At 48.8% G+C, this 115,343-nt stretch carries 114 protein-coding genes (2 of these 114 running past the window's edge); 112 read left to right on the top strand and 2 right to left on the bottom strand.

The window, feature by feature from the left end; genetic code table 11:
* From codY to KJS69_RS11695, 93 genes are all read left to right on the top strand, one after another.
* On the top strand, positions 1-405 hold the 3' portion of the coding sequence (gene codY, locus KJS69_RS11235; protein ID WP_213583853.1) for a GTP-sensing pleiotropic transcriptional regulator CodY. 375 nt of this gene lie to the left of the window's left edge; the window shows 405 of its 780 coding nt (coding positions 376-780); the start codon falls outside the window, past its left edge; it ends in the stop codon at positions 403-405.
* A gap of 260 nt (positions 406-665) precedes the next feature.
* Positions 666-1,073 carry a flagellar basal body rod protein FlgB gene (gene flgB / locus KJS69_RS11240; RefSeq protein ID WP_213583854.1) on the top strand — a complete coding sequence of 136 codons (408 nt, stop codon included), beginning with the start codon at positions 666-668 and terminating at the stop codon, positions 1,071-1,073.
* Positions 1,070-1,519: a flagellar basal body rod protein FlgC gene (gene flgC, locus KJS69_RS11245; protein WP_213583855.1), complete on the top strand. Its 450-nt coding sequence runs from the start codon at positions 1,070-1,072 to the stop codon at positions 1,517-1,519. The genes flgB and flgC overlap by 4 nt, the downstream gene beginning before the upstream one ends.
* 30 nt (positions 1,520-1,549) lie before the next feature.
* On the top strand, positions 1,550-1,861 hold the full coding sequence (fliE, locus tag KJS69_RS11250) for a flagellar hook-basal body complex protein FliE (RefSeq protein WP_213584088.1): 312 nt from the start codon (positions 1,550-1,552) through the stop codon (positions 1,859-1,861).
* Between the two features lie 38 nt (positions 1,862-1,899).
* A complete protein-coding gene (fliF, locus tag KJS69_RS11255) occupies positions 1,900-3,486 on the top strand; it encodes a flagellar basal-body MS-ring/collar protein FliF (protein WP_213583856.1) in 1,587 nt (528 codons plus the stop codon).
* Between the two features lie 12 nt (positions 3,487-3,498).
* Positions 3,499-4,518 carry a flagellar motor switch protein FliG gene (fliG, locus tag KJS69_RS11260; protein ID WP_213583857.1) on the top strand — a complete coding sequence of 340 codons (1,020 nt, stop codon included), beginning with the start codon at positions 3,499-3,501 and terminating at the stop codon, positions 4,516-4,518.
* Positions 4,511-5,353 (top strand): flagellar assembly protein FliH, encoded by an 843-nt coding sequence (fliH, locus tag KJS69_RS11265; protein ID WP_213583858.1) that lies wholly within the window; start codon positions 4,511-4,513, stop codon positions 5,351-5,353. The genes fliG and fliH overlap by 8 nt, the downstream gene beginning before the upstream one ends.
* Positions 5,343-6,668, top strand: coding sequence for a flagellar protein export ATPase FliI (gene fliI / locus KJS69_RS11270; protein WP_213583859.1), 1,326 nt, complete (start codon positions 5,343-5,345; stop codon positions 6,666-6,668). Before fliH ends, fliI begins: the two co-directional genes overlap by 11 nt.
* Positions 6,669-6,674: 6 nt before the next feature.
* A complete protein-coding gene (gene fliJ / locus KJS69_RS11275) occupies positions 6,675-7,115 on the top strand; it encodes a flagellar export protein FliJ (RefSeq protein WP_213583860.1) in 441 nt (146 codons plus the stop codon).
* Between the two features lie 241 nt (positions 7,116-7,356).
* A complete protein-coding gene (locus KJS69_RS11280; RefSeq protein WP_213583861.1) occupies positions 7,357-8,253 on the top strand; it encodes a magnesium transporter MgtE N-terminal domain-containing protein in 897 nt (298 codons plus the stop codon).
* Positions 8,254-8,314: 61 nt separating this feature from the next.
* The gene (locus tag KJS69_RS11285; protein ID WP_213583862.1) at positions 8,315-9,748 is read left to right on the top strand and encodes a flagellar hook-length control protein FliK; all 1,434 of its coding nucleotides are present in this window, start codon (positions 8,315-8,317) and stop codon (positions 9,746-9,748) included.
* Positions 9,749-9,783: 35 nt separating this feature from the next.
* Positions 9,784-10,371, top strand: a complete 588-nt coding sequence (locus KJS69_RS11290) for a flagellar hook capping FlgD N-terminal domain-containing protein (protein WP_213583863.1) — start codon at positions 9,784-9,786, stop codon at positions 10,369-10,371.
* The gene (locus KJS69_RS11295; RefSeq protein ID WP_213583864.1) at positions 10,368-10,757 is read left to right on the top strand and encodes a TIGR02530 family flagellar biosynthesis protein; all 390 of its coding nucleotides are present in this window, start codon (positions 10,368-10,370) and stop codon (positions 10,755-10,757) included. Before KJS69_RS11290 ends, KJS69_RS11295 begins: the two co-directional genes overlap by 4 nt.
* A gap of 97 nt (positions 10,758-10,854) precedes the next feature.
* Positions 10,855-11,670: a flagellar basal body rod protein FlgG gene (gene flgG / locus KJS69_RS11300; protein WP_213583865.1), complete on the top strand. Its 816-nt coding sequence runs from the start codon at positions 10,855-10,857 to the stop codon at positions 11,668-11,670.
* Between the two features lie 62 nt (positions 11,671-11,732).
* Complete coding sequence (locus KJS69_RS11305) at positions 11,733-11,954, top strand: flagellar FlbD family protein (protein ID WP_213583866.1); 222 nt, start codon at positions 11,733-11,735, stop codon at positions 11,952-11,954.
* Positions 11,955-12,410 (top strand): flagellar basal body-associated FliL family protein, encoded by a 456-nt coding sequence (locus KJS69_RS11310; RefSeq protein ID WP_213583867.1) that lies wholly within the window; start codon positions 11,955-11,957, stop codon positions 12,408-12,410.
* Between the two features lie 34 nt (positions 12,411-12,444).
* A complete protein-coding gene (gene fliM / locus KJS69_RS11315) occupies positions 12,445-13,443 on the top strand; it encodes a flagellar motor switch protein FliM (protein WP_213583868.1) in 999 nt (332 codons plus the stop codon).
* Positions 13,433-14,677 (top strand): flagellar motor switch phosphatase FliY, encoded by a 1,245-nt coding sequence (fliY, locus tag KJS69_RS11320; protein ID WP_213583869.1) that lies wholly within the window; start codon positions 13,433-13,435, stop codon positions 14,675-14,677. The genes fliM and fliY overlap by 11 nt, the downstream gene beginning before the upstream one ends.
* Before the next feature lie 27 nt (positions 14,678-14,704).
* Positions 14,705-15,067 carry a response regulator gene (locus KJS69_RS11325; RefSeq protein WP_213583870.1) on the top strand — a complete coding sequence of 121 codons (363 nt, stop codon included), beginning with the start codon at positions 14,705-14,707 and terminating at the stop codon, positions 15,065-15,067.
* A 7-nt stretch (positions 15,068-15,074) separates the two neighbouring features.
* Positions 15,075-15,689, top strand: coding sequence for a flagellar biosynthetic protein FliO (locus KJS69_RS11330; protein WP_213583871.1), 615 nt, complete (start codon positions 15,075-15,077; stop codon positions 15,687-15,689).
* Positions 15,686-16,462 carry a flagellar type III secretion system pore protein FliP gene (gene fliP, locus KJS69_RS11335; protein ID WP_213583872.1) on the top strand — a complete coding sequence of 259 codons (777 nt, stop codon included), beginning with the start codon at positions 15,686-15,688 and terminating at the stop codon, positions 16,460-16,462. The genes KJS69_RS11330 and fliP overlap by 4 nt, the downstream gene beginning before the upstream one ends.
* 30 nt (positions 16,463-16,492) lie before the next feature.
* Positions 16,493-16,762, top strand: a complete 270-nt coding sequence (gene fliQ, locus KJS69_RS11340) for a flagellar biosynthesis protein FliQ (protein ID WP_213583873.1) — start codon at positions 16,493-16,495, stop codon at positions 16,760-16,762.
* A 12-nt stretch (positions 16,763-16,774) separates the two neighbouring features.
* Complete coding sequence (gene fliR, locus KJS69_RS11345) at positions 16,775-17,563, top strand: flagellar biosynthetic protein FliR (RefSeq protein WP_213583874.1); 789 nt, start codon at positions 16,775-16,777, stop codon at positions 17,561-17,563.
* A gap of 31 nt (positions 17,564-17,594) precedes the next feature.
* Positions 17,595-18,686 carry a flagellar biosynthesis protein FlhB gene (gene flhB, locus KJS69_RS11350; RefSeq protein WP_374706627.1) on the top strand — a complete coding sequence of 364 codons (1,092 nt, stop codon included), beginning with the start codon at positions 17,595-17,597 and terminating at the stop codon, positions 18,684-18,686.
* Between the two features lie 33 nt (positions 18,687-18,719).
* Positions 18,720-20,753, top strand: coding sequence for a flagellar biosynthesis protein FlhA (flhA, locus tag KJS69_RS11355; protein ID WP_213583875.1), 2,034 nt, complete (start codon positions 18,720-18,722; stop codon positions 20,751-20,753).
* A complete protein-coding gene (gene flhF, locus KJS69_RS11360) occupies positions 20,750-22,018 on the top strand; it encodes a flagellar biosynthesis GTPase FlhF (protein ID WP_213583876.1) in 1,269 nt (422 codons plus the stop codon). Before flhA ends, flhF begins: the two co-directional genes overlap by 4 nt.
* Positions 22,011-22,886, top strand: a complete 876-nt coding sequence (locus KJS69_RS11365; RefSeq protein WP_213583877.1) for a MinD/ParA family protein — start codon at positions 22,011-22,013, stop codon at positions 22,884-22,886. The genes flhF and KJS69_RS11365 overlap by 8 nt, the downstream gene beginning before the upstream one ends.
* Before the next feature lie 121 nt (positions 22,887-23,007).
* Positions 23,008-24,099 (top strand): protein-glutamate methylesterase/protein-glutamine glutaminase, encoded by a 1,092-nt coding sequence (locus KJS69_RS11370; RefSeq protein WP_213583878.1) that lies wholly within the window; start codon positions 23,008-23,010, stop codon positions 24,097-24,099.
* Positions 24,100-24,159: 60 nt separating this feature from the next.
* On the top strand, positions 24,160-26,193 hold the full coding sequence (locus KJS69_RS11375; RefSeq protein ID WP_213583879.1) for a chemotaxis protein CheA: 2,034 nt from the start codon (positions 24,160-24,162) through the stop codon (positions 26,191-26,193).
* Between the two features lie 40 nt (positions 26,194-26,233).
* Positions 26,234-26,695, top strand: a complete 462-nt coding sequence (locus tag KJS69_RS11380; RefSeq protein WP_213583880.1) for a chemotaxis protein CheW — start codon at positions 26,234-26,236, stop codon at positions 26,693-26,695.
* Positions 26,696-26,698: 3 nt separating this feature from the next.
* On the top strand, positions 26,699-27,319 hold the full coding sequence (locus KJS69_RS11385; RefSeq protein WP_213583881.1) for a chemotaxis protein CheC: 621 nt from the start codon (positions 26,699-26,701) through the stop codon (positions 27,317-27,319).
* Entirely contained in the window at positions 27,316-27,810 is a 495-nt protein-coding gene (locus KJS69_RS11390) for a chemotaxis protein CheD (RefSeq protein WP_213583882.1), read from the top strand. The genes KJS69_RS11385 and KJS69_RS11390 overlap by 4 nt, the downstream gene beginning before the upstream one ends.
* Positions 27,811-28,233: a hypothetical protein gene (locus KJS69_RS11395; protein WP_213583883.1), complete on the top strand. Its 423-nt coding sequence runs from the start codon at positions 27,811-27,813 to the stop codon at positions 28,231-28,233.
* 15 nt (positions 28,234-28,248) lie between these two features.
* Positions 28,249-29,034 (top strand): FliA/WhiG family RNA polymerase sigma factor, encoded by a 786-nt coding sequence (locus KJS69_RS11400; RefSeq protein ID WP_213583884.1) that lies wholly within the window; start codon positions 28,249-28,251, stop codon positions 29,032-29,034.
* Positions 29,035-29,049: 15 nt separating this feature from the next.
* The gene (locus KJS69_RS11405) at positions 29,050-30,462 is read left to right on the top strand and encodes a flagellar assembly protein A (RefSeq protein WP_213583885.1); all 1,413 of its coding nucleotides are present in this window, start codon (positions 29,050-29,052) and stop codon (positions 30,460-30,462) included.
* Positions 30,463-30,501: 39 nt separating this feature from the next.
* Positions 30,502-30,822, top strand: a complete 321-nt coding sequence (locus KJS69_RS11410) for a hypothetical protein (protein ID WP_213583886.1) — start codon at positions 30,502-30,504, stop codon at positions 30,820-30,822.
* A gap of 137 nt (positions 30,823-30,959) precedes the next feature.
* Positions 30,960-31,547: a DUF6115 domain-containing protein gene (locus KJS69_RS11415; RefSeq protein WP_213583887.1), complete on the top strand. Its 588-nt coding sequence runs from the start codon at positions 30,960-30,962 to the stop codon at positions 31,545-31,547.
* Positions 31,528-32,052, top strand: coding sequence for a hypothetical protein (locus tag KJS69_RS11420; protein ID WP_213583888.1), 525 nt, complete (start codon positions 31,528-31,530; stop codon positions 32,050-32,052). The genes KJS69_RS11415 and KJS69_RS11420 overlap by 20 nt, the downstream gene beginning before the upstream one ends.
* Before the next feature lie 310 nt (positions 32,053-32,362).
* A complete protein-coding gene (gene rpsB / locus KJS69_RS11425; RefSeq protein WP_213583889.1) occupies positions 32,363-33,061 on the top strand; it encodes a 30S ribosomal protein S2 in 699 nt (232 codons plus the stop codon).
* Positions 33,062-33,252: 191 nt separating this feature from the next.
* On the top strand, positions 33,253-33,903 hold the full coding sequence (tsf, locus tag KJS69_RS11430; protein WP_213583890.1) for a translation elongation factor Ts: 651 nt from the start codon (positions 33,253-33,255) through the stop codon (positions 33,901-33,903).
* A 113-nt stretch (positions 33,904-34,016) separates the two neighbouring features.
* Positions 34,017-34,745 carry a UMP kinase gene (gene pyrH / locus KJS69_RS11435; protein WP_213583891.1) on the top strand — a complete coding sequence of 243 codons (729 nt, stop codon included), beginning with the start codon at positions 34,017-34,019 and terminating at the stop codon, positions 34,743-34,745.
* Complete coding sequence (frr, locus tag KJS69_RS11440; protein ID WP_213583892.1) at positions 34,745-35,299, top strand: ribosome recycling factor; 555 nt, start codon at positions 34,745-34,747, stop codon at positions 35,297-35,299. Before pyrH ends, frr begins: the two co-directional genes overlap by 1 nt.
* Positions 35,300-35,469: 170 nt before the next feature.
* The gene (locus tag KJS69_RS11445; protein ID WP_213583893.1) at positions 35,470-36,234 is read left to right on the top strand and encodes an undecaprenyl pyrophosphate synthase; all 765 of its coding nucleotides are present in this window, start codon (positions 35,470-35,472) and stop codon (positions 36,232-36,234) included.
* Between the two features lie 21 nt (positions 36,235-36,255).
* The gene (locus KJS69_RS11450) at positions 36,256-37,053 is read left to right on the top strand and encodes a phosphatidate cytidylyltransferase (protein WP_213583894.1); all 798 of its coding nucleotides are present in this window, start codon (positions 36,256-36,258) and stop codon (positions 37,051-37,053) included.
* Between the two features lie 11 nt (positions 37,054-37,064).
* Complete coding sequence (locus tag KJS69_RS11455; RefSeq protein ID WP_213583895.1) at positions 37,065-38,213, top strand: 1-deoxy-D-xylulose-5-phosphate reductoisomerase; 1,149 nt, start codon at positions 37,065-37,067, stop codon at positions 38,211-38,213.
* Positions 38,214-38,982: 769 nt separating this feature from the next.
* Positions 38,983-40,242, top strand: a complete 1,260-nt coding sequence (gene rseP, locus KJS69_RS11460) for an RIP metalloprotease RseP (protein WP_213583896.1) — start codon at positions 38,983-38,985, stop codon at positions 40,240-40,242.
* 33 nt (positions 40,243-40,275) lie between these two features.
* Entirely contained in the window at positions 40,276-41,724 is a 1,449-nt protein-coding gene (proS, locus tag KJS69_RS11465) for a proline--tRNA ligase (RefSeq protein ID WP_213583897.1), read from the top strand.
* 274 nt (positions 41,725-41,998) lie between these two features.
* A complete protein-coding gene (locus tag KJS69_RS11470; RefSeq protein WP_213583898.1) occupies positions 41,999-46,327 on the top strand; it encodes a PolC-type DNA polymerase III in 4,329 nt (1,442 codons plus the stop codon).
* A gap of 200 nt (positions 46,328-46,527) precedes the next feature.
* A complete protein-coding gene (gene rimP, locus KJS69_RS11475; RefSeq protein WP_213583899.1) occupies positions 46,528-46,986 on the top strand; it encodes a ribosome maturation factor RimP in 459 nt (152 codons plus the stop codon).
* 131 nt (positions 46,987-47,117) lie between these two features.
* Positions 47,118-48,215, top strand: coding sequence for a transcription termination factor NusA (gene nusA, locus KJS69_RS11480; RefSeq protein WP_213583900.1), 1,098 nt, complete (start codon positions 47,118-47,120; stop codon positions 48,213-48,215).
* A 73-nt stretch (positions 48,216-48,288) separates the two neighbouring features.
* Entirely contained in the window at positions 48,289-48,600 is a 312-nt protein-coding gene (rnpM, locus tag KJS69_RS11485; RefSeq protein ID WP_213583901.1) for an RNase P modulator RnpM, read from the top strand.
* A complete protein-coding gene (locus KJS69_RS11490; protein ID WP_213583902.1) occupies positions 48,590-48,910 on the top strand; it encodes a L7Ae/L30e/S12e/Gadd45 family ribosomal protein in 321 nt (106 codons plus the stop codon). The genes rnpM and KJS69_RS11490 overlap by 11 nt, the downstream gene beginning before the upstream one ends.
* A gap of 1 nt (position 48,911) precedes the next feature.
* Entirely contained in the window at positions 48,912-51,440 is a 2,529-nt protein-coding gene (infB, locus tag KJS69_RS11495) for a translation initiation factor IF-2 (RefSeq protein ID WP_213583903.1), read from the top strand.
* A 4-nt stretch (positions 51,441-51,444) separates the two neighbouring features.
* A complete protein-coding gene (gene rbfA / locus KJS69_RS11500; RefSeq protein ID WP_213583904.1) occupies positions 51,445-51,801 on the top strand; it encodes a 30S ribosome-binding factor RbfA in 357 nt (118 codons plus the stop codon).
* The gene (locus tag KJS69_RS11505) at positions 51,798-52,790 is read left to right on the top strand and encodes a DHH family phosphoesterase (RefSeq protein ID WP_213583905.1); all 993 of its coding nucleotides are present in this window, start codon (positions 51,798-51,800) and stop codon (positions 52,788-52,790) included. Before rbfA ends, KJS69_RS11505 begins: the two co-directional genes overlap by 4 nt.
* On the top strand, positions 52,787-53,701 hold the full coding sequence (truB, locus tag KJS69_RS11510) for a tRNA pseudouridine(55) synthase TruB (RefSeq protein WP_213583906.1): 915 nt from the start codon (positions 52,787-52,789) through the stop codon (positions 53,699-53,701). The genes KJS69_RS11505 and truB overlap by 4 nt, the downstream gene beginning before the upstream one ends.
* Before the next feature lie 34 nt (positions 53,702-53,735).
* Positions 53,736-54,680, top strand: coding sequence for a bifunctional riboflavin kinase/FAD synthetase (locus KJS69_RS11515; RefSeq protein ID WP_249730468.1), 945 nt, complete (start codon positions 53,736-53,738; stop codon positions 54,678-54,680).
* Between the two features lie 261 nt (positions 54,681-54,941).
* Positions 54,942-55,211: a 30S ribosomal protein S15 gene (gene rpsO, locus KJS69_RS11520; protein WP_213583907.1), complete on the top strand. Its 270-nt coding sequence runs from the start codon at positions 54,942-54,944 to the stop codon at positions 55,209-55,211.
* A 359-nt stretch (positions 55,212-55,570) separates the two neighbouring features.
* Complete coding sequence (pnp, locus tag KJS69_RS11525) at positions 55,571-57,655, top strand: polyribonucleotide nucleotidyltransferase (protein ID WP_213583908.1); 2,085 nt, start codon at positions 55,571-55,573, stop codon at positions 57,653-57,655.
* A 258-nt stretch (positions 57,656-57,913) separates the two neighbouring features.
* On the top strand, positions 57,914-58,936 hold the full coding sequence (locus KJS69_RS11530; RefSeq protein WP_213583909.1) for a polysaccharide deacetylase family protein: 1,023 nt from the start codon (positions 57,914-57,916) through the stop codon (positions 58,934-58,936).
* A gap of 60 nt (positions 58,937-58,996) precedes the next feature.
* On the top strand, positions 58,997-60,262 hold the full coding sequence (locus KJS69_RS11535) for a M16 family metallopeptidase (protein WP_213583910.1): 1,266 nt from the start codon (positions 58,997-58,999) through the stop codon (positions 60,260-60,262).
* Entirely contained in the window at positions 60,240-60,686 is a 447-nt protein-coding gene (gene dut, locus KJS69_RS11540) for a dUTP diphosphatase (RefSeq protein ID WP_249730469.1), read from the top strand. The genes KJS69_RS11535 and dut overlap by 23 nt, the downstream gene beginning before the upstream one ends.
* 208 nt (positions 60,687-60,894) lie before the next feature.
* Complete coding sequence (dpsA, locus tag KJS69_RS11545) at positions 60,895-61,788, top strand: dipicolinate synthase subunit DpsA (protein ID WP_213583911.1); 894 nt, start codon at positions 60,895-60,897, stop codon at positions 61,786-61,788.
* Positions 61,789-61,790: 2 nt separating this feature from the next.
* Complete coding sequence (locus tag KJS69_RS11550; RefSeq protein WP_213583912.1) at positions 61,791-62,387, top strand: dipicolinate synthase subunit B; 597 nt, start codon at positions 61,791-61,793, stop codon at positions 62,385-62,387.
* A 47-nt stretch (positions 62,388-62,434) separates the two neighbouring features.
* A complete protein-coding gene (locus tag KJS69_RS11555; RefSeq protein WP_213583913.1) occupies positions 62,435-63,469 on the top strand; it encodes an aspartate-semialdehyde dehydrogenase in 1,035 nt (344 codons plus the stop codon).
* 81 nt (positions 63,470-63,550) lie between these two features.
* Entirely contained in the window at positions 63,551-64,771 is a 1,221-nt protein-coding gene (gene dapG / locus KJS69_RS11560) for an aspartate kinase (RefSeq protein ID WP_213583914.1), read from the top strand.
* A gap of 21 nt (positions 64,772-64,792) precedes the next feature.
* Entirely contained in the window at positions 64,793-65,668 is an 876-nt protein-coding gene (gene dapA, locus KJS69_RS11565) for a 4-hydroxy-tetrahydrodipicolinate synthase (RefSeq protein ID WP_213583915.1), read from the top strand.
* A 182-nt stretch (positions 65,669-65,850) separates the two neighbouring features.
* Entirely contained in the window at positions 65,851-67,527 is a 1,677-nt protein-coding gene (locus KJS69_RS11570; RefSeq protein ID WP_213583916.1) for a ribonuclease J, read from the top strand.
* Between the two features lie 288 nt (positions 67,528-67,815).
* Positions 67,816-68,520 (top strand): ClpP family protease, encoded by a 705-nt coding sequence (locus KJS69_RS11575; protein ID WP_213584092.1) that lies wholly within the window; start codon positions 67,816-67,818, stop codon positions 68,518-68,520.
* Positions 68,517-68,750, top strand: a complete 234-nt coding sequence (locus tag KJS69_RS11580) for a YlzJ-like family protein (RefSeq protein ID WP_213583917.1) — start codon at positions 68,517-68,519, stop codon at positions 68,748-68,750. The genes KJS69_RS11575 and KJS69_RS11580 overlap by 4 nt, the downstream gene beginning before the upstream one ends.
* A 95-nt stretch (positions 68,751-68,845) precedes the next feature.
* Positions 68,846-71,317 carry an FtsK/SpoIIIE family DNA translocase gene (locus tag KJS69_RS11585; RefSeq protein WP_213583918.1) on the top strand — a complete coding sequence of 824 codons (2,472 nt, stop codon included), beginning with the start codon at positions 68,846-68,848 and terminating at the stop codon, positions 71,315-71,317.
* Positions 71,318-71,534: 217 nt separating this feature from the next.
* Positions 71,535-72,293 (top strand): spore cortex-lytic enzyme, encoded by a 759-nt coding sequence (gene sleB / locus KJS69_RS11590; RefSeq protein WP_213583919.1) that lies wholly within the window; start codon positions 71,535-71,537, stop codon positions 72,291-72,293.
* 158 nt (positions 72,294-72,451) lie between these two features.
* The gene (yfmF, locus tag KJS69_RS11595; protein ID WP_213583920.1) at positions 72,452-73,735 is read left to right on the top strand and encodes an EF-P 5-aminopentanol modification-associated protein YfmF; all 1,284 of its coding nucleotides are present in this window, start codon (positions 72,452-72,454) and stop codon (positions 73,733-73,735) included.
* A gap of 3 nt (positions 73,736-73,738) precedes the next feature.
* Positions 73,739-75,025 carry an EF-P 5-aminopentanol modification-associated protein YfmH gene (gene yfmH / locus KJS69_RS11600; RefSeq protein ID WP_213583921.1) on the top strand — a complete coding sequence of 429 codons (1,287 nt, stop codon included), beginning with the start codon at positions 73,739-73,741 and terminating at the stop codon, positions 75,023-75,025.
* Positions 75,022-75,774 (top strand): elongation factor P 5-aminopentanone reductase, encoded by a 753-nt coding sequence (gene ymfI / locus KJS69_RS11605; protein ID WP_213583922.1) that lies wholly within the window; start codon positions 75,022-75,024, stop codon positions 75,772-75,774. The genes yfmH and ymfI overlap by 4 nt, the downstream gene beginning before the upstream one ends.
* An 88-nt stretch (positions 75,775-75,862) precedes the next feature.
* A complete protein-coding gene (locus tag KJS69_RS11610) occupies positions 75,863-76,117 on the top strand; it encodes a DUF3243 domain-containing protein (protein ID WP_213583923.1) in 255 nt (84 codons plus the stop codon).
* 264 nt (positions 76,118-76,381) lie between these two features.
* Positions 76,382-77,149 carry a DUF3388 domain-containing protein gene (locus KJS69_RS11615; RefSeq protein ID WP_249730471.1) on the top strand — a complete coding sequence of 256 codons (768 nt, stop codon included), beginning with the start codon at positions 76,382-76,384 and terminating at the stop codon, positions 77,147-77,149.
* A gap of 28 nt (positions 77,150-77,177) precedes the next feature.
* A complete protein-coding gene (locus tag KJS69_RS11620; RefSeq protein ID WP_213583925.1) occupies positions 77,178-78,047 on the top strand; it encodes a helix-turn-helix domain-containing protein in 870 nt (289 codons plus the stop codon).
* A 231-nt stretch (positions 78,048-78,278) separates the two neighbouring features.
* Positions 78,279-78,770, top strand: a complete 492-nt coding sequence (locus tag KJS69_RS11625) for a YajQ family cyclic di-GMP-binding protein (RefSeq protein ID WP_213583926.1) — start codon at positions 78,279-78,281, stop codon at positions 78,768-78,770.
* 103 nt (positions 78,771-78,873) lie between these two features.
* Positions 78,874-80,202, top strand: coding sequence for a 30S ribosomal protein S12 methylthiotransferase RimO (gene rimO, locus KJS69_RS11630; protein ID WP_213583927.1), 1,329 nt, complete (start codon positions 78,874-78,876; stop codon positions 80,200-80,202).
* The gene (gene pgsA, locus KJS69_RS11635; protein WP_213583928.1) at positions 80,199-80,783 is read left to right on the top strand and encodes a CDP-diacylglycerol--glycerol-3-phosphate 3-phosphatidyltransferase; all 585 of its coding nucleotides are present in this window, start codon (positions 80,199-80,201) and stop codon (positions 80,781-80,783) included. The genes rimO and pgsA overlap by 4 nt, the downstream gene beginning before the upstream one ends.
* Before the next feature lie 49 nt (positions 80,784-80,832).
* The gene (locus tag KJS69_RS11640) at positions 80,833-82,077 is read left to right on the top strand and encodes a competence/damage-inducible protein A (protein ID WP_213583929.1); all 1,245 of its coding nucleotides are present in this window, start codon (positions 80,833-80,835) and stop codon (positions 82,075-82,077) included.
* A gap of 479 nt (positions 82,078-82,556) precedes the next feature.
* A complete protein-coding gene (gene recA / locus KJS69_RS11645) occupies positions 82,557-83,603 on the top strand; it encodes a recombinase RecA (RefSeq protein ID WP_213583930.1) in 1,047 nt (348 codons plus the stop codon).
* A gap of 204 nt (positions 83,604-83,807) precedes the next feature.
* Positions 83,808-84,473, top strand: a complete 666-nt coding sequence (locus KJS69_RS11650; protein ID WP_213583931.1) for a regulatory protein RecX — start codon at positions 83,808-83,810, stop codon at positions 84,471-84,473.
* Between the two features lie 444 nt (positions 84,474-84,917).
* Entirely contained in the window at positions 84,918-86,468 is a 1,551-nt protein-coding gene (rny, locus tag KJS69_RS11655; RefSeq protein ID WP_249730472.1) for a ribonuclease Y, read from the top strand.
* 73 nt (positions 86,469-86,541) lie between these two features.
* Positions 86,542-87,336 (top strand): TIGR00282 family metallophosphoesterase, encoded by a 795-nt coding sequence (locus KJS69_RS11660; RefSeq protein WP_213584094.1) that lies wholly within the window; start codon positions 86,542-86,544, stop codon positions 87,334-87,336.
* A gap of 116 nt (positions 87,337-87,452) precedes the next feature.
* Positions 87,453-87,713: a stage V sporulation protein S gene (locus tag KJS69_RS11665; protein WP_006286829.1), complete on the top strand. Its 261-nt coding sequence runs from the start codon at positions 87,453-87,455 to the stop codon at positions 87,711-87,713.
* Between the two features lie 134 nt (positions 87,714-87,847).
* Positions 87,848-88,786, top strand: a complete 939-nt coding sequence (locus KJS69_RS11670) for a dipeptidase (RefSeq protein WP_213583932.1) — start codon at positions 87,848-87,850, stop codon at positions 88,784-88,786.
* Positions 88,787-89,005: 219 nt separating this feature from the next.
* Complete coding sequence (locus tag KJS69_RS11675) at positions 89,006-90,751, top strand: 2-oxoacid:acceptor oxidoreductase subunit alpha (protein WP_213583933.1); 1,746 nt, start codon at positions 89,006-89,008, stop codon at positions 90,749-90,751.
* Positions 90,739-91,605 (top strand): 2-oxoacid:ferredoxin oxidoreductase subunit beta, encoded by an 867-nt coding sequence (locus KJS69_RS11680; protein ID WP_213583934.1) that lies wholly within the window; start codon positions 90,739-90,741, stop codon positions 91,603-91,605. The genes KJS69_RS11675 and KJS69_RS11680 overlap by 13 nt, the downstream gene beginning before the upstream one ends.
* Before the next feature lie 227 nt (positions 91,606-91,832).
* Positions 91,833-93,317, top strand: a complete 1,485-nt coding sequence (gene miaB / locus KJS69_RS11685) for a tRNA (N6-isopentenyl adenosine(37)-C2)-methylthiotransferase MiaB (protein WP_213583935.1) — start codon at positions 91,833-91,835, stop codon at positions 93,315-93,317.
* 52 nt (positions 93,318-93,369) lie between these two features.
* The gene (locus tag KJS69_RS11690; RefSeq protein ID WP_213583936.1) at positions 93,370-93,822 is read left to right on the top strand and encodes a YlbF family regulator; all 453 of its coding nucleotides are present in this window, start codon (positions 93,370-93,372) and stop codon (positions 93,820-93,822) included.
* A gap of 97 nt (positions 93,823-93,919) precedes the next feature.
* Positions 93,920-95,266 (top strand): purine/pyrimidine permease, encoded by a 1,347-nt coding sequence (locus tag KJS69_RS11695; RefSeq protein ID WP_213583937.1) that lies wholly within the window; start codon positions 93,920-93,922, stop codon positions 95,264-95,266.
* A 351-nt stretch (positions 95,267-95,617) separates the two neighbouring features.
* On the opposite strand, the gene KJS69_RS11700 is transcribed toward KJS69_RS11695, so the two are convergent.
* A complete protein-coding gene (locus KJS69_RS11700) occupies positions 95,618-96,292 on the bottom strand; it encodes an MgtC/SapB family protein (protein ID WP_213583938.1) in 675 nt (224 codons plus the stop codon).
* Positions 96,293-96,766: 474 nt separating this feature from the next.
* Between KJS69_RS11700 and mug the strand changes: the two genes are divergently transcribed.
* The 5 genes from mug to KJS69_RS11725 all read left to right on the top strand — a co-directional run bounded on the left by mug (position 96,767) and on the right by KJS69_RS11725 (position 101,254).
* Positions 96,767-97,333: a G/U mismatch-specific DNA glycosylase gene (gene mug / locus KJS69_RS11705; protein ID WP_213583939.1), complete on the top strand. Its 567-nt coding sequence runs from the start codon at positions 96,767-96,769 to the stop codon at positions 97,331-97,333.
* Positions 97,330-97,827, top strand: a complete 498-nt coding sequence (locus tag KJS69_RS11710; RefSeq protein ID WP_213583940.1) for a metallophosphoesterase family protein — start codon at positions 97,330-97,332, stop codon at positions 97,825-97,827. The genes mug and KJS69_RS11710 overlap by 4 nt, the downstream gene beginning before the upstream one ends.
* 286 nt (positions 97,828-98,113) lie before the next feature.
* Positions 98,114-99,220, top strand: a complete 1,107-nt coding sequence (locus KJS69_RS11715) for a serine hydrolase domain-containing protein (RefSeq protein WP_213583941.1) — start codon at positions 98,114-98,116, stop codon at positions 99,218-99,220.
* 56 nt (positions 99,221-99,276) lie between these two features.
* Positions 99,277-100,230, top strand: coding sequence for a GNAT family N-acetyltransferase (locus tag KJS69_RS11720; protein WP_213583942.1), 954 nt, complete (start codon positions 99,277-99,279; stop codon positions 100,228-100,230).
* Between the two features lie 127 nt (positions 100,231-100,357).
* Positions 100,358-101,254, top strand: a complete 897-nt coding sequence (locus tag KJS69_RS11725; RefSeq protein ID WP_213583943.1) for an ROK family protein — start codon at positions 100,358-100,360, stop codon at positions 101,252-101,254.
* Here the strand turns inward: KJS69_RS11725 and KJS69_RS11730 are convergent.
* Positions 101,251-102,057 (bottom strand): protein-glutamine gamma-glutamyltransferase, encoded by an 807-nt coding sequence (locus KJS69_RS11730; RefSeq protein WP_213583944.1) that lies wholly within the window; start codon positions 102,055-102,057, stop codon positions 101,251-101,253. The two genes, KJS69_RS11725 and KJS69_RS11730, sit on opposite strands and share 4 nt — an antisense overlap.
* Before the next feature lie 178 nt (positions 102,058-102,235).
* Here KJS69_RS11730 and KJS69_RS11735 point away from each other — a divergent pair, with 178 nt between their 5' ends.
* The 14 genes from KJS69_RS11735 to KJS69_RS11800 form a co-directional block, all read left to right on the top strand.
* Entirely contained in the window at positions 102,236-102,610 is a 375-nt protein-coding gene (locus KJS69_RS11735) for a c-type cytochrome (protein WP_213583945.1), read from the top strand.
* Between the two features lie 200 nt (positions 102,611-102,810).
* Positions 102,811-103,083: an alpha/beta-type small acid-soluble spore protein gene (locus KJS69_RS11740; RefSeq protein WP_213583946.1), complete on the top strand. Its 273-nt coding sequence runs from the start codon at positions 102,811-102,813 to the stop codon at positions 103,081-103,083.
* Positions 103,084-103,264: 181 nt separating this feature from the next.
* On the top strand, positions 103,265-103,933 hold the full coding sequence (locus KJS69_RS11745) for a spermine/spermidine synthase domain-containing protein (protein WP_249730473.1): 669 nt from the start codon (positions 103,265-103,267) through the stop codon (positions 103,931-103,933).
* A gap of 961 nt (positions 103,934-104,894) precedes the next feature.
* On the top strand, positions 104,895-106,496 hold the full coding sequence (locus tag KJS69_RS11750; protein ID WP_213583947.1) for an endonuclease MutS2: 1,602 nt from the start codon (positions 104,895-104,897) through the stop codon (positions 106,494-106,496).
* A 331-nt stretch (positions 106,497-106,827) separates the two neighbouring features.
* A complete protein-coding gene (gene ehuB / locus KJS69_RS11755; protein ID WP_249730474.1) occupies positions 106,828-107,748 on the top strand; it encodes an ectoine/hydroxyectoine ABC transporter substrate-binding protein EhuB in 921 nt (306 codons plus the stop codon).
* A gap of 42 nt (positions 107,749-107,790) precedes the next feature.
* Positions 107,791-108,432 (top strand): ectoine/hydroxyectoine ABC transporter permease subunit EhuC, encoded by a 642-nt coding sequence (ehuC, locus tag KJS69_RS11760; protein ID WP_213584097.1) that lies wholly within the window; start codon positions 107,791-107,793, stop codon positions 108,430-108,432.
* 2 nt (positions 108,433-108,434) lie between these two features.
* A complete protein-coding gene (ehuD, locus tag KJS69_RS11765) occupies positions 108,435-109,085 on the top strand; it encodes an ectoine/hydroxyectoine ABC transporter permease subunit EhuD (RefSeq protein WP_213583948.1) in 651 nt (216 codons plus the stop codon).
* Positions 109,086-109,258: 173 nt separating this feature from the next.
* Positions 109,259-110,041 (top strand): ectoine/hydroxyectoine ABC transporter ATP-binding protein EhuA, encoded by a 783-nt coding sequence (gene ehuA / locus KJS69_RS11770; RefSeq protein ID WP_213584098.1) that lies wholly within the window; start codon positions 109,259-109,261, stop codon positions 110,039-110,041.
* Positions 110,038-110,526, top strand: coding sequence for a diaminobutyrate acetyltransferase (gene ectA / locus KJS69_RS11775; RefSeq protein ID WP_213583949.1), 489 nt, complete (start codon positions 110,038-110,040; stop codon positions 110,524-110,526). Before ehuA ends, ectA begins: the two co-directional genes overlap by 4 nt.
* A gap of 44 nt (positions 110,527-110,570) precedes the next feature.
* The gene (ectB, locus tag KJS69_RS11780; protein ID WP_213583950.1) at positions 110,571-111,863 is read left to right on the top strand and encodes a diaminobutyrate--2-oxoglutarate transaminase; all 1,293 of its coding nucleotides are present in this window, start codon (positions 110,571-110,573) and stop codon (positions 111,861-111,863) included.
* 34 nt (positions 111,864-111,897) lie between these two features.
* The gene (locus KJS69_RS11785) at positions 111,898-112,284 is read left to right on the top strand and encodes an ectoine synthase (protein ID WP_213583951.1); all 387 of its coding nucleotides are present in this window, start codon (positions 111,898-111,900) and stop codon (positions 112,282-112,284) included.
* 151 nt (positions 112,285-112,435) lie between these two features.
* Positions 112,436-113,341 carry an ectoine hydroxylase gene (gene thpD, locus KJS69_RS11790; protein ID WP_213583952.1) on the top strand — a complete coding sequence of 302 codons (906 nt, stop codon included), beginning with the start codon at positions 112,436-112,438 and terminating at the stop codon, positions 113,339-113,341.
* A 389-nt stretch (positions 113,342-113,730) separates the two neighbouring features.
* Entirely contained in the window at positions 113,731-115,020 is a 1,290-nt protein-coding gene (locus KJS69_RS11795) for an MFS transporter (RefSeq protein ID WP_213583953.1), read from the top strand.
* Between the two features lie 11 nt (positions 115,021-115,031).
* Positions 115,032-115,343, top strand: partial view of a polysaccharide deacetylase family protein gene (locus KJS69_RS11800; protein WP_213583954.1) — the 5' end (the start) only. 603 nt of this gene lie beyond the right edge of the window; only the first 312 of its 915 coding nucleotides appear in the window; it begins with the start codon at positions 115,032-115,034; its stop codon lies beyond the right edge, outside the window.

Raw genomic sequence — 115,343 nt, forward strand, 5'->3', positions numbered from 1 at the left:
TCCCTCGTGCTTACACGCAAGGAAGAAGCTTTTGGGGAGGATGATTATATCCTTGCGGAATATGGCTCGACTGTCGTCGGTATGGAAATTTTAAGAGAACGGGCAGAAGAAAATGAGCTATACGCGCGCAATAAAGCGATTGTCCAGGTCGCTGTAGCTTCCTTGTCTTACAGTGAACTGGAGGCGGTTGATCATATTTTTGAAGAATTAGATGGCAGTGAAGGTCTTTTAGTTGCGAGCAAAATTGCCGATCGGGCGGGCATTACCCGGTCGGTCATTGTCAATGCTTTAAGGAAATTAGAAAGTGCCGGAGTCATCGAAACGAGATCGCTTGGGATGAAGGGAACTTACATAAAAATCCTGAATGATCAATTAATTTTAGGCCTTGAAAAAGTTAAAGTTTAGTGATTTTTTTCAAAAAAGGAGACTTTTGCTCCACATAATCAGGGTTTTATCCCTATTTACCCGCCAAGTCCTGTCGAAAGATAGGACTTTTTTCTTATTGTTTTTATTTCCAGTATTATTCATTATTAGAGATGTTTTGATTTGAGCGAAATTTGTCATATTTATCAAGAATATTTTTCGTTCTTGTCGAAAAGAAGGAGGATATGGTGATTTTTTGTTGAATAAGATTAATTAACGCTCATGTAGGGAGAGGTTGAGAAATGGTTTTGTTGAATTCACCGACTTTTAACTTGATGGAACGTTCGATGGACGCTTCGGCCTTGCGCCACCAGGTTTTATCCAACAATATCGCCAATGTGGACACGCCATATTTTAAGCGATCGGAGATCAAGTTCGAAGAATTTCTGCAAAATGAAATGAGGGCTCCTTTCTCCATCGAAGGATTTAGGACCGACCCCAGACATTTTGTCATAGGTCATTCTTCACAGGTTTCTCCACAGATCACTACAGACGCAGAAACGGCCATGAATAACAACATGAATAATGTCGACATCGATGCGGAAATGTCCTTATTGGCCAAAAATGTCCTTAGGTATTATGTAATGAGCCAGCAGGTCGGCCATGAAATCAAAATGGCCAGAACAGCGCTAGGAGGAAGCAGCCGATGAAATTGACAGGAGCATTCGACATTAGTTCTTCCGCATTAACGGCCCAGAGACTCAGAATGGATGTCATATCTTCCAACATTGCCAATGCGGGGACCAACCGAGGCCGGCTGGTCGATGGTCAATGGGTCCCATACACCAGGAAAATTGTCACGATGGAGCCTAGAAGCCAGCAACCATTTGCCCATTTTCTGGATTCGGCTATGCAGGGTTCTACCGGGGAAGGAGTGAAAGTCACTCGAATTTCGGAAGATCCCACACCTCCGAAGCCGGTTTATAACCCGACTCATCCTGATGCAGATGAGAATGGCTATGTACATATGCCCAATGTTGACCTTGCGAAAGAATTTATCGACATGATTTCGGCCACTCGCTCCTATGAAGCGAACGTAACTGCCTTGAATGCATCCAAGTCGATGATTACCAAGGCTTTAGAAATAGGCAGATAGACCTGAAGCATAACGGAAGGGGGGACAATGATGATAAATCAGCTAACATTCAACACACCGGCGGTTGGAGCTCCGCAGCCGGAAGCAGCTAAGGCTTCAGTCGTCGGGGCGATGGATTTAACACAGAAATTCGATCAGTTTCTCAGAGGGGCCATTGCTGATTTAAACCAGCAGCAGCATCAAGTGGAAGGCCTGAACGAACAATTCATTAAGGGAGAAGTGAACGACGTTCATCAACTGATGATTGCCTCGGCCAAAGCGGAATTAGGCCTGCAACTGACTGTGCAAGTGCGCAACAAAGTTGTAGAGGCCTACCAGGATGTTATGAGGATGCAGCTCTAATTCCACTAATTACGGTAACGTTTGGATGAGGTGAAATAGTGAACGAAACGGTTCTCCAATATGTAAATCGTGTCAAGGAATTATGGGGGAGATTTAGCAAAACTCAAAAAATAACGCTGATCGCAACCGTCGTGTTATTGATTCTTACTTTGGTTTTAGTTACATACAGCTTGTCCAAGACAGAATACGCGACAGCGTTTACAGAGTTGCAACCGGGAGACGCCGCAGCTATTAAAAAACATCTGGAAGACAACAAAATTCCTTACCGCTTAAGCGATGACGGCAAGTCGATCGGTGTCCCCCGCAACATGGTTTCCAATGTCAAAATCGATGTAGAGTCCCAAGGGCTTAACCAAACCGGAAGCATAGGCTACGGAGCCTTCCGGGAAAACAATGCTTTCGGTACGACCGACAACGAGTTCAGCATCAAGAAGCTGGATATGATCCAAGGGGAGCTGCAGCAGCTTATCAACTCCAATACGGCGGTAGCCAGCTCCAAGGTGGTCATTAACCTTCCAGAGGAAACGGTATTTCTACGAAGCGACCAGGATCAGCAATCGACTGCGTCTGTCGTCGTCAATTTGAAGCCGGGCTATCGGCTTGATCAGAACAAAATTGATACGATGTATCAACTGGTTTCCAAAAGTGTGAAAAACCTGCCTATCGAAAACATTGCGATTTCAGACCAAAGCGGGGACTTGCTCCCTTACTCCAAAAATAACGACAGTCAGTTCACTTCCGCGAATGCGGCGGCAATGCAATTTGAAATCAAACGGAAGTTCGAACAAGATCTCCGCAAGGATATCAAAGAAATTCTTGGCGGTATTCTTGGCCAGGACAAAGTGATTCCGATGGTCATCGCAACGATGAACTTTGATAAAAGAAGCACGGTCGAAAATCTCGTTACTCCCGTTAACGTTGAAGAACAAAGAGGGATTGAGATCAGTGTTCAAGAGCTGCAGAAAACCTATACCTCCAATGGAGCAGATACCGGTGGAGTACCGGGAACCGGGCCAACCGACATTCCAACCTATCCAGGAAGCTCGGCGACCGGGTCTGCGAACTCCGAAGAAATGCAGAGAACCGTCAACTATGAAGTGAACCGGATTACTCAGCAGATTGAATCCAGTCCGTTCACTGTAACTGATTTAACCATTTCTGTCGGCATTGAACCACCTGATCGAAATAATCCGGACTCTCTCACGCCGGAGGCAAGGGAAGCGATCGAACGAATTCTGGTCAGCGTAGTCAATGCTTCACTGGCTAACAGCGGAAGAACCTTTACTCCAGAGGAGCTTGCCAGTCGGGTCAATGTATTCGATCAAATGTTTGCCGGACCGGAACCGGCCGGACAAGCATCGAACCTCAATTGGTACTGGATCGGCGGCATCGGCGTGGCGGCATTGGCGCTTGCTGTGTTGGGCGGCTACTTCATCTCTCGCAGACGTAAGGAAAACGCAGAGGGCGAAGAAGAATTGTTTGGCAGCCCGGCAGTGGAATATCCGACGATCGATCTCGAGAATGTTACCAACGAGAATCAGGTGCGGAACCAACTCGAAACTTTGGCTAAGAAGAAGCCTGAAGAATTTGTTAATTTGTTAAGAACCTGGCTGGTTGACGAATAGAGGTGTCCACGATTGGCAAAAGCAATAGCTCAGCATAGTTTGACTGGCAGGCAAAAAGCAGCCATTCTCTTGATCAGCTTGGGACCGGAAGTCTCGGCTCAAATTTTTAAACATTTAAGAGAAGAAGAAATAGAGCAATTAACGTTGGAAATTGCCAACGTACGCAAGGTGGACGCTTTGGATAAGGAAGCGATACTGGCTGAATTCCACCAAATTTGCCTGGCGCAGGAATATATTTCACAAGGCGGTATTTCCTACGCGAAAGAAATATTAGAGAAGGCGCTTGGATCGCAAAAGGCCGTCGAGGTCATTAATCGGTTAACGGCCACGCTTCAAGTCCGGCCTTTTGATTTTGCAAGAAAAGCCGACCCGGCACAAATTCTGAATTTTATCCAGAACGAGAATTCGCAGACGATCGCTTTGGTACTCTCGTATTTGCAGCCAGAGCAAGCCTCCATCATTCTCTCCTCGCTTTCCCAGGAGAAGCAGGCTGAAGTGGCCAAACGGATTGCGCTAATGGACAGTACCTCTCCAGAGGTCATTACCCAAGTGGAGAAGGTGCTTGAGCAGAAGCTTTCCGCGACGGTTACCCAGGATTACACTTCGGCTGGAGGCATTGAATCGATTGTCCAAATCTTGAACGGCGTCGACCGCGGCACCGAACGGACCATTCTCGATTCGTTAGAAATTCAAGACCCTGAGCTGGCCGAGGAAATTAAAAAGAGAATGTTCGTCTTTGAAGACATCGTTAATTTGGACAACCGTTCCATTCAACGAATCATTCGCGACATCGAGAATACCGACCTGCAGCTTGCCTTGAAAGTGGCCAGCGAAGAGGTCCGGGAATCCATCTTCAGCAACATGTCGAAACGGATGTCGGATACCTTCAAGGAAGAAATGGAGTACATGGGCCCCGTCAGGCTGCGTGATGTAGAAGAAGCTCAGACTCGAATTGTAGCTACGATTCGCCGCTTGGAAGAATCCGGTGAGATCATCATCGCACGCGGTGGAGGAGATGATATCGTTGTCTAAGTTGATTAAACCGGGAGGTTACATATCGCTTGACGACACCAAAGTGGTTAACCCCTTGCTCCATCTTGACAAATTGGAGCGGGCGGGCGCTCATCCTGCCGGTCCATTGCCTTACACCGAAGAAGAGGAGCAGGAGATCGTTCAGGCGAAGCAGCTGAAGGAGCAAATTCTGCGAGATGCCGAACAGCTGGCGGAAGAACAAATCCGCCAGGCGATGGAAGAGGCTCATCAAGTCAAAGAACAGGCCAAGCAAGAATTGGACTCCTGGTGGCAGGAGCAGCGTCGCCTTGATCTGGAGGAACGAGAACGATCCCAAGCTCAAGGATTCCAAGAAGGCTATGATACCGGCGTTCAACAGGCGAAAGAAGACATCAGCAAGCAATACGAGAACACGATGGCCGAAGCGAGAACTATTCTGGAGCAAGCTTACGAAACCAAAAGGCAAATCATTCGCGATGCCGAACCGTTTCTGATTGAGCTAAGCTGCGCTATAGCCGAGAAGATTGTTCAACAGCAGCTTACCGTCAGCCCGGAATGGGTCCTTGCGATGACGAAGGAAATGCTGGCCCGCAAAAGAGAAAGAGGGACGATTACCCTGTGTGTGGCGCCTCAGTCATTTGCCTATTTGCAGGGGGCCAGAGACGAGTTAAAGCTGGTGGTTGACTCCCAGGCCGAATTAGAGATCGTTCCTGATTCATCGGTTCAGGATCAAGGCTGTGTCGTTCGTTCGGAATTCGGCAGCATTGACGCGCGTATCGAAACACAGCTTGCCGAAATCAAAAATGCGTTGCTCGAGGTAGCCGCGGCTCAAGAAGGTGCTCTCGATGAAGAATAACAGGCTGCAAGCTGCGCGGTACATCGACTTTATTCGACAAATGGATCCAGTTCCCGTCTTCGGGAAGGTGACTCAAGTCATAGGCCTCACGGTGGAGGCCGAAGGTCCTGATGCCAGCATCGGAGATGTTTGTCACATCTTCCCGCTGAAGTCCGACAAGCCGCTGAAGGCGGAGGTCGTCGGGTTCCGCGGAAATAAGGTTATCCTTATGCCGCTTGGCGATCTTCACTCCATAGGCCCGGGCTGTGACGTAGTTAGTACCGGCAAGCCCTTAAGTGTCCAGGTGGGACATGAGCTGCTGGGCAAGGTGCTGGACGGATTGGGCCAACCGCTGGATGGCTCACTGCTTCCTCCCCACATGGCTCAATATTCGACAAACAATAGTCCGGGCAACCCGCTCATGAGACCCAGAGTCCTGAATCCCATCAGCGTAGGAATCCGCTGCATCGATGGCTTGCTAACGATAGGCAAAGGACAACGGGTCGGTATCTTTGCCGGATCCGGAGTTGGAAAGAGCACGTTGATGGGCATGATTGCCCGCAATACGGAAGCCGATGTCAACGTCATTGCCCTGGTCGGCGAGCGCGGACGGGAGGTGCTCGATTTCATCGAGCGGGATCTCGGTCCGGAAGGCTTGGCTAAATCGGTCGTCATCGTCGCTACCTCCGATCAGCCTGCGCTGATTCGTATCAAAGGTGCTTTGATCGCAACGAGCATCGCCGAGTATTTTCGGGACAGAGGTCATAATGTCATGCTCATGATGGACTCCGTAACCCGTTATGCGATGGCCCAGAGAGAAGTCGGGCTGGCGGTCGGAGAGCCTCCGGCAACCCGCGGGTACACCCCTTCCGTATTTGCCAATTTGCCTAAATTGCTGGAGCGCTCGGGAACGGGGCCCAAAGGCTCGATCACCGCGTTCTACACGGTTCTGGTGGACGGCGACGATATGAATGAGCCCATAGCGGATGCGGTCCGCGGAATATTGGACGGTCACATTGTCCTGGATCGGAATTTGGCGAACAAAGGCCATTATCCGGCTATTGACATCCTGGCCAGCGTAAGCCGGGTCATGAAAGAAATTGTTCCTCGGGACCAGCAGGCGGCCGCTGAATTTCTCAAAAGATTGCTTTCTATTTATAGAAATTCGGAGGACCTGATTAATTTGGGGGCGTACCAAAGAGGAACAAATCCAGAAATTGATCTTTCTTTGCAATATATTTCAAAAATCCATGATTTTACAACGCAAAAAACGGACGAAAAGGTGTCTTACGAGGAAACGGCTCAAAGACTGATAGGTGAATTTCAAAAAGGATGATGATCAATGCCATTCAAGTTTACCTTTCAAAAAATCGTTGATTTAAAAACGAGTGAAAAGACGCAAGCAGAATGGACACTGTCCACTGCCGTCGGGGAGTTGAGGATGGAGGAGCAGAGCTTGCAGCAGCTCCGTCTGGAGAAGCAATCCGTCCAGGATCGACTTTACGCCGAATCGGAAGTACGGACAACGGTATCCGAGTTAATGATCTATCAATCTTATATGGATCATATCGATCACAAAATCAGCGAGAAGTCCAAGGATGTCACCGCAGCACAAAAAAATGTAGACATCCAGAAGGAAACCTTGACGGTGAAGATGATGGAGGAAAAGGTGTGGCTTAACGCCCGCGATAAAGCGAAGCAGCGCTTCATGTCCGAATGGCTGAAGAAGGAACAGGACAGTTTGGACGAAATGGCCTCGGTTAGACATCGAAGAACCGTATGAATATATAAACTGCACTAAAGAAATAAAGATCATGGAGTGGAGAAAGAAAGATGCTTCCAGGGCGAGTTTTGGCTTTGTATTCCTACCATCCGAAGGCCCATCTATATAGAAGGAATACAAAACAAGATGTTTGAAGCTTCGGAGGCACTTTCCTTCGGAACGGAATGATCCCTTTCATTAGTGACACTTATATAGCATTAAATGAAATTTTTGTTGAGTAAAGCCCTTAGGGGGGAGAACCTTGGATACAGAGCTGGAAAAAACTGAATTAAGCGCTTTTGAAAGATTGTTTTACTGGGTTCTCATTCCGATCCTTTTTACGGGCATTCTGGTGCTGGTCTACCTGTTCGTTTTCGATAATGAATTTAAGCAAAAAATTCACAGCACAGCTACGAGCATTCCTGTTATCGGGGGCTGGTTTGGAAGCGCGGAGACAGAAGAATCGGCCCCGGATGATCCGGCCCACCCGGCTGCAGCCCAGGAGGAGCAAATCAAAGCTCTGAAGCAGCAGTTGAGCGAGAAGGACGAGCAGCTGACGCAGGCGACATCGGCAGAGGCGGAAAAAGACCGGCAGATTGAGGAGCTTCAGACGGCCTTGGCTGCCTTGGACGAGCAGCTGGAAGAGCAACTGGCCGGGGATGAAGAATATGCGAAGCAGATTCGGCAAACAGGCTCCATGTACGCCAAAATGACTCCGAGTAAAGCTGCGGCCATTATGGAGAATTTGACCAACCAGGAAAGAGTGCTCTTCTTGAATGAAATGAAATCGGAGGAGAGAACCCGCATTCTGGAAAAAATGAATCCGCAGCTGGCGGCTGAAACCAGTGTCGCTCTTAAGGATGCTGTTCTGGCGAAGGATACGCAAATTGCTGCTTTACAGGAACGGATTAAGGCGGCGGAAGAGAAGCTTGCCCAGGCCGGACCGAAGCTCAGCAGCAGTGATGTCGGATCCACCTTTGCCAATATGGACGGCAAGCAAGCTGCCGCGCTGCTGCTGGAAATGAATGCGACCAGTCCCGATAAAGTGGTGGAAATATTGAATGCGACCAGCAACGAGGCGAGATCCCGGATTATGTCTGAAATGTCCAAAGAGAATAGTAAATTAGCAGCGGCCATTCTGGCCAAGCTTGTTCCATAACCGGAGGATCGGTGGAAGATTCCGGATTACCTTCCTTATATGAAAGGAGGTGAAATACATAATGGATATGAATGCTTTGTTCGTTCAAACCGTTACGCCCCCGGCTTCAACAACAGGAGGGAATCGAAATTCCTCGGCAGCGAATAACGGTTCCCAGAATTCTACTTTTGCCGGAGCGATGGGTCTGGTTATGAAGGTGGCGGATGCAGGACAGCCTGTCGAGCAGCAGTCTAATGAAGCACTTCCGTTGGTTTATGCCTTGATCAGCGAGGGCGAGGAGACGGATGAGCAAAACGGCACGGAGGAGCAGCTCGATTGGATTTTTCCGGTTGTCGAGGAACTGATGGAGCAGCCCGAGGTTTTGCAGGATTGGACCAACGAGGAACCGTTCCGCCAGTGGCTTAATCAGGCAAGCGAGCTATTAGCGGCTATGGGTGTACAAATAGCCGATACAATGGAACAAGGAAATTCCGAAGCCGCGAAGGAGAATTCTGATTCCGTTCGAGCTTGGAGCTCCGTAGAGGTAAGGCAAGTGCTGGAGTCTTTTATTCGAATGGCCCGTCAGAACCCGGACAGTGGATTGGTTGACCAACTCAAGGACAAGTTGGGTGAGCTGATGCTTGCCGCACAATCGGTACGCAAGCCGGAATCCAATGCGGATGCCCGAAGAGAAGCAGCAGTTGAAACGACACCGTCGACGACGCTGCCGGGGCGTTCCTTGGCCGGTACGGAGGAGAATTTGTCTGCGGGCGAACGTATGGCCCAGGCTGCAGGTAAAGCTCAACTGAGCACATCCGAGCCGAATCATAATCAAGCGGGAATCAAAGTAGTTTCTGAACCGGATGCCCTATCGCGTCTGGAGATGCTGACTTACCGCAGCGGCTCTGTCGAGCGGGTTATGACGGCGAATGCGGAAGCGGCGAGAGGAAGCGAATGGAATGCAGCCGTTTCTGAATCCCCTGCGCTTGCGCCAGAATCGATGCAAAGGAGCGAGACTATGCGCCCGGCTAATCAGCCTGTTCTCCCTCAGGAGCCGATTCCCGCAGACCGATTTGCAGGTGAAATGAGCCGATTCGTGCTGAGAAGCTTCACGACGGGAGCTTCTGACGGATTTTCGGAAGCCCGATTATCGTTATACCCTGAGCATCTGGGGCATGTCGATGTGAAACTGACTATGCATAATGGCCAGCTAACGGCACAATTTCTGGCTCATACGATGCTTGGCAAGGAAACGTTGGAGGCCCAGCTATCCCAGCTGAGACTTCAATTGCAAGCCCAAGGGATCCAGGTGGAGAGAATGGAAGTGACCCAATCCAATTCTTCCGTAGGCTCTCAGCTGTTCCATGAACAAAGAGAGCGTCCTTCCCAGCAGCAATATTCTCAGCAGTCCAGACAGAATGCGGATCGCTATGAGGAGGATTTGGCAGCGGATTCGGCCGATTGGGCGGAGATGCAGAGCTCCGTATATGGCAGCGGATTCGATGTGACAGCTTAATAGACTGAACTGATATTCCTCCGGGAGGTGAAAGCGTGTCTGACGCAATTAGTACGAGTAATGTATGGCCTTTTTATTCTGCCAAAAACAAAAGCATCACATCAGAAAACAATGATTCACTCGGTAAGGACGATTTCCTAAAAATATTACTTACCCAATTGGCCAATCAGGATCCAATGCAGCCGATGCAGGATCGCGAATTTATTGCCCAAATGGCACAGTTTACCGCTGTGGAGCAGATGACCAAAATGTCGGGCGAAATGAAGCTGATGAGGCAAGCGTTAGGAGCGTCCCCCGCGTTGATCGGCAAAGAAATTCAATGGATCGAGCTGGATGACAAAGGCGATAAGGTAACCCGAAGCGGTATCGTGGAGGCTCTTACCTTTAAGGATGGGGCCCAATACGCCGTCGTCGGCAAGGAATCCATTTCGATGGATCAAATCTTAAGGATTGGCAACCCGCAGGAGCAGCCTCCTACGGATCCAACGGATGAGATAGAGGATCCGGACGATAAGGAAGAAGCTCCGGGGGAAATTGAGAATCCGGAGGATACTGAAGGAATTCCTCCTGGAGAAGAGGAACCGGGAGAAGGGGAGACCGGCCCGGCGGAGGACGGAGCATGACTGAGAGATTTTCGATAAGTCAGCTGTATCCCCATGCCATTCGACCTGCCTCTTCGCATAATACGAATGGACCGTCTGCTCCAGGGAAGTCTGGAGGGGACTCTTTTCAGAAGCTGCTGGATCAAGAACTAGTCAAATTCAGTCATCATGCGGAAGTTCGTCTCAAGCAGAGAGGAATTCGGATTCAGCCGGAGCAAATGGCGCAAATTGCCAACGCCGTGGATAAGGCCGCTTCCAAAGGAGCCAAGGATTCCCTCATCATTATGAATAATGTTGCATTAATTGTGAACATCAGCAATAAAACGGTCGTTACGGCATTGGACAAAAATTCTATGAAGGACAATGTATTCACCCAAATCGACAGCGCTATTGTTCTTTCATCGTAGGCCGGCCCTACAACTGGAGGCCTGAGGCCGCAGACCGATTGAAGCGGCCTGTCCACGCCGGACCTTTTTCCAACTAATTCAAAGGAGGACTATTGCTATGCTTAGATCATTGTATTCCGGTGTCTCCGGTATGCGCGGTTTTCAAACAAAGCTGGACGTTATCGGAAACAACATTGCCAACGTGAATACGGTTGGTTTTAAAGGCAGCCGAGTCATGTTTCAGGATATTCTCAGTCAGACTGTATCCGGAGTGACGGCATCAACCGATGAGAGGGGAGGAGTCAATGCGAAGCAGATCGGTTTGGGAGTGGCGATTTCCGCCATTGATACGCTCCATACGCCAGGAAGCGCCATGACGACTAATGATCCTATGGACATGCGAATTAATGGAGATGGATTTTTCGCGGTGAAGGTTTCGGAGGATCAGGAAATTCCTTATTTGACCCGCGCTGGAGATTTCACGCTGGATGCGAACCGGAATCTCGTAACCAAGAGCGGACTCTTCGTATGCGGTGTAGGCGGGGATCCGATTCAGCTGGATGAAGATATCGTATCCTTCACCATTGGCCAGGATGGCAGCATTATTGCGATCAACGCGGACGGGGAGCCGGAAGAGACTGATTTTCAAATTGGAGTCGTTAAGATAGCCAATCCCGCCGGCTTGGAAAAAATCGGAGGCAGCCTGTACCGGACCACCCCTAACGCCCATCCGGAAGATATTGAAGTCGTCGAGCCCGGAGATGAGGAAACCGGAACCGGAACGATTGTGGTCGGGCAGTTGGAGATGTCCAACGTCGATTTGACAGCCGAATTTACTGAAATGATCGTAGCACAGCGCGGATTCCAGGCTAACTCTCGAATCATTACTACTTCCGACGAAGTGCTTCAAGAGATTGTTAACCTGAAACGATAAAACTTTTAGAGGATAGGGGGGCGGCTCGCCCGCCCCTACTGACTCTCTACGGAGGGAACGCTTTGATTTCCGTAACCCGCTTGAACGGTAAGCCGATTACAGTAAATGCCTTATTAATCGAGACGATAGAAGAAACGCCGGATACGATGATTACTTTGATTACGGGGAAAAAAATAATGGTGCTTGAGAAAGTTCCGGAAACCGTAAATAAGGTTCAACAATATGTACAATCCATTGGTTTGATCAGTAGTCAGTTATTACGGACGGATTCGGGGGGAGTTTAGGTGCTAAAAAGTAGAGTCTTTCAAATCGTCGTTGCGATGCTGATCGTTATAACGCTAATTCTCACCGCTTCCGTGTTGATATGGAATTTGATGGAGCAAAAAAGCTCCAAGGCAGGGAATTCAGCAGAAGTCGCCGCCGAGGTGCCTGCCTCTCAGGTGAAGGAAATGACGTACTTCCTGAATGAGATTCTTACGAATCTGGCGGACAAAAACAGGTTTGTCAAAGCAGGCTTCGCTTTTGAGATGACTTCGATGAAGGCCAAAGAAGAAATTGAGAATTTGGATTTCAAAGTAAAAGGAATTATAAATCGGACTTTGGCCGAAATGACGCCGGAACAAATTACGGGAGAAAAAGGTCAGGATCATTTGACTGCCGTATTGATGGATAAACTTAATCCTTACTTGAACGATGGCCAAATCAAACAGGTGTGGATCACCGAAATAGTGTTGCCATAGGCACAATGTTTTCCGGTTAAAGGGGGTGGCTGTATTGGTTGACGTGCTTTCGCAAAATGAGATTGATGCCCTGCTGGCGGCCTTGTCGTCAGGGGAAATGGATGCGGAAGAGCTTAAGAAGGAAGACAGTCAGAAGAAAATCCGATCCTATGATTTCAAAAGAGCTACCCGATTGTCTAAAGATCATTTGCGCAGTTTGACGCGGATACACGAAAACTTTGCGAGATATTTAACGACGTACTTTTCCACCCAGCTCCGCACATTTGTTCAAATAAACGTGGTACAGGTGGAACAGCTTCCATACGACGAGTTTATTCGCTCCATCCCGAAGATGACGATCTTGAATATTTTTGAAGCGGAGCCGTTGGAAGGTCGCATGGTGCTGGAGGTCCATCCCAATGTAGCGTTCGCCATGCTGGACCGCTTGCTGGGAGGAGTGGGGTTATCCCCGATGAGGGTGAGCACTTTGACCGAGATCGAGGCGATCATAATGGAGCGGATCTTCGGTCGAGCGCTGGAATCGTTGCAGGATGCCTGGAAGACGGTTATCGACCTGCATCCGAAGCTGGAGACGTTAGAGACGAATCCGCAATTTATGCAGATTGCTTCGGCGAACGATACTATCGCGCTGATCTCGTTAAGTACTAAAATAGGCGATACTTCTGGAATGATCAATATTTGTATTCCTCATGTCGTCATTGAACCCATCATGCAGCGGCTGTCCGTTCATCATATGTTCGTTACCCAGAAGAAAGCGAAATCCGATGAGGAGTCGGAAATACTGCAAGCCAGAGTCAGTCAGGCCAAGCTTCCGATTGTTGCCGAGCTCGGACATTCTCAGCTGACGGTCAGTGAATTTCTCGGGCTCGCACAAGGCGACGTCATTACGTTGAACAAGCTGGTCGGAGAAGGGTTGGCGATCAGGGTAGGGGATAAATTGAAATTTATCGGGGTCCCCGGGACGGTAAAAGGTAAATCGGCCGTTCAGATAACGGATATTGTCAGTGAAGGAGTGGAAGAGGATGACGAATAATAAAGATTTCCTGTCTCAGGAAGAAATAGACGCTCTGCTGAACCAAACTTCGAACAACAGTTACGAAGATGAAGAAGATCACACGGACGTAGAGGACTATTTAACAACGATTGAACAGGATGCGCTGGGGGAAATCGGCAACATTTCATTCGGCAGCGCGGCGACGGCTTTATCGACATTGCTGGGCAGAAAAGTCGATATTACCACCCCCAAGGTGAGTGCGATTTCGAAACAAAAGCTGAAGGATGAGTTTCCGAAGCCTCATGTAGCCGTACATGTCAATTATGTGGAGGGCTTCAATGGAGTGAACCTGCTCGTCATCAAAACCCGTGATGCTCAAGTAATCGCTAATTTGATGATGGGAGGAGACGGGACAGCACTGGACGAAGAACTGAGCGAGTTCCACATTAGCGCGGTGCAGGAAGCGATGAACCAGATGATGGGCTCGTCCGCGACCTCCATGTCGACCATCTTTAATCGGTTCGTCAATATTTCTCCTCCAGGGATCGATATTCTCGATTTGGCGGAGCCGGACGAAACGGACAAGCTGCCTGATGAGCAAGTGTTTATCAAGGTATCGTTCCGGCTTACGATTAAAGATTTAATCGACTCGACCATAATGCAGCTTTTACCCGTACGCTTTGCCAGGGAAATGGTCTCTCTCCTGATGGGATCTCAGGATACGGAACCTAGCGCTCCGGCACCTGAACCGATCGAGGAGCCGCAGGCTCAGAGCGCTGCAACGGCAGCGTCCAGTCCGTCCGTGTCGGGCCCGCCTCCGGCTGCATCGATCCCGGCTGCACCAACTCAAGCCGAGACGGCTCCACCGTTTCCGCAGCCTGACATGGCTCCGCCGCATCAGCAGCCCGCTGCTGCCGGTCCGGCCAATTATGGGAATGTGCCGGTTCGCAATGTCAATGTTCAGCCGGTGCAATTCAGCAGCTTTGATCAAACCGCTTCGGTGCAGGCAGACGATTCGAACCTGAATCTGTTGCTCGATATCCCGCTTAAAGTAACGGTAGAGCTGGGCAGGACACAAAAAGCGATTAAAGATATTTTGGACCTGTCGCAAGGCTCGATTATCGAGCTGGATAAGCTTGCCGGTGAGCCGGTTGATATTCTGGTCAACAATAAGCTGATTGCCAAGGGCGAGGTGGTCGTCATAGACGAAAACTTCGGAGTCCGTGTCACCGATATCGTAAATCCATTGGATCGAATTCAAAGATTACAATAATACCAATTGAAAAGGGGACTGTTAGTAATGGCTAACCGTATTTTAGTTGTGGATGACGCTGCTTTTATGAGAATGATGATCCGGGATATTCTCACCAAGAACGGATATGACGTTTGCGGGGAAGCCAATGATGGCTTTCAAGCGGTGGAGAAGTACAAAGAGCTTAAGCCGGATTTGATTACGATGGATATCACGATGCCCGAAATGGACGGAATCCAGGCGCTTAAAGAAATAAAGGCGATAGATCCCAACGCCAAAGTCATCATGTGCTCCGCAATGGGCCAGCAGGCTATGGTAATCGATGCGATTCAGGCTGGAGCCAAAGATTTCATTGTCAAGCCGTTCCAGGCGGATCGCGTAATCGAAGCCATTAAGAAAACGATGGGATAGGCCCGTCGTGATCTGTGCGAATAGAACAGCCGGTTTGTCTGGCAGTGGGTTGCAAAGCAAAGTGGTTGCGGGAACTCTGGCTTTACTTGCTTTTGGCTTGATGTGCGGTTCCCGCTGTTTTGCCGAAGGGGAAGGGAACGATTTAGGCTACAGTGGGTTTGGCATGGTGTTCAAAGTAATCGTTTATCTAGTTCTTATTATCGGATTATTTCTCTTCATAATTAAGATGATGGCTCAAAAAAATAAAGGCTTTATGCCGGGCCGTACGATCAAAACATGGGGCGGAGTCTCCCTTGGGCAGAACAAGTCGGTTCAAATTGTGCAAATCGGACACTCTCTTTATGTACTGGGAGTGGGGGACGAAATCCGGTTGCTCGAGAAAATCGATGATCTCGAGGAAATCGAGTATATCCGCAGCCAGAGCATGGTCGGAATAAATAATGAAATGAAGGGATTTCCGTTGATCAGAAAATGGTTCGCACCTAAAAAAGCAGAGGAGGAAACTTCCGTTTCTTTCCAACAAATGTTTCAGCAAAGAATGGATCAATTATCCGACCGCCATGACAGGGTCGAGCAATGGATTCATAAAGAAAACAAAACAGATCGGTCGGAGGAACGATGAAAAGAAATAAACGGCTTGTGTTGTTTGGAGTCGTTCTGCTGCTATCCTTCCTGTTTGCGGATCAGAGCTTTGCGGAGGATGCGGCGCCTCTTCCGATTCCTAACATCAATCTAGATATCGGCGGCGGAACGGACGATCCTAGCGGGGTTTCCAGCACGGTCTCGATCGTTCTGCTCATCACCATTTTGAGCCTGGCACCGGCCATCCTCGTTCTGATGACGAGCTTTACACGCATCGTCATCGTACTCGGATTTGTCCGGACCTCCCTGTCGACCCAGCAGATGCCTCCGAACCAGGTGCTGATCGGCTTGGCATTGTTCTTAACCTTGTTCGTCATGTCGCCGACGTTGGCGGAGATCAACAATGTCGCATTCCAGCCTTATATGGCGGGGGAGATAACTCAGAACGAAGCTTTGAGCCGGGCGGCGCTTCCATTGAAGGAATTCATGGGCAAGCATACACGGGAGAAAGACTTAAAGCTCTTTTTGGACTACTCTCAGGCCGACAGGCCAACCGGAATCGCAGATACGCCGCTGACGGCTCTCATTCCCGCCTTCGCAATCAGCGAGCTGAAATCAGCCTTTCAGATGGGATTCATGATCTTTGTCCCATTTCTCGTTATCGACATGGTCATTGCCAGTACGTTGATGTCGATGGGGATGATGATGCTGCCTCCGGTCATGATTTCGCTGCCTTTCAAAGTACTGCTGTTTATTCTGGTCGATGGCTGGTACTTGGTGGTTAAATCGCTGCTGGTCAGTTTTAATACCTGACAAGTCCAATAGATGACAGGAGGGAACCCCATGGCTTCAGATTTTGTTATACGGCTGGCGGGCGAGGCGGTATATACCGTATTAAAGGCCAGCGCTCCCATGCTGGTTGTTGCGCTGGTCGTAGGTTTAGCGATCAGCATCTTTCAAGCGACTACCCAAATTCAGGAGCAGACCCTTGCTTTCGTACCCAAAATTGTCGCGGTTTTGTTAACGGTTCTATTATTCGGGCCGTGGATTCTGACGACGATGGTCGATTTTACATTTAATTTATTTAGCAACTTACATAAGTATATTGGTTAGGGCTGGAAATTGATGGAGTTGTTTTTGCAGTATTTTCCTAACGCGATGCTCCTTTTTTGCAGAATCACTTCCTTTTTTCTGGTAGCGCCGGTTTTCACGGCTAGAAACGTTCCCATGCAATTTAAAATAGGGCTGTCTTTTTTCCTTACATTAATGGCGATTTCGGCTATCGGCGAGGCCCCTATTCCGATGGATGGAGAATACCTGCTCTCGATTATTAAAGAAATATTAATCGGATTGCTGCTTGGATTAATTGCGAATCTATTTTTTACGGCGGTCCAGATTGCCGGTGCGTTCATCGATGTCCAGATCGGGTTTGCGATGGCCAATGTCATTGACCCGATGACGGGAGTCCAGACTCCATTGCTGGGGAATTTTAAATACTTCATTGCCTTGCTGCTGTTTCTAAGCTTTAACGGACATCATTTGCTTATCCAGGCCATTGTGGACAGCTATGAATGGGTTCCGCTCTCTAACGATTTGTTTGCCCATATCTATCAGGGACAGGTCAGTGAGTTTTTTCTGCAATCATTTATTAAAGCTTTCGCTCTGGCGTTCCAAATGGCCGCACCGTTAGTAGCCTCCTTGTTCCTGGTTGATGTCGGGTTAGGGGTGCTGGCCAGAACGGCCCCGCAATTCAATATTTTCGTCTTGGGAATCCCTATGAAAATATTGGTAGGCCTGCTGCTGCTTTTTCTGTTTGTTCCGGGAATGTACAACCTGTTTTCGGATCTGTTCCGGACGCTGTTCGAGTATGTAACCAGGTTGTTGGAACTTCTGGCCATGCGGGGATCATCTTAGTTTGCTTAGAAGCGTATGGAGGGATGAACCGGTGTCCACTTATCGATGGCAGATGGATCTGCAGCTGTTCTCGCAGGAAAAAACGGAGCCGGCCACCCCGAAGAAAAAACGGGAAGCTCGGCAAAAAGGGCAGGTTGCCAAAAGTATGGAGCTGCCCGGAGCCCTAGTTCTCTTCTTTACATTTGTCGCATTTCTGCTGTTTGGAGGTTTCCTGAAGGAGCGGTTTTTCGAGCTGTTTACTTTAACGCTGAACGATTACATGCTGATGAGCGTGACTATTCCAAACACGACTGCATTGTTTAACACATTGATGATCGACGGGTTGATTATGCTTTCCCCCATTCTTCTCTTTGCTGTCGTTATGGCAGTAATAGGGAATTACGTGCAGGTTGGCGTATTGTTCACCGGAGAGCCTTTAAAGATGAAGCTGAACAAGCTGAATCCGGTGGAAGGAGCCAAAAAAATGTTCGGGCTGCGGTCTCTCGTTCAATTTCTCAAAACGGTTTTCAAATTAATTGTTATTGGGACGATCGTATTTGTTACTCTTTGGGGCAAAAAACGGGAACTGATGGGCCTCGCTCATCTTCCGTTGGAATCGATCCTGTCGTTCGTTGCGAAGGTTATGGTGGAGCTGGGGGTCAAAATCGGACTCGTTCTAATCGTACTGGCCATTTTTGATTATATGTATCAGAAATACGAGCACGAAAAAGGCTTGCGGATGTCCAAGCAGGATATTAAAGACGAATATAAAAAGACCGAGGGAGATCCGCTGATCAAATCCAAAATTAAGGAAAGGCAGCGGAGAATGGCTATGCAGCGGATGATGCAGGAAGTTCCGAAGGCGGACGTCATTATTACGAACCCGACTCACTATGCCGTGGCGCTGAAATATGAGTCCGGGAAGATGGAGGCTCCTACGGTTATTGCCAAAGGTGCCGATTATGTCGCCCTCAAAATCAGGGAAATTGGCAAAGCGAACGGCATCGTTATTATGGAAAACAAACCGTTGGCCAGAGCACTGTATGATCGGGTGGAATTGAACGAATCGATTCCAGGGGACTTGTTTCAAGCGGTCGCCGAAGTATTGGCCTATGTGTTTAAGCTAAAGGGCAAAGTCAATTAAGTGCATGAATGTGCAATTGGAGGAGACTAAACAGTGAAAGTACGGGATTTATTGATCTTGGTCGGAATAATCGGGATCGTTCTGATGATGGTCGTTCCGGTTCCCATTCCTTTGCTAGACGTTCTCCTCATTATTAACATTACGTTGGCGTTAACGATTCTGCTTGTTGCGATGAATACGAAGGAAGCTCTGCAGTTTTCGGTCTTCCCGTCCTTGCTGCTCGTGACGACGCTTTATCGGTTGGCGTTGAACATTTCGACAACGAGAAATATTTTGTCGGAGGCCGAGGCGGGGCAAGTCGTTGACACCTTCGGAGGCTTTGTAGCAAATGGAAACATTGTCGTCGGACTGGTCGTCTTTCTGATTCTTGTTATTATTCAATTCATCGTCATTACTAAAGGTTCGGAGCGGGTAGCGGAAGTGGCGGCACGCTTCACCCTGGATGCGATGCCGGGTAAGCAGATGAGTATTGACGCTGATTTGAATGCGGGTCTCATTAACGAAACCCAAGCCAGAGACCGCCGGAGCAAGATCGAGCGGGAGGCTGATTTTTACGGAGCGATGGATGGAGCCAGTAAATTTGTCAAAGGAGATGCCATCGCCGGAATTATCATTTTAATAATCAATCTTCTTGGCGGATTGATTATTGGAATGATTTATCATGATATGTCGCTGGCAGAAGCGGGGGCCACTTTCTCCAGGTTAACCATTGGGGACGGTCTGGTCAGTCAGATTCCGGCCCTGCTCATTTCGACAGCGGCGGGACTGATTGTGACACGCGCGAGCTCCGACGGCAACTTCGCTTCGGATATATCCGGGCAGCTGCTAACCTATCCCAGACTGCTTTATGTTGTGGCCGGAACCATTCTTGTACTCGGCTTGTTTACTCCGATTGGTCTGGGGGCGACACTTCCGATTGGCGCTCTGTTAATTTTTGCGGCATACAAAATGCAAAAAACGATGGAGCGGAGGCAAGTGGAGGAGCAGCAAATCGAGGAGGAACAGGAATTCGAAGAAGTGCGCAGCCCGGAAAGCGTCATAAGCCTGCTGCAGGTCGATCCGATCGAATTCGAATTCGGATATGGCTTGATCCCACTGGCGGATGCGCAGCAAGGCGGAGATTTGTTAGACCGAATTATTCTTATCCGAAGACAATGCGCGCTGGAGCTGGGGGTTGTCGTGCCTGTCATTAGAATCCGCGATAACATCCAGTTAAAGCCGAATGAATATGTGATCAAAATTAAAGGGAATATGATCGCTCGGGGAGATTTGCTCCTGAATCATTATTTGGCGATGAGTCCGGGAGTGGAGGATGATTCCGTCGTTGGAATCGAAACGACGGAGCCTGCATTCGGGCTGCCCGCTCTATGGATTGACGAGGAAACGAAGGATCGGGCAGAGCTGTCCGGATATACGGTGGTCGATCCTCCGTCTGTCGTAGCCACTCACTTGACCGAGGTCATCAAGAAGCATGCCTTTGAATTGCTCGGACGCCAAGAGACGAAAGCGTTGATCGAGAACGTCAAGGAGGCTTATCCGGCTCTGGTGGAGGACTTGATCCCGAATGTGCTGTCGATCGGGGATGTCCAGAAGGTTCTCGTCAAGCTGCTGCGTGAGAAAATATCCGTACGGGATCTGGTTACGATTCTGGAGACGCTGGCCGATTATGGAACCTATACCAAAGACCCGGATATACTGACCGAATATGTCCGCCAGGCACTTTCTCGCCAGATTACCCAGCAGTTTGCCCAAGGCGACGATTCGCTCAAGGTCATTACCGTCGGGCCGTCCCTGGAGAAAAAGATCGCGGAATCGGTTCAGCAGACGGATCAAGGATCGTATCTGGCGCTTGATCCGACCTCTTCACAGACGATCTATCACCGGTTGAGCGAGCAGGTAGGCAAAGCCGTTCAGTCCGGACAACAGCCAGTCATCCTGACCTCTCCGACGATTCGGATGTACCTGCGTCAGCTGTTGGAAAGAACGATGCAGGATATTCCGGTATTATCCTACAGCGAGCTGGAGCCGAATGTTGAAATTCAAAGTATGGGGGTAGTGAATCTATGAAGGTGAAGCGTTATGTCGTCGATTCGATGCCCGATGCGCTCGTCCGAATCCGCAGCGATTTAGGGAAGAATGCCGTCATCTTGAATACAAAGGAGATTCGTACAGGGGGACTATGGGGCTGGTTCGGCAAGAAAAAAATAGAGGTGATTGCCGCCGCAGACGAGAGCCCGCCTCCTCCTCTTTCGTCCGTATCTCCTTCTGTCCATCAGGCTGCGGTACAAGCGGAGACAGCTGCGGCCGCTGCCTATTCCGGCCGCCGTCCCTATTCCATGTCCGCATCGGAACAAACAGAAGGATTTCCCGACACGCTGAAGAAAGGCGCTCCCATTGTGACCGATTCCGGCGTCAGACCTGCTAAGGAAGCAGCGGATAATTCCGAGGGAAGAGACGGGCCCATCCTCGAAGAGATCAGACAGATGAAGAAGCTCGTGCAACAGCTGTCCACCGCATCGGTTTCCGAAGCGAGTGCGCCGCCCGAATGGCTGGAATTAAAGGAGAGGCTTCTGGAGCAGGAAGTATCGCCGGAACTGGTCGAGCGGATTCTTGGTCCCATTCGGGATGAAATGCATGAATCCGCGGAGGAATGGGACAGAGCCCGGCTTGTTTCCAGCGCTCGCGACAAAATGCTTGAGATTTTTGCCGATCAAGGAGCCAAGGCCATCTCTGAGCACACTCGCATCGTTCACATTGTCGGCCCGACCGGGGTCGGCAAGACGACATCGATCGCTAAGCTGGCCGCTGAGCAGGTGCTGAAGCACAAGCGCAAGGTTGGTTTGATTACGTCGGATACTTACCGAATCTCCGCCATCGAGCAGCTCAAAACCTATGCGACCATTTTAAACATTCCGCTGGAGGTTGTTTTCTCGCCACAGGACATGCAGCGGGCATTTTCCCAACTGGAAGACAGGGATATTATTTTTATGGATACGGCGGGACGGAATTACCGCAACGAAATGTATGTTTCCGAATTGAATTCGCTGCTTCAATCGAAGGGGGCGAGCGAGACGTTCCTTGTGCTCAGCCTGACGACTAAGTACAGGGATATGAAGGTCATTGCGGATAACTTCATGAAATTCAAACTTGATAAAGTGCTGTTTACTAAGATGGACGAAACAGGAACCTTGGGCTCGATCCTGAATTTAATCGACTCGCTTAACCTTCAGTTGTCCTATGTTACGAATGGGCAGAACGTTCCTGACGATATTGCGGAAGCTAGCGAGCAGCAAATCATTAACGTCATTTTGGGGGAAGCCGTGCATGAATGATCAGGCACAAAGCTTGCGCAAGCTGATGAGGATGAAAGCGGCGGAAGAGAAGCCGGCTTTCAGCCACACCCGCGTCATTACTGTGACGAGCGGTAAAGGCGGCGTAGGCAAGTCCAACTTTACGTTGAATTTCGCGCTTGCTCTGCAGGCGCGCGGCCGCAAGGTGCTTATATTCGATGCCGATATAGGCTTGGCCAATCTGGATGTGCTGATGGGGGTCACCCCGCGTTATAACCTGTATCACTTGGTTAAACAGAACCGCTCGATTTGGAGTATTATTCACGAGGGCTATGGCGGATTGAAGTTTATTGCAGGCGGCTCGGGTTTTACAGATTTGCTGCATTTGTCCGAGGAAGAGCTGGGGATGTTCTCGGAGCAGATTCAACGGCTAGACGGCCACGTCGATTATATTATTTTTGATACCGGTGCGGGATTGTCGAATGAGACGCTCCAATTCATCGTATCGGCGGATGAAACGATCGTTGTCACGACTGCTGAGCCGCCCTCGATTACCGATGCTTACGCCGTTATCAAGATGGTGAAAGGACTCGGCCATGACGTAGCTTTTCGGTTGGTGGTCAACCGGGTATCCGGCCCGAAGGAAGGAAAGCAAACAGCGGATAAATTCCGAATCGCAGCCCATCGCTTCTTGGAGATGGACATTCCTATTCTAGGATATATTCCGGACGATAACTGCGTCCCGAAGGCAGTCAAACTGCAGAAGCCATTTACCGTTGCTTACCCTCACTGCATCGCTTCCAGATCGATTCACGATTTGGCCGATCGGTTTTTATCCGGACTTGCTCCACAGGCCCCGCAAGCGGGCATTAGAGGCTTTTTGCATTCGATGCTTAGATGGAAGAAGTAGCAGACCAGCTTGAACACAACATCTTCAGACGGACTATGTCGGTTGTCAGAATGGATGGGTCGGATTTCCAACAGCATGCCACTACATACCACATTATATGCAGCTTAGAGGAGGGAAACGGATGCGTCCTTATCGGGTACTTGTCGTCGATGACTCTATCTTTATGAGAAAAATCATAAGCGATCTTTTGTCCGGCAATCCGCGCCTGCAGGTAGTGGACACGGCCATTAACGGGGCGGATGCGATCGAAAAAGTGAAGCGGCTTAAACCGGATGTCGTCACCATGGATGTGGAGATGCCCGTGATGGACGGGCTGGAAGCTCTGCAGAGGATAATGGCTGAGCATCCGACTCCGGTCGTGATGCTGAGCAGCTTGACCCAGGAAGGAGCCGCAGCGACCGTTCAGGCATTGCAGTGGGGAGCGGTCGATTTTGTCGGCAAGCCGTCCGGTTCCATTTCTCTGGATTTGTATAAAGTGAAGCTGGAGCTGCATCAGAAATTAATGATGGCCGCGCGCTCGAAGGTTCGGGTGGTCGAAGCGCCGCCACTAACGATAACGATGCCGGACCCGGTTCCGCAGGTGAAACGGGAGGAAGGAGCGGAGAAAGGCCGCGATCAAATGGCGGGAAGGAAGTTCAGCCACTTGATCGCCATCGGAACCTCCACCGGGGGACCGAGGGCTTTGCAGCAGGTGCTGTCCGGCTTGCCCAAACGGTTTCCTGCACCGATTCTAATCGTGCAGCACATGCCTCCCGTCTTTACTAAATCATTGGCCCGCCGTCTTGATTCCTCTTCCGAGATTAAGGTTGTCGAAGCCGAGGAAGGAATGCCAGTGGAGAGCGGTACAGCTTACATTGCTCCAGGAGGATATCATCTCCTGTTAAACAGACAAGGTCCGCACGGCTATGGTATCCGGCTATCCGAGGAAGGCACTCGTTCCGGGCATCGACCTTCTGTGGACGTGCTCTTTGAATCGCTGGTCCCTTATAAGGAGCTTAAACGACATGCCGTCCTAATGACGGGGATGGGCAGCGACGGAGCAGCCGGTCTGCTGGCCTTGAAGCAGGCGGGGGCGAGGACGACCATTGCTGAATCCGAGGAAACCTGCGTTGTGTATGGAATGCCGCGGGCAGCGGTCGAACGGGGAGCAGCTATGTACATCCTGCCCCAGCAGAGAATCAGCGGCAAACTGCTGGAGCTAATCAAAGAATAATCCGGGCCCGAGCCCCGGCAGCGACTAAATCTACTATGTAAATACAGGAGGTGCAGCGGTTTGGATACTAATCAGTACTTGTCAGTTTTCATCGATGAAGCGAGAGAACATTTACAAGCCATGAATGATCAACTGCTTCAGTTGGAACAAAGCCCTGAGGACATTGAGATTGTACAGATCATCTTTCGCTCGGCCCATACGCTGAAAGGAATGTCGGCGACTATGGGATTCGAGGATATCGCTTCCCTAACCCATGAGATGGAGAACGTGCTGGATCTGGTTCGGAACGATAAGCTTTCCATGAGTGAACCTATCTTCGAATGCTTATTTACCGGGAATGACGCGCTGGAGTCGATGGTGAATGACATTATCAATGGAGGAACGGGAAGTCTGGACGTATCGGAGCTTATCGCATCATTAAATGCGATTGTTCACGGAGATACAGCTTCCGCAAAGCAAGAGGCGGCCGCACCCTCAGCCGATCTGGATGAATTTCAATATTCCGTCCTCTTGCAAACTTTGCAGGCCGGAAACCAGATCTATCACATTGATGTTGCTTTCCGTGACGATTGCGTATTAAAGGCAGCTCGCTCCTTCATGGTTTTCGGCATATTGGAAAATAGCGGGGAAGTAGTCAAGACAACCCCTTCCGTAGAAGAGATCGAGCAGGAAATGTTCGACAAAGGCTTCTCTGTTTACTTCATAAGCGATAAAGAAGCTTCTGCGCTTCAGAATGAAATAATGAACGTTTCCGAAATTGAGTCTGTGAACGTGCATCCACTGGATGAGGAGATGCTGCAGCGTCTTCATGCGGGTTCCCAGGAAGCGGCTGCGGCGATTGCCGAGCCGCCCGCAGCAGCCGAAGCCAAGGCGGCTGCCGTTAAATCGCAGGCTGCCGGACAGCCGGCCAAAGCCAAGCCGAAGCCGGCGGGGGCTCCTGCGGCAAGCCGAACAATTCGCGTCGATATCGAGCGGCTCGATGTGCTGATGAATTTGCTAAGCGAGCTGTTAATTGATCGGGTTCGGCTGGAGCAATTGGCCAGAGAAATTCACAGAAACGATTTGACCGAAACCGTCGAGCATATGACCCGTGTCAGCGGCGATTTGCAAAATATTGTTCTCAAGCTGCGGATGGTGCAAATCGATACGGTATTCAACCGCTTCCCCAGAATGATCCGGGATATTGCCAAATCACTGGATAAGAAGATCGATCTGGTCATTACCGGGGCGGAAACCGAATTGGATCGGACCGTTATTGATGAAATTGGAGACCCGCTGGTTCACCTGTTGAGAAATGCGGTGGACCATGGAGTGGAGTCGAGAAACGAACGGTTGGCCGCGGGGAAATCCGAGGTGGGGACGATTCAACTGACGGCTTTTCATAGCGGTAATCATGTCTTCATCGAAATTCAGGACGACGGCCAAGGAATTAACCGAGATAAAGTACTGCAAACGGCGATCCGCAAAAATGTGGTCACACAGGAGCAGGCGGATAAGCTGGCGGACGAAGAGGTTTACCAGCTGCTATTCGCGTCCGGCTTCAGTACCGCCGACCAAATCTCCGATATTTCCGGCCGCGGGGTCGGACTGGATGTCGTTCGGACCAAGATCGAATCTCTTGGCGGCCAAGTTAGTGTATCGTCCAATCCGGGACAGGGAACGAAGTTTTCCGTACAGCTTCCTCTCACGCTCTCGATTATAGCGGCTATGCTGATTCGGATAGGGGAAGAGAAGTACGCTATTCCACTGTCGTCCATTGCTGAAACGGCGATCGTGGAAAAAAGCGAGGTCCGTGTCGTTCACGGCAATCCCATGCTTAACTACCGGGGAAGTGTAATCCCGGTCATTTATCTGGATCAATTGCTCGATATCCCGGTTAAGTCTGTAGCCTTAAGCTCTTCCATGCAGTTGATCGTGATTCAAAAAGGGGACAAGCAAGCGGCGATTGTTGTGGATGAGTTTATCGGGCAGCAGGAAATTGTCCTGAAATCATTAGGTCAATATTTGAATAATCCGTTCGCCGTATCCGGAGCGACTATTTTGGGGGATGGACAGGTAGCCCTTATTCTGGAAACGAACGCGCTTATTAAATAAATGAATTCTAGCTCCATAATTTATGAAAGGGTGAGTGGGAATGGGAGAAGATTTGAAAGTGATCGTGTTTGCCCTTGGCGACGAGGAATATGGCGTTGATGTAGAGAGGGTTCAGACTATCGAGCGAATGCTGCCGATGACCAGAGTTCCCAAGACTCCGGCGTTTGTTAAAGGAGTCGTTAACCTGCGCGGCGTCGTCACCCCGGTGATCGACTTGCGCAGCCGGTTTGGTCTGGAGGAACGGGAGTATACCGATCAAACCAGGATCATAATTGTCGCTGTCAACGAGCTGGAGGTTGGATTAATCGTTGACTCGGCTAACGATGTGCTGGACGTGGCGGAGAACGCCATAGAAGATCCGCCGGAGGTCGTGGGCGGAATCAAAGCCAAATATTTGCACGGTATCGCCAAAGTCGGAGAGGATCGCCTCCTGGTACTGCTCAACTTGCGAGAAGTGCTTAACAAGGACGAAATCATCCAACTGGAACAATTCGAGGTATAGCCGATGAATGCGATGAAGCCGATGGCTGAGTTTCAGATGGATGTGTTGAGGGAAGTCGGCAATATCGGCGCCGGTCACGCGGCGACCGCTTTGTCCAAGCTTCTTGGCAAGCAGGTCGATATGAAGGTGCCCAAGGTCAAATTGGTCCCTTTTGAGCAAATATCGGATAGCGTAGGCGGATCGGAGCAAGTCATCATTGCCGTGTTTTTACGGGTGGAAGGGGATGTTCCCGGCAACTTGTTCTTCATCTTTACTCAATCATCAGCCAAGCTGCTGCTCAGCTCTCTTGTAATGAACGGTGGAGAAGGAGAGGGGCATTATACCGAAATGGAGCTGTCCGCATTACAGGAAATCGGCAATATTCTGGCGGGCTCCTATCTGACCTCCTTGGCCGAGTTGACTCGGCTGGAGCTGATCCCTTCCGTGCCCTTGCTCGCGATGGATATGGCAGGGGCGATTCTAAGCTATGGACTGCTTCAATACGGTCAGATGGGGGATCAGGCTTTGTTCATCGATACTAATTTTTTCGAGGGCAGTGAAGCGATCGAAGGCCATTTCTTTTTTATCCCCGATCCGGACTCATTTGATAATCTGTTTTCTGCGCTGGGAGTGCCCGCTTCATGATTCAGCAAAATGTAGTGAAGGTTGGAATGGCCGATTTGAACGTCATTCGCGGTGAGGGAGCGTTAAGAACGACAGGTTTGGGATCTTGCGTCGGGGTCACTCTTTATGATCACGCCACCCAAATCGGCGGCATGGCCCATGTCATGCTTCCCTCTTCCTCCATTGCCAGGGAAGGTCCGATCAATTCGGCCAAATTTGCGGATACGGCTTTGCCCGAATTGGTCCGCCTGATGGAAGAGGAAGGTGCGGCGGTCCGCCGTATGGAGGCCAAAATGGCCGGAGGAGCCCAAATGTTTGTATTTGGCAACCGGTCCGACTCGATGAGAATTGGTCCCCGTAATGTGGAATCCTGCAAAGCGCTGCTGGACCGATTCGGAATACCCGTCAAAGCGGAAGATACGGGAGGAAATTATGGAAGAACAATTGAACTGGATTGTGCTACCGGAATTCTGCATATCCGGAGTGTTCAGCATGGAAGCCGTGATTTATAAATGATGGGAACGATTCGCTGGAATGTGATGATTGGCGGATTGGGAGCTGTGGCTACCTTTTTAGCCTCTTTTTCCAACAACATATTGACAACGACCTTGCTCCGCTCACTATATAGCTTCGTTATTTTGTTTGCACTTGTATTTGTCTTTCGCTGGATTCTGGGGATATTGCTTGCTGAACCGAGTTCGGAGACTGGTCAACCATCGACGCCGGAAGAGCCGGCGCGCGGACAAACAATAGATCTTACAACACCTGACGAGCCGATAGCAAAGTCCGGGGACTCTTCCCCATCCGGCAGGCAGTCTACGGAGCAGGAAGAAGACGACGGATTCGCTCCTCTGAATCCGCCTAAGCTGGCAACCAAGGATCAGGTCAATTCGGAAGAGCTGGTCAAAGCCCTTCGTCATCTTTCAGAAGAGTAAGGAAGGTGAACTTGTATGGCAGTTCAAAAGCAATCCCATTTATCCAACATGGAAATATGGAAGCGATGGAAAGAAGAGAGCTCGCTTGAGGCGAAGCAGCAGTTAATGGAAAGCTATCTACCTTTGGTAGACTTCGTTTCCAACCGGCTGGCGAGCGGCATGCCGGGCTCGGTATCGAAAGACGATTTGGCCAGTCACGGAGTGATGGGCTTGATCGATGCGATTGAGAAATTCGACCATATGCGCGGCCTTCAATTTGAAACCTACGCGTCATGGAGAATTCGTGGAGCGATCATAGATGGGCTGCGTCAAGGTGATTGGGTCCCCCGTTCGGTTCGAGAAAAGGCGAAAAAAATTGAGGAAGCCTACCAAAAGCTGGAGCAGGAAAAATTGCGATCTGTCACCGATGAGGAGATCAGCAGTTATTTGCAAGTGACCGAGAAGGAATTTCATACGATGCTGCAAGAAATAACCTTAACGACTCTTTGTTCTATTGATGAGCCTATTAAAGAGGAAGAGTCAGAGACGAGATTATCCATTTTAGTTGACGAAACATCCAAAAACCCCGAGTATAAGGTTAATGAGTTTTTTTTGAAGGAAACTTTGGCCAAAGCTATTGACCGGTTAACTGAAAAAGAAAGAACGGTCGTCTCGTTGTTCTATTACGAGGATCTGTCGCTGAGTGAAATTGCCGAAGTGATGTCGCTGTCGCCGTCTCGCATATCTCAGCTTCATTCTAAAGCCATTCTTCGCTTGAGAGGATCGCTGGGACGATTTAAAGTACAATTGTTGCATGAATAGAAGGGATGGATTACTATGAACCCTCATTCAGCCTCTAACGACTACTACATTGAAGTAACGGTGTCTAACGACAAATTGGAAGCCTTCCTGGATTTTTCTAACTGCGGGGAAGATATGGTCTGTACCGTTCAACAGTTAGAAGCGCTGCTTAAAAACCACTCGATAAGCTATGGGATTGATTACGCGAGAATTGTGCAGATAGCGACCGACATCGGGCCCTACTTAAAGCGGAAAATTGTCATTGCTTCGGGAGATCCGCCCCAGCCGGGCAAGGATGGAATAATCAGTTACTTGTTTGATCTGAAAGATCAAGCCAAGAAACCTGCTGTTTTGGAGGATGGCTCCGTCGATTTCCGGGAAGTGACCACGATCCACAATGTTCGAAAAGGGGAGCTGCTGGCCCGCAGAATTCCGCCAACCGAAGGAATACCCGGCAAAGCGGTAACCGGCGAGGTTATTAGGGCGAGGAACGGCAAGGAAGCCAGATTCAAGATTGGAAAAAATGTAGTTACCGATAAAGAGAACCAACAACTGTATTCGGCTATTGATGGTGTGATCAGCCATACTGGACATGGACAAATCAACGTATTTCCGGTCTATGAAGTAAATGGCGATGTCGATTATGGGATCGGGAATATTGACTTTATCGGAACGGTCGTCATTCGCGGGAACGTGCTGACCGGATTCAAGGTTAAGGCAGAGGGAGACATTCGCGTAACGGGCAGCGTAGAAGGTGCGGAAATGGAAGCCGGGGGCTCCATATTGATCAGCGCCGGAATATTAGGCCAAAATAAAGGCTTGATTCGAGCGGGGAAGACGGTCAGAAGCGCCTTCGTACAGGAAGGGAATGTCGAGGCCGGGGAAGACGTCATCATTTCCCAAAGTATTATGCATTCCAATGTGCGCGCCGGCCGAAGCGTGCAATGCGCGGGCGCCAAAGGATTGATCGTTGGCGGAAAAATTCAGGCCGGGGAATATGTCAGCGCCAGGACGATAGGGAATTCTCTATCTACGGCTACTGTAATAGAGGTGGGCGTGTTGCCCGAGGTGAGAAGCGAGCTGCTGCAATTAAAGGAGCAATTGAAGAGCAGCACCGACAATCTTCAGAAGACCGAGAAAGCGCTGACCCTGTTGGATCAATTGGCGGCGTCCGGCCAGATGTCGCCTGACAAAGTAGCGATGAGAGTCAAATTATCGAACACCAAGAAGCAAACATCCGAAGAAATTGAAATGAGCAAAGATCGAATTCTGCATTTGGAGAAAACATTGGAGGATACCGAGCTGGCCAAAATCGAGGCGACTTCGACCGTATATGGCGGAGTGAGACTGGTTATGGGACGTTATATTAAATCTACTAAAGATCCGGTCCAACGAGTTTATTTCCGAATCGATAACGGTGACATCGTCATGTATCCGCTCTTTCCGTAATAACGGCCACAAGACTCTTATTGAACTGGGGGAGAACGCATGAGCTTGAAATCGATCGATATGCAGCTTGCCGTCCATAAAAGCCCCGATGCCGGCATCAAACAAAATGAGATTCAGCAGAAGCCTGTTCAAGATCAGAGCCACCTTGCGAATCAGGCGGCAAAAGATACGGAGAAGGAGCGGAATGTCGCCGCAAAATCGGAAGCGGCCGAACAAGCCGGTATTCGAGACGGGGAGGAACGCCGTCATCGCAAAGGCGGGAACGAAAGAAGAAGGAGCAATAAAGACGACTCCAGCCCTGTGGAGGATAAAAAGTCCGAGCACCCGTACAAAGGCAAATTCATTGATTTGCAGTTATAGAGTTTGTCAAAAGTCCCCTATGGACTTCTATATTATTGGCATTACATATTTCATAGCCTTTGGAGTGGAGATGGAAGAACATCCACTTATGGGCTGAAGCTCATTAAAAGAATCCGATGGACAAAAAGGTGGACTCCATGAACGAACCTTGGGTTTACATTGTATTAATAGGAGCAGTTATCATCGTGCTTTCTCGTTTGCTTCCCATATCCCCCAAGACCTCTACGGACCTCGTTAAAGAGGTGGAGGAAACGATCGAGCAATTTGCGACAGAGCTCGAACTGGATAACGAAAGGCTGCTGGAGACGCTGGCCAGAATGAAGGAAGAGCATCATAGTGAGCTTCAAGGATTAAATCGCAAAATTGAGCAGCTGCATAAGCGGGATGAGTTGTTGGCCGAACGGATGGAGCAGTTTATGAAGGCTAACACGGCCTCTTCCTCCGAAAGCAAGCCGGACAAGAGTGCGGCCCCTGTGGAAGCGGTTCCTGATAAAGCTCCGGAGAAGGCATCATTGGCTGAGTCAAGTCAGACTCTGCCGGAGACCGTTACAAGTCGCGACGGAATGAATCTGAAACAAAGATACCCGGAGCTGTTTGCTTTATACGAGCAAGGAAAGTCTATAGAGGTTATCGCCCGCAAATTTGGAATGAATAAAGGGGAAGTCAATTTGATCGTGCAGTTGGGCAAACAGGAGGAGAACAGCCATGAGCGCGTCCAGGCATAGATCGTTTTGGTCCGGTTTAGGCAGTGGTCTTGTTGCCGGGGCTTTGCTGCTGCAGGTGATGAACATTGCAGTGAACAGCGAAAGTCCGTCTCGAGGCGGGGATATCGGAGATGTTGAGGCCGTGGAGATCGATTGGAAGGAGCGGGCGGAGGAGGCCGGCTTCGCGATCTATCCTGCTGATGTTAAGCTGTATACACAAACTGAGCTGGACGAGCAATTAAGGCTTGCCCAAGCGCGCGCAGCAGCCGAAGAACAGGGAACGGAGGCTCCGGCTGATTCCGAATCAGCAGCCGAATCGCCAGATGTTACTGTAGCTATAGTCGCAGGCATGCTCGCCTCCGATGTTGCTGCTGCTTTGGAAACTGCCGGAGTTATTGAAGACAGCCATGAGTTTGAGCTTAGACTGAAAGAACTGAAGAAAACCCCAAAAATACGAAGCGGGACTTACTCCTTCCCTCCTGGGGAATCCATCGACGCCATCATTGATCGAATTTCATTCGAATAAAGAGACTTTTGCCCTGGCGGTGAAAGTCTCTTTTGTCCATGTATAGAATTTTGTAGGTTTTTGCTTTCCGGATCCCTTCAATTTTATATGGGTGCTCATTCCCGAACAATCCCCCAAAGGCGTTTTTCACACTTTAGTGTCTGTGGAAGCACATTTTGTTGCATCGCTAATTTGAATATGGTATATTTATTGACGGTGTTAAGAACACACGCCATTTAATTGGAATCAGGGTGCTTTCTATAAGGAAGTCTTTTTCCAAGATGAGAGTGGCGGAGGGAACTATAAAACCAATCAGAGGAGGTGTGTGAGGATGGCAGTTATCTCCATGAAACAGCTATTGGAAGCTGGGGTTCATTTTGGTCACCAGACCCGTCGTTGGAACCCGAAAATGGATAAATACATCTTCACGGAAAGAAACGGAATTTATATTATTGACCTGCAAAAGACGGTTAAGAAAGTGGAAGAAGCTTATAACTTCGTAAAGTCAGTAGCTGGCGAAGGCGGAACTTTCTTATTCGTAGGTACTAAGAAGCAGGCTCAAGATTCGGTGAAGGAAGAAGCGGAACGCTGTGGAATGTTCTACATTAACCAGCGCTGGCTGGGCGGTACGCTGACTAACTTCTCTACAATCCAAAAGCGGATTAATCGTCTGCACGAGCTGGAAAAATGGGAAGAGGACGGCACGTTTGAAGTTCTGCCTAAGAAAGAAGTCATCTTGCTCCGCAAGGAAAAAGAACGTCTCGAGAAGTTTTTGGGCGGAATCAAGAACATGAAAGGTCTTCCTAGCGCTTTGTTCGTCATCGATCCACGCAAAGAGCGTATCGCCGTTGCGGAAGCTCGCAAGCTGGGAATTCCGATCGTCGGAATCGTTGATACGAACTGTGATCCGGACGAAATTGACTACGTCATTCCGGGGAACGATGATGCGATTCGCGCAGTGAAGCTGCTGACTTCCAAAATGGCCGAGGCGGTTATTGAAGCGAATCAAGGCGAGCAAACGACCGCATAATCTAATAAGATGAATTGAAAAGGGTGGGTTGAAGGTGTAATAACCTATCGCCACCCTTTTTTTAAACATTATTTAATTGTTTAGTTCCGGGGCTCCCCGCAAAGTACTTGGAATACGCTTCGAAGGCCATACGTCACTTTGTGGGGATTCTATAGCAAGGCTTAAGCCAACATGTCGAGGAGGAAGAACAAATGGCAGTAACAGCTGCAATGGTTAAAGAATTGCGCGAAAAAACAGGCGCAGGAATGTTAGATTGTAAAAAAGCTTTGGAGGAAACCAACGGTGACGTAGCCAAAGCGGTAGAAACATTGCGTGAAAAAGGATTGGCGGCTGCTGCCAACAAAGCTGGACGGATCGCTACAGAAGGTGCAGTTCAATCCTACATTCATGCCGGCGGTAAAGTGGGAGTTCTGGTTGAAGTCAACTGTGAGACAGACTTTGTCGCCAAGACGGATGACTTTAAAGACTTCGTTAAAGACATCGCCATGCAGATCGCAGCAATCAACCCGCGTTATGTAAGACGTGAAGAAGTACCTCAAGAAGAGCTGGAGAAGGAAAAAGAAATTTTACGCGCTCAAGCTTTAAATGAAGGAAAGCCGGAGCATATCGTTGATAAAATGGTAGAAGGCCGCATCAGTAAATTCTATGAGGAATTTTGTCTGATGGAGCAAGCCTTTATTAAAGATCCTGACAAAACGATCTCCACCTTGTTGAATGAGAAAATCAGCAAAATTGGGGAGAACATTTCCATTCGCCGCTTTGTTCGTTATGAATTGGGAGAAGGCATGGAGAAGAAGCAGGAAAACTTCGCTGAAGAAGTAATGTCTCAAACGAAAATGTAATAACAATGGCGTTAAGTTGGAACACCATCCGTGTTCCTTCTTTTTTAGCCGCATCAGGCTGCACGAATGCTTGAACAACGGATCACAAACTATCTTCACTGGAGGTACCTACGTTGGAACAACCCATTTTTAAGCGAATTGTATTGAAATTGAGCGGTGAGGCACTTGCCGGGCAGCAGGGATACGGGATAGATTCTGCCATGATTACTTCTATTGCGGAGCAAGTTAAGACGGTCCATGATCTGAATCTGGAAATCGCCATCGTCGTCGGCGGGGGCAATATTTGGCGGGGGATTGCCGGCAGTGCCAAAGGAATTGACCGTGCCACTGCGGATTATATGGGTATGCTGGCTACGGTCATGAATTCGCTCGCTCTCCAGGACGCTTTGGAAAACGTGGGGGTTCCTACTCGCGTTCAAACATCGATTGAAATGCAGCAGGTTGCGGAACCTTACATACGCAGACGAGCGATCCGTCATCTGGAAAAAGGACGGGTGGTCATCTTTGCGGCGGGAACCGGAAATCCTTATTTCTCTACAGACACAACCGCGGCTTTACGGGCTGCGGAAATCGAAGCCGAAGTCATCCTGATGGGTAAAAATAAAGTGGACGGAGTATACAGTGCAGATCCGTTTGTTGACAAGGATGCAGTCAAGTTTGATAAATTAACGTATATGGAAGTGATCAGCAACAATTTGGGAGTTATGGATTCAACCGCCTCCTCCTTATGCATGGATAACGATATTCCGTTGATTGTGTTTTCCATAACGGATGAAAGCAATATTAAACGTGTTGTATTAGGCGAAAAAATCGGAACGATAGTAAAAGGGAGTGTATCTTAATGCCGCAGTCGATTAAGAAAAATGCTGAAGAACGTATGCAAAAAGCATTAGCCTCGCTCGGAAAAGAGCTTGCCTCCTTAAGGGCCGGACGGGCGACACCCGGTCTGATGGACCGAATTCAGGCTGAATATTACGGAGCGTTGACCCCGATTAATCAGCTGGCTAATATTACAACCCCCGATCCCCGCACCTTGTTAATTCAACCTTGGGATAAGTCCTCCATCGCTGCCATCGAGAAAGCTATTATGAAGTCAGACCTCGGGCTAACCCCTGCTAATGATGGAAGCTCTATCCGTATTGTTATTCCTCCGCTTACTGCTGAAAGAAGAGGAGAACTGGTCAAGCTGACACGCAAATCGGGAGAGGAAGCCAAGGTAGCGGTCCGCAATATTCGCCGAGATGCGAATGATGAAATTAAAAAGCTGGAAAAAACGGATATTTCCGAAGACGAATCCCGCAGGCATCAAGATGACATTCAGAAAATGACCGATAAATATGTGGCGGAGGTAGACAAGATCCTCGCAGCAAAAGAGAAGGAAATTACCGAAGTCTAGTGTTGCGCCTTGTTGACAACCCCCTTCGTTGAGGGGGGCCTTTTAGCTTTTTTTGGATATTATTCTGCGATACTGCCGCGGCAGTTATCCGTTCGGCAGCATCTTCGATCAAGCTTCGGTAACCATAGCTTTGCTGACCGTTTTTCTAAACCTTTATGGGGGATACAACAATGTCTCAAAAGAAATTTTGGTTTGGCAAAAAAAAGCAAGTCGATAGCCAAAGCGACCTCACGGAGGACAACATACCCCGTCATGTCGCCATTATTATGGATGGTAATGGAAGATGGGCGAGACGAAGAGGACTGCCGCGTGTGGCAGGACATCATTCAGGGATGAAGAATGTCAAGAAGATCACTATAGCGGCAGACGATATCGGCGTCGAGATTTTAACGCTGTACGCGTTTTCTACAGAAAATTGGAAAAGACCCCAAGATGAAGTCGATTACTTAATGAGTCTTCCCCAGGAATTTTTCCCGCTGGAAATTGAAGAATTGATCGAAAAGAATGTACGGATCCGCATGACCGGTTGGAAGGAAGGAGTCCCGGGGCACACACTGGAAGCGGTGGAGAATGCCATAGAACGGACGAAGCATAATACCGGTTTAATTCTGAACTTCGCTTTTAATTACGGCAGCCGCAAAGAGATGACCGAAGCAATGAGAGCGATGGTGCGCGACGTTCAGTTAGGAAAGCTCAAGCCGGAAGACATTACCGAAGAGGAATATTCCAATCGTCTGCAGACGTCGGGCCTGCCCGATCCGGATCTCCTTATTCGGACAAGCGGAGAATTGCGGATCAGCAACTTCATGCTGTGGCAGCTGGCCTATACAGAATTGTGGTTCACCGATTTATATTGGCCGGAATTTTCGGAAAATCATTTTTTCGAAGCAATCAGGGAATATCAGAACCGGGTCCGCCGCTACGGGGGACTGTAGCTCATTCGTTGGAGGATGGACATGAAGACGAGAATTGTAACCGGTGTAGTGGCCGGAGCGCTGTTTATAACGTTTTTGCTGCTAGGCGGTTACTGGTTTGCCGGCCTGGTGCTCGGGCTCGCCGTTGTCGGACTCGGGGAATATTTGCGCATGTACAAGCTCAGGAACCATTTTCCGCTGTTCGTCATCGGTTTTATCTTTATGGTTACTTTCGTTTTTATGGCGAATACAGAGCTCTTCAGCGGCAAATTGGGTTTAATCGGCCTTGTCTGGCTGCTGCTGTTTGTACTTCTAGTGACTACGGTCGCTACCAAAAACAAAACGACGATCGATCAGATTTCCTCCGTATTCGCGGGGGCTGTATATATTGGCTTAGGCTTTCATTATATGATTTATTCCCGTAACCTTGAGCCTAACGGACTGTTTTGGACGCTGCTTATTTTTGTATGCATCTGGGCGTCCGATTCAGGCGCTTATTTTGCGGGCCGTGCGTTCGGGAAACGATTGCTGTGGCCAACCATAAGCCCGAATAAAACGATTGAGGGGGCGTTGGGCGGAATCGTGTTGGCGATTATTGCGGCGCTATGCTTCTCCTGGGCCAAGCCGGAGCTGCTCCCGCTAGGCAACGCTATTTATTTAGGAGCGGTTATTGCGGTGGTCGGTCAACTCGGCGATCTCATTCAATCGGCTTACAAGAGGGTAAAAGGGATCAAGGATACGGGCAACATCCTGCCTGGACACGGGGGGGTGCTGGATCGGGTGGACAGCTGGCTGATCGTATTCCCGTTTGTGCACCTGCTATCGCTTATCCCAATTTAGGAGGGATCGCAGTGGTCAAAAGAATTTCGATATTAGGCTCTACCGGATCCATAGGGACACAAACGTTGGACGTCATTGCCCATGATTCGGATAGTTACATAGTAGAAGGCTTGGCCGCAGGCGCAAACCTTCCTTTGTTTATTGAACAAATCAAGCAGTTCCGACCGAAGAAGGTGTCCGTAGCGAGCAAGGAACTGGCTGAGCAGTTGAAGATGATGATTCCATCCTCCACCGAAGTATTATACGGTGAGGAAGGAGTCATGGAAGTCGCCGCGGGCACCGATGCTGATTTGTTGGTCACCGCGGTCGTCGGCAGTCAAGGGCTTAAACCGACATTGGCTGCCATTGAAGCGGGCAAGCAGATTGGAATCGCCAACAAGGAAACGCTAGTCAGCGCCGGGCATTTGGTCACCCAGCTTGCGGCTAAACACGAAGTTGCGCTGCTGCCCGTGGACAGCGAGCATTCCGCCATATTCCAATGCTTGAACGGGGAATCTCCGGCGGCCATTTCCAAGCTAACGCTGACGGCATCAGGCGGAGCCTTCCGGGATAAAAGCCGGGAAGAGCTTCACGGGGTAACATTGGAAGATGCGCTTAAGCATCCGAACTGGTCTATGGGAGCCAAACTAACGATCGATTCAGCTACGATGGCGAACAAAGGTTTGGAAGTGATCGAGGCTCATTGGCTGTTCCGGATGCCTTATGACCGGATCGAGGTTATCCTTCATCAGGAGAGCACCATCCATTCCATGGTTGAATTTGTCGATAACAGCGTTATCGCTCAATTGGGAAATCCGGATATGAGGGTTCCGATTCAATACGCCCTGACCTATCCGAAACGCAAGAAAACGCCGACGACACCGCTTAATTTAGCGCAGCTGGGGAAGCTGCATTTCAAGCCAATGGACATGCAGCGTTTTCCGTGTCTGGCTATGGCTTATGAGAGCGGACGCTTGGGAGGCACCGCACCGACAGTGTTTAATGCGGCCAACGAAGTAGCCGTCGCCCGGTTTATGCGAGGGGAAATTACTTTCCTGCAAATCGAGGCCATTATTTATCAGTTGCTGGATCAACATCAACTGGTCATTTCGCCCGATCTGGGGCAGGTGCTGGAAACCGATGCCTGGGCTAGAGAAATCGCCGGCCGAATCGCTTTCTAACCGCTCATAGTGAGGGCTAGCCGGGTTTCGCCCGGCTTTTTCTATGGGGCGGTTTCATGGAACGGATCTCTAGCCCATGGTCACAAGTATGGGTTGAACCATATACTCGGCACTAAAGATTTCAAAGCTCATGAAGAGGAGAAAGAAAGATGCTTCCAGGGCGAGTTTTGGCTTTGTATTCCTACCTTCCGAAGGCCCATCCATATAGAAGGAATCTGTTGGTCGGGGTCCCCGAAAAGTAATGTATAAACCTTTTTCGAAGCAAAGTCAGGGGGATCGACCGCGCTTAGAGGAGGGTTTAGACGCCGACCGTGTTACGGTGCGGACGGAATTCACTACGAAGCATATCCTCACTTTTTGGGGAAGGAGTATGATGTTTGAAGCTTCGGAGGCACTTTCCTTCGGAACGGAATGATCGCTTTCTTTAGTGCCGCTTATATAGCGGTTAACAGGATAGCAGGATTATGAATAGTTAGGCCAAGTTTGTACATATAAATGGGTATAGCCAGCCCGGCTTGTATTGGAAATGGAAAACATGTTAATCTTAGAACAGTAAAAGAGCGAGTTCGAAATTACGGCTCAGCACCCGATAAGGCTGCGCGAAGCTTAAGAGCGCAGAATCGTTGCTGTATTTCCGGCGCCACTCAAGCATTGTCTGCAGGGCATTGGCTGGATACGGAACCCGGATCACTGTGGATTCCAGGGAATTACGGGATACGGAAACAATACTGTTCGGAAATACATTACCGTTAGCTGGGAGGAACCAAGATTGGAGTATGTACAAATCGGTTTGCAAATTATCCTCATGTTTTTCGTGTTGGTTACTCTTCATGAATGGGGACACTTTTATTTCGCCAAGCGGGCGGGCATTCTAGTCAGGGAATTCGCCATTGGCTTCGGGCCGAAATTGTTTACCTTTAAGAAAGGCGAGACCAAATATACGCTCAGACTGCTGCCGATCGGAGGCTTTGTCCGGATGGCGGGTGAAGATCCGGAAATCGTGGAAATATCGCCGGGACAAACGATAGGGGTTTATATCGATAAAGAGATGGTGACTCATCTGTTTTTGGATAAGCTCGATCAGCGCTCGGACATTCTGCTCGGTGAAGTGGTCCGTATTGATTTAGAGAAAGAGTTATTTGTAGAACTGATGGCTGATGGTGAAACGGTGCGCTATCCGATTCATCCTCAAGCTATGATGGTGGCTCGGGAAAGAGAAACCCAGATTGCCCCATGGGATCGTCAGTTCGGAAGCAAGAAGGTCGGACAACGCGCGTTAGCGATTTTTGCCGGGCCATTAATGAATTTCATTCTTGCGTTTGTGCTGTTTTTAATCTTTATGTTTATGAATGGGGTCCCGGTCAATGTGACTCTGGGCGGTATTGAGCCCGCATCTCCTGCGGAGAAGGCTGGACTTGCGGCGGGAGATATTATTCGGGAAGTTAACGGGGAGCCGATCGGCACGGATCGCAACAAACTGATGGAATTGATTAGCGATTCCGCCGGACAGCCGATGACCTGGGTTATTGAGCGGAATCAGGAGCAGCTGAGCAAAGAAGTGATCCCGCGGGACAAAACTTCTACAGAACCTTTAGTAGGCGTTTCGCTTGCTTTTGGGACACGTTCGGTACAGATCGGTGAAGCTTTTGCCGGAGCTTGGGACAACATGGTGATGGTGACCAAACAAATTATGATTGGCTTCAAAATGCTGGTGTTCGGTCAATTCTCTATGGATGACCTGGGAGGGCCGGTTCGGATTGTCGAGGTGACAGGAGAATATGCCGCCGCTGGCGCTGCTCCAATGATTTATTGGTCCGCTCTGCTTAGCTTGTATTTAGGTATTTTTAACCTGCTGCCCATTCCGGCGCTCGATGGAAGTCGGCTAGTATTTTTAGGCATTGAAGCTGTGCGGGGGAAACCGATCGATCCGAATCGCGAGAGCCTGGTTCATTTTATCGGATTTGCGATGCTTATGCTATTGATGATCGCTGTAACCTATAACGATATTTTAAGGCTCATTAAAGGATAAAGTGTTTGGGGAATAGAAGGCTGGAGGTCGCTTATGTCTAACGAAAAGCAATTTGTTAAAGAAATTACGCCGCAAAGTGAAGATTTTTCCAGATGGTATCTGGATGTTATTCGCAAAGCTGATTTGATGAGCTACTCACCGGTCAGGGGATGCATCGTCTTCAAACCGGACAGCTACGAAATATGGGAGCTCTGCCAGAAAGAATTGGACGCCCGCTTTAAGGAAACCGGGCACCGCAATGCTTATTTTCCGCTCTTTATTCCAGAAAGCTTTTTTCAAAAAGAAAAGGAGCATGTTGAAGGCTTCAATCCGGAGCTGCCATGGGTAACTGAGGCAGGGGGAGAGAAGCTGGAGGAAAGATTGGCGATCCGCCCGACCTCGGAGACGATGATCGGACATATGTATGCGGAATGGATTCATTCTTACCGCGATCTTCCGTTGTTGATCAATCAATGGGCTAACGTCGTACGTTGGGAAAAAAGAACGCAGCCATTTCTGAGAACAAGCGAGTTTCTGTGGCAGGAAGGACATACCGCACATGAGGATGAAGCAGATGCGCGCCGGGAAACGATGCAAATGCTGGAAATTTACCGTGAATTTGTCGAGAATATATTAGCTATTCCGGTCATAGTGGGTAAAAAGACGCCATCGGAGAAATTCGCCGGGGCCGTCGATACGTACTCGATCGAAGCCATGATGAAGGATGGTAAAGCAGTGCAGGCAGGAACCTCCCATTACATGGGAACTAATTTCGCCGTCGCCTTCGACATTAAATATTTGGATCGCGACAATCAGCATCAGTTTGCGCATACGACTTCCTGGGGAGTCAGCACCCGGTTGATCGGAGCGATGATTATGGTGCATGGGGACGATCGCGGCCTGGTTCTGCCGCCGAAAGTGGCTCCGACTCAAGTCGTTATGATTCCAATAGGACCGCCCAAATCAAGGGATCCCGTGGTTGCACGTACGAATGAACTGTTCGCCGAGCTTAAGCAAGCGGGAATTCGCGTGAAGGTGGACGATCGTCCCGATCAGAGCCCGGGCTGGAAGTTCAATGAATACGAAATGAGAGGGATTCCGATCCGAATTGAACTCGGTCCGAGAGATATGGAGAAGGGACAAGTAGTTCTCGTCTCGCGGGTCAACGGGGAGAAGCGGATGGTCAGCCAGGAGCACATCGTTGAAGAAGTGAAGCAAATGCTGGAAGATGTGCATCAGCAGATGTATGCTAACGCTAAAGCTTTTGCTGAAGAAAACTTTGGATCCGTTGACCAATTGGATGATTTAAAGCGATTTATGGACAACAAGCGTGGATTTGTCTGGGCGGGCTGGTGCGGATCCGCTGCATGCGAGGCGCAAGTTAAGGATGAGACCGGGGCGACAAGCCGCAACATTCCTTTTGAACCGAAAGAGGTTAAGAGCCATTGTCTCGTTTGCGGAGAGAAAGCGGAACACACGGTAGTCTTCGGGCGATCTTACTAATCGGTACCGTTGGAAAGACCATTTGTAACCCAAAGAGGGCTTTATGAACCGCCTCAAATTAGATACAATAAGAGGGCAAAGGATGACGGACAGGATTCCAATGTCCTTTTTCTTTGCTGTTATAGATTTTATAAGTTTCGGGGCTCCCCGCAAAGTAATAGGAATACGCTTCGAAGGCATACGTCACTTTGTGGGGTTATGTTATCAGAATAAAGAAGCGACCATAGAGCTTTGGCTTATGGACGCCTGCGGATAATACCGGGGAGGTGGGAAGATGAACGGGTTGCCGGATAGAAGAACCCGCTTCGAGCTGCTGATGAGGCAGGCCGATATAGCGCCGGATGTTATCGGATCGCATTTTCGGGATGGCCATATTGACCGCGTCGAGGTGAGCCACACCAATTCGGAGTGGACCTTTTTCATACATAAAGACAGCTTGATCCCCTGCGATGTATATCGTGATTTTTGTGAGAAGGTGAAACAGAAATTTTCTCATATTTCCAACATCCGCTTCGTGTTTGAATATTCGAACGAAGCCGATCGCGCTATGCTGGTAGAAGAATATTGGTCGCTGATGATCGAATGGATTCAACAGAAGGTTATTTCGATCAACGGTTGGCTGTCGAAGGCCAAGGTTGAGGTTGAGGGCAATCGGATTACTTTGCTGCTGCTCGATCAGATCGGTCTTGATTTAGCGAAGAAAAAACAGTTGGATCGCTGGATTCAACGCTATTATTCGGAATGCTTTTCTATCCAGTACGACGTTGTTATGAAAATAGGGGAATCGGCGGAAGAGGAATATTTGCGCTTCGCCAAAATGATCGAGGAAGAAGAGCGAACGGTCACTCAAGAAATGATGGTGTCGGTGGAAAGGGAATCGGCGGAAACGCGAAAATTGGATGAGCCGTCGGCTTTAATGATCGGTTTTGAAATCCGGGATGTTCCGGTGCCGCTAATGTCTGTCAAAGAAGAGGAAAAGAAAGTGACGGTGCAAGGGCTCGTTTTTGATTTTGATCGTAAGGAGCTGAAGAACGGGAGCACTCTTTTCCTGTTTAATCTGACTGATTTCACCGATTCTATCGCTGTCAAGGCGTTCGCGAGAACGAAAGAGGACGTTAAACTCTATAGTCTTATTTGTAATGGCAAATGGGTCAAAATGAGAGGGAAGGTAGAGTATGACCGGTTCTCCAACCCGCCGGAGCTCATGTTTGTTCCACAGGATGTTAATGAAGTAGCGCCTCCTAATGAACGAATGGACGATGCAGAGGAGAAACGGGTGGAATTCCATCTCCATACGACGATGAGCACGATGGATGCGGTCACCCCAGTGGATCAATATATTAAACGGGCGGCTGAGTGGGGGCATAAAGCGATCGCCATTACGGATCATAGCGGTGTCCAGGCTTATCCGGAAGCGAACCATGCTGCGCATAAGCACGGGATTAAAGTGATCTACGGACTGGAGGCTAACGTCGTCAATGACTCCATTCCCGTCGTTACTCATCCGGATCCGCGCAGCCTTAAAGATGCTACTTATGTAGTTTTTGATATAGAGACAACGGGATTGTCAGTGCTGGATAATAAAATAATAGAAATTGCGGGGACCAAAATGAGGGATTCCGAAGTGATCGACCGCTTTTCGAGCTTCGTTAATCCCCATGAAAGAATCCCTTATCATATTACTCAACTGACGAATATTACCGATGAAATGGTGATGGATGCAAGGGATCTGGAGGAAGTGCTGCCCGAGTTTGTAGAGTTTGTCGGTGATGCCGTGCTGGTGGCGCATAACGCTACTTTTGACATGGGGTTCATTCAGCATTACTGTAACAAGCTAGGCTTGGGAAGGCTGCCCAATCCATCCTTGGACACGCTGGAAATGGCGAGACTCTTGTATCCGACTCTTAAGAATCATCGACTGAATACGCTCGCCGACAAGTTCAAGGTCAGCTTGGAAAATCACCACCGCGCGATAGACGACGCTGAGGCGCTCGGAGGCATCTTATTCGGCATGATTAAGGATGCCCTGGAGCAAGGTATGGAAGATTTGGCCTCGTTGAACGACTATGTCGGGCAAAATTTGCGCAATGCCCGCCCCTTCCATTGTTGTATCTATGCCTTAAACGCAATCGGCAGAAAAAATCTGTACAAGCTGGTATCTTTGTCTCATACGGAATACTATAACCGCGTGGCCTGTATTCCAAGAAGCAAGCTGACAGAGAATAGGGAAGGATTGCTAGTCGTTTCCGGCTGCGAGAAAGGCGAATTATTCGAAACCGTGCTGAATAAATCGTTGGAAGAAGCCGAGGAAGTGGCCCAATATTACGACGTCCTGGAAATTCAGCCTATCGATTTTTATTTGCATCTGGTAGATAAAGGCCTGGTAGGAAGCAGGGAGCAGCTGGAGAGGGCGATTGGCAGAATTATTGATATGGCCGCCAAGCTGGATAAACCGGTCATTGCGACAGGGAACGTCCATTATCTCGATCCGAAGGATAAAATATGCCGCGACATTACGATCAACGGGATTACCGGCTTCAGTCCGCTCAAAGATTTGCGCAAGCCGGACGCTCATTTCCGGACGACCGAGGAAATGCTGCAGGCCTTCTCGTTTTTGGGTGAAGAGAAGGCTTACGAGGTCGTAGTGACCAATACAAGCGCATTAGCGGATCAATTCGCAGAATTGGAGCTGTTTCCACGGAAGGGCGGACCGACGGATAATGGCTTGTTCTCGCCAATCATCGAGGGGGCGGACGACGAAATTCGCTCCACCTGCTATGAAACGGCTAAAAGCATCTATGGCGATCCGCTGCCGCAAATTGTCATTGACCGGCTGGAAAAAGAATTGAAGCCGATTATTCAATACGGGTTTTCTGCCAACTATTTAATATCTGAACGACTCGTTAAAAAGTCTAATGCCGACGGGTATTTGGTCGGTTCCCGGGGATCGGTCGGATCTTCTTTTGTAGCGACGATGCTGGGCATTTCGGAGGTTAATCCTCTGCCTCCCCACTACATTTGTCAGCAGTGCAAGCACAGTGAATTTTTTACTGACGGGAGCATTCCGAGCGGCTTCGATCTGCCGGATAAAGTGTGCGGCAGTTGCGGAGGCCAGTTAAAGGGTGAAGGCCAGGACATTCCTTTTGAAACGTTCCTGGGCTTTAAGGGAGACAAGGTTCCCGATATCGACTTGAACTTTTCCGGCGATTATCAGCCGGAAGCCCATAACTATACCAAGGTGTTGTTCGGGGAGAAGAGTGTATTCCGCGCAGGCACGATTGGTACGGTGGCCGACAAAACCGCTTTCGGCTTTGTCAAGAAATACGAGGAACAGCAAGGAGAAACGTGGCGGAACGCTGAATTGCGGCGTCTGGCTATGGGCTGTACCGGGGTTAAGCGAAGCACGGGGCAGCATCCCGGCGGGATCGTCGTCGTTCCCGATTATATTGATGTCGAGGACATTACTCCGGTTCAATTTCCGGCGGATGACACCAAGTCCGAATGGAAGACGACCCATTTTGATTATCACGCGTTTGATGAGAATCTGCTCAAGCTCGATATTCTCGGACACGATGATCCGACGATGATGAGGATGCTTCAGGATCTGACGGGAGTCGACCCGACAACGATTCCGATGAACGATCCGAAGGTCATGAGCCTCTTTCATTCCACCGAGGCTCTGGGAGTGACGCCGGAGCAAATTCGTTCTCCGGTGGCCACCTTCGGTGTTCCCGAAATGGGGACGAAGTTCGTGCGGCAGATGCTGCAGGAAACTCAGCCGTCCTCCTTCGCGGACCTGCTGCAAATTTCCGGTCTGTCCCACGGAACGGGAGTTTGGCTTGGCAATGCGCAGGAACTGATCCGCAACGGCACCTGCAACATCAAGACGGTTATCGGTTGTCGGGACGATATCATGCTGTATTTGATCTATAAAGCGGGGATGGAAGCGGGTCTCGCCTTCAAAATAACCGAGAGTGTGCGGAAAGGCCGAGGTCTGACGGACGAATGGAAGGAAGACATGAAGAAACATAATGTGCCCGCGTGGTACATTGATTCCTGTGAAAAAATTGAATATATGTTTCCTAAAGCGCATGCGGCCGCCTATGTCATTTCGGCCGTGCGGACCGCTTACTTCAAGCTTTATCATCCGATTGCATTCTATGCCACGTATTTCACTGTACGCGCCGAGGATTTTGATGTAGAATTGTTCTGTCAAGGCTATGATGCGATTATGAGGAAGCTGAACGAAATTGAAGAGAAGGGCTTCCAGGCAACGGCCAAGGAAAGAAGCATGATCTCGATTCTGGAAATGGGGCTGGAAATGACGGCGCGAGGCTTCACCTTCAAGCCGATCGATTTGATGCTGTCCGACGCTACCCGCTTCATCATTCGCGGGGATTCGCTTATTCCTCCTTTTTCGGCCATTCAAGGAATCGGGGAAAATGCGGCGAAGCATATTGCGGCTGCAAAAGAAGACGGAGAGTTTTTGTCGATGGAGGATTTCCAGAAGCGTTCGAAGGTTTCCAAGACGGTTCTCGAAATTTTAAATGGTATGGGCTGCTTCCGCGGAATGCCGGAGTCGAATCAGTTATCTCTCTTTTAATCCTATTAAGGCTTCCTTTACTTTTGGGGGATTTGTTTACTACCTATTGTAAGGAAATCTCTGTTATGCTATAATTTTTTTTGGTAATAATGATGATATGCGATCGTTTTAGGAGAGTGGGGAAACCCACTCTTTACATTTTGATATAGCCATACAAGTTGTCCAACAAAGCAGATAATGCAGCGTGAGGGGGCCGTTCCATGAGTTCGCACATCAAAACAACAGTGGAGAATATGATCCAACCTTATTTGGAGGAGCATGTGATTGAGCTGGTTGACATCGAGTATTTGAAGGAAGGCAGCAACTGGTTCCTTCGCGTTTATGTAGATAAGGAAGGCGGGATCGATATCGATGACTGCGGAAGGCTGAGCGAATATTTAAGCGCGAAGCTGGACGAGAAGGATCCGATTCCGAATGCTTACTTCCTGGAAGTATCCTCCCCCGGTGCCGAGCGTCCGCTCAAGAAACCGGAAGACTTCAACAAGGCGGTCGACAAGCACGTGTTCGTAACTACATACGAACCGATAGACGGATTGAAGGAATTCGAAGGAAAGCTGCAATCTTATGACGGAAGCCAACTGGTTATCCAGATAGGCAAGAAACAGCATACGATTCCGACCGACAAAATGGCTAGCGCTAGGCTCGCCATCGTTTTTTAAAATATAAGAAAGGAAAAGTTTTCACCTTATCCCTGTTCTTATATTTCATTGGTAAACGCGCCTGTCCAAAGGACGGCGATAGCCGTTTATCTTTGGCTTTTGTCAATTATTGAAAGGGGGAAAGAAGTTTCATGAATACCGATTTTATTGAAGCGCTGCATGAAATCGAAACGCAGAAAGGAATCAGCAAAGACATTTTGATCGAAGCGATCGAGGCTGCCTTGATTTCCAGCTATAAGCGAAATTTCAATACGGCTCAGAATGTCCGGGTAGACATTAACCGGCAGACCGGATTAATCAAAGTCTACGCCCGCAAAACCGTAGCGGATGAAGTACTCGATCCTCGCCTCGAAATATCCGTCGATGCGGCAAGGGAGATCAACCTGAATTATCAATTGGACGATATCGTCGAAATCGAGGTAACACCCAAAGATTTTGGACGAATTGCAGCGCAAACCGCCAAGCAAGTCGTTACCCAGCGGATAAGGGAAGCGGAAAGAGGTCTTATCTATAACGCATTTATCGAGAAGGAAGAAGATATTGTCACCGGAATTGTCCAGCGGCAGGACACCAGAAGCATCTATGTCGATCTGGGCAAGGTGGAGGCGGTGCTTCCTCTTAACGAGTTGATGCCGACCGATAAATTCAAACATGGCGATCGCATTAAAGCTTATATTACCAAGGTTGAAAATACGACGAAAGGGCCGCAGATTTTTCTGTCGCGGACTCACCCCGGCCTGCTCAAAAGATTGTTTGAGCTGGAAGTGCCGGAAATTTTTCAAGGGGTGGTCGAAATTCGCTCGGTCGCCCGAGAAGCCGGCTTTCGTTCAAAGATCGCCGTTTATTCTCGCGATGCGGAAGTAGATGCGGTCGGATCCTGCGTAGGCCCCAAGGGTGTACGCGTGCAGGCGATCGTCAGCGAGCTTAAAGGGGAAAAAATCGACATTGTCCGCTGGTCCGAAAGCGTGGAAGAGTATGTGGCCAATGCGCTGAGCCCTTCCAAAGTGCTGGAAGTGAATGTCTTTGAGGGTGAAAAAATGTCCAGGGTGATCGTGCCGGACTATCAGCTCTCGCTAGCTATTGGAATTAAAGGTCAGAATGCTCGTCTCGCTGCTAAATTGACAGGCTGGAAGATTGATATTAAGAGTGAAACGCAAGCCGAGCAGGAATTCGGCAGGGAAAAAACGTATACAGAAGAAATGCCTCAGGATTCGGCAAGCTTCGATTAGCCGTAAAGGCCGCGGAGCGCATGCATCCATGACGGCTGCTGAAAATAAGGTAGAATCCAGAGCGGGTGATAGGATGAGGCCAAGAAGGGTCCCTTTAAGAAAATGTGTAGCCTGTCAGCAAATGATGGGCAAGAAAGAACTGATCCGCGTTGTCAAAACACCGGAAGATGAAATACTGATCGATCTGACCGGCAAGAAATCGGGCAGAGGCGCCTATCTCTGTGGCAAAGTATCGTGCTTCAAGCTGGCCAAAAAGAGCCGGGCCCTGGACCGTGCTTTAAAGCACACCGTAGGGGACTCGATCTATGATCAGCTGGAGCAGGAATTTATCAAAGTGGAGGATCAGTTTTTATCAGGCCAGGAAGAGGCAGGCCATGAAGAATAACAAACTGTTATCCGGGCTTGGTCTAGCCATGAGGGCAGGAAAGCTGGTATTCGGAGAAGAGGGCGTACTGGATGCGATTCGTACCGGTAAGGCAAAGCTGGTCCTGCTTGCTATGGATGCTTCCGAGAATACGAGCAAAAAATTCAGAGACAAATGCGATAGTTATCATGTTCCTTTAATCGAATACGGTACTCGGGAACAACTGGGATCTAGTGTCGGTAAAGCAGAACGGGTTATCATAGCGGTTACCGATCCCGGATTTGCACAGATGATGGTTAAGGCTAAGGCAAATCTAGCGGAGGTGGAGTAATTTGAGTAAAAACGAAAATAAGGAAAAACTAAGAGTTTATGAATATGCCAAATCATTAAATATGAGCAGTAAAGAAATTATTACCATTTTGAAACGGCTGAATATTTCCGTTAACAATCATATGAGCGTGATGGAGAATGAGGCGGTGCAGGCTGTGGAGAAATTTTTCCGCGATGTCAAGGCTAATGCTGCCGCCAAACGGGCTGCTTCGGGGGAAAGTGCCGCCGTGAGTTCCGCAGCGTCCGCTCCGAAGAAGCCGTCGTCCAACACGGCCGCTGGAGGGGAAGACGTGAAGAACAGACAAGAATCAGGACAGCAATCGAAGCAGGCTTCGCCGCGTAATTCGCAGCAAGGCACGCAGCCCAAGAGAAAGCCCGCTGGCGGGGCACAAGGCAGCCAGGGAAACAATCGAGCCGCTGGAGGGGGGCGCGATTCCCGGGGCCCACAAGGCGGACAGCGTACGGATGCCAACCGTAACCGCAGACCGGACGGAGCTCCTAACAGAGCCCCCGATTCATCAGCGGCGGGCGGCAACAGAAATGCCAATCGTCCTGCACAACAAAAAACAAGCGATGGCAAAATTCCACGGAACAAGGTTCCGGGTGTGGACGATCTGGATGTAAAAGCGAACGAAGGGGTGGCCAACAAAAAGACAAGGTCAAACCAAAGACGCTTTGATGATAATAAAACAGGTTCCTCCAGAGGAAACTTCCGGAATAACCGGTCAGGCAGAGGAAACCGGCAGCAGACTCCGGTTAGAAAAGAAAAGGTGGATAATACACCGAAAAAAATTATTGTCCGCGGTACGATGACCGTTGGCGATCTGGCTAAGCTGCTTCACAAGGATGTATCCGAGGTCATCAAGAAGCTTCTCTTCCTTGGTGTAATGGCTACCATTAACCAAGAGCTGGATCTCGATACTATTCAGCTGATTGCGACGGAATACGGCGTCGAAGTGGAGTTAAAGATTCCAGTAGATGAAGAAAACTTCGAACTGCTGGAAGAGGTGGATGATGAGTCTGAGCTGCTGGAGCGTCCTCCTGTCGTCACCATTATGGGACACGTTGACCACGGAAAAACAACGCTGCTCGATGCTATTCGCTCTACCAGTGTGACTGAGGGCGAAGCCGGGGGAATTACCCAGCATATCGGAGCTTATCAGGTCGAAGCACAAGGGAAAAAGATTACTTTCCTGGATACTCCGGGACATGCGGCATTTACGACGATGCGCGCCCGCGGAGCTCAGGTGACCGATATTACGATTCTTGTCGTGGCGGCGGATGATGGGGTCATGCCTCAGACGGTGGAGGCCATCAGTCATGCGAAAGCGGCCAATGTGCCTATTATTGTCGCAGTTAACAAGATCGATAAGCCGGAAGCGAATCCGGATCGGATCAAGCAGGATTTGACCGAATATGAGCTGGTGCCTGAAGAGTGGGGCGGAGATACGATATTCGTCAATGTGTCGGCCAAGCAAAAAATGGGATTGGAGCAGCTGCTCGAGATGGTGTTGCTCGTCGCTGAGGTTCAGGAACTGAAGGCCAATCCGAATAAGCGGGCCAGAGGAACCGTCATCGAGGCTGAACTGGATAAAGGAAGAGGCCCTGTGGCGCGTATTCTGATTCAGCATGGAACGCTGAAGGTCGGAGACGGCTTTATTGCCGGAGTATGCTTCGGCCGTGTCCGCGCAATGGTTAACGATAAAGGCAAGAGGCTGAAGGAGGCCGGTCCATCCACACCGGTTGAGATTACCGGCTTGACCGAGGTGCCCCAGGCTGGCGATCCGTTCCTCGCTTATGAGGACGAGCGCAAAGCGAGAGCGATCGCTGAGAAACGGGCCTCTACGCTAAGGCAGTCCGAGATGGGAGCCAACTCGCGCGTTACGTTGGACGATCTCTACAAGCATATTCAAGAGGGCGATATCAAGGAGCTTAATATTATTATTAAAGCGGACGTTCAAGGAACGGTCGAGGCTCTCAAAGGCTCGTTAGAAAAAATCGAGGTAGAAGGTGTGAGGGTCAAAATTATTCACACCGGCGCAGGAGCGATTACCGAATCCGATATTATTCTCGCCTCTGCCTCCAATGCCATCATTATTGGCTTTAACGTTCGTCCGGAACCGGCGGCCAAAGTAACGGCGGAGCAGGAGCAAGTCGATATCCGCTTGCATCGCGTCATTTACAGCGCCATCGAAGAAATCGAACAGGCGATGAAAGGAATGCTGGATCCGGAGTACAAGGAGAAGGTCATCGGCCACGCAGAAGTGAGGAACACGTTCCGCATATCGAGAATCGGTACGATTGCCGGCTGTATGGTCACCCAAGGGAAAATCATCCGCTCGGCGGAAGCCCGCCTGATCCGTGACGGAATTGTTATTTTCGAGGGGCAATTGGATTCGTTGAAACGGTTTAAAGACGATGCCAAAGAAGTGGCACAAGGATATGAATGCGGAATTACATTGGAACGGTTTAACGATATCAAAGAAGGAGATATCATTGAAGCGTTCGTAATGGAAGCCGTAGAGAGGTGATGGCATGTCCAGAATTCGAACAGGCAGAGTGGGGGAGCAAATCAAGAAGGAACTGAGCCAGATTGTGCAGAACGAATTTAAGGATCCGCGAATCGGCTTTGTAACCATTACAGGCGTTGATGTCACGAACGACCTCTCCCAGGCGAAGATCTTTTTGAGCGTCTTCGGCTCAGACGAAGAGAAGGAAGAAACATTAAAGGCTCTGCACCGCGGAACCGGTTTTCTGCGGTCGGAGCTGTCCAAACGAATACGGCTCAGGGTAACTCCCGAGCTGATTTTCAAGTTAGATACTTCGATCGATTATGGAAGCCGTATCGAAAAGCTCCTTGGACAACTTAACGACGGGGAAGCGAAAAAATGACGGCCCAAGGGAATAAGCCATCCGGTCCCCTTGAAGCAGCGGCCCAATTTATTCGCAATCACGACCGGTTCCTGGTCGTCTCCCATCTGAACCCGGATGGGGATGCGATCGGATCTACGCTCGCAGTTGGTTGGATGCTTGAGCACATGAACAAAACGTTTCAGATGGTCAACGAGGACCCGATTCCCCCTAAATATAATTTTTTGTGGGGAAGTGACCAGGTCGGGCTGATCTCCGAAATGCCGGAGGAAGAACGCTTCGATGCCATTATAAGCCTGGATTGTGCCGATATTCGCAGGATGGGTCCTTTGCATAACCGAATTCATCCAGATACGCCGCTGCTCAACATAGATCATCATGCGACGAATGAAGGCTTCGGCTCCTGTGTATGGATCGAGGCCGAAGCGGCAGCGACGGCCGAATTATTGTATGATTTGGTTAATGAACTGCAGATTCCCTGGACAACCGATCTGGCTAATTGTATTTATACCGGATTGTTAACCGACACAGGCGGTTTCCGTTATTCGAACGCGAGCCCCAAAGTGCTCCTTATCGCTTCCGAAATGCTGGGTTATGGGGTGAAAGGGAGCGAGCTGGCCAACGTGCTGCTGGAAAAGATGACTTATGCTCACCTTGTTCTGCTGCAGAAATCTCTCGCCAAGCTTTCTTTTGCCTATGATCGTAAAATCGCGTGGATTAGTGTGACGGTGGAGGACACGGCTGAAGCGCAGGCAGTAAACGAGGATATGGAAGGACTCGTTAATTATCCGCGCAATATCGAAGGCGTCGAGGTCGGCCTGTTGTTCAAGGAGATCGACAACGGCACCTTCAAAGTCAGCTTGCGCTCCAATGGCAAAGTAGATGTGGCGCGAATTGCCAAATCTTTTGGCGGGGGCGGTCATACGCTGGCGGCCGGGTGCACGCTTCATGGAGATTTAGACCAGGTAACCTCACAACTGATACAGGAAGTAGGTTTGGCTTTGGAATGACATTGGAAGGCGTATTGCCGGTTTTAAAGCCGGTCGATTATACATCTCACGATGTGGTGGCCAAGGTAAGGCGAATGATCGGGATCAAAAGGATTGGCCACACGGGGACGCTCGATCCGAAAGTGACGGGGGTACTCCCGCTCTGTATCGGAAGAGCTACCCGGGTAGTCGAATATATTCAGGACTTGCCTAAAGAGTACGAAGCTACTCTTATCCTTGGAAAGGCAACGGATACCGAGGACATGTCAGGCCGCCTAATTGAGGAAATGGAGGCCGTTCAAGTTACGGCCGAACAGGTGCGGACCGCTGTCGAATCTTTCGTCGGCTCGATTGAACAGGTTCCGCCCATGTATTCAGCAGTTAAAGTAGATGGACGCCGGCTGTATGAGCTGGCCAGATTGGGTCAGGAAGTGGAACGTAAAAAGCGGCGGGTTACCATTTATGAGATCGAGCTGCTGGCGATGAATTTAGAACGCCGTCATCCAGAAATCCGATTCCGGGTTCAATGCTCGAAGGGGACGTATATCCGGACGTTGTGCACCGATGTGGGCAAAGCGCTAGGCTATCCGGCGGTTATGTCCGAGTTGGTCCGTTCCGCGACCGGAGCGATTACGCTGGACCGTTGTTTGACGCTTCCGGAAATCGAAAGGCTTCAGCAGGAAGGAAAGCTCGCGGAACGGTTGATCCCGACCGATGAGGCGATTCCCCACTTGCCTGCGCTGCGTGTGGCAGAAACAGAGGCCATCAAAGCTCTGCAGGGAAGAAGGGTCCGAGCGGCTGATTCGGTTCCAGAAGAGTGGGACGGCCGCATGTGCAAAGTATATTCGGCCAAGTCACCGGCACCTTTTCTCGGAATTTTTCGGTGGGATGCCGAACGCTCTTTATTGGTTCCGGAGAAAGTATTTAATTAAGCTGACATCCCGTTAGAATTGCAGGTGAATCCAAGTGCAGGATTTTCATATCCATTATCCAACTCGACTTCCATTGGAAGGAATGCCTTCATCCCAAGTAGTCGCGATTGGAGATTTTGACGGTGTTCATTTAGGTCACCGGGAAGTGATAACAAGGGCCATCAAGACGGGAGCGCGGTTGAATCTGCCGGCTTCCGTTATGACCTTTCATCCCCATCCGCGGGTAGTTCTGGGACAATCCAAGTACGAGCATAGCTTGACTCCTCTCTCCAAAAAGTTGGAGATCTTTAAAGAAATGGGGATTCAATATACTTATGTTGTAGAGTTTCGTCCCGAGTTCGCCAGGCTGACACCGGCTGAATTTGTAGAACAATATTTACTTGCTCTCGGTGTAAACTCTGTTATCGTCGGATTTGACTTTAAATTCGGACATCAGGGATCGGGAACTCCGGATACACTCTGTGAGTTGAGTCACGGGCAATTCACTGTCGAAGTGGTGCGGCCGTACCTGATGGATGGCGATAAAGTAAGCAGCACTAGAATCCGGGATCATTTATTGTCGGGTCAAATGGAAGCCGCCAATATGCTGTTAGGACGTCGATACAGCGTCCGCGGAATAGTTGTCGAAGGGGACAAGCGGGGACGCACCATCGGCTTTCCTACCGCTAACATTGATCCTGACGAGCCGTTTGTTATGCCCCTTAACGGCGTCTATGCGGCCAAGGTAAGCTGGGAAGGCCATGTGTATTACGGAGCCGCCAATATCGGGGTGAAGCCTACCTTCTCGGGGGACCGAAAAATACCCGTGCTCGAAGTTCATCTGCTGGACTTTGAAGGGGATATTTATGGCAAAAAGCTGGAAGTGGAGTTTTTATACTTTATTCGTCATGAGAAGAAGTTTACGTCCGTTGATGAGCTAGTGTCGCAAATTCAAGCAGATGTAAGGCAAATTAGACAGAAGCTTTCGATTGTATCCTAACCCGAGGAAAACCCGATAGTTTCTAAGGCTTTCGGGATGGATGTTTCTCGTGAGCGGCTTCCTGGGAGGTCCCATAACAGGGTTCGTAATTTTGTGCGCAGGCAGGCCATTTACTTAGCTAACCATATTATGCTATACTGAGTTGTGTTCGTTTTAAAGGGCAGACGCCCGGGACGAGCCGGAACCTCAGCATGGAAATCCGCAACTCCGGCGGTTTCTGGGCTGCAGGCGATTCTTTTTCATTATGAGGAGGTGAACAGGATGGCACTTACCCAAGAGCGTAAGCAGCAACTGATCCAGGAGCATAAAGTCCACGAGACCGATACGGGATCTCCGGAAGTTCAAATTGCTATCCTTACGGAAAACATCGTAAATTTGACCAGTCATTTGCGTACACACAAGAAGGACCACCATTCCCGTCGCGGTCTTTTGAAAATGGTTGGACAACGTCGTAAGCTGTTGGCCTATTTGAAGAACAACGACGTTAAGCGTTACAGCGCATTAATCGAGAAATTGGGTCTTCGCAGATAGGTTCAATTGTAAAAAGCAACTTTGTTTAATCGTGCAGTTTATCTGCATAGACGGCAAGGTTGCTTTTTCGCATAAGCACATTTTTTACAAAGACGGCAAGAATCGGGCAAAAGGGAATGGCGTTGGGACGAAATGCGCCAGCGGACCGCAACCGCATGCTTTGGCTTAACAGCCGCCTTCTTAAGCGTTAACTAATTTTTGAGGGGGTTGCGGCGGCCAGCAAGCAGCGTCTGCAAACGCTAATTCCTTTTTTTCTATTTCCGCAACTCTTCGGCAAAGGCCATTATGATTTGCCGTCAAGAAGGAAATGATAGTAAGTATGCAGAAATAGTAATCATTCCCACACGTAGGAGGTAAGTATGGAGAAGAAGATACATATGGAGCTGGGCGGCAGGCCACTCACTCTCGAAACCGGGAGATTGGCTAAGCAGGCCAATGGAGCGGTTATGGTCCGGTATGGGGATACGGCCGTTCTATGTACGGTAACGGCATCGCCTGATCCGAAGGATCTCGATTTTTTTCCGCTGACGGTTAACTATGAGGAGAGGCTGTATTCTGTTGGTAAAATTCCTGGAGGATATCCGAAGAGAGAAGGACGACCGACGCAGAAAGCGATTTTGGCGAGCCGTCTGACCGACCGTCCGATCCGCCCGCTGTTCCCTGAAGGCTTCCGTAACGATGTGCAAATCGTTAATATTGTAATGAGTGTTGAGCAAGATTGCTCTCCGGACATTGTTGCTATGATCGGGACTTCAGCGGCGCTCAGCATCTCGGATGTTCCGTTTAACGGTCCTATCGGCGGAGTCATTGTCGGCCGTGTGGATGGCCAGTTCGTCATTAATCCGACAGTAGAACAGACCAAAGCCAGCGAGCTTTATCTTGTCGTTGCCGGTACGAAGGACGCTATAATGATGGTGGAAGCGGAAGCGCATGAAGTTCCCGAGGAAATCATGCTGGAAGCGATCATGTTTGGACATGAGGAAATTAAAAGAATTGTTGAAAAAATCGAGCAATTTGCCGCAGAAAACGGGAAGCCGAAGATGGAAGTGAAGCTTCACGAGGTCGATTCTGAGGTGAATGAAGCGGTGCGCGCTTATGCCCAGAAACGACTGGTAGAAGCTGTACGGGTAGCCGAGAAGCAGGCCCGCCAGGATGCTATTGATGCTATTAATGCGGAAGCTGTGGAGCATTTTACCGCTGTATACGAAGACACTCCTGAACGGATGGACGATGTCAGTGAGGTGCTGTATGACATTGTTAAAGAAGAGGTTCGCCGCTTGATTACACAGGATAAAATCCGGCCCGACGGAAGAGCGCTGGATGAAATCCGCCCCATTGAATGTGACACCGGTTTGCTGCCCAGAACTCATGGTTCCGGACTGTTCACCCGGGGACAGACTCAAGCTCTCAGTATTTGTACGCTGGGCGCCTTGGGCGATGTCCAGATTCTCGATGGCCTCGATCTGGAAGAGACCAAACGCTTTATGCACCATTACAACTTCCCGCCATTCAGCGTAGGGGAAGCCAGACCGCTGCGCGCACCCGGCCGACGGGAGATTGGGCATGGAGCATTGGGAGAAAGAGCGCTGGAGATGGTTATTCCCCCGGAAAGCGAATTCCCTTATACGATTCGCCTGGTATCGGAAGTGCTGGAATCCAACGGCTCCACTTCTCAGGCTAGCATATGCGCGAGCACGATGGCGTTGATGGATGCGGGAGTGCCGATCAAAGCTCCGGTAGCGGGAATCGCGATGGGTCTGATCAAGGACGGGGACAACGTATCGATTCTGACGGATATTCAAGGGATGGAGGACCATCTCGGAGATATGGACTTTAAAGTAGCTGGAACTCCTAAAGGGGTAACCGCTATTCAAATGGATATCAAGATCAACGGAATCGATCGGAACATTTTGTCGGAAGCGCTCAGTCAAGCGAAAGAAGGCAGGCTCTTCATCCTGCAAAAAATGCTGGGTCAAATCAAGGAGCCGAAAAAAGAGCTTTCCCCTTATGCTCCTAAAATTATTACATTGCACATCAATCCGGATAAAATCAGAGATGTTATCGGGGCCGGGGGCAAAATCATTAACAAAATTATTGATGAGACCGGCGTGAAAATCGATATTGAACAGGATGGAACGGTTTATATCGCCTCCTCGGATGCAACAATGAACGAGAAAGCCAGGGAAATTATCGAAGGGATCGTCCGCGAGGTCGTCGTTGGGGAAACCTACCTGGGCACCGTCAAGCGGGTGGAGAAGTTCGGGGCTTTTGTAGAGGTTCTGCCGAATAAAGAGGGGCTCGTACACATTTCCCAGCTGTCGAACGAACGGGTAGCCAAAGTAGAAGATGTCGTGTCTGTAGGCGATTCTATTACGGTTAAAGTGACGGAAATCGATGCGCAGGGAAGAATTAATTTATCCCGAAAGGCCACCTTAACCCAATAATGTTTGTTCCTTGCCGATAAATACGTTAAAATAAAGAGTCAGATCCAGTCTGTCTCTTTTTTACATTAATAGAATTTATAAGTTCCGGGGCTCCCCGCAAAGTAATCGGAATGCGCTTCGAAGGCTATACGTCACTTTGTGGGGTTATTTTATTTGCGGTCCATTCTATTCCTGTCCCTATCTGCATAAGATGGGACAAACGGGAGCCGGCCCGTCTGGAGCCGGTTATCACAGTTTGAACCGGGGAGACATGGATCGATGAGGAATAAAAAACGATTGGCTTCGGTCATTGCGGGAATGGGTGCGCTGGTTTTTGCTCTGTGCCAACAGCCTTTTATGCACGTTTATTTTGAGAATGTCAAAGGACGGCAAGGACCGGAGGCTATGCCGGTTTTTAATCAGCAGGGCAGCGCCGCTCAGGTTAGCCTGAAGGATAAAGCGACAGCCCAGGAACGAATGGATGCGATTCGACGGGAGGCCGCGAGGCTGCACATTCCTCCGATCGATGCCAAGCTGGATCGGGTATGGAAAGCGATACCTGGATATAATGGACGGGAAGTGGATGTGGATAGAAGCTTTCAGCTGTCCAAGGATTGGATTCCAGGGCAGAAGCTGCCGCTTGTTTTTCGCGAAATTCCTCCCAAGATCACATTGGATGATTTGGGGGCTCACCCGATCTATAAAGGAAATCCTAACAAACCGATGGTGTCGCTCATGATTAATGTAGCCTGGGGGAACGAGTTTATTCCCGGCATGTTGGAGACGTTAGAACGAGAAAATGTTAAAGCAACCTTCTTTCTCGACGGTAAATGGCTCAGTAAAAATGTGGAGATGGCCAAAGTGATTGCCTCCAAGGGCCATGAAATGTCCAATCACGCTTATTCCCATAAGAATATGAGCGGCCTGGGCAGGGCAGAAGCCATACAAGAAATCGTCAAGACGGAGAACTTGCTTAAAGAGCATTTAGGTGTCGAAAATAAGTTATTTGCGCCTCCCTCGGGAGATTTTAACCAGCAGACGGTAAAAATAGCAGCGGAATTGAACTTGAGGACGGTCCTCTGGACAATTGATACGGTAGATTGGAAGAAGCCGTCCCCCCAAACCATCATTACCAAAATAGCCAACCGTCTGGAACCCGGAGCCATGATATTGATGCATCCGACGGAATCTGCTTCCTTATCTCTTCCTGAAATGATCAGAGAAATTAAAAGCAGAGATTTGGTTCTGGGGACGGTGAGCGAGTTGCTTTCCACGGACCGGGTACCCGAGAATGAATCCTAGCCGATTCTTACGAGGTTAACCAGGTGCGAGTAATGTTGAGTTCAAAATAGGAGGAACATAGTGATTAAACATCATTTATCCAATGGCTTAAGGGTCGTCCTGGAGCCCATTCCATCCTGCCGATCAGTTTCTTTTGGAATCTGGGTGAAAACCGGGTCGCGGAATGAATCGCCCGACCAGAACGGGATCTCTCATTTTATAGAACATATGCTTTTTAAAGGAACAGACCGCTATTCCACTCGGGACATCGCCGAAGTCTTTGATGGCATCGGAGGCAATGTCAATGCGTTTACGACAAAGGAGTATACCTGTTATTATGCCAAGGTTCTGGACGAACATTTGGCTATTGCCGTAGATGTGCTGGCGGATATGTATTTTCATTCCAAGCTGGATGAGGCGGAATTAGATAAAGAGCGCAATGTCATCCTGGAGGAAATCTCCATGTATGAAGATACGCCGGATGACCTGGTTCATGATTTATTGGCGAAGGCGGCTTATGGCGATCATCCGTTAGGCTATACGATTCTCGGAACCGAGAACAATCTGAACCAGATGAATTCGGAAAAGCTTCGTCAATATATGGATGACTATTATACTACTGAAAATACGGTTTTAAGTATAGCTGGCAATATTGATGAAAGTGTTGTCGATTTGCTGGAGAAGCACTTCGGTGGACTGCAGCGTTCTGGAAAGCTGGCGGCATATGAAGCTCCCGGATTCGCGGGGGACCTTATTTACCATAAGAAGAAAACAGAGCAGAATCATATTTGCCTTGCTCTTCCCGGCTTATCGCTTACAGACCCCCGCTATTATGCGATGATCTTACTGAACAATGCGATTGGCGGAGGAATGAGCTCCAGATTATTTCAGGAAATCCGGGAGAAGAGAGGGCTGGCCTACTCCGTATACTCATACCATTCCGCTCATGTGGATAATGGAATGTTTGCGATTTATACGGGAACCGCACCAAAGCAAACAGAGGAAGTGCTTAAGGTGTCCATGGAGATTATTGAGCAAATGATCGTCCAAGGCTTGACCGACTCGGAATTGAAGAAAGGCAAGGAGCAGTTAAAGGGCAGTCTCATTCTCAGTCTGGAGAGCACGAGCAGCCGGATGAATCGGCTTGGCAAGAACGAGCTGATGCTGGGGCGCCATTTGACAATAGACGAGATTATCGCCAAAATCGAAGCGGTCAGTCACGAGGAAATCCGGCAGGTAACAAACGACTTGTTTTCCCGTCCGTTTGCCCTGGCTATGGTGGGACAATCCGATAAAGCTATTCAAGGATTCAGGAGGGATCAACTTGCAGCATTTGGTTCAAATTAAACGACTTCCAGGAAATGAAGATATTAAGCTGCCGGAGAAAATGTCCGAATTGGCCAGCGGTTTTGATTTATACGCATCGGTAGCGGAGCCGGTTACATTGCATCCCGGGGAACGGAGATTAATTCCGACCGGATTCTGTCTGGCTATGCCTGGGGAGCTGGAGGCCCAGATCCGTCCCCGCAGCGGCCTCGCTCTAAAGCACGGGATAACCGCCCTGAATTCACCGGGTACGGTAGATGCGGACTATCGGGGAGAGGTAAAGGTGCTGTTGATTAATCATGGACAGGAGCCTTTCGTCATTTCCCGCAACGAACGGATCGCCCAGATGGTATTCCAGTACGTTCCTTCCATCCGGCTGGAGGAAGTGGAGGAATTATCGGACACCGAACGGGGGGCAGGCGGCTTCGGACATACCGGCAAATAGCACAGAACTCTCATCGGAAAGAAGAGTTCTTTTGTGATTACCGTTTTAAGGAAATTTCTATTACTCGCTCTCCCAGCGGGAGTACGGACTGTCGACTGCAACCTGGTCGGCAGTTTTCTTTTTGTAGACTGTTGTCTTGTCACGCCTCAATAGGCCTGAGCATAAACTATGTTATTGATAACGGCTATTAGGAAAAGGGTGTTGACAATTGCTTACGGGAATTCATGTTACATTCATAGGCGGAGATGCCCGGCAGTTGGAGGTCATTGAGCAATTAACGGAACTTGACGCTACGGTTCAATTGATTGGATTTGACAATCTTCAGTCTTCTTACAGCGGAGTGACAAGGACAAAACTTCTCCCCGAATTCCTGAATACTAGCGATGCGGTCGTTCTTCCTGCATCCGGGATGGATGAGGACGGACAAGTGATGTCCATCTTCTCTTCAGAAGAGCTGATACTTACCGATGACCATATGAAAGCACTGCCCGAACATTGCAAGCTGTATACGGGTATAGCCAAACCTAATTTAAAGGTGTTGTGCGGCAAACATTCCGTAGAGATTGTAGAGCTGTTTGAACGGGACGATGTAGCCATATTTAACTCGATACCGACGGCCGAAGGCGCCCTGATGATGGCGATACAAAATACCGATATTACAATTCACGGCTCCAAAAGTATGGTGCTTGGCATGGGAAGAACGGGCTTGACCATGGCCAGGACCTTACAGGGACTGGGCTCGATAGTTAAGGTGGGAGTACGTAGACCCGAGCACTACGCAAGGGCATGGGAAATGGGCTTTGAACCGTTCTACACTACGGATTTTGCCGATCACGTCCATGGCATCGACTTGATTTTTAATACAATTCCGACTATGATAATCACAGCACAAATCATTGCCAAAATTCCTCACCGCGCCTTGATTATCGACCTTGCATCCAAGCCGGGCGGAACCGACTTCCGTTTTGCGGAGAAGAGAGGCGTCAAGGCGCTTCTTGCTCCTGGTCTGCCGGGTATAGTTGCACCCAAGACGGCCGGACGCATCATTGCCCGCACCCTTAGCGGTTTATTGATGGAAGACGCAGGAAAAGGGAGGAATTGAGGATGGATTGGCATGGAAGAACGGTAGGGTTTGCTCTTACCGGATCGCATTGCACATTCGCTGAAGTAATGCCGCAGATCGAAAGATTCGTACGAGCGGGGGCGCAGGTGATCCCGATCGCGTCTTATACGCTGATGACTACGGATACCCGCTTCGGGACATCGGAAGATTGGCAAAAACAGTTGAAAGATATTACAGGGAATGATATCATTTCTACAATCGTAGATGCAGAACCGCTCGGCCCGTCCAAGCTGTTGGATGTGCTGGTCATTGCTCCATGTACCGGTAATACAACGAGTAAGTTGGCCAATGCCTTGACGGAAAGCCCAGTGTTAATGGCGGCCAAGGCTCAAATGAGGAATCAAAGACCTCTAGTCCTGGCCATTTCCACGAATGACGGCCTCGGCTTGAATGCCGCCAATATCGCCAAACTGCTTGTAGCGAAGAACATATACTTTGTTCCTTTCGGTCAAGATGCCCCTAATGTTAAAGCAAATTCTCTCGTTTCGCGAATGGATTTAATTATGGAGGCTTGTGAAGAAGCTTTACAAGGCAGGCAGCTTCAACCTTTGCTGATCGAACGCTTTAACTATTCCTGATTATCGATCCTAATTTATTAATAGAATGATACAAGGGAGAGTCAGACATGTCGAATCAAAAACAGTATAATGTAGCTATTGTAGGTACTACCGGTGCGGTAGGTCAACAAATTATCCGTCTACTGGATGAAAGAAACTTTCCCATTAAACAGTTAAAGCTGCTCGCTTCCAAACGTTCGGCCGGGAACAAGATCAAGTTTAGAGATCGTGAACTGACCATTGAAGAAGCCACTCCGGACAGCTTTGAAGGAGTGGACATTGCTTTTTTCAGCGCGGGCGGGGATGTTAGTAAAGAGCTTGTCCCCCATGCTGTCAAAAGCGGAGCCGTTTGTATCGACAATACAAGTGCTTACCGGATGGACCCCAGCACTCCGCTGGTCGTGCCGGAGGTCAATGTGGAGAAGATCCAAGAGAATAAAGGAATTATAGCTAATCCTAACTGCTCCACGACTCAGATGGTTGTTGCACTTAAGCCGCTTCATGACCGTTATGGCATATCCCGGGTAATCGTTTCGACTTATCAGGCGGTTTCCGGGGCAGGCAATCAGGCGGTTAACGAAATGTTCAAGCAATCCAAGGAACTGTTGGAAGGCAAGGACGTTCAGCCGGATATTCTGCCCGTAGGCTCATTGCCTGTTAAACATCAGATAGCTTTTAACGCCATTCCACAAATTGACAAATTTTGGGAAAATGGATTTACGAACGAAGAGATGAAAATGATTCTCGAAACGAAGAAGATTATGGGCGATGAGTCCATTGAGGTTACCGCAACATGCGTTCGTATTCCGGTTGCTTACGGTCATTCCGAGTCGGTTTATATCGAATTGAAGTCCGACTTCGACGTGGAAGAGGTCAAAAGCCTGCTGGCACAGTCTCCTGGAATTGTTGTGCAGGATAATCCCGAGGAGCAGCAATACCCGCTTGCTACGGAAGCTGCAGGCAAGCCGGAAACGTTCGTCGGACGCTTGCGCAGAGACCTGTCGAATCCGCGGGCGCTGAACATGTGGATTGTTTCTGACAACCTGCTTAAAGGAGCTGCATATAATGCAGTCCAAATCGGAGAACAATTAATCTCTGAGTAATCTCTAAATGAGAGACTGTTACCAGAGTCCTTCTGTTGTAATAAAGTCTGATTGATGATGCCGATTGTTGGGGGTGAGGATGTGTCCATCCTTGTGCAGAAATTCGGCGGTTCTTCCCTTTCCAGCCCGGAAGCTCGAGAGCACGTCATCAAACATATTAAACAAGCACTTGCCCAACAATATGAAGTCGTCGTTGTTGTCTCAGCTATGGGAAGAAAAGGCCAGCCTTATGCCACGGACACGCTGCTTGAATGGATACGAGAGCAAGGGAACAGAGTTTCCCGACGAGAAATGGATATGCTGCTTAGCTGCGGAGAGGTGATATCTGCAGTCACCCTTTGCAGCCTGTTGAATGCCGAATCGATTCCGGCCACGGTCTTGAGTGGAGCCCAAGCGGGAATCGAAACGGATGGCAACTACGGGGATGCGAGAATTGTGTCGATTCATCCCGACAGAATATACGAAGAACTCAGGCAACAAAAAGTAGTCATTGTGACAGGTTTCCAAGGAAAAGCAAATGGTGATGAGCTGACTACATTGGGGAGAGGCGGCAGCGATACTTCGGCAACGGCATTAGGGGCAGCCCTGAAGGCGGAACGAGTCGATATTTTTACTGACGTGACGGGAATATTAACTGCCGACCCTTTAATTGTAGAAGAAGCTAAGCTTTTATCGCTTGTTACGTTTAGCGAAATATGCAATTTGGCTCATCATGGAGCAAAGGTAATTCATCCCCGAGCGGTAGAAGTGGCCATGCAGGCTAATTTGCCGATTCGTGTCCGTTCCACCTTCAAGGAAGACGAAGGCACTTTGGTTACTCATCCTAAGGCGGTCCGTCAGCAAGTGATGGATCGCTACGTAACGGGTATTGCCCATGTAGAGAATGTAACCCAAATACAAATTTCGTATCAAGAGGGCCGTTACGATTTTCACAGGTCGGTATTTCAGGCGATGGCCCAGAATCAAATCAGTGTTGATTTTATCAATGTGAATCCTTCCGGTGTCGTGTACACCGTTTTTGACGATGTAGCTGAACATGCCGTTCAAATTATCAAGAAGCTCGGGTATGAACCGAAGACCCGTTCTAATTGTGCCAAAGTGGCTATGATCGGCGGAGGGATGAACGGAGTGCCCGGAGTGATGGCCCGGATCGTGGAGGCTCTAACGGAGGCGGATGTGTCGATTTTGCAATCCGCTGACTCGAACACAACGATATGGGTTCTTGTTCCAGGCGAAGAACTGCAAAGAGCGGTTCGAATGCTTCATAGCAAGTTCGATCTTCATAAAATTAATGGTCAATGAATAGTCGTAGGGGGAATAGCAGTGGAATTCGGGACTTTAATTACGGCGATGGTCACTCCGTTCGATGAACAATTACAGGTCGACTGGCCGCAAGTAGAGAAATTAATCGATTATTTAATTGAGGAGCAGAAGAGTGATAGTCTTGTCGTCTGTGGAACGACCGGCGAATCGCCGACATTAACAGACGAGGAGAAAGTAAAGCTGTTCGAAGTATCGGTTCGGCATGCCCGAGGCCGCTGCAAAATTATTGCCGGGACCGGAAGCTATGATACAGCCGATAGCATTCGCATGACGAAGCTTGCGGCCGAAGCTGGAGTTGACGGGATTCTGCTTGTATCGCCGTATTATAACAAACCTTCCCAGGAGGGGCTCTATCAGCATTTTAAAGCTATTGCAGAGTCCACCCGTCTTCCGATTATGCTTTATAACATTCCAGGAAGAACCGGTGTCAATATTGAACCTGACACGATGCTGAGATTGGCCCAAATCCCGAACATCTTTGCTTCGAAAGAGGCTCATTCCGACTTGGATCATGTCTCCAAGCTAGTTCGGGAAGCCCCGGACGGTTTCAAAATTTATAGCGGGGATGATTCGTATACCCTGCCCTTCCTTGCGGTTGGTTCTTATGGGATTGTATCGGTCTCAAGCCATGTGGTCGGTAAAGAGATGAAGGAAATGATCGAATTTTTTGGCCGTGGAGAGGTTAAAAAAGCTGCATTAAAGCATGCGGAGCTTCTGCCTGTTTTTAGAGGAATGTTTGAATGTCCTCATAAAGTGCCCAATCCGGCTCCTGTTAAGCACGCGTTGAATGTTAAGGGAATTCGCGTCGGTGGAGTCCGGCTGCCGCTCGTCCCCGTCACCGAAGAGGAAGGCCGGTATATAGAGGCGTTATTGTAACAAGGATTGAAAAATCGATGCTTCAAAGCATCGGTTTTCTTTTTTTGGGGGACAATAGGTCGTAAAATGATTTACTTGTAATTGGTGTTTTCAATCATGTATAATGATGGCAAGTGACTGGTGCGGTTTCTTTTTGATTGTGAGTTATAAAATCGTCGTCAATATACTAAGGAGGAATAGACTTGTCTAAAAAGAATAATGAGAAATTATTGGTTTTCGCTCTTGGCGGCGTGGGCGAGATCGGTAAAAATATGTATGTGGTGCAGTATGCCAACGATATAGTTGTGGTGGATGCGGGTTTGAAGTTTCCGGAAGAGGACATGTTGGGGATTGATATCGTTATTCCCGACATTTCTTACCTGACCGAAAATCACGACAAAGTGAGAGGGATTCTGCTCACTCACGGACACGAAGACCATATCGGAGGTCTGCCTTATATATTGAAGCAATTGAAGGTTCCTGTATACGGAACGAAGCTGACTCTTGGATTGGTTGAAGCCAAGCTGAAGGAAGCCAATATGTTAGGCGATACGAAACGCATTCTGATTAATGCCGATTCCGAGCTTCAATTAGGGACCATCAAAGCGACCTTCTTCAAAACCAATCACAGCATTCCTGACTCCGTTGGAATTGCTCTCGACACCCCCGAAGGGACTGTCGTGCATACCGGGGACTTCAAATTTGATCAGACTCCGGTCAACGGACAATATGCAGATTTGCATCGAATGGCCGAGATTGGAAATAAAGGGGTTCTCATGCTGCTGTCTGACAGCACTAACGCAGAACGCCCCGGTTTCACAGGTTCGGAGAGAAGCGTAGGTGCCGAGTTGGAGGAAGTATTCCGAAAAGCAAGGCAGAGAGTCGTCGTAGCTACCTTTGCATCGAATATTCACCGGATTCAACAGGTAATTGATGCCGCGGAGTCGACTCAGCGCAAAGTAACCGTTATTGGACGGAGCATGGTTAATGTTGTGACCATAGCATCGGAATTAGGTTACCTCAACATTCCTGAGGGAATGCTGATCGAACCGGAAGAAGTGAATCGGATGGCGGCTGATCGGGTAGTCATTCTGTCTACCGGAAGCCAGGGAGAGCCGATGTCTGCTCTGACGAGAATGGCCAGATCGACCCATCGGAAGGTGGATATTCTTCCTGGAGATACCGTCATTATTGCAGCTACCCCCATTCCGGGCAATGAGAAGTTTGTCGGGCGTACGGTAGATGAATTGTTCCGCCTTGGAGCTCATGTAATCTATGGACCCGGCTCGGTTTCTGGTGTCCACGTGTCCGGACACGGCAGTCAGGAAGAGCTTAAATTGATGCTAAACCTGATGAAGCCTAAATACTTCATGCCTATCCACGGAGAATATCGGATGCTTCGTCAACACGGTGTACTGGCCGAATCGGTAGGTGTGGATAAAGAAGATATCTTTATCGTCGATATCGGAGATACTGTGGAGGTTCAAGGCGGCGTAGCCCGTCGGGGAGCCAAGGTTCAATCCGGCAATATCCTTATCGATGGTTTGGGTGTCGGCGACGTTGGAAATATCGTTCTGCGTGACCGTAAACTGTTGTCGCAGGACGGAATTTTGGTCGTCGTTGTCACGCTGAGCAAGCAAGAGGGCAACATAATGTCCGGACCGGACATTATTTCCCGCGGCTTCGTTTATGTGCGGGAATCGGAGGGCTTGTTGGATGAAGCGAATCGGATTGTAACGAACACATTGAACAAACTAATGAATGAAAACGTTAATGAGTGGGCCTCATTAAAAACACATGTTAAAGACGCACTCGGACGATTTTTATATGAACAAACAAGAAGAAGACCTATGATCCTTCCTATCATTATGGAAGTGTAGATGTAAGCATTAAGTCACTTAAAACTAACCATAAGAAGCCTTTCGGACACGTTCCGGAAGGCTTTATCTAATTTATTGTATAAAAATCGTTATCAGTAATTTTCGACGGTCAACGCAGGCTTTCTTGATCAGAGATCAAAGACGCCGCAGGCGTTTATCTTTGATTCCTGCTGCATGATTGTCTTCTCTCCAACTCATACTAAATAGGAACAGGAGAAAGACGATTAACAGGAGGGAACGGTTAAAGTGGAACCATTCGATCAATATTCTAATCAGGAAGCTGCGCCGATGCCAGGAACAGAGGAACAAAAGAACAATGCCGTGTTGGACAACATTCAACAGCTTGGACAAACGACAACACCTGCGATGGAAAGCAATATTTATTGCTTAACGATCATTGGTCAGGTAGAAGGCCATATGATCCTTCCTCCGCAAAATAAAACAACGAAGTACGAGCATCTTATCCCTCAATTGGTTGCAGCGGAACAGAACTCAAGAATTGAAGGAATTCTTGTCATTCTTAATACGGTGGGTGGGGATGTGGAGGCTGGACTGGCTATAGCAGAAATGATCGCCACCATTTCTAAGCCGACGGTTACACTCGTCCTTGGAGGGGGGCACAGCATCGGAGTCCCGATTGCTGTTAGCTCCGATTATTCCGTAATAGCCGAAACGGCTACGATGACGATCCATCCTATTCGTCTTAACGGGATGGTGATTGGGGTCCCCCAAACATTCGAATATTTGGAAAAAATGCAGGAAAGAATTATTCAATTTATTAAAAGGCACTCCCGAATCAGTGATGAGAAAGTAAAAGAATTGATGTTTAAAACAGGCGAACTGACCCGCGACATCGGAACGACGGTGATTGGGCAGGATGCGGTCCGTTATGGGTTAATTGACTCTGTGGGCGGAATCGGAGAGGCTTTGCAGCGTCTGAATGAATTAATCAAAGAATACAAGCAAAGAAAGTCCGAGGTGACGATCCAATGACGATCCATTCCATTGTTCCGATAGAGAGGATTATGGAGGGCAGTGAAGAGGCGGACTACTCTTATGAACAGATTCAGCTAAATGGAATGGAGATGCAGGTTCAAAGAATAAGTGCAAATCAAGCTAAAATAATTCGTATATTCAGTCCACAGGCTAACGATTATTTAAATCCTGCTTATGCTCCCGGAACGGTGATCACGTTTTCCCCTCAATGGGATGGATCCTTTTGATGGAAATATGAAAGACCGCGCAGGCTGCATTTAACGATCCATCCTATATGTCATTCCGCTCCATTATGCTATAATAAGGAGCGGAGGTGGCTTAATTGGCAAAAAAAAGAAAGAAAAATGCCGGGATGAAGCTAGCCATCAAGTATGAATTGTACGGGATCGCGATCCTTATCCTATCCGTCATCGCACTTTCTCGCCAAGGATCGGTTGCGCGTGCACTAACCTATTTATTTAGGTTTATGATCGGGGTGCTGGATTTTGTTATCCCTCTGATCTTTATTTATATTGCTGTATTTGTCATGATCAACCGGGCCTGGCCGAGAAAATGGTCCTCTAAAAAAACGGGGCTTGTTCTGATCTTAGCCGGACTGATTATTATGAATCATATGTCCATGATGAAGATTATCGATCCTTTAGGAGATACGTTGAAATCTTCTTATATCGTGAGCGAGACTTGGGAACGTATGACGGACGGCCTGAGAGCCGGTGAAGATTCCCCCGGGATTCTGAACAGGGAAGTAGGCGGCGGAATGGTAGGGGCTTTTTTGTATGCCGCCCTTTATTTGTTGTTTGGCATCTGGGGCTCGAAATTGATCGTGTACGCCTTATTTGCCTCAGGAATTTTACTGGTTACCGGCATTTCCGTTGTTGATCTGTTCAAAGGAATTAACAAGTATTTCAAGAATGGGAGAGCGCGACTGGGTAAAGGCCTGGCCTCTCTATTCAGCCGACCGAAACGAAAGCTCGTACATAAGCAAGTCCCTTCCTCTAAAAAGCTCAAGAAGCAGCCGTCCGCCCAAATTTATGACCCGGACGAAGAGGAGGCGTATGGAGAGGAAGCTTTGCCCGAGGCGCCATATGAACCAAAAAATGAAAAGAAAAAACCAGTATTCGTTCAATTGCTAGGCTCCAAGAAAGTAGCGCGAGACGAGCAAGAACCGATCAATCTGACGGAGCAATTGCTTGATGAAGATCGCCAGCAGGAAGAAGCGATTCCGATTATTCGGGATTTCCGTGATGAGATCGAGAAGAGCGAGTCCTCACCCCGGAAGCCCGCTGCGCCTGAAATGGAAGAGGATCCCGGGGAGGAGGAGCTGGCCTTCGGCAACGATCCGGATAAAACGCCGGACAAGCCGTATCAGCTTCCGGATTTTGGCCTTCTTTCCAAGCCTGTTGGCATGGGCAAAGGCTCCGATCACATGGACTATAAAGCGAACGCGCGGAAATTGGAGGCGACACTGGAGAGCTTCGGAGTGCGAGCCAAAGTACTGGACGTCGTGCGAGGGCCTTCCGTCACCCGCTATGAAATCCAACCGGACGTCGGGGTCAAAGTGAGCCGAATCGTCGGATTGACCGATGATATAGCCTTGGCGTTGGCCGCCAAAGACATTCGAATGGAGGCCCCCATCCCGGGCAAGTCGGCTATCGGGATTGAGGTGCCGAATACCGAGGTCTCTATGGTCACTTTGCGCGAAGTTATGGAAAGCTCGGTTTTTTATGAGGCCGATGCCAAGCTCTCGATCTCCCTTGGCAGAGATATAACGGGCCAGCCGATCGTGGCTAATCTCGCCAAGATGCCCCATCTGCTTGTCGCCGGGGCGACAGGCTCTGGTAAATCCGTTTGTATTAACGGGATTATTACAAGCGTCCTGTTCAAAGCCAAACCGGATGAAGTCAAATTTTTGATGATTGACCCTAAAATGGTGGAGTTGAATGTGTACAATGGAATTCCCCATTTGCTGGCTCCGGTTGTGACGGACCCGAGAAGAGCCTCTCTGGCCTTGAAGAAGGTTGTCGTCGAAATGGAAAAAAGATATGAGCTTTTCTCCAAAAGCGGGACCCGTAATATTGAAGGCTATAACGCGATGATTACGGATAAAAACAATCCCAATCCAGGAGACCCCTTACCGTTAATAGTCGTTATTGTAGACGAATTGGCCGATTTGATGATGGTCGCTGCTAACGATGTGGAGGACGCCATCTGCCGGCTTGCCCAAATGGCAAGGGCGGCCGGAATTCACCTGATTATTGCGACGCAAAGGCCTTCGGTCGATGTCATCACCGGGCTGATTAAAGCGAACATTCCTTCGCGGATCGCCTTCGGAGTATCTTCCCAGGTCGATTCGCGGACGATTCTCGATATGGCGGGGGCCGAGAAGCTGCTCGGGCGTGGAGACATGCTGTTCATGCCTGTGGGAGCTACGAAGCCGCTGCGCGTTCAAGGAGCCTTCCTGTCCGATCAGGAGGTGGAAGCGGTCGTTACGTTCTGCCGCAGCCAGGAGCAAGCGGAATATCGGGAGGAGCTTGTGCCCGAGATCGACGAGCAGCCGGAGCAGGAGGATGTCTTCGAGGACGAGCTGTTCGATCAAGCGGTCCAAATTATTCTCGAGGCCAAACAGGCCTCCGTCTCCTTGCTGCAGCGCAGAATGCGCGTAGGCTATACCCGCGCCGCCAGGCTGATCGATTCGATGGAGGCCAAGGGTATCGTCGGTCCCTATGAAGGCAGCAAGCCGAGGGAAGTTTTGCTCACCTTAGAGCAATTTCAACAAAGCCGAATAAGCTCCTGATCTTCTGGATCTCTGTTAAGCCTATTACATCTTTTGAACTGCCGGATTTGAACTGCACCCCAATTGTTGGACACCGTCCAACATTGAAGGTGCAGTTTTTGTCTATCGAGGATTCATCTTTTGGATCGGAGACAGGATCTTTGTATAGAAGCTGGAAACCTTTCAAATAATAACTTCAACTTGGACTTCACACCATGAAGAAAGGTTGAGTATAAGAATGAATAAACGGCTTATCTTTATCACCTGCTTTATTCTCGTGGCCTTTTTCTTAACGATGCAACTTAAAGAAGACAAGACCACGGAAGTGTTCAGCGAGAATCTAGTCCACCAGGGCAGTACCGGTGACGACGTATATGAACTGCAGGGCAGATTAAAGTTTCTCGGCTTTTACCACGGTAATATTGATGGGGATTTTGGTTATCAAACGTTAAAGGCCGTTAAATGGTTTCAGGGGGATTTCGGCTTAAAGGTGGACGGGCTTGTCGGTCCGAAAACTAAGCTGATGCTGTGGAAAGCGACCAAAAGCTGGAAGCCGTCGGCTCCTCAGCCGGCTCCCGGCGGAGGAGGTGGCGGTGCCGCCCCACCGGCGGCCAATTTGCCGCCCTCCTCGCACGGCGGGCTGTCTGACAACGATTTGAAGCTGATGGCTAACGCGGTATACGGGGAGGCCCGGGGCGAGCCCTATGTTGGGCAGGTTGCTGTAGCCGCAGTCATCCTCAATCGGTTGAAATCTGCAAGCTTCCCGAATACGATTTCGGGAGTCATTTTCCAACCGGGAGCCTTTACAGCGGTAGCTGACGGCCAAATTTGGCTGCAGCCTAACGAGACCGCCAAAAAAGCGGTGTTGGACGCCATCAACGGCTGGGATCCGTCAGGAGGCTGCGAATATTACTTCAATCCGGAGACAGCCACCTCAGCATGGATTTGGACACGCCCGCAGGTTAAGACCATCGGTAAACATATTTTCTGTAAATAACCGATAGGTTGGAATCAAATGGAGGACTTCTGGAAGGCCTCTGAGGAAGCAGCCGGCTTCGGTTGCTTCTTCTCATTCTATAGGGATATAATGGAATAAACTTAGCGCATACCAGAATAATATGGTTACGAGTATGCAACAGAAGGGAGCTTGTTGGAGTGAGCCTTTCAACCTTTGAGCGCAGTGACATTCATTCCATTCGTCTGCATGTCCTGCCCACCGACCGCTTTAAAACCTATGCGATCAGTGCCTATATAGGAACACCGCTTCAAGAGGAAACTGTAACTTCTACAGCCTTGATCCCGTTTGTCCTGAGAAGGGGAACGGAGTCTTACCCTGAAACCAAGCGTTTTCGCGAACGGCTGGATGATTTATATGGCGCCGGCTTTGGCTTCGATATTTACAAACGTGGAGACTATCAGATGGTTCAGTTCCGAATGGACATGATTGAAGATCAGTATGTCTCCGGTCCGGAATCTCTTTTGCGGGAAGCTCTGCAATTTTTGGGCGAGGTCATCTCTCGACCGGCACTAGAGAATGGCCATTTCGTCAGAAAATACGTGGAGTCTGAGAAACAAACGCTTCGTAAAAAAATTCAGTCGATCATTAATGATAAGATCCGCTACGCCTCGGAACGATGTATAGAGGAGATGTGCAAGAACGAGCCTTACCGGCTTTCTCCCCTTGGGCAGCTCGATGCATTGGAGAAGCTGGATGAGGCTTCTTTATTTTCCGCTTACAAGAACTGGCTGCAGAATTCACCCATAGATTTGTATGTAGTTGGAAATACGACCAGCCAAGAGGTAGAGTCGATCGTTCGGGAATTGTTCAATTTCGGGAGAAGCAAGAATGCGCAGTATGAGATGAAACCCGCCTCATGCGGGGATAAGCGCGAGGTCAATACCGTTATCGAGAAGATGGAGGTTGGCCAGGGCAAGCTTAACATGGGACTGAGGAGCAGCATCACTTACGGTGACGATAGATATGCCGCCGCCTTGATGTATAACGGTGTTTTAGGCGGATATCCGCACTCCAAGCTGTTTATGAACGTGAGGGAGAAGGAAAGCCTGGCTTATTACGCTTCTTCCCGCTTGGATGGACATAAAGGAATTATTACCATTCAATCGGGCATTGAATTAAATAACTATGACAAAGCGGTTGCCATCATCCGTCAACAATTAGAGGCTATGGTCCAGGGGGAAATAAGCGAACTGGAGTTGGCTCAAACCAAGGCGATGATCGTTAATCAATTGAAGGAAATCCAGGATTCCGCATACGAAATGGTCGGCTTTGATTTCAATAGCGTGCTTTCCGGCAAAGAACGGACCATTCCCGAGTTGATTGAGGCTATCGAGGCGGTTACTCCTGAATCCATCCGCCAGGTTGCGGAAGAAATCATATTGGACACCATCTATTTTTTACGGGATGAGGAAGGAGAGTAAACGATGGAAAAGATCCGTTATGAGAAGTTGAATGAAACATTATACGTAGACCGGTTGGACAACGGATTGACGGTTTACGTTCTTCCCAAGTCCGGATTTCAGAAAACCTATGCGACTTTTGCAACCCGGTATGGTTCCATTGATAATCACTTTCGGGTGGAAGGCAAGGAGGAAGTCAAGGTTCCGGACGGGATCGCCCATTTTCTCGAGCATAAAATGTTTGAGGAGCCGAGCGGTGATATTTTTGCAACGTTCGCCTCTCAAGGGGCGTCGGCCAACGCCTTTACCAGCTTTGACCGGACCGTGTACTTATTTTCCGCCACCGGCCAAATTGAGGAGAATTTGACCACTCTCGTTAATTTCGTTCAGAATCCTTATTTTACGGATGAAAACGTGGAAAAGGAAAAAGGAATTATCGGACAAGAAATCAAAATGTACGAGGATCATCCGGATTGGAGAGTCTATTTTGGACTAATCGAAGCGATGTATCATACTCATCCTGTACGGATTGATATCGCCGGGACGGTTCAGTCGATTTCACAGATCACTAAAGAAACTTTGTACGAATGCTACCATACGTTTTATCATCCGAGCAATATGAGTTTATTTATAGTGGGCGGTGTAAATCCCGAACAAATTTTCCAATGGGTCCGGGACAATCAACAGGCTAAAACATTCGCCGACCAAGGAAGCATCCACCGCTATTTTCCGGTGGAGTCGGCTGAGGTTAAGGAGCATGTGAAGACGACGATTCTACCGGTCTCCGAGCCTAAGTGCATGTTCGGATTCAAGGAGCCCTCCGAATCGCTGGACGGGGCTGCTCTGCTGCGCAAAGAGCTGGTGACCAAGGTTATGATGGATTTATTATTCAGTCAAAGCTCAGCGGTCTATCAAACCTTGTATGATGAAAATTTAATTTCTGACAGCTTCGGCTACAACTACAACTGTACTCCGGAATATTCCTTCTCGATGATCGGAGGCGATACTCCGGATCCCGACAAGCTGCTGCAAAGAGTGGAGCAATTGCTAAAGGGTGTCCTGAAGGAAGGGATTTCCAAGGAAGATTTTGAAAGAAGCCGCAAGAAGAAAATTGGCGGATATTTGCGGATGCTGAATTCCCCGGAAGCTATGGCCAATCAATTTACCGCCTACCTGTTTATGGGCAGCGATTTCTTCTCCATTTTGCCAATATATGAGGAAATGACGCTCGAAGAGGTTAATCAGCGGCTAGCCGATCATTTTCAATGGGACCGTATGGCGGTTTCGATCGTCAGAAAAGAGCGGGGATGACGCTGAAGCCTTTTCCACAGCAAACGGTTCTAATTACCGGGGCGAGCCGGGGCATCGGAGCCGCTATAGCGGAGCGCTTCGCCCGGGAAGGGATGAACATCGTAGTTCATTACAGGCAGTCTCACGAAGAAGCCAATCAAGTAGCGAGGCGCTGTCTGGCCTATGGAGCCAATGTTATAACGGTCACAGCGGATCTTCGCTCCAGGGAACAGCTGATTCGTATGCGAGAGAAGCTCGAAAAGCATGGGATGCTTCCGGAAATATTGGTGAACAACGCCGGCATTGCCCATTATGGTCTGTTCTCCGATGTCACGGAGTCGGAATGGGATGACGTAATGAACGTCAATCTGAAAGGAACCTTTCTGTGCACACAAGTCTTTATGGAAGAAATGGTCCGGCTTAAATACGGCCGGATAATCAATGTATCGTCGGTCTGGGGGATTTCCGGTGCTTCCTGCGAAGTCGTCTATTCAACGGCCAAAGGAGGGATCAACGCTTTGACCAAAGCGTTGGCCAAGGAACTGGCCCCATCGGGGATAACCGTTAACGCTGTGGCGCCGGGAGTAGTTCATACGGATATGATGGCCCAGTTTAACGAAGAGGAGAAAGCGGCGATCAAGAATGAAATTCCTGCCGGACGATTTGGCGAGCCTGACGAAATCGCTTCGCTTGTTTATTTTTTGGCTCTTCCCGAATCAGGTTATATCAGCGGCCAAGTGATCAGTCCCAATGGCGGATGGATTACTTAAGAACGATAAAATCTTTGGGAGACGTATATTTGTCGGCAATAATGCAAATATTACGACTGTTAATTCATAACCCAAGGAGGAATTCCACGTGGAGACAACGGTATTAAAATCATTTGAAAAGTGGAAAGAATTTTTGTCGAATCGTGTCAAAGAAGCGGAAAAAGCGGGAATGAGCGAGGAGACGATTTCCAATCTCGCGTACCAAATCGGAGGCTTTCTGGCTGATAAAATTGATCCGCAGAACATGGAAGAGCGGCTGCTCAAGGAACTTTGGGATGTGGCCGACGCTAACGAGCAGAGAGTCATTGCCAGCTTGATGATGAAGTGGGTAAAACAGTCTTAATAAAAGCAAAAAATGCCTCCTTTTTGGAGGTTTTTCTCTTATAACCGTGGTATACTGATAGTATGTGACCATTTTTAACATAATTTTTGGGCGGAAAGCGTTTTTAGCGAAATTTGTAGGATTTTGCCCGACAATTATTTAACAGCGGTTTTTGTGAACAAGCTGCTTCAAGGAAGAGTTTATAAAGTCACTTTTCAGCACTTCTTTAGAAGTATCGTTGTACCGTCTTTCGTTGTGGAGTAGAGCAAAGGCAGGTGATCGGTTTTGCAAATGAAACAGTGGTACATGGAATACAAAATACATAAAAACCGAACCGGTTTGCTTGGTGATATTGCCTCATTAATGGGGATGCTTGAAATCAATATTTTAACCATTAATGGCGTCGAGGACCGGACTCGAGGCATGCTCCTGCAGACGAATGACGATGAGAAGATAGAAGTTATGGGTAAAATGTTAGAAAAGGTCGACAATATTACTATAAACGCTCTTCGCAAGCCTAAGCTCGTCGACATTCTTGCCGTAAGACATGGAAGATACCCCGAGAGAGATTCGGATGACAAAAAAACGTTCCGATTTACACGGGAGGAGCTGGGGCTTCTGGTCGATTTTCTCGGTGAAATTTTTAAACGCGACGGCAATCAGGTCATTGGCTTGAGAGGGATGCCGAGAGTGGGCAAAACCGAATCCGTCATTGCTGGAAGCGTTTGTTCAAATAAGCGCTGGACCTTTGTTTCTTCTACTCTTCTCAAGCAAACGGTAAGGCAGCAATTATCGATGGATGAAATGAATCCGAACAACGTATTTATTATTGACGGCATCGTTTCGTCCATGCGCGCCAACGATCAGCACCGGCTGCTTGTTCAGGAAATTATGGCCATGGAATCTACGAAAGTGATTGAACACCCCGATATTTTCATTAGAGAAACTCCTTATAATTATGACTTATTTAATGTCATTATAGAGCTAAGACACGATCCGGCTGAAGAAATCAGCTATGACGCCCTTACCTCCGGGTATGGCGATTTTATATGAAAGCATCGTACAGTCAGGAGGTGAATGTGTGCACGAACTGGGTCAACTATTGAAAAAGCAAAGAATCGAAAAAGGAATTTCTTTGGATGACTTGCAGGAGACGACCAAGATCCGAAAGAGATATTTGGAAGCGATTGAAGAAGGGAATTACAAGGTGCTTCCAGGTAATTTCTATGTCCGCGCCTTCATTAAAACTTACGCGGAAGCGGTAGGATTGGATCCTAACGAACTATTGCAGCTCTATCGCAACGTTCTTCCCGCGACCGATCCGGACACAGCGGTAGAACAAGTAACCCGAAGCAGGGTGGCTACAAAGACAGGCGATGGGTGGGGAAAATGGGTGACCGGCATCATGCTGTGGGCCTTTCTGATCCTGATCCTTTTTCTGATATGGTTTTTTGTAAACAAATATCATGTTGCAGGGAGTGATCTGGAGGAGCCGGGCCGTCATAAAATTACAGACCGTCAATCCTCGGAGATTAATAACCCAAATGCCACATCTACCCCTTCGGCAGGTACGGTTCAACCAACGGCGACGCCTTCTCCCACTCCGACGCCGCAGCCGGCCGTCGAGCTGGTCAAAAGCGAGAATGGCGTAGATTTTTATCAAATTAACGGTACGGATAAAATCAATGTAGAGCTAACGGTAACCGGTAAAAAATGCTGGGTCGGCCTGGATTCCTTGCCGGATAAGGTATCGGTGGATCAAGGCAATTTCGAGAATGGGGCCAGCAAAAGCTGGGAGCTCACGGAGCCTGTCTTTATGACATTGGGCGCCCCCAACGCGGTGGAGCTTAAAGTTAACGGGGTTTCTATCAACGTGGGAGACAAGCCGAACCCTAAACGGTTTCAATTCGAATTTGCTCAATCGGATACGGACACTGCGGATGAACTCTAGGTTATTGCCGTAGCTGTCTTAAGTGCCATTTATTATCGTCCTTGCGACTGCAAGGACTTTTCTTTGTGGGTTGGCTGGCAGATTCCAGGCCGGGTCCGGGGGGCTATGATTTTGGGCCCAGCCAACGGTTTTTTCTTCATCTGACCCGCCGCCGGGGAAGCCGGGGTTTTGTTCAAAACCAAATGTTGCTATAATTAAGGATAAACATAGAGGAAGAAAGGGTGAACGTCCGTGGCATCGGAACATTCTTTTGACGTTACTTCAAAAATGGATATGCAGGAATTGAACAATGCCATTAATCAAACGGAGAGGGAACTGGCCAATCGGTTTGATTTTAAAGGAAGCAAGAGCAGCTTGGAGCTGGACAAAAATCAATTAATTATCATTTCAGATGATGAGTTTAAGCTTCAGGCGGTTATTGACATTCTTCAGTCAAAAATGGCAAAAAGGGGAATTTCTCTAAAAAACGTAGAGTATGGGAAGGTAGAGCCGGCTGCTCAAAGCACGGTCCGGCAGACTCTGGATCTGAAGCAAGGAATCGATCAGCCGATGGCGAAGAAAATTAACACGCTGATTAAAGACTCCAAACTGAAAGTAAGCAGCCAGATTCAAGGAGACCAGATCAGAGTATCCGGCAAGAATAAAGATGATCTGCAAAAGGTTATTCAGCTGCTCAAGCAGGCGGAGCTTCCGCTGGATCTGCAATTCGTCAACTTCCGCTAACGGCTGCGGGCTGCCCAAGTGGCGGCCTCATGCCTTTTTGACACTGGAAAATACAATATATTATACTTGTTTGAGGATAAGGATAAGTACTGGGGGCCTATTAATGTCTGAGAAAGTAATGGTGGTCACGCTTGGCTGTGAGAAAAATATGGTGGATTCCGAGATTATGTCCGGACTTATCCATGAAAGAGGCTATTCTCTTGTTGAGGATAAAGAGGAAGCTACAGTAATCATTGTCAACACATGTGGTTTTATCGATGCGGCTAAGGAAGAATCGGTCAATACGATATTGGATATGGCCGAGTTGAAGCATACTGCTAATTTGAAGGCTTTAGTCGTATCCGGATGCTTGACCCAGCGTTATAAAGAAGAATTGATGCAGGAAATGCCGGAAATCGACGGGATTGTCGGTACAGGGGATTTTGTTAATATTAATGATATTGTCGATGAAGCGCTTGCAGGGAAAAAGCCGGTTATGGTGGGGAATCCGGTGTTTAACTATGAAAGGATTTTGCCGCGACGCGTCGGCACTCCGCGCTATACCGCTTATGTCAAAATCGCTGAAGGCTGTGACAATGCATGTACTTTCTGCAGCATTCCGATCATGCGCGGCAAATTCCGCAGTCGGAGCATGGAATCGATTATTGCGGAAGTGACTCAACTGGCGGAACAAGGAGTTAAGGAAATTAGCCTGATCGCCCAGGACTCGACTAATTATGGTACGGATCTGTACGAGCAATTTATGCTGCCCGAGCTGTTGAATAAGGTAAGCGAAGTGCCGGGGATCGAGTGGGTGCGGCTCCATTACGCATATCCGGGATTCTTTACAGATGAATTGATAGAGACGATCGCTTCCAATCCGAAAATTTGCAAATATATTGATCTGCCCCTGCAGCATAGTGAGGATAGAATATTGAAGCGAATGAGAAGGCCGGGCAGACAGAAGGATTCTCGCGAGCTCATTCGCAAAATTCGGGAGCGGATGCCGGATGTAGCTCTGCGCACGTCCATTATCGTAGGGTTTCCGGGAGAAACAGAAGAGGATTTTGCCAATCTGGTGGAATTCATTAAAGAGGTCGAGTTTGATCGGCTCGGAGTCTTTACTTATTCCATGGAGGACGATACACCGGCTTCCAGATTGCCCGATCAGCTGCCGGACGATGTGAAGGAATATAGAGCAAATACGTTAATGGAAATCCAGAGACAAATTTCCAACCTCCGGAATGGCAGACGGATAGGACAGGAGCTGGACGTTCTGATTGAACGCTATGACGGACGTAATGACGTATATATCGGCCGCTCCCAATATGACGCTCCGGAAATCGATGGAGAAGTATTTGTTAGCAACTGCCGGGCTGAAATCGGAGAGCTCACGAAGGTTCGCATTTCCCATTCATTGGAATACGATTTATCCGGGGAGGCTATTGCATGAACCTGGCCAACCGAATAACTCTGGCTAGGATTTTTCTAGTCCCGATTATTGTCTTCTTTCTGCTGGTCAATCTCAGATTGCCGGAGATTCAGATTGAATCGTTCAGCATAACGTATAATCAGATCATCGCTGTTCTGATCTTTATTATAGCTGCGAGCACGGATAGTCTGGACGGTTATATTGCGCGCAAAAGAAAGCTGGTCACCAACCTGGGAAAATTGCTTGATCCGCTAGCGGACAAACTGTTGGTTTCCGCTGTTCTTGTCTCCCTTGTCGAGATGGGCAAGCTGGATGCCTGGATCGCAATCGTTATTATAAGCCGGGAATTTGCGGTAACGGGCTTACGGCAAATAGCCGCTCTTCAGGGGCAGGTCGTAGCGGCGGACAAATGGGGCAAGTGGAAGACAGGGGTGCAAATTACGGCCATTATCGCGCTTCTGGTCAATAATTTCCCGTTTACGTTTATTGGATTTCCGTTTGATGTTATTGCCAGTTGGGTAGCGGCTATTCTCACCATCTATTCAGGAATTCATTACTTTATCCGAAATAAGCGAGTACTGGAAATATCATCGGAGAAGTGATGGTTTCTCAGGAAGTGCATGAACATTTAGAGCCGCCGGGAGGAATAAGATGAAAGCAGAAATTATCGCGGTTGGGACGGAACTGCTGCTGGGACAAATTGTCAATACGAATGCCCAATATTTATCACAGCAATGCGCGAGCCTTGGGATTGATGTATATTTTCAAACGGTGGTCGGTGATAACGAGGAACGGTTGCGGCAAGCATTGGATACGGCGAAAAACAGAGCGGATTTCATTATCTGCACCGGTGGTTTGGGCCCAACGAAGGATGACTTGACTAAAGATGTACTGGCTGCTTATGTCGGACAAAAATTGGTCATGCACGAACCGTCGCTGGAGAAAATTGAGTCGATGTTCCAACAACGAGGGCAGGAAATGGCAGAAAGCAATGCGAGGCAAGCGTTAATGCTGGAAGGAAGCGACCCTCTGAACAATGATAACGGATTGGCGGTAGGCGTGGCGCTGTCTCATGAGGGTGTTCATTATATGCTTCTTCCCGGACCTCCGAGAGAGATGAAGCTGATGTTCGATACTTATGGCACCGAATGGATCTCCAGGATGACAACCGGAGGCGGAGGCCTCCACTCCAAAATGCTGAAATTTGCCGGAATCGGCGAATCTTCGCTGGAGAAAGAGCTCCTCGATCTGATCGAGTCTCAGCAGGACCCGACGATTGCCCCATACGCCAAAGAGGGAGAAGTGACGATTCGCCTCACTACGCGGGCAGAATCGCAGGAGGAAGCGGGCTCGAGGTTTGGACCGGTAGAGGATGAAATTCGCCGCCGACTGGGTTCATATTTGTATGCCACGGAGGACAAGCCGATCGAACAAGTCATTTATGAGCTTCTGAAGGAGCAAGGGCTAACTTTGTCTGCGGCGGAGAGCTGCACAGGCGGTTTGATCGGCGATTTGATCACGTCGGTTCCCGACAGCTCCACCGTATTCAAAGGGGGCGTTGTCAGCTATACCAATGAGGTCAAGCAATCGGTTCTCAAGGTTCCTGCCCGTTTACTGGAAGGGCCGGATGCCCCCGGAGCGGTTAGCCAAGAGACGGCAGAACAGATGGCCTGCAGCGTGCTGGAGCTGATGGACACCGATTATGCGCTGTCTGTAACGGGTTATGCCGGACCGGGAGCTCCAGAAGGACAACTGGGGCTTGTCTTCATCGGTTTGGCTGAACGTGGCAAGCCGGTTGAAGTCATTAAGGCTCGCTATTCAGGCAACCGCGAGATGATCAAATTAAGGGCGGCCAAAACGGCCTTCTATCAGCTTTGGAAAAAGCTTAGATCTTAATTGGGAAGTCTGTATCAGCGATGTTCTGTTGTCTCGAGTTTAGCTCGCGGCGACCATTAAACGGCCAGATCTTTCAGAGTTTCCTTGATTTTCCTGAAGCAGGTTGATATTATAGTAGATAGATTTTAATAATCGGGCGGAAGCACCGCAGCAAAAGGACCTTTTCTTTTGCTGCGTTTTTTGTTTCTAGCAGATTTGCTTCCATAGCCCGCCAAGGGAGAAAATACTGCAGTGAAGGGAGTGAAGAACTAGCTTTCGTAAAAAGCTTATTGTGATGCCCCCCTTGGGTATCTTTGGAAAACGGAACAATAGAAGCATGTCGGTATTAAAGAATAATAGTGCATATAGTAACTCTATTAGAGAAGAGTGTGCAGGCTCGGTGTAAAATAAAAAAAACGAATGTATGTTCGAAAAACTACTTGGCAGAGAGACCAAAAAGAGGTATCATAGAACTATATTAACAGAAGGAAGTGATTGGATTGTCAGATCGGCGTGCAGCGTTAGACATGGCATTGCGAAATATAGAGAAGATGTTCGGTAAGGGCTCCATCATGAAGCTGGGAGAATCGACTCATATGCAGGTGGAGACTGTTCCCAGCGGATCACTCGCTTTGGACCTTGCTTTAGGAATAGGCGGTTTCCCAAGAGGAAGAATTATCGAAGTGTACGGACCTGAATCGTCTGGTAAGACGACCGTAGCCCTGCACGCTATTGCTGAAGTGCAGAAGATTGGCGGACAAGCTGCCTTTATCGATGCGGAGCACGCTCTGGATCCCCAGTATGCGAAGAAGCTGGGAATTAATATTGACGAATTGCTTCTTTCTCAACCGGATACGGGAGAGCAAGGGCTGGAGATTGCTGAAGCGTTGGTTCGCAGCGGAGCGGTGGATATCATCGTTATCGACTCGGTAGCTGCATTAGTGCCGAAGGCGGAGATCGAAGGGGAAATGGGAGATTCCCATGTCGGACTCCAAGCGAGGCTGATGTCCCAGGCATTGCGGAAGCTTTCCGGTGCTATCAATAAATCCAAAGTTATTGCGATCTTTATTAACCAGCTTCGGGAGAAGGTCGGCGTTATGTTTGGCAATCCGGAGGTCACTCCCGGAGGAAGAGCTCTGAAGTTCTATTCGACGATCCGGCTGGATGTGCGTCGCGTAGAAACGTTAAAGCAGGGCAATGATATGATCGGTAACCGGACCCGAATTAAAGTTGTGAAGAATAAAGTGGCTCCTCCATTTAAACAAGCGGACATTGATATTATGTACGGCGAGGGCATTTCCCGGGAGGGCAGCATCATTGACATTGGGACAGAGATGGATATTATTGACAAGAGCGGCGCGTGGTATTCATACGAGAATGAGCGTCTTGGACAAGGACGGGAGAATGCGAAGCAATACTTACGCGATAATCCGCAGATTGCGGAGACGATCGAAAAGAAAATTCGCGATTCCAGCAACTTAGGTCCCGTTATCTCTTCCGAAGAGGAAGAGGATGACGAAGACTTTGAATTAACACTTGAAAATTAATCGATTCCTACCGCACCTTGCTCTTTTGAAAGGTGCGGTCCTTTTTTCCACACATAGAATTTACAAGTATCTGCTTCCTGAATCCCATCAAATTCTATTTGGCGATAAAAACAACATTTAAACGCGGTCGCTCATCCTCGAAGGACTCCGATAGGAGTTTTTCTCATGTTAGAAAATCATTGCAGAATAAATAAGGAGATCCGAATGAAGGACGTCAAATCGACTATTACGCAGGTGGAGAAACAAAGAAGACATCCGCGTTATAATATATATGTGGACGGGGAATACGCTTTTGCGGCCCATGAAGATCTGGTGGTCAAATATAGATTGCTTAAAGGCTCTGTTCTCGATACCGAACAAATTCAGCAAATCATACAAGAGGATGAATACCATCAAGCCTACCTTTATTCCATTCGAATGATCGGCCGAAGACCGCACTCCATCAAGGAAGTGAAGGAAAAGCTTGCGACCAAAGGGTATGACGTCCGGACGGCCGATGCTGTAACGGCTAAATTGAAGGAACAGGGCTATGTCAATGATCTGCAATTTGCGCAAATGTGGGCAGATCATAGAGTTCGGTTGCAAAAAAAAGGAATAAGATGGGTGCGGCATGAGTTGCAGCAAAAAGGAATTAGCAAAGACAAGATAGAAACGGCTTTAGCGGGGCTGGACAGCGAGGCGGAGTGGGGAGGCGCTCTTCAACTGGCGGAAAAAAAATGGAGACAGACTAAAGGAGCCCGATTGGATAAAAGAAGAAAAGTAACGGCTTATTTGCTAAGAAGAGGGTTTTCTTCGTCTGTTGTTAAGAAAGCGTTGAATCAAGTAGATGTCCGTGAAGCCTTGGAGGAAGAGGAATTAGATGAATATTAATATTATTAATAATTAATGACATTAACTAAAAAAGAACGTTGTTAGGGCACATTATAAGATCTATCCCGGCTTGCAAGTTCCAGTATATACTTGGGACAAGAACGTCCTACTTGCTTGACAAGCTTTCTTTGCAAAAGATAAAATAATGATGTATATTTTTCTATTTATCTTGATTTTGTATATAATCAAGAAATGGGAAGGTAAACCCGCCAATTTTACTGGATCACTGCCAAAGAATGTGATTGAATTTCCACAACATTCGTGTTTGTGTCAAATTCAAACCCGTCATCCTGATCTTTCTTGAAGCTTCTTTAGGTTAAAACGGTAACAATTCTCAGCAAGGATGATTGGGCGCTATTAACGAAATGAAGCTATGGTTAAAAAACCGAATGAGAATTCACCCCAAGCTAATCCCTTGGAGGAATCAACGAGGAGGTGAACAAGATGAACGACTCTTGGATCATCTGGGCCGTGCTCTCACTCGTTGTTGGACTTCTTCTGGGCGTTGGGATTGGCTACTTTATCCGCAAATCTCTCGCTGAAGCTAAGATTTCGAGTGCTGAACACGCAGCCCAACAGATCATTGAGAATGCTAAAAAAGAAGTAGAAGCGCAGAAGAAAGAATCGATTCTGGAAGCTAAGGACGAGATTCACAAGCTGCGTCAAGAAGCGGAAAAAGAAATTCGCGATCGCAGAAACGAAACAACTCGCCAGGAAAGACGATTACTGCAAAAAGAAGAATCTTTGGATAAAAAGCTGGAATCTCTGGAACGTAAAGAGGAACAGATCACTGGCAAAGAGAAGCGGATCGATGAGACGCAGGCTCAAATTGATCAGCTGTACAAAGATCAAGTAACTGAACTGGAACGGATATCCAATCTAACGATGGATGAAGCCAGAACGATCATCCTGTCCGGAGTGGAGCAAGAGGTTCGTCATGAAACGGCTCAGTTGATTAAGGATATTGAGCATCAAGCCAAGGAAGAAGGGGACAAGAAGGCCAGAGAGATCATTACGCTTGCCATTCAGCGCTGTGCGGCCGATCATGTAGCGGAAACTACCGTATCCGTAGTCACTCTTCCGAATGAGGAGATGAAGGGAAGAATCATCGGTCGTGAAGGAAGAAATATTCGCGCCCTGGAGACTCTGACTGGAATCGACTTGATTATCGACGATACTCCAGAAGCGGTCATTCTGTCCGGATTCGATCCGATCCGTAGAGAAATTGCAAGAGCCGCTTTGGAAAAGCTGGTCGCTGACGGCCGTATCCATCCTGCTCGTATTGAGGAGATGGTGGAGAAATCCCGTAAGGAAGTGGATGACCGCATCCGGGAATACGGAGAACAGGCGACATTCGAGACAGGAGTTCACGGTCTGCACCCTGATTTAATTAAAATTTTGGGACGCTTGAAATTTAGAACAAGCTATGGACAGAATGTGCTTAAGCATTCCATGGAAGTTGCTTATTTGGCAGGTCTAATGGCAGGAGAATTAGGAGAAGACGTAACTTTGGCGAAACGGGCCGGCTTGCTTCATGATATTGGTAAAGCTTTGGATCATGAAGTCGAAGGCTCCCACGTAGAGATTGGCGTGGAAATTGGTAAAAAGTACAAAGAGCATCCCGTGGTTATCAACAGCATTGCATCGCACCATGGAGATTGTGAAGCCACCTCGGTTATTGCGATGCTGGTCGGTGCGGCTGACGCATTGTCCGCAGCCAGACCAGGGGCAAGAAGAGAGACGCTCGAAACGTATATTAAACGTTTGGAGAAATTGGAGGAAATATCGGAGTCGTTTGAAGGGGTAGAGAAATCATACGCCATTCAAGCGGGCCGTGAAATCCGGGTTATGGTACAGCCGGAGAAGGTGGACGATACAGAAGCGTTCCGTCTGGCCAGAGACATTACGAAGAAAATCGAAAATGAACTCGATTACCCGGGACATATTAAAGTTACGGTCATTCGCGAGACGAGGGCCGTGGAATACGCCAAATAATATGGCACAGCAAAAAGTGGCTAATACAGCCACTTTTTGCATATTATACTACTTGATACGGGGAGGGATTGTTATCAAAGTCGTCTTTATAGGAGATATCGTCGGTTCCGTTGGACGCAAGGCGGTCAAGGAAATGCTGCCGATAATAAAAAAGAAGTGGAGTCCGGACTTTATTATAGCCAACGGAGAGAATGCGGCAGCCGGCAGAGGCATTACGAAGCAAATAGCCAAAGATTTGTTCGAGCAGGGAATACACGGAATAACGATGGGCAATCATACGTGGGATAATAAAGACATTTTTGATTTTATCGATGAGGAATCCCGTATGGTCAGACCGGCTAATTTCCCGGAAGGAACACCCGGAAGGGGGGCGGCAGTGTTAAAGTCAGAAGGAAAAGAGCTGGCCATCATCAATCTTCAAGGCCGGACCTTCCTGCCTCCTCTGGACTGTCCTTTTGCCAAAGCCGAAGTGCTCGTTAAGCAGATAACCAAGAAGACCAAACATATTCTTGTAGACTTTCATGCGGAAGCGACCTCCGAAAAAATAGCGATGGGGTGGCATCTGGATGGGAAAGTATCTGCGGTCGTGGGCACTCATACACACGTGCAAAGCCACGATGAACGAATATTGCCGCTGGGAACGGCCTATATTACTGACGTCGGGATGGTCGGTCCACGGGATGGTATTCTGGGTATGGAGAGATCAGCAGTTCTGCAAAAGTTCAGGACTCAGCTTCCCGTCCGCTTTAATGTGGATGAGGGCAAATGGCACTTTCATGCCGTCTTTATCGAGCTGCATCCGCAAAGCGGCTTGTCTCAACGAATAGAGCTTATTCGCAGCTATGAAGATCAATTTATAATGGAATAGTCTAACGATTCATTATATTTCGAAATTTCTCTCCTCCTTTAGCAGGAATTTTTAGTTGGATTCTCGAATAAGATGGGTACTGGAATCAATCCATCATTCCTGAGGAGGTACTTTTCATGGAAGTATTAAAAGTTTCAGCAAAATCCAATCCAAATTCCGTTGCCGGAGCGCTGGCCGGGGTACTTCGCGAACGCGGAGCCGCTGAACTGCAAGCTATCGGGGCGGGAGCTTTGAACCAGGCCATTAAAGCCGTGGCTATCGCAAGAGGATTTGTTGCGCCCAGTGGAGTGGATTTGATTTGTATTCCAGCTTTTACTGATATTGTCATTGATGGCGAAGACCGTACAGCCATTAAACTTATTGTCGAGCCAAGATGAGGAACTTCCCTCTGTTAACGGACCAGTGAAGTGATAGATTCCCTATGCCTGTTTACACAAGTAAACAGGTTTTTTTGTAGCTGCATAACGGAATTTATATTCTTAGTATATAGATTCGGGAAAGGTGTGAAAGAATGAAAATTATTGATACTCATTGTGATTTGCTATATCAAATGTTTAGAAATCCCAAGGTACAATTCGAGCAAGGGGATGGGGAAGCGGATGTTTCATACAGCCGTCTGAAAAAAGCAGGGGTCGTCCTCCAATGGTTCGCGATTTACCTTCCCGATGATCCCCGATACTATTCGTTCGAGCATGTACTGGCTTGCATCGATTTGTTCCGTACCAGAATCGCAGCCTGTCCGCAGGTACATGTGGTGCGAAATCGCGAAGACCTGTCGACTTCATTGGCAGAGGGCAAGCTGGGAGTTATGCTGACGCTGGAAGGGGTAGAAGGTCTCGCCGCTAATATAAGCCACCTGCGAACGGCCTATGACTTGGGAGTAAGAAGCATCGGCATAACCTGGAACCATGCTAATTGGGCTGCAGATGGAGTAGGAGAACCAAGACTAGGAGGCTTCACTCTCCGAGGGAAGGCCTTTGTTCAAGAGTGCGATCGATTGGGGATAGTACTAGATGTTTCTCATTTGTCGGAAAAAGGTTTTTGGGAGCTATGCGAGCTGTCGCCGCGCCCTTTTATCGCTTCCCATTCCAATGCTTATCAAATTTGCGCGCATCGCAGAAATCTGAAGGATGACCAGATTCGGGCGATCATTCAGAAAAAAGGTCGGATAGGGATTACTTTTGTACCGGCTTTTGTCCGTCCGGAGGAACCGCAAATCAAGGATCTTCTTCTGCATATTGATCATATTTGCTCGCTTGGAGGCGAGGAAAGAATTGGCTTTGGCTCGGACTTCGACGGAATGGATGATAAAATTCCCGGGCTGGAGCATCCGGCACACTACAGCCGGCTCGCGGATGAGCTGCATAAGCGGTATACAAATGAGCAGGCGGAACGCTTTTTGTTCGGAAATTGGAACTCCTATTTACTCCAAAACCTTCCTGAAGCGTAAAAAAACATGAGAATGAACAGTAAATACGATCAATCTAATATTGATATGCATACGATCTAAAAATACTATCTATCTTTTAAGCTTGAACACTTGCTTTTTAGCTAGTAAAGTCATAAAATTTGGATGAGCGCACTACAAATTTTTTTTATCACTGAATAGTGATTTTTTTTATAGGTAATATGTGTCGATATAGTGAACAGCTAAAAAGGGGTGGACCTTGTGATTGAACAATTGTCTTGGAAGATTGGGGGACAGCAGGGCGAGGGTGTGGAGAGTACTGACCGGATCTTCTCTACCGCATTGAACCGCCTGGGCTATTATTTGTACGGGTACCGTCACTTTTCCTCGCGAATTAAAGGCGGCCATACGAATAATAAAATTCGGATCAGTACGAAGCCGATTCGCGCTATTTCGGATGATCTCGATATTTTGGTCGCATTCGACCAGGAAAGCATTGATCTAAACGCTGCGGAACTTCGCCCGAACGGGGTTGTGGTGGCTGATGCCAAGTTCAACCCGAACGTGCCGGATGGAGTCTCTGCGCGTTTATTTGCTGTTCCGATCACAGCCATCGCCGAAGAGCTGGGCACTTCGCTTATGAAGAATATGGTTGCGTCTGGAGCGTCCTGGGCTTTGCTGGGTCTTCCGCTCGATGTATTTAACAAGGCGGTAGAAGAGGAATTCGGCCGCAAGGGAGCTGCCGTCGTCGAGAAGAACCTCGAGGCCGTTAAGCGCGGAGCCGATTTTATTCTCGATCAAGCAGGTGGACCGTTAAGCGAATTCCAGCTTGCCCCTGCGGATGGCAAGCAGAAGCTGTTCATGATCGGCAATGACGCCATCGCTTTAGGCGCACTGGCTGCAGGCTGCCGCTTTATGCCAGCTTATCCGATCACCCCGGCTTCCGAGATTATGGAATATTTAATCAAGGCGCTGCCTAAATTTGGCGGAACTGTCATCCAGACGGAGGATGAGATCGCAGCGGTGTCTATGGCCATCGGCGCGAGCTATGGCGGCGTGCGTTCCATGACTGCCTCCGCCGGACCGGGTCTGTCCCTCATGATGGAAGCAATCGGGCTGGCCGGAATGACCGAGACCCCGGTAGTAGTTGTAGATACGCAGCGTGGCGGCCCATCCACCGGCTTGCCGACGAAGCAGGAGCAAAGCGATATTAACGCGATGATTTACGGAACTCACGGAGAAATTCCGAAGATTGTCATTGCTCCCAGCACGGTTGAAGAATGCTTCTACGATATGATCCAAGCCTTCAATCTTGCCGAGAAATACCAGTGTCCGGTCATTGTCATGACGGATTTGCAGCTCAGTCTGGGCAAGCAATCCGCTGAGCCGCTCGATTATAATAAGATTGTAATCGACCGCGGGCAATTGCTGAAGGAAGTTACCGAACGCGGGGACGGTTCCTTATTCAAACGTTACGAATTCGCGGAAGACGGCATTTCTCCCCGTGTCCTGCCAGGAGTCAAGAACGGAATCCATCATGTGACCGGAGTAGAGCATGACGAGTCCGGGCGTCCATCGGAAAGCCCGGTTAACCGGAAACAAATGATGGAAAAGCGGATGGCCAAATTGAAAAATATTCAGGTGGATCATCCCATCCACGTCGACGCACCCCATGAGGATGCCGATATGGTTATTATTGGTATCGGCTCGACTGGCGGAACGATCGACGAAGCCCGCAGCAGATTGGCTGCCGATGGGATCAAGACGAATCATTTGACCGTTCGTCTGCTGCATCCTTTCCCGGTTGATGAACTGAAGCCGCATATTGAAAAAGCGAAAAAAATTGTCGTTGTGGAGAACAACGCTACTGGACAATTAGCGTCGTTGATCAAGCTTCATCTCGGTTCTGCCGATAAGATCCACAACTTGTTGAAATATAATGGAAATCCGTTCCTTCCATCGGAAATTCATAAAGAATGCAAGGGGCTGATCGCATGGCAACACTAAAAGATTTTCGTAACAACGTCAAGCCAAACTGGTGTCCGGGATGCGGTGATTTCTCTGTTCAAGCTTCTATTCAGAGAGCTGCGGCTAATGTCGGCTTGGAGCCTGAGCAGTTAGCGGTCGTATCCGGTATCGGGTGCTCCGGACGAATTTCCGGGTATATTAATGCCTACGGCTTTCACGGTACACACGGCAGATCGCTGCCGATTGCCCAAGGGTTGAAGATGGCCAACCGGGATCTCACCGTTGTAACGGCTGGCGGAGACGGAGACGGCTTTGCGATTGGAATGGGTCATACGATTCATGCGATTCGTCGCAACATCGATATTACCTACATCGTTATGGATAACCAGATTTATGGCTTGACCAAAGGACAACCTTCTCCACGAAGCGCGGAAGGCTTTAAGACGAAGGGAGCTCCTCATGGGGCTATCGAGACGGCTCTGGCTCCATTAGAGCTTGCTCTGGCTGCAGGAGCGACATTCGTAGCGCAATCGTTCTCCAGTAATCTGAAGCAGCTAACCTCGTTAATCGAGCAGGCGATTAATCATAAAGGCTTCTCATTCATCAATGTGTTCAGCCCCTGCGTCACTTTCAACAAAATTAATACCTATGATTGGTTTAAAGAAAATATTGTTGATATCGACGGGCTGCCTGACTACGATCCTTCCAACCGGGCGTTGGCGATGATGAAGCTGATGGAGACGAACGGAATGTTGACCGGTCTGATCTATCAAGATACGAGCAAGAAAAGCTACGCGGAAATGGTAACCGGATTTAGAGAAGAGCCGTTGGCTCATCAGGATATTAAAATAAGCGAAGACGATTTTGCCAAGCTTCTTGCCGAGTTCAAGTAAACGGTCTGCAACCGACCTATGATACGATCAGCGTATCATAGGTCTTTTTAAATTGCGTTTATTCGGTTTTCCAAACTCGGGCCGCATGGATTATTGGATCACCCGACGGGTCCAATATGTTGAAAGTTATTCAAACAATCCGGAAAAGGTATTCCATTTTTGTCTTTCCTTACGGTACAATGGTATAATGGGTTGACTATGATTTTGACGAGAGGAAGAGCTGCAGAATGAATAACAATCCCAAGGTAGCCGACAAGGATTATTCCATATACTTTCAGCCCCCCTCTTTGAAGGATGCGAAGAAACGCGGAAAGGAAGACATCCGGGTTCATTACGACTTTTCCATTCCGGAATCGTTAAAGGGCTTGGGGGAAGGCAAATTTTATATGATCCGTACTTACGGATGTCAGATGAATGAGCATGATACCGAGACGATGAAAGGAATGCTTGATTTGATGGGCTTCCAGTCTACGGACGATAAGATGGAAGCAGACGTCATCCTGCTCAATACTTGCGCCATTCGCGAGAATGCGGAGGACAAGGTGTTCGGAGAATTAGGACATCTTAAATCCTTGAAGGCGGAGAAGCCGTCGCTGCTTCTCGGAGTTTGTGGCTGCATGTCCCAGGAGGAAGCGGTCGTTAACCGGATCATGAAGAAGCATCCGTTTGTCGATATCATCTTCGGGACCCATAACATTCACCGTCTCCCGCAGCTGCTTCAGGAAGCTTATTTCAGCAAGGAGATGGTTGTCGAGGTATGGTCCAAGGAAGGAGATATTATTGAGAACCTTCCGAAGAGACGCGAAGGACTTCGCGCATGGGTTAACATTATGTACGGCTGCGATAAATTCTGTACGTATTGCATCGTACCGTATACACGCGGGAAAGAACGGAGTCGAAGACCGCAGGACGTGCTTGCGGAGGTTCGCGATTTAGCTCGGCGCGGATTCCAGGAGATTACGCTGCTTGGTCAGAATGTGAATGCGTATGGCAAAGATTTTGAAGATATCGAGTATCAATTCGGAGATTTAATGAACGACATTCACAAAATCGATATCCCTAGAGTTCGCTTTACGACTTCCCATCCGCGGGATTTTGACGATTATTTAATCGAAGTGCTGAGTAAAAAAGGGAATCTGATGGAGCATATCCATCTTCCGGTTCAATCGGGAAGCTCCCAAATATTGAAAAAAATGAGCCGTAAATATAACCGTGAGCGGTATCTGGAATTAGTGCACAAAATAAGGAAAGCCATTCCGGATGTCGTTCTGACGACCGATATTATTGTCGGTTTCCCGGGAGAGACGGATGAGCAGTTCGAGGAGACGATGTCTCTTGTTAAAGAGGTGGGGTACGATTCCGCCTTTACATTCATCTACTCGCCGCGGGAAGGAACTCCGGCCGCTGCTATGGAGGATAATGTTCCGGAAGCGGTCAAGAAGGAACGGTTGTACCGGTTGAATGAATTGATAACAGAGCTGAGCAAGAAGAGTAACGATAAGCTGCTTGGTCAAGTGGTCGAAGTGCTGGTCGAAGGGGAAAGCAAGACGAATCCGGATGTCCTCTCTGCTCGGACGCGGACTAACAAGCTGGTCCACTTTACAGGAAGTAAAGAGTTGGTCGGCAAGCGGGTTCATGTTCAAGTAACCGAGACACAAACTTGGCTGGTCAAGGGCGAACTGGTGCCCGATTCCGTCCAGACGGCTATCTAAACCTGCAATACAACAATAGCCCTTCATTTATAAAGAACAGGGGATGAAATCGATGAGCACAAAGGCTCGGATCTTAAAAAATGGAATGTATCAGTTTGATACTAAAGATTTGATCATACGCGACGATATTATGGAGAAGGCAAAAGAGCTTGCCGGGCTGATCTCCACTTCGACTGAAGTTCAATATTATAGGAAAGCGGAAATGCAAATTCGCAACAACGATCATGTGCAAGGGTTGATTAAACAAATTAAAAAGAAGCAAAAAGAGGCCGTCGCCTTCGAAAAAACGTTCCGCAACCCGGACATGGTTAAAAAAATCGAAGAGGAAATTGAGACCTTGCAGAATGAGCTCGACCAAATTCCAATCGTCAGTGAATTCCAGCAAAGTCAACATGATATTAATTACTTGCTCCAATTGGTAATGGGTATTGTCAAAGACACCGTTTCCGAGAAGATTGAGTTGGATCAGGCTAAAGTAGAAGATCCTGAAAACTGCAGCGATTGACAGGTCTAACGTTAAAGCCTGACAGCACTTGAAGGAGGTTCATCTTTCCTTTAGGTGCTGTTTTCTATTGGATCGGCAAGGGAAGGGGAGAGCAGTAATGAACAATTCCGATAGTCAAGCTCTGCTCTATCGGCTGAATGATCGTCCCCAAGGGACAGTTTTATGGTTGTCCGCTATTCAGTGGTTTATCTTTATGCTGGCCAATTTCGTCACGGTACCTATTGTACTTGGACAGACGTTGGGTCTGGGAGGAGAAGAGATTGCACTCTTCACAAGCCGAACCTTATTTCTTTGCGGCTTAATCGGAGGGCTTCAGGTTCTGTTCGGTCATCGGCTTCCAATCATTGAAGGACCTGCCGGAATGTGGTGGGGGGTCTTCCTTGTATTAATTACAATGAATGCCCAGCTCGGAGGAACGACGGAGACATTGCTGGCCGAGCTGCAGATGGGTCTGATAGTGAGCTCCCTGGTGTTTATACTGATCGCTTTGTTCCGGCTTCTTCATCGGTTAAGGGCGCTGTTTACTCCGATCATTACCGGCACTTTTCTTATTTTATTGGCCATGCAGGTGTCCAAATCATTAGTGGAAGGCATTCTCGGTATCGGGTATGAAGGAAGCGAGCATGTTCTTCCGAAGATCGTCTTGTTATCCCTGCTATTAATTTCGATTACGGTCGGATTAATGATGAAGGCTAAAGGAATTATTCAGAGCATGGCGATCCTGATTGGTCTAGGCACGGGCTGGCTGCTTTTTGCCGTCCTTGGAATGGTACGATTTCCAGAGGGGCAGACTCCATGGGTCGCCTTGCCGGAAATCTTCCCATTCGGAGCTCCCCAATGGAATACGGGAGTCGTTATTACATGTGTCATCACGTCGCTTATTCTGCTATCGAATTTGATTGCAAGCATTCAAGTATTCGCGGTGTCGGCCGGGGAGAAGACTACCGATTCCATGCTCAATAAAGGTTCTTTTATTACAGGAGTCGGAACGCTTCTGTCCGGATTATTCGGTACCATTGCGGCCGTTCCTTTAACTGCTGCGGCCAGTCTGGTCGCTCTTACGCGAATCGCTTCGGGGCTGCCTTTTTTAATCGCCTCAATCGGCTTTGTCGTATTGGGGCTGCTTCCCAAGGTGGGCCAATGGCTGAGCTCCATTCCCCAGCCGGTTGGATACGCCATTCTTTTTACCGTATTCGGGCAGCTACTAGGCTTTGGCTTGCGAGATTTAAAGCAGTTGAAGCTGGATCAGAGGGATTTGTTCGTGGTCGGCTTCTCTTTGCTGGCCGGGATCGGGCTGCTGTTTGTTCCCGGACACGCTTGGGAAGGGCTGCCTTCGATCGTCGGTTTTTTGTTGGGGAACGGGTTAATTGTCGGGGTTACGATTGCGGTTCTATTGGAGCATGTTATTTTTAGAGTAAAGAAAGAAGAAGCAGACCCGCAATAAAATAAAAACATGTTCCTACTGTAAGTGACAGAAGAATCTGTCTTTGGCTGGTTAAGAGAGAAGGGCCAGGAAATCAGATTCAGATAAAAAGACCGGGGCGCTATATACCCGGCACTAAAGATATCATAGCTCATGAAGTGGAGAAAGAAAGATGCTTCCAGGGCGAGTTTTGGCTTTGTATTCCTACCATCCGAAGGCCTATCCATATAGAAGGAATACAAAACAAGATGTTTGAAGCTTCGGAGGCACTTTCCTTTCGGAACGGAATGATAGCTTTATTTAGTGCCACATATATAGATTGTGCAGCCCGGTCTTTTTCCTCGTTATAGAGTCACTTTATGGGTTACTTCATCATTGTACTCCGACAGCCTTGACCTCGTTCATTTCCTGAATCAGGCTCATTAATTGTTCCGAGCTCAGACTGCTGGGAAGCCGGACAATCATTTCTAATTCGATCATCGGCTGCTGTTCCTTCTTATGGAGCCATTTCTCTGCATGAAAGTTCAGGATGGCGATGCTCTTCTCCGTTAACGCGCGCTGAAGAGTCTCTACGGCACCCGGCTGGTCCTCCATCTTGATGGTCAACTGCTCTGTCTTAGGCCCCTCAAGCCAGTTAAAGCGGCCATGCAGCAGCACTTGCGCTATGAGGATCAGGACGGTTACACTGACTCCAACCCAATACAGCCCTGCTCCAATAGCCATCCCGATGCCGGAAGTGGCCCAGATACCGGCTGCGGTTGTCAAGCTCTTGACCGTTTGGCGCTGTAGAAAGATCATTCCGGCCCCCAAAAAACTGACTCCACTTACGACTTGAGCAGCAATACGGGACGGATCGAGGCTTAAATTAGCCCAACCGATCTGATCCTGAAATCCGTATTTGGAGACGAGAATCATCAAAGCAGCACCTACCGATACCATAAAATGAGTCCGTATTCCCGCATCTTTCATCCGGTTTTTTCTCTCATAGCCAATGAGAGCTCCGCATATTCCGGCAACAAGAAGGCGAAGCATGTAAGCGAGTAACATCTTCATCACCTGCCTAGTTTAAAATGTTAAAATCAAGTGAATGGCGCAGGAGGCTACTAATAACTAGGACGACTTTTTTGGGGAATAGGTAAAAGTATACCATAAAATGTAAAGCGTTTGTTGAAAAAATGACGAAAAAAATCTAGAAATGCGATGAATTAATTCACTGCAGCTTTCCGGTTGAAGATTAGGTGAGAGCAAGACAGCGGATGCGTTATAATAAGAAATAAATATTTTCTTCATTCAATTGAATCACCTCTATTATGGCGCATAGCCGGTTTTTTACCCAAAAAAACGCGGAATAAAGATACTCGTTTCGACTATCCGTAATTGAAACGGATCTCCTCGATGGATTCAATGGGATCAAATCGTTTTACCATAATTATATAAATATAGATGATCCATTAGTCGGAAATATCTCCCGTAAATAAATTAATTTAGGTCATGCCTCTCAAGAAAGGAGGAAAATATACAATGAGCAGAGCCATTCCCGATCATTTGCGGACAGGCTTAAAATTGCTGTTCGTCGGGTATAACCCGAGCTTGAAGTCAGGAGAAACCGGGCATCATTACGCCAATCCGAATAATCGTTTTTGGCGAGTTCTATATGAAGCGGGTCTAACCCCCCGTAAATATTCGCCTGAAGAGGATGGAGAGCTTTTAGCCCTCGGGTATGGGTTTACTAACATCGTAGACCGACCGACCCGAACGGCTGCGGAAATTAATAAGGAGGAGTATGAGGCAGGGCGGAAGAAGCTCCGTGCTAAAATCGAAGACTTGCGGCCGCAAGTCGTATGCTTTGTCGGCAAAGGAGTGTACCAGCAATATAGCAAAAAGAGAACGGTATCCTGGGGGATCCAGGAGGAATCGACGGTTCCCGGGGTTATAGACTTTGTAGCTCCTTCAACAAGCGGATTGGTCCGGATGAGCCTGGAGGACATGACAGCGATCTTCCGTCAATTAAAATCGATATGGGCCACACCCGAAGAAACAGGTTCTAACGAACAGAGAAACGAACGGAGAAAGGAAGATGAAGAATGAAAATAGGAATCCTATCAGATACCCACATGCCGCGTTATGCGAAGCAGCTTCCGAAAGCGGTAAGAGAAGGCCTCGAAGGGGTCGAATTGATCATCCATGCGGGGGATTGGCAGTCTATGTGGGTATACGATGAACTGTCCCTCATTGCTCCGGTAGAGGGGGTGGCGGGAAATACGGATGGATGGGATATTTACGAACGGTTCGGGGAGCGTAAGCTGCTGCGGCTGGCGGAGTATAAAATCGGCGTGGTGCATGGTCACGGGATCGGCAAGACTACGGAAATTCGCGCCTATGAAGCGTTCCAAGACGAATCGGTCGATGCGATCATATTCGGGCATTCGCATGTTCCATTAAACATTCGTCACGAAGGAGTTCTGCTCTTTAATCCGGGCTCTCCTACCGATAAGCGAAGACAGCCTCTGTATTCGTTCGGAAAGATGACGTTGGGGGAAGAGCTGACGGCGGAGCATGTTTTTTTTGAGGATAAATCGTAGCGCTATTGCAGCGTCACCCGATTGGCTTCTTAAATGTATGGCAAAAAGGAATGTCCCGAAAACGAAGGCTGGCGTTATAATGTTTCCATTCTTCCCATATTAGTTAAATAACGGTTGTCAAACCGTCAGCCTTCGGATGAGGACTACATATGGCTGTGTGATAATCTTTGTAAAATTAGTTCTATTTTATTGTTATCAATTGAAATATTGTTACTCGATGGTATAATAAAACCAACTGAAAGCGATAACAGAGTCAAATGATCGCGAAAAGGAGGTATGGTAGTTAATGAACCATCATCTCAGTTCGTCATTATCTGGAGATCCGGATTCATTTTCATTGGAAAGAGCTTTTCAACTGCTGGATGAAGAGGTGGAAACAGGAGAAATCCCGGGCGGAGTGGCCCTGGTTACTCATCGAGGGAAAGTGGTTGGTGTTCATGCCTCGGGTTATTCGATTGATTATGGAGAAGACAGAGAACAGACGGTGGAGGATACCCTATACGACTGTGCTTCCTTGACGAAGGTTACGGTAACTCTTCCTCTAATTCTGCAGGGCTTGGGCCTCGGATTGCTTCGTCTGGATGATCCCGTGACGCATTTCATTCCGGCATTCGCGGCTAACAACAAGGATCACATCACGGTCAAGCAATTGCTGGTTCATACGTCGGGATTGCCCGCGCATCAGCCTTTTTACCTCCATGGTTGGACTCCCGAAGAAACCATTAATGGGATTTGCAGGCTTCCGCTGGATTATAAAACAGAAACAAAGGTGATCTATAGCGATCTTGGCTACATTCTGTTAGGTCAGATTGCTTCTTTAGTATTTGGTGATTCTCTGGATCGTGTAGCTGAGCAAAGAATTTTCGACCCCTTGGGCATGAAGCAGAGTACTTTTTGCCCGCCGGAATCGTGGAGGCCTCTTATCGCGGCTACGGAATATACGGATCAGTTAGGCCGCTGCAAGAGAGGAGAGGTTCATGATGAGAACGCTTATGCTCTTGGCGGCGTTAGCGGTCATGCAGGATTATTCTCTACTGCGCGGGATCTCGCCCGCTATGCTCAGATGTGGCTTGCCGGAGGGCGAACCGAGGACGGACAGACGATCCTTCCGCAAGCTTCCGTTCAGGCGGCATTGCGCTCCCATACCGGTAAACTGAGCGCCCACCGCGGGCTGGGCTGGGTGTTAAAGGGAGATAAGATGGACGCTTCCGGAGATTTGCTGTCCAATACTGCCTACGGACATACCGGATTTACGGGAGTATGTCTGACGATGGATCCGGAACGTGAACTAGGCGTCGTTCTGTTAACTAACCGGGTTCATTATGGAAGAGATAAATCGGTGGCCCGGTTAAGGGCTCGCTTTCACAATGCGGTGGCAGCTTCCTTGCCATAATAAGCTCCTACTGCTCCAAAGCTTCATATTAATAATGATTTGGAGGTCATCCTTACATGATTACTTATCGAAGCTATCAGCCTGGAGATGAGGAAGTAATCGTAGAACTGTGGAATCGATGTCTCTCCCATGATCCGATCACCCGCGTGAGATTTCGCAATCTCGTTCTGCTGGACGCCAATTTTGATCCTGAAGGGCTGCGTCTGGCGATGGCCGGCGACCGTCTGCTGGGCTGCCTGTACGCAGTTCGCCGACAATTGCCTATGCATGGTACGGAGCTTGAGCCGTCTATCGGCTGGATACCTTTCTTCTTCGTCGATCCGTTTGCTAGACGTCAAGGCGTAGGCACCCGGTTGCTTAACGACGGGCTGCAATGGCTAAGGGCCCTTCAACGGACACAAGTCTACTTTGCCTCATATGCACCTAATTACATCGTGCCAGGCCTGGATGAAGCTCATTATCCCGAGGGCCTAGCTTTTTTGCTGAGCCATGATTTTACCAGGCTTTATTCCCCGGTGGCGATGGATTGCTCCCTGGTGGATTGGAAGATGCCTGAAGCGGTAACGGCTCTTAAGCAGCAGCGAATACAGGAAGGCTATACGTTCCGTCTTGCGGAGGATGGAGACTTGTATGAATTGATCCAGTTTGCTACAGACGTATTTAATCCGGATTGGGGCCGGGCGATTCGGGAAGGAGTGCTTCGCGGGTTGCCTCTGTCACAAATTTGGGTAGCAAGAGAGCACGGCAAGCTGGTCGGATTCTGCATGCACGGCGGGTATGAAGGAATTTCCGAACGATTCGGTCCCTTTGGGGTTGATCCCGAGCAGCAGGGCAAGGGATTGGGCAAAATTTTGCTATGTGATTGTCTTGCTTCCATGAGAGCCCAAGGACTGCACGGGGCCTGGTTTTTGTGGACCGGGGAGCAAACAGCGGCAGGTCATTTATACAAGAAAACAGGTTTTGTCGTTACCCGGACTTTTCAGGTAATGTGCAAAAAATTGATGGAGTAGAGCAGCATTACTTTAACGAATGAATCTTGTAGTAAAGCTTATTTGAAGCTCTTCTTAACTAAGGAGGGCTTTTTTTGTATAATATAGCTTGGGACAGAGGTGTTATAAGAAAGGAAGAGATGCGAAGGTGAACGCTTTAGGAGCCATTGAAGCGGGAGGGACCAAATTCGTCTGCGGGATCGGTACGGAAGATGGCACAGTGTTGGACAAGATCAGCTTTCCGACTACGACGCCGGAAGAAACTATTGGCCGAGTAGAGGACTACTTCCGGGGAAAAAAGATAGCCGCTTTAGGAATCGGCGCTTTTGGACCGATTGATCCGCGCAAGGACAGCCCGACTTACGGGTATGTCACCAGCACTCCGAAGCCGTACTGGGGCGGCTTCAATTTACTGGGTGCGCTAAACCGGAATATTAATGTTCCGACAGGCTTTGATACCGATGTTAATGGGGCTGCTCTTGGAGAGGCGCTGTTTGGAGCGGCCAAAGGATTGGACAACTGCATGTACATAACCGTAGGGACGGGAATCGGAGCCGGGGCCCTCATTAATGGCAAACGGGTTCATGGGCTGTCCCATCCGGAAATGGGGCATATTATCGTCCGCAGGCATCCGCAGGACGAGTATGAAGGCCGCTGCCCTTATCATCGGGATTGTCTCGAAGGCTTGGCGGCCGGGCCGGCTATCGAGGAGCGCTGGGGAGTCAAAGGCAGCGAGCTTGGGGCGGACCATGCGGCATGGGAAATGGAAGCCGATTATTTGGCCCAGGCGCTAATGAATTATATTCTCATTCTATCTCCGGAGAAGATTGTTATGGGAGGCGGCGTGATGAAGCAGCAGCAGCTGTTCCCGCTTATCCGGCAGAAGCTTATTCGGCTGTTGAATGGCTACGTTCAACAAGAGGCTATCCTTGATGCTGCTGAGAATTACATTGTTCCGCCGGCGCTTGGCGATAATGCAGGGCTCTGCGGAGCGCTGGCACTCGCTGCCGAAGCGTACTCGGAAGAGCGCAAGGATTCGGTTTAATCAAATATTCGGTAGCTATTCATGCCAATTCGTGCGATAATCGGTAGTGGGCTTGTCATACCGCTAGATACACGATATAGGTAAGAGTATCCCGGATTAGTCGCTTGATTCAGCAGATAGGCGTTTCGTGTCGCTCCGGGTCTGCGGTGCCGATTCAGAGAAAGAATAATGCCAGCGGAGTCGCGAATTCCGATTCCGTGACCAAAGTAATAACCGTTACCGAAATTAACGACATTGACGCCTTGCCACTCGGGTTTCATCGGATCGACATCGGGATTGATGAAATATAGGACGTCGGCCGGCAGAAATTCATTCGTGCGGATCGTGCGAACGGCCAGGTCTCTATCGTATTCCCAGCTGTATAAATAAAGATGGCCGAACAGTTGATCGAATAACCGGTCCCCGATAACTTCCAATACAGCTTTGTAATATAAGATGATCATGGCTGTTGCACATTCAAAAGAATAAAGATGTCCGTTCCAATAAATATCCCGAATGGCCGCGGAGGGCGAAACATTAGGGCGAAGCTGGAATCCTCCTTGATGACTGAGGATCCAAAAAACAGGGTTGCAGCGGGAATGCTCAAAATCGGCAAAGCTAACATTACTTTGTTCCATGGCGATGGCTTCGTTCATAATCGATGTTCTCAGTCTAATCTCAAACTCGAGCTCTTCCGGCCGGGAATACGAGTAAACCGTTCGATTGGCGGCCATCTGAGACAGAATCCGTCTGGCGGAATCCGTCTGGCTCCAGTTCCATGGCAGCGTATTCGGATTAACTTGGGTTCCAGCAATTGAAATCATGGGCTTCCTCCGGATATAATGATAGTGTTTAACAAATCATATGTGGAGGATTGTTATTTCTTGACTGCTTCCACATGATTTCGCGATTATATTGGATCGCGATTTTTGGCTGGCTCTACAGAGCACTATACACAGCCCAAATAATGGTGGTATGATTATGGTAAGGAGGGACGAGGACATGTACAAATGGGCCATGGCTGCATTATTATGCTGTGCGATCGTATTAGGTTTATCCGGTCTAGTGTATGCGGTAAATCAGAATGCGACGGAGATTGCTAAAGAAAAAGCAGAAGCAGAAGCTCCGGAGAATAACGCACCGGTCGATGCGGAGGCTGCTGAAGCCGTTTATAAGAAGACGTGCTTGAGCTGCCATGGAGGCAACTTGGAAGGTGGAGCGGGACCTAGCTTGGAAACCGTTGGGGCCAAAATGGACCGCAACAAAATCCGCCTGAAAATCATGAATGGCGTAAGCCCAATGATGCCTGCTTTCAAAGGTCAATTGGAAGATACTGAAATTGCGAATTTGGCCGGCTGGTTAGCCGAGCACAAATAATATGAACTGGCATTATTGTAAATATCTGAACTTACAAAACAACGCGGGAATTCATCCCGCGTTGTTTTTCATATAGAGGACGATAAGGGGCAAGCTATTATTAAAGCTCGGTGAATAATACAACATAGCTAATGGAGACCACAGGGGCTGTTGTTCACATTCATCGGATTACAAACCCAATAAGAAGGAGTGAATTAGGTATGGCCAGAAGAAGACGTCTGCTCGTGCCTCAAGCTGGGCAGGGGTTGGAGCAATTAAAGTCGGAAGTGATGAAGCAAGCGGGCTACCGGGTTAATCCGGCGCGGCCGGATCAGGTCAAATATGAGGTAGCCAATTCTCTCGGGATTCATATGAATCGGGATGGGAATGGACAAATGACTACGGAGGATGCCGGTAAGGTCGGCGGAAAAATTGGCGGGGCGATGGTAAAGGAGATGATTCAAAGAGCTAAAGATCAATTAAGCTCAAGGTAAACAGGAAAACAAGCGGAGACTAGTTCCATCATTCTGAAAAGCGGATTCATTTTCTTTTGCGCTTTTGACCGTTGGCCGCTGTTTTTGCAGCCGTTATGCTTGATCCAGGGGGCATAACTCTATACAATAATAGGAAAAACAGCGAGGAGGCGAAAATCCTTTCTTATTAAGGAGATAGATTATGAATATTAATCAATCATCTGCGATGCTGGAAAGGGTGGAACGGCGATCAACCCCGCGTGGAGACATTCAACTGCAGAAAAGAGGGGCGAATTACGAAATTATAAGCAATGGAACCTTCCTGATGGCGACTTATAACGGGGCTTCGGAAAGGTTGTTGGTTCAAGCCGCGCTAGCGGCTTGCGATAAGCCGGCCCAAGTGTTGATCGGCGGCCTTGGTGTCGGTTTTTCTTTGGCGGCTGCATTAAAGGAGGAGCAGGTCGAGCAGGTGACCGTCGTCGAAATTGAGGAAGCCATTATCTCGTGGAATCGCACTTATTTAGCGGAATTTAACAATCAGGCGATGGAGGATTCCAGGACGGTGATCATTCATGCCGATTTGATAGATTGGTTGTCCGAAGGCGATCATCGGTATGATGCCATCTGTCTGGATATAGACAATGGGCCCGATTGGAAGGTCTATGAAGCCAATCAGGCTTTATATGACCAGGTCGGTCTTAAGATGCTTAAAGACAAGCTGACACCGGGAGGAGTTCTTTCCTTCTGGAGCGCTTCCTCGGCGCCAGACTTCGCAAGCCTATTAAAGGATTTCTTCCCCTCTGTGCAGGAATTGTCCGTGGAACAGCAACGGGGAGAGCCTGATTACATTTATTTAGCCAAGAATGGCTAGGCCGTTCAGGCAGTTGCCCAATAGGGCAGGATTAAAGTGCAAAAACACCTCTTAAATCCAACATTTTCCCGATAATGGGAATTATAGTGCAAAAGTACCTTCTAATTTGACGAAATCGTCCAATTTTCAACAAATGTGGTAAACAGAGTGCACTTTTACACCTTAATCTCAAAAGTGGCTAAAACTATAGAATTGGGGGTGCATGTTTGCCCCTTAATTTTATTTTCGACCACTACAATATCTTTTAACTATTTGACAAATGGGTGTTACCCAGGTAAGATATACTGTATATAGACGTTGGGAGAGATGTTGATGTTTGCGGTTGTTCTTAACTAGTTAATTTCATAGCGGTGAATCATAAGAGTCAAGACTAATAGTCTGATCTCGGAGGAGTGTTATCCCGGCTGACCAGCCAGTAAGGGGATATTCTTTTGTGTGTTCTTTTTTAACACTGCCCGAAGTAGACTCTCTTGCGATTGCTGCTCATTAGTTAAGAACATCGGTAAATCCTAACGCCTAACATTTATGGATATTTAGCCGTGCTCTTAAGCACGGTTTTTTTGACTTTGTAAAGTTCGTTCAAATAATAACGGAACGTTTATTTTTGAACTGAACCAAGCAGGGGACGACTTACCTCCAGCCATACAATCTTTATCCCATGATTCCGGTTGAGTACCGGATACGGAAGAGAAGCCCTCCTGATTCCTGTGGAGCTCCTCAAGCCGCGGTTATGCATAGACACTAAAACGAGCTATGCCAGTAACGGGCATTCTGCGGTATTGGGATTCGGACGTTTGTTGAAAAATGTCGATGGCTAAAGAGGGGTTCCCGGACAAAATCAAAATTCCATCAGGCAGATGATGAACTGATTATGTTCGTCTTCTGCCTTTTTTGCGTTGCCCCATGATTAGCTCAAACCTAGAGCGCTTTTGAAGAAAGTAAACATTAAGGAGGAGTACCAATGAATCAACAAACTTACACTCGGCTGGAATACGACAAACTTAAACAAAAACTGAACGATTATGCCATATCGTCTATCGGTCGGCAAAGGATTGACGAATTAAGCCCGTTAACCGATCTCCGGATGATTGAGAATCAGCTTGTAGAAACGGAGGAGGCTCTGCAAGTGATCCGGGATGGAGTAAGCGTGCCTATTCCTTCCATAGAAGGAGTGGACCTTGTGTTCCGCAAGTTTGGCAAAGGGTATTTATTGACCGTAGATGAGCTGACAGCTATCAGTTCTATGCTGGACAGCGTTCTGCGTTTGAAGCAATTTATGAAATCAAAGGAGCTGGCAGCTCCGAATCTTTTCTCGTACGTCAGTGCTTTATTTGAATTAAAGTCTTTAGCGGGTGATATAACTCAGAGTATCCGTCATGGCAGGATAGCGGATGAAGCTAGCGGTGAGTTAGCTCGAATCCGCAAGAAGCTGGTCATCATGGAAGAGCGGATCAAGAAAAAAGTCGACAGCAGCATGCACAGATATCGCTCCTATCTTCAGGAGTACGTGATCAGTATGAGAAACGACAGGTATGTTCTGCCCGTGAAGAAGGAATTCCGCAAGCGCGTCCCCGGTACAGTGTGGGATGAATCGGCCAGCGGGCAAACCGTGTTTATCGAGCCGGAGGAGATCGCCATACTTCGCCAGGAGTGGATAGGCGCCAAGGCGGAGGAAGAGCGGGAAGAGACGGTGGTGCTCGCCCGATTGACCGAGCATGCGGAACAACATGCCCGGGAGCTGTTAATGAACATGGAGACGATCGGTCATTATGATTTTGTATTCGCCAAAGCCAAATATGCCCGTGAACTGGATGCCCGGAGAGTGGCCATTAATAATAAAGGCTACATTCGGATTGTTGAAGGACGTCATCCGTTCCTTAACGGTCATCCGGTCCCTCTGCATTTGACTATGGGTGAGCGATACCGCTCCTTAATCATTACCGGACCGAATACCGGAGGAAAGACTGTCAGCTTGAAGACCGTCGGTCTTCTGACGATGATGGTTCAATCGGGGCTGCTCGTGCCTGTGAAGGAAGGAAGCGAGTTTGCTGTATACAACAACCTGTGGGTCGATATCGGAGACGGACAAAGTATGGAACAGTCCCTCAGCACATTTTCGGCCCATATCCGCAATGTGATCGATATTCTGAAGCAGGCCGATTCGTCCACGCTTATTTTGCTGGATGAGCTGGCGACGGGCACCGATCCGGGAGAAGGAATCGGACTGTCCATCGCAGTGCTGGAAGAATTATACCGTCGGGGGGCAACCGTGCTGGCCACTACCCACTATAACGAAATCAAGACGTTCGCCGAACGGACTCCCGGATTTGAAAATGCGAGAATGGAGTTCGACAGCGAGACATTGCAGCCTTTATACCGGCTCGTTATCGGAGAAGCCGGGAGCAGCTATGCTTTCCAAATCGCACTGAAGCTGGGAATTCCGGAGGCTATAGTGGAGAGGTCCAGGCAAATTACAGCGGCGGCTGTTCAGACGGGAGAACCCGTTCCGCCGGTCCACGTAACTGAAATTCGGGGCGAACCCTCCCGGGAATCCGCAGATTAAGAGACAAATTCATAAACCATTGGCTCTCGAATCCAGGGACGCGAGCGGGTAAAGAATAGGGGGTCGCGAAAGCGGCCCCTGACCTTGTTTTAGAGCGAAATCCGGTCTTTTGGGCTAAGTGAACGCTTTCTTGGGCTGGAAAAGCCTCCCTGCCGGATGCGTGAGGATATGGGAGGATATGGGTTGAATAAAAGGGATAGGTCAGTTAATCTCCCTTGATCCGGGGTGAGCCGGTCTCTGCTGGAATAATCCCGGGATATGAAGGATGTGTTCTCCTGGAGGGAATGTTAACATAAGACACGTACAAATAATTGCAGAAGGGAGAATACCATTGAGAAAAAAGATGGGCATTCTGCTGCTGGCCGCCTGTTTAGGTCTGGCTGTGGGATGCAGTAATGGTGGAGACAGCGCCGGAGGTTCCGATAATGGAAATTCGGGAACAAACGGGGAAAAAGCTATTGCAAGTGAGAACACGTTGGAAAAGGCGCAGCGTCAAGGCTTTGTAAGTGTAGGCTTTGCGAACGAAACTCCTTATGCTTATGCAACACCCGATGGTCAATTAACGGGCGAAGCGGTTGAGGTGGCCCGGGCCGTTCTGAACAATTTGGGGATCGAGGAAATGGACGGAGTGCTAACCGAGTTTGGCTCTTTGATTCCGGGACTGCAGGCAAAGCGGTTCGATATTATTACGGCAGGAATGTTTATTGACGAAACGCGCAGCAAGGAAGTCGCATTTGCGAACCCTGAGTACAGTATTGGGGCAGCGATTGCTGTAACTAAAGGAAATCCTCATGATCTTCATAGCTATGAAGATATTAAGAACAATCCAGAGGTCAAAGTTGCGGTCATGGTAGGGGCATTGGAAATCGACTATTTGAAAGGCGTCGGTGTCCCTGACAATCAGATCGTAACCGTACCGGATCAACCCTCTGCTATTTCCGCGCTTCAGTCTAATCGAGTGCAAGCCGCAACGATGACGGGGCCAGCCCTTCAGGCCATGCTCGATTCGACGAAAGATCCCAACCTTGAGAGAGTCTCAGATTTTGAACAGCCTGTCATTGACGGCAAAAGTGTCCGTGGGTACGGGGCTGCAGCATTCCGTAAGGAAGATACCGCTTTTCGCGAAGCCTTTAATGCTGAATTGGAGAAATTGAAGGAATCAGGAGAATTGCTCGAAATCCTGCAACAATTCGGATTTACCGAGGATGAGCTCCCTGGAGATATGACCGCGGAAGAGGCGGCCAAACCGTAAAATTAATGAAACATTAAAGGAGTGGTCCTTATTGATTCGTTGATGGACTTTCTCCCGCCGCTAATGCGTGGCGTCAAGATAACGCTGTTGGTGATGATCTATTCCACGATCGTAGCCTTTCTAATGTCATTTATTGCTGGCTTAGGGAGATTGTCGAAATACCGAGTGATTCGCTTTGCAACTGTTGTGTATGTTGAGGTTTTTCGCGGAACCTCCTTGTTGGTTCAGTTATTCTGGATTTATTTCGCCCTGCCCATGTTAATTGATGTGAGGGTTTCGGCCATTACGGCATCCGTTCTCGCATTGGGATTGAATTACGGGGCTTACGGCTCTGAAGTCGTACGCAGCTCCATTCTCGCCGTCCCGCGGGGACAGACGGAGGCGACCATCGCGCTTAATATGACGCCGGGGCAGCGGATGAGGCTTGTTATTTTGCCGCAAGCTTTTGTACGCATGCTTCCTTCATTCGGCAATCTTCTGATCGAGCTGTTGAAAGGGACGTCCCTTGTATCTTTTATAACGGTAATGGACCTGACTTATCAGGGAATGATCTTGCGATCTTATTCCAATTACCATACAACGGAAATATTTATAATGCTGCTCATCACTTATTTCGTGATCGCGTATGCCTTGACGCTCATCGTGCGCTGGTTTGAAAAAAGAGCGGCCGCAGGGAGGTCATAATCATGTGGAATTGGGATTATGCCTTTGATATCCTTCCGAAAATGCTGCGAGCCCTTCCGATTACAATCGCGGCCACCTTGGTTGGTTTTATCATTGCGTCATTGTTCGGGCTGCTGCTGGCGGTCATGCGCCGATCCCGGCATAAAATCATATCTTATCCGGTCATTGGCTTTGTGGAGTTTGTCCGAAATACACCATTGCTGGTTCAGTTGTTTTTCTTATTTTATGCCTTGCCGCTATATGGAATAGCGTTATCTCCGTTTCTTTGCGGTGTGATCGGACTTGGTTTGCATTACAGCACTTACCTGTCCGAGGTGTATCGATCGGGGATTGATGCTGTGGAACGCGGGCAGTGGGAGGCTTCGACCGCTCTGAACTTTTCCAAAGGCCAAACCTGGCTGCGGGTTATTCTGCCTCAGGCCATTCCGCCCATCATTCCGGTTATGGGGAACTACCTCATCGTCATGTTCAAGGAAACACCGTTATTGTCAGCGATTACTGTAGTAGAGCTGATGACGACGGCGAAATCGATCGGTTCCCAGTCCTTCCGTTATGTGGAGGTTTTCACCATGGTCGGGGTATTGTTCTTTATCCTAAGCTACGCCTCTTCACTAATTGTGCGTTCTTTGGAGAATAGATTGACCCGCAGATAGAATACGTATAGCCTCAAGCAACCAAGGGAAGCATGCTAACCTTTAACCCAGTATGCGCATAGAAAAAGGGGGAGATTAATGTGGAATCAGATTCTGGCATCCACGTTGCCGAGATTGAAGGAGTGTCGGCCCCGGATGGCTCCAGAACACGGCTCGAAGATGCTGTATCTCCTGTGGTCCGTTATAAGAAAGTAAGTATTTCTTTTGGAGATAACCAGGTGCTTAACGAAATTGATCTGGATATCGCTCCGGGAGAAAAGCTGGCAGTCATCGGACCGAGCGGCTCGGGGAAGACGACGCTCGCCAGAATATTAATGACCTTGGAGGAACCCACCTCCGGAGTTATCGAGGTGGATGGCGAGCCGTTATGGCATAAGCGGGTGAACGGGAGTCTGGTACGAGCGGATGAGAAGCATCTGCACCGGGTGCGCAGCAAAATCGGAATGGTTTTCCAGCATTTCAATCTGTTCCCGCACATGACGATCTTGCGCAATGTGACTGAAGCTCCCATTCATGTGCTTAAAGTTCCCAAGCGGCAAGCGCGGGAGCAGGCGATGGATATGCTGGAGAAGGTCGGCTTGGCCGATAAAGCGGATCAATACCCCGCTCAGCTGTCCGGCGGACAAAAGCAGCGGGTAGCTATTGCCAGAGCGCTCGTCATGCAGCCTGAGGTTATGCTGTTCGACGAACCGACGTCCGCTCTTGACCCGGAGCTGGTAGGGGAAGTGCTGAAGGTCATCGAGGATATTGCCTTGGATGGAAACATGGCCATGCTGCTCATCACCCATGAGATGGACTTCGCCAGAGATATAGCGGACCGCATTGTATTTACCGATGGAGGCTCTATCATCGAGCAGGGACCTCCGCAGCAAATTTTCGAAAACCCGCAAAGCGAGAGGCTGCAAGCTTTTCTAAGCCGGTTTCGCAATGGGTATAATGGAGGGTCTTCTGCGTGACGGAATGGAAGCTTAGAAAACCCGGAGTGGAAGATGGCGCCCGGATATGGGAGCTGGTGCGACAAAGCCGGGTGCTGGATATTAATTCAGTCTATTGTTATATCATGTTTTGCAGCTATTTTTCGGACACTTGTGTTCTGGCCGAGAGAGAGGGCGAGGTGAAAGGGTTCGTCACCTCCTACGTACTGCCTGACAGACCCGACACCTTGTTTCTCTGGCAGATTGGGGTTGCGGAGTCCGAAAGAGGACAGGGAGTGGGCGGGATGTTGCTGGAGGAGCTGCTGCGGCGTGACTCGTGTCAAGCGATTCGCTATCTGGAAACGACGATCACCCCGTCCAATGGTCCGTCTCGGGCATTGTTTGCCCGGCTGGCCGAACGATTAGAGACCCCAATTGTGGAGTCGACCGGATTTCCGGCCTCTCTATTCCCCGATAAGGGACATGAAGAGGAGAAGCTGTACCGGATCGGTCCGCTTTCACACTAACTATCTATTGACTATGTTAAATAATAAGGAGGAATGCCGCCGTTATGGTCCATGTTGCGGAAGAAACAAAACCGGAATTACATGTATTTGAAAAGCTGGAGTCCGAAGTCAGAAGCTACTGTCGAAGCTTTCCTACTGTGTTCACCAAGGCGAGAAATGATAAAATGTGGGATCGGGGAGGTCGGGAGTACATCGACTTTTTCGCGGGGGCAGGGACATTAAATTACGGTCACAACAACCCCAAAATCAAGGAAAAGCTGATCGAATACCTAATGAATGACGGAATTACACATAGCCTCGACATGGCGACGGAAGCCAAAGAAAGGTTGCTTGAAAAGTTCAATTCCACCATCCTAAAGCCGCGAGGAATGGAATATAAAGTTATGTTTCCCGGTCCTACCGGTGCTAACTCGGTAGAAAGCGCGTTGAAGCTGGCCCGGAAGAAGACCGGTCGGCAAACCGTCATGAGCTTCACTAATGCGTTCCATGGAATGACATTGGGCGCATTGGCAGTGACGGGAAATAAGTTCAAGCGCCAAGGCGCCGGCGTGCCCCTCCATCATAGCGTGTTAATGCCCTTTGACCGGTATTATGGGGAAGAAGTGGACACGGTCGAGTATATTGAGCGCTACCTGGAAGACAGTGGGAGCGGAGTGTCCCTGCCTGCTGCAATCATTCTGGAAACCGTGCAAGGCGAAGGCGGGATTAATGTAGCGAGCGTAGAATGGCTGCGCAAGATCGAGCAAATTTGCCGCCGTTATAATATTTTGCTGATCGTGGATGATATTCAGGCCGGCTGTGGCCGAACCGGTACATTCTTCAGCTTTGAGGAAGCCGGGATCAAGCCCGATATTATCTGTCTGTCCAAAGCGATTGGAGGGTTTGGTCTCCCGTTTGCCCTTACCTTGTTCCGCTCGGGCCTCGATATTTGGGAGCCAGGGGAGCATAACGGAACGTTCCGCGGGAACAATCTGGCCTTTATTGCGGCCTCCGAAGCTCTCGATTATTGGGAGAACAACAGACTGGAGAAGGATGTGAAGGCAATGGGAGAACGGGTGAGCCAGCGGCTCGATGATATTGTTCGCTCTCATCCATCGCTGCAAGCCGAGAGACGCGGCCGCGGTCTTTTTCAAGGGATTGCTTTCCCTGAACAAGGAATGGCTGAAGAAGTATGTGCGGAAGCTTTCCAAAGAGGATTGGTTATGGAAACCTCGGGTCCGGAGAGCGAGGTAGCCAAAGTGATGCCTGCGCTGACGATTGGGAAGGAAGCCCTGGAGCAAGGGCTGGATATATTCCGAGATAGTGTGGCGGCCGTAGCCAAACGCTATTCTATATAAATTTGCTAACAATTCTTGGGAGAGGTGACGAATAATGATCGTACGACAATTGGATGAAATCATTGGAACGGATAATGACGTCGACACTCCGACATGGAATAGCCGGAGATTGCTGCTTCGTCGGGACGGAATGGGATTCTCGCTTCATGATACGATTATTAAGGCGGGAACGGAAACATTCATCTGGTATAAAAATCACGTGGAAGCCGTGTATTGCATCGAAGGGGAAGGCGAAATTGAATTGCAGGAATCAGGCAAGGTCTATCCGCTCAAGCCGGGTACGGTGTATGCCTTGGATGGCCATGAAAAGCATTATTTGCGGGCTACGAAGGATATGAGAATGGTTTGTGTGTTTAACCCGCCTTGTACGGGCCGGGAAGTCCATGATGAAGAAGGAACTTATCCCGTTCTTACAGATTGATGCAGTATCAGAAGTCCATATTTTTAAGTGGTATGGCAAGCTGAGGAGCCGGGCGGGGACGGCGCGTTCCAGGCATCCGCCTGGCCTCGCCTAGCCGCGGGAAATTACCCCGGACTGCGAAGCCGGGACCAAATCGAAGGAGGAGATTGCTGTGAGTCATACGAATACGACTGTCAATCGTAACGATAACCAGACCGACCTTTATCCATCGAGAATTTACGACAAACCTACCATTACGGAGCGTAAAGATCCGGTCGTCTATCCGGATGCGGGGTTCACCGGCCCCTTGAACAAAGAACAGCTTGATTTTTTTGACAAGAACGGTTATTTATTTTTAGATCCGTTTTTTTCCGAAGAAGAAACCGCTGGATTGAAGCAGGAATTGAATAAAGTATGGAAAGAGAGTGCCGGCCGCCAGGTGCCGGAAGTGATTCGCGAGCCGGGAGGCGATGAAGTTCGTTCTGTTTTTGCTGTCCATCGGGATAACAAGATCTTTGGCGAGCTGTCCCGGAATTCACGGATCGTAGGAGCGGTACAGCAAATATTGGGCAGCGAAGTTTACGTACATCAATCGCGGATTAATTTTAAGCCGGGCTTTACGGGCAAAGAATTTTATTGGCATTCTGATTTTGAAACCTGGCATGTGGAAGATGGGATGCCCCGGATGAGAGCGCTTAGCTGCTCCGTCGCCTTGGAAGATAACTATGCGTATAACGGTGCGCTGATGGTCGTTCCCGGATCACATAAGCACTATGTCTCCTGCGTCGGTAAAACTCCGGACGACAATTTCAAGTCCTCTCTGCGTAAACAAGTATACGGAGTGCCGGATGACGACAGTCTGACCTGGCTTGTCGAACAAAGCAGCATTGAGATGCCAACCGGGAAAGCGGGTTCCATCCTTCTGTTTGACTGCAATATAATGCACGGGTCTAACAGCAACATTACCCCGTATCCAAGAAGCAACGTGTTTATGGTGTATAATAGCGTTGAAAACAAGCTGGTCGCTCCTTATTCCGGCCTGAAGCCGAGACCCGATTACATTGCAACCCGCGATTAATCGACTAACGCTATGAACCCTTCGCGACGCGATAATTCGTTCGGAAATGGGCCGTAGATTGTGGTGTCCGCCAATATGTAACTTGCTAATAATTACTTATGCCGGTCAGTGATACTCGGGTCCGGCAGCGTTAAGTAAAGAAAGGACCGGGCAGGAGAAATTTCTTCTGCCCGGTTTTCTTTGGGCTACATTTTTCATCAAATCCGCTTTTTTCCGTCCTCCTTTTACGGCAGGATTCCCTTGAAACAGGCTCCAGAGTAAGGCTAGCGTAAGAAGAGCGTTGACCGAAATAAAGAACGACCGTATAATTGGAAAATAATGACTGATTTTCGTTTTGCTTCCGATGCGATGCACGATAAGCCGCATATTATGGCAATGGAGGAAAGCGAATGAAAAACCGATGGACCAATTCCCCTTACACCTACGCTCTTGGAATGCTCGCCATGATGATTCCTGTGCAGGCCTTCAGCTCTTTTTACAGCTACTATTACATTGATAAGCTGGGGCTTGGGGTGGGGCTTGCAACCTTGGCCCGGACGATCTACCTGATTTGGGATGCGCTTAACGATCCGATCTTAGGGTATCTCTCGGACGGAACGAGAACCCGCTGGGGCCGGCGCAAGCCGTGGATTGTCGCGGCTATTCCCTTGTTCGTGCTCGCCTTTATTATGGTTTTTTCGGTGCCCGAAGGAATGGAGGGGACCCGGCTTTTTACATGGTTTCTAATCGCGCTTATTATTTATGAAAGCGTTGCCGCCATTCTATGGGTCAATTACGGAGCGCTGTTTCCCGAGCTGTTCCGGGGCGATCGCTTGCGGGCCAAAGCTTCGGCCATTCAGCAAGGCTATCAGATCGTTGCCCTCCTCATAGGCACCGCCCTTACCCCGATCCTCTTTGCCGCATTCGGATTTTCCAATATGGCGCTTTTGTATGCGGCCGCGTTTGCGATTCTTATGTCTCTTTGCATGATGACAGTCCGGGAAAATGAGGAAGCCCGGAAAGAAGCTCCGCTCAAGTTCATGGAAGCATTCAAGGAAACATTCAAAAATAAAGCTTTCTGGATCTTTAATTTGGCTAATTCCTTCGCTCAGACGGTTAACGGCCTCCTCAGCTCCGCGATTCCCTTCTATGCCAAATATGCGCTGCATATTCCCGAAGAGCAGGTGTCCATCCTGTTGGCTTCCATCTTTGTTTCGATTATTCCATTAGTGGCCGTATGGTATGTAGTCATTCGCAAGCTCGGCGGAGTCAAGGGCTGGCGCTGCGCATTAGCCGTCTACGCGGTATCGGTCGTCCCGTTATGGTTTGCCCAGGGACTTGGCGGCGGGATAGCGGCAGGGATTGTCGTAGGCTTCGGAATGTCCGGTTTTCTGGTGACTCCTGCCGTACTGAATGGACAAATTGTAGACCGGGATTATGAGAAGACGGGGCGCAGAAGAGAAGGCATCTACAACGCGGTGGGAGGATTTATTACAAGATCCAGCGGCTTGCTGTCGGCTGTCGCTTTTTGGAGCGTCGGTCTGCTGTTCGGCTATGTAAGCGGCCATGAGCCGGGCCCTAACGCGGAAGCCGCGTTCAGGTACTTGATCAGCGTGGTGCCTTTTGCCCTGCTTGTCATAGCCTTCCTGATCTCTCTATTACTCAAATTTCGAAATACCGACGGCTTACCAACCGAATAGGAGGGAACCCTATGACTCGCTCTCTAATTATTAATTGTGACGATTTTGGCCAGAGCAAAGCGGCGAACCAAGCGATTATTCATCTTCTCGAAGAAGGTAAGGTCTCTTCTGCCACCTTGATGCCTCCCGCTCCGGAATTTGAGGAGGCGGCGGCCTGGTGCCGCACCCGGCAAGAAGTCAACGTCGGTCTGCACCTTACCCTGACAAGTGAATACGACGGCCTTCGATGGCGAAGCCTGACCGACCATCCCTCACTCCACGACGAGAATGGCTATATGTATAAGACGATTCGGGACTTTGAATTAAATGCCGCGCCTAAAGCA

The sequence above is a fragment of the Paenibacillus sp. J2TS4 genome, from assembly GCF_018403245.1.
In the GTDB taxonomy this organism is placed as follows: domain Bacteria; phylum Bacillota; class Bacilli; order Paenibacillales; family NBRC-103111; genus Paenibacillus_L.

What these genes read in the sequence shown, in the direction of transcription:
- rnpM (WP_213583901.1), top strand. Translation starts at nt 48,289, where the DNA reads ATGAGGCCAAGAAGGGTCCCTTTAAGAAAATGTGTAGCCTGTCAGCAA.
- KJS69_RS11410 (WP_213583886.1), top strand. Translation starts at nt 30,502, where the DNA reads ATGAGCTTGAAATCGATCGATATGCAGCTTGCCGTCCATAAAAGCCCC.
- KJS69_RS11415 (WP_213583887.1), top strand. Translation starts at nt 30,960, where the DNA reads ATGAACGAACCTTGGGTTTACATTGTATTAATAGGAGCAGTTATCATC.
- KJS69_RS11670 (WP_213583932.1), top strand. Translation starts at nt 87,848, where the DNA reads ATGAAAATTATTGATACTCATTGTGATTTGCTATATCAAATGTTTAGA.
- KJS69_RS11550 (WP_213583912.1), top strand. Translation starts at nt 61,791, where the DNA reads ATGGATTGGCATGGAAGAACGGTAGGGTTTGCTCTTACCGGATCGCAT.
- KJS69_RS11695 (WP_213583937.1), top strand. Translation starts at nt 93,920, where the DNA reads ATGAACAATTCCGATAGTCAAGCTCTGCTCTATCGGCTGAATGATCGT.
- KJS69_RS11785 (WP_213583951.1), top strand. Translation starts at nt 111,898, where the DNA reads ATGATCGTACGACAATTGGATGAAATCATTGGAACGGATAATGACGTC.
- KJS69_RS11390 (WP_213583882.1), top strand. Translation starts at nt 27,316, where the DNA reads ATGATTCAGCAAAATGTAGTGAAGGTTGGAATGGCCGATTTGAACGTC.
- KJS69_RS11450 (WP_213583894.1), top strand. Translation starts at nt 36,256, where the DNA reads ATGAAGACGAGAATTGTAACCGGTGTAGTGGCCGGAGCGCTGTTTATA.
- KJS69_RS11405 (WP_213583885.1), top strand. Translation starts at nt 29,050, where the DNA reads ATGAACCCTCATTCAGCCTCTAACGACTACTACATTGAAGTAACGGTG.
- ehuC (WP_213584097.1), top strand. Translation starts at nt 107,791, where the DNA reads ATGGACTTTCTCCCGCCGCTAATGCGTGGCGTCAAGATAACGCTGTTG.
- KJS69_RS11470 (WP_213583898.1), top strand. Translation starts at nt 41,999, where the DNA reads ATGAACGGGTTGCCGGATAGAAGAACCCGCTTCGAGCTGCTGATGAGG.
- KJS69_RS11720 (WP_213583942.1), top strand. Translation starts at nt 99,277, where the DNA reads ATGATTACTTATCGAAGCTATCAGCCTGGAGATGAGGAAGTAATCGTA.
- KJS69_RS11530 (WP_213583909.1), top strand. Translation starts at nt 57,914, where the DNA reads ATGAGGAATAAAAAACGATTGGCTTCGGTCATTGCGGGAATGGGTGCG.
- KJS69_RS11795 (WP_213583953.1), top strand. Translation starts at nt 113,731, where the DNA reads ATGAAAAACCGATGGACCAATTCCCCTTACACCTACGCTCTTGGAATG.
- fliI (WP_213583859.1), top strand. Translation starts at nt 5,343, where the DNA reads ATGAAGAATAACAGGCTGCAAGCTGCGCGGTACATCGACTTTATTCGA.
- KJS69_RS11365 (WP_213583877.1), top strand. Translation starts at nt 22,011, where the DNA reads ATGAATGATCAGGCACAAAGCTTGCGCAAGCTGATGAGGATGAAAGCG.
- KJS69_RS11445 (WP_213583893.1), top strand. Translation starts at nt 35,470, where the DNA reads ATGTCTCAAAAGAAATTTTGGTTTGGCAAAAAAAAGCAAGTCGATAGC.
- fliY (WP_213583869.1), top strand. Translation starts at nt 13,433, where the DNA reads ATGACGAATAATAAAGATTTCCTGTCTCAGGAAGAAATAGACGCTCTG.
- flgB (WP_213583854.1), top strand. Translation starts at nt 666, where the DNA reads ATGGTTTTGTTGAATTCACCGACTTTTAACTTGATGGAACGTTCGATG.
- KJS69_RS11650 (WP_213583931.1), top strand. Translation starts at nt 83,808, where the DNA reads ATGAAGGACGTCAAATCGACTATTACGCAGGTGGAGAAACAAAGAAGA.
- KJS69_RS11680 (WP_213583934.1), top strand. Translation starts at nt 90,739, where the DNA reads ATGGCAACACTAAAAGATTTTCGTAACAACGTCAAGCCAAACTGGTGT.
- KJS69_RS11325 (WP_213583870.1), top strand. Translation starts at nt 14,705, where the DNA reads ATGGCTAACCGTATTTTAGTTGTGGATGACGCTGCTTTTATGAGAATG.
- rimO (WP_213583927.1), top strand. Translation starts at nt 78,874, where the DNA reads ATGTCTGAGAAAGTAATGGTGGTCACGCTTGGCTGTGAGAAAAATATG.
- KJS69_RS11640 (WP_213583929.1), top strand. Translation starts at nt 80,833, where the DNA reads ATGAAAGCAGAAATTATCGCGGTTGGGACGGAACTGCTGCTGGGACAA.
- KJS69_RS11490 (WP_213583902.1), top strand. Translation starts at nt 48,590, where the DNA reads ATGAAGAATAACAAACTGTTATCCGGGCTTGGTCTAGCCATGAGGGCA.
- KJS69_RS11385 (WP_213583881.1), top strand. Translation starts at nt 26,699, where the DNA reads ATGAATGCGATGAAGCCGATGGCTGAGTTTCAGATGGATGTGTTGAGG.
- KJS69_RS11395 (WP_213583883.1), top strand. Translation starts at nt 27,811, where the DNA reads ATGATGGGAACGATTCGCTGGAATGTGATGATTGGCGGATTGGGAGCT.
- KJS69_RS11715 (WP_213583941.1), top strand. Translation starts at nt 98,114, where the DNA reads ATGAACCATCATCTCAGTTCGTCATTATCTGGAGATCCGGATTCATTT.
- KJS69_RS11285 (WP_213583862.1), top strand. Translation starts at nt 8,315, where the DNA reads ATGGATATGAATGCTTTGTTCGTTCAAACCGTTACGCCCCCGGCTTCA.
- fliQ (WP_213583873.1), top strand. Translation starts at nt 16,493, where the DNA reads ATGGCTTCAGATTTTGTTATACGGCTGGCGGGCGAGGCGGTATATACC.
- KJS69_RS11700 (WP_213583938.1), bottom strand. Translation starts at nt 96,292, where the DNA reads ATGTTACTCGCTTACATGCTTCGCCTTCTTGTTGCCGGAATATGCGGA.
- KJS69_RS11665 (WP_006286829.1), top strand. Translation starts at nt 87,453, where the DNA reads ATGGAAGTATTAAAAGTTTCAGCAAAATCCAATCCAAATTCCGTTGCC.
- KJS69_RS11690 (WP_213583936.1), top strand. Translation starts at nt 93,370, where the DNA reads ATGAGCACAAAGGCTCGGATCTTAAAAAATGGAATGTATCAGTTTGAT.
- flgC (WP_213583855.1), top strand. Translation starts at nt 1,070, where the DNA reads ATGAAATTGACAGGAGCATTCGACATTAGTTCTTCCGCATTAACGGCC.
- fliR (WP_213583874.1), top strand. Translation starts at nt 16,775, where the DNA reads ATGGAGTTGTTTTTGCAGTATTTTCCTAACGCGATGCTCCTTTTTTGC.
- ectB (WP_213583950.1), top strand. Translation starts at nt 110,571, where the DNA reads ATGGTCCATGTTGCGGAAGAAACAAAACCGGAATTACATGTATTTGAA.
- KJS69_RS11505 (WP_213583905.1), top strand. Translation starts at nt 51,798, where the DNA reads ATGACGGCCCAAGGGAATAAGCCATCCGGTCCCCTTGAAGCAGCGGCC.
- fliJ (WP_213583860.1), top strand. Translation starts at nt 6,675, where the DNA reads ATGCCATTCAAGTTTACCTTTCAAAAAATCGTTGATTTAAAAACGAGT.
- KJS69_RS11555 (WP_213583913.1), top strand. Translation starts at nt 62,435, where the DNA reads ATGTCGAATCAAAAACAGTATAATGTAGCTATTGTAGGTACTACCGGT.
- yfmH (WP_213583921.1), top strand. Translation starts at nt 73,739, where the DNA reads ATGGAAAAGATCCGTTATGAGAAGTTGAATGAAACATTATACGTAGAC.
- rimP (WP_213583899.1), top strand. Translation starts at nt 46,528, where the DNA reads ATGAGTTCGCACATCAAAACAACAGTGGAGAATATGATCCAACCTTAT.
- rny (WP_249730472.1), top strand. Translation starts at nt 84,918, where the DNA reads ATGAACGACTCTTGGATCATCTGGGCCGTGCTCTCACTCGTTGTTGGA.
- KJS69_RS11295 (WP_213583864.1), top strand. Translation starts at nt 10,368, where the DNA reads ATGACTGAGAGATTTTCGATAAGTCAGCTGTATCCCCATGCCATTCGA.
- KJS69_RS11730 (WP_213583944.1), bottom strand. Translation starts at nt 102,057, where the DNA reads ATGATTTCAATTGCTGGAACCCAAGTTAATCCGAATACGCTGCCATGG.
- KJS69_RS11370 (WP_213583878.1), top strand. Translation starts at nt 23,008, where the DNA reads ATGCGTCCTTATCGGGTACTTGTCGTCGATGACTCTATCTTTATGAGA.
- KJS69_RS11735 (WP_213583945.1), top strand. Translation starts at nt 102,236, where the DNA reads ATGTACAAATGGGCCATGGCTGCATTATTATGCTGTGCGATCGTATTA.
- frr (WP_213583892.1), top strand. Translation starts at nt 34,745, where the DNA reads ATGCCGCAGTCGATTAAGAAAAATGCTGAAGAACGTATGCAAAAAGCA.
- proS (WP_213583897.1), top strand. Translation starts at nt 40,276, where the DNA reads ATGTCTAACGAAAAGCAATTTGTTAAAGAAATTACGCCGCAAAGTGAA.
- ymfI (WP_213583922.1), top strand. Translation starts at nt 75,022, where the DNA reads ATGACGCTGAAGCCTTTTCCACAGCAAACGGTTCTAATTACCGGGGCG.
- nusA (WP_213583900.1), top strand. Translation starts at nt 47,118, where the DNA reads ATGAATACCGATTTTATTGAAGCGCTGCATGAAATCGAAACGCAGAAA.
- tsf (WP_213583890.1), top strand. Translation starts at nt 33,253, where the DNA reads ATGGCAGTAACAGCTGCAATGGTTAAAGAATTGCGCGAAAAAACAGGC.
- KJS69_RS11420 (WP_213583888.1), top strand. Translation starts at nt 31,528, where the DNA reads ATGAGCGCGTCCAGGCATAGATCGTTTTGGTCCGGTTTAGGCAGTGGT.
- KJS69_RS11740 (WP_213583946.1), top strand. Translation starts at nt 102,811, where the DNA reads ATGGCCAGAAGAAGACGTCTGCTCGTGCCTCAAGCTGGGCAGGGGTTG.
- flgG (WP_213583865.1), top strand. Translation starts at nt 10,855, where the DNA reads ATGCTTAGATCATTGTATTCCGGTGTCTCCGGTATGCGCGGTTTTCAA.
- KJS69_RS11380 (WP_213583880.1), top strand. Translation starts at nt 26,234, where the DNA reads ATGGGAGAAGATTTGAAAGTGATCGTGTTTGCCCTTGGCGACGAGGAA.
- sleB (WP_213583919.1), top strand. Translation starts at nt 71,535, where the DNA reads ATGAATAAACGGCTTATCTTTATCACCTGCTTTATTCTCGTGGCCTTT.
- mug (WP_213583939.1), top strand. Translation starts at nt 96,767, where the DNA reads ATGAGCAGAGCCATTCCCGATCATTTGCGGACAGGCTTAAAATTGCTG.
- miaB (WP_213583935.1), top strand. Translation starts at nt 91,833, where the DNA reads ATGAATAACAATCCCAAGGTAGCCGACAAGGATTATTCCATATACTTT.
- ehuD (WP_213583948.1), top strand. Translation starts at nt 108,435, where the DNA reads ATGTGGAATTGGGATTATGCCTTTGATATCCTTCCGAAAATGCTGCGA.
- fliE (WP_213584088.1), top strand. Translation starts at nt 1,550, where the DNA reads ATGATAAATCAGCTAACATTCAACACACCGGCGGTTGGAGCTCCGCAG.
- rpsB (WP_213583889.1), top strand. Translation starts at nt 32,363, where the DNA reads ATGGCAGTTATCTCCATGAAACAGCTATTGGAAGCTGGGGTTCATTTT.
- pgsA (WP_213583928.1), top strand. Translation starts at nt 80,199, where the DNA reads ATGAACCTGGCCAACCGAATAACTCTGGCTAGGATTTTTCTAGTCCCG.
- truB (WP_213583906.1), top strand. Translation starts at nt 52,787, where the DNA reads ATGACATTGGAAGGCGTATTGCCGGTTTTAAAGCCGGTCGATTATACA.
- KJS69_RS11750 (WP_213583947.1), top strand. Translation starts at nt 104,895, where the DNA reads ATGAATCAACAAACTTACACTCGGCTGGAATACGACAAACTTAAACAA.
- rbfA (WP_213583904.1), top strand. Translation starts at nt 51,445, where the DNA reads ATGTCCAGAATTCGAACAGGCAGAGTGGGGGAGCAAATCAAGAAGGAA.
- rpsO (WP_213583907.1), top strand. Translation starts at nt 54,942, where the DNA reads ATGGCACTTACCCAAGAGCGTAAGCAGCAACTGATCCAGGAGCATAAA.
- KJS69_RS11400 (WP_213583884.1), top strand. Translation starts at nt 28,249, where the DNA reads ATGGCAGTTCAAAAGCAATCCCATTTATCCAACATGGAAATATGGAAG.
- KJS69_RS11710 (WP_213583940.1), top strand. Translation starts at nt 97,330, where the DNA reads ATGAAAATAGGAATCCTATCAGATACCCACATGCCGCGTTATGCGAAG.
- fliP (WP_213583872.1), top strand. Translation starts at nt 15,686, where the DNA reads ATGAAAAGAAATAAACGGCTTGTGTTGTTTGGAGTCGTTCTGCTGCTA.
- flhF (WP_213583876.1), top strand. Translation starts at nt 20,750, where the DNA reads ATGAAGGTGAAGCGTTATGTCGTCGATTCGATGCCCGATGCGCTCGTC.
- KJS69_RS11575 (WP_213584092.1), top strand. Translation starts at nt 67,816, where the DNA reads ATGCCAGGAACAGAGGAACAAAAGAACAATGCCGTGTTGGACAACATT.
- pnp (WP_213583908.1), top strand. Translation starts at nt 55,571, where the DNA reads ATGGAGAAGAAGATACATATGGAGCTGGGCGGCAGGCCACTCACTCTC.
- KJS69_RS11745 (WP_249730473.1), top strand. Translation starts at nt 103,265, where the DNA reads ATGAATATTAATCAATCATCTGCGATGCTGGAAAGGGTGGAACGGCGA.
- KJS69_RS11580 (WP_213583917.1), top strand. Translation starts at nt 68,517, where the DNA reads ATGACGATCCATTCCATTGTTCCGATAGAGAGGATTATGGAGGGCAGT.